The sequence below is a fragment of the Barrientosiimonas endolithica genome, from assembly GCF_030296655.1.
GTDB classification, from domain to species: domain Bacteria; phylum Actinomycetota; class Actinomycetes; order Actinomycetales; family Dermatophilaceae; genus Barrientosiimonas; species Barrientosiimonas humi.
Genome location: NZ_AP027735.1, coordinates 2,766,942 through 2,878,038 on the forward strand (window position 1 = coordinate 2,766,942; position 111,097 = coordinate 2,878,038).

Annotated in this window: 105 protein-coding genes, 1 tRNA gene and 15 pseudogenes (2 of these 121 only partly in view); 56 read left to right on the top strand and 65 right to left on the bottom strand. The window is 70.0% G+C overall.

Annotation, left to right across the window (positions count from 1 at the left end; all coding sequences use genetic code 11):
* Nucleotides 1-837, top strand: the 3' portion of a protein-coding gene (locus QUE40_RS14030) for a recombinase family protein (RefSeq protein WP_162228825.1). It extends 633 nt beyond the left edge of the window; the window shows 837 of its 1,470 coding nt (coding positions 634-1,470); its start codon lies beyond the left edge, outside the window; it ends in the stop codon at nt 835-837.
* Between the two features lie 114 nt (nt 838-951).
* Here QUE40_RS14030 and QUE40_RS14035 read toward each other — a convergent pair whose 3' ends face one another.
* The 4 genes from QUE40_RS14035 to QUE40_RS14050 form a co-directional block, all read right to left on the bottom strand.
* Nucleotides 952-1,566 carry a hypothetical protein gene (locus QUE40_RS14035; protein ID WP_162228824.1) on the bottom strand — a complete coding sequence of 205 codons (615 nt, stop codon included), beginning with the start codon at nt 1,564-1,566 and terminating at the stop codon, nt 952-954.
* Between the two features lie 19 nt (nt 1,567-1,585).
* Nucleotides 1,586-2,164, bottom strand: a complete 579-nt coding sequence (locus QUE40_RS14040; protein WP_162228823.1) for a single-stranded DNA-binding protein — start codon at nt 2,162-2,164, stop codon at nt 1,586-1,588.
* A gap of 82 nt (nt 2,165-2,246) precedes the next feature.
* Nucleotides 2,247-4,028 carry a type IV secretory system conjugative DNA transfer family protein gene (locus QUE40_RS14045; protein WP_433997089.1) on the bottom strand — a complete coding sequence of 594 codons (1,782 nt, stop codon included), beginning with the start codon at nt 4,026-4,028 and terminating at the stop codon, nt 2,247-2,249.
* Nucleotides 4,029-4,030: 2 nt separating this feature from the next.
* Entirely contained in the window at nt 4,031-4,603 is a 573-nt protein-coding gene (locus QUE40_RS14050) for a hypothetical protein (protein WP_289233092.1), read from the bottom strand.
* A gap of 270 nt (nt 4,604-4,873) precedes the next feature.
* Here QUE40_RS14050 and QUE40_RS14055 point away from each other — a divergent pair, with 270 nt between their 5' ends.
* Nucleotides 4,874-5,962: a tyrosine-type recombinase/integrase gene (locus QUE40_RS14055; protein WP_198499368.1), complete on the top strand. Its 1,089-nt coding sequence runs from the start codon at nt 4,874-4,876 to the stop codon at nt 5,960-5,962.
* Complete coding sequence (locus QUE40_RS14060; RefSeq protein ID WP_162228821.1) at nt 5,959-6,288, top strand: helix-turn-helix domain-containing protein; 330 nt, start codon at nt 5,959-5,961, stop codon at nt 6,286-6,288. Before QUE40_RS14055 ends, QUE40_RS14060 begins: the two co-directional genes overlap by 4 nt.
* Before the next feature lie 256 nt (nt 6,289-6,544).
* On the opposite strand, the pseudogene QUE40_RS14065 reads toward QUE40_RS14060, so the two are convergent.
* A pseudogene (locus QUE40_RS14065) lies at nt 6,545-7,709 on the bottom strand (IS3 family transposase).
* A 46-nt stretch (nt 7,710-7,755) separates the two neighbouring features.
* Nucleotides 7,756-8,448: a hypothetical protein gene (locus QUE40_RS14070; RefSeq protein WP_198499354.1), complete on the bottom strand. Its 693-nt coding sequence runs from the start codon at nt 8,446-8,448 to the stop codon at nt 7,756-7,758.
* 31 nt (nt 8,449-8,479) lie between these two features.
* Between QUE40_RS14070 and QUE40_RS14075 the strand changes: the two genes are divergently transcribed.
* The 4 genes from QUE40_RS14075 to QUE40_RS14090 all read left to right on the top strand — a co-directional run bounded on the left by QUE40_RS14075 (nt 8,480) and on the right by QUE40_RS14090 (nt 11,387).
* The gene (locus QUE40_RS14075) at nt 8,480-8,896 is read left to right on the top strand and encodes a hypothetical protein (RefSeq protein ID WP_289231360.1); all 417 of its coding nucleotides are present in this window, start codon (nt 8,480-8,482) and stop codon (nt 8,894-8,896) included.
* Nucleotides 8,893-9,444 carry a hypothetical protein gene (locus QUE40_RS14080; RefSeq protein WP_289231361.1) on the top strand — a complete coding sequence of 184 codons (552 nt, stop codon included), beginning with the start codon at nt 8,893-8,895 and terminating at the stop codon, nt 9,442-9,444. Before QUE40_RS14075 ends, QUE40_RS14080 begins: the two co-directional genes overlap by 4 nt.
* A 120-nt stretch (nt 9,445-9,564) precedes the next feature.
* Nucleotides 9,565-9,921 carry a hypothetical protein gene (locus QUE40_RS14085; protein WP_162230352.1) on the top strand — a complete coding sequence of 119 codons (357 nt, stop codon included), beginning with the start codon at nt 9,565-9,567 and terminating at the stop codon, nt 9,919-9,921.
* A complete protein-coding gene (locus QUE40_RS14090; RefSeq protein ID WP_198499356.1) occupies nt 9,918-11,387 on the top strand; it encodes an ATP-binding protein in 1,470 nt (489 codons plus the stop codon). The genes QUE40_RS14085 and QUE40_RS14090 overlap by 4 nt, the downstream gene beginning before the upstream one ends.
* Nucleotides 11,388-11,400: 13 nt before the next feature.
* On the opposite strand, the gene QUE40_RS14095 is transcribed toward QUE40_RS14090, so the two are convergent.
* Nucleotides 11,401-11,997, bottom strand: a complete 597-nt coding sequence (locus tag QUE40_RS14095; RefSeq protein ID WP_162230354.1) for a GNAT family N-acetyltransferase — start codon at nt 11,995-11,997, stop codon at nt 11,401-11,403.
* A 23-nt stretch (nt 11,998-12,020) separates the two neighbouring features.
* Nucleotides 12,021-12,365, bottom strand: coding sequence for an ArsR/SmtB family transcription factor (locus QUE40_RS14100; protein ID WP_092918847.1), 345 nt, complete (start codon nt 12,363-12,365; stop codon nt 12,021-12,023).
* 88 nt (nt 12,366-12,453) lie between these two features.
* On the opposite strand from QUE40_RS14100, the gene QUE40_RS14105 reads away from it, so the two are divergent.
* The 7 genes and pseudogenes from QUE40_RS14105 to QUE40_RS14135 all read left to right on the top strand — a co-directional run bounded on the left by QUE40_RS14105 (nt 12,454) and on the right by QUE40_RS14135 (nt 18,690).
* On the top strand, nt 12,454-13,773 hold the full coding sequence (locus tag QUE40_RS14105) for an FAD-dependent oxidoreductase (protein ID WP_092918849.1): 1,320 nt from the start codon (nt 12,454-12,456) through the stop codon (nt 13,771-13,773).
* Nucleotides 13,770-14,138, top strand: a pseudogene (locus QUE40_RS19380) (NAD(P)-binding domain-containing protein); the annotation flags it as partial. The gene QUE40_RS14105 and the pseudogene QUE40_RS19380, both read left to right, overlap by 4 nt.
* A gap of 83 nt (nt 14,139-14,221) precedes the next feature.
* The gene (locus QUE40_RS14115) at nt 14,222-14,833 is read left to right on the top strand and encodes an NAD(P)/FAD-dependent oxidoreductase (protein ID WP_289231363.1); all 612 of its coding nucleotides are present in this window, start codon (nt 14,222-14,224) and stop codon (nt 14,831-14,833) included.
* Nucleotides 14,834-14,861: 28 nt separating this feature from the next.
* A complete protein-coding gene (locus QUE40_RS14120; protein WP_289231364.1) occupies nt 14,862-16,067 on the top strand; it encodes an MFS transporter in 1,206 nt (401 codons plus the stop codon).
* Between the two features lie 48 nt (nt 16,068-16,115).
* The gene (gene cmtR, locus QUE40_RS14125) at nt 16,116-16,475 is read left to right on the top strand and encodes a Cd(II)/Pb(II)-sensing metalloregulatory transcriptional regulator CmtR (RefSeq protein WP_007633539.1); all 360 of its coding nucleotides are present in this window, start codon (nt 16,116-16,118) and stop codon (nt 16,473-16,475) included.
* A complete protein-coding gene (locus QUE40_RS14130) occupies nt 16,472-18,385 on the top strand; it encodes a heavy metal translocating P-type ATPase (RefSeq protein ID WP_198499359.1) in 1,914 nt (637 codons plus the stop codon). The genes cmtR and QUE40_RS14130 overlap by 4 nt, the downstream gene beginning before the upstream one ends.
* Entirely contained in the window at nt 18,382-18,690 is a 309-nt protein-coding gene (locus QUE40_RS14135) for a hypothetical protein (RefSeq protein WP_013864598.1), read from the top strand. The genes QUE40_RS14130 and QUE40_RS14135 overlap by 4 nt, the downstream gene beginning before the upstream one ends.
* Before the next feature lie 135 nt (nt 18,691-18,825).
* Here the strand turns inward: QUE40_RS14135 and QUE40_RS14140 are convergent, their stop codons facing one another.
* From QUE40_RS14140 to QUE40_RS14165, 6 genes are all read right to left on the bottom strand, one after another.
* Entirely contained in the window at nt 18,826-19,230 is a 405-nt protein-coding gene (locus QUE40_RS14140) for an arsenate reductase ArsC (protein WP_013864597.1), read from the bottom strand.
* A gap of 15 nt (nt 19,231-19,245) precedes the next feature.
* Entirely contained in the window at nt 19,246-20,247 is a 1,002-nt protein-coding gene (locus QUE40_RS14145; RefSeq protein WP_013864596.1) for a metalloregulator ArsR/SmtB family transcription factor, read from the bottom strand.
* Nucleotides 20,244-21,344 carry an ACR3 family arsenite efflux transporter gene (arsB, locus tag QUE40_RS14150; RefSeq protein ID WP_162230357.1) on the bottom strand — a complete coding sequence of 367 codons (1,101 nt, stop codon included), beginning with the start codon at nt 21,342-21,344 and terminating at the stop codon, nt 20,244-20,246. The genes QUE40_RS14145 and arsB overlap by 4 nt, the downstream gene beginning before the upstream one ends.
* A complete protein-coding gene (trxA, locus tag QUE40_RS14155; protein ID WP_198499360.1) occupies nt 21,341-21,667 on the bottom strand; it encodes a thioredoxin in 327 nt (108 codons plus the stop codon). The genes arsB and trxA overlap by 4 nt, the downstream gene beginning before the upstream one ends.
* Nucleotides 21,664-22,638, bottom strand: coding sequence for a thioredoxin-disulfide reductase (trxB, locus tag QUE40_RS14160; protein WP_162230359.1), 975 nt, complete (start codon nt 22,636-22,638; stop codon nt 21,664-21,666). The genes trxA and trxB overlap by 4 nt, the downstream gene beginning before the upstream one ends.
* Before the next feature lie 88 nt (nt 22,639-22,726).
* Entirely contained in the window at nt 22,727-24,013 is a 1,287-nt protein-coding gene (locus QUE40_RS14165; protein WP_289231365.1) for a site-specific integrase, read from the bottom strand.
* A gap of 314 nt (nt 24,014-24,327) precedes the next feature.
* Between QUE40_RS14165 and QUE40_RS14170 the strand changes: the two are divergent.
* A pseudogene (locus tag QUE40_RS14170) lies at nt 24,328-25,492 on the top strand (IS3 family transposase).
* Nucleotides 25,493-25,591: 99 nt separating this feature from the next.
* Here QUE40_RS14170 and QUE40_RS14175 read toward each other — a convergent pair.
* The 14 genes and pseudogenes from QUE40_RS14175 to QUE40_RS14235 form a co-directional block, all read right to left on the bottom strand.
* Nucleotides 25,592-27,079, bottom strand: a complete 1,488-nt coding sequence (locus QUE40_RS14175) for an SCO6880 family protein (RefSeq protein ID WP_198499353.1) — start codon at nt 27,077-27,079, stop codon at nt 25,592-25,594.
* A 6-nt stretch (nt 27,080-27,085) separates the two neighbouring features.
* Complete coding sequence (locus tag QUE40_RS19745; RefSeq protein WP_433997006.1) at nt 27,086-27,313, bottom strand: hypothetical protein; 228 nt, start codon at nt 27,311-27,313, stop codon at nt 27,086-27,088.
* Nucleotides 27,310-28,506: a TrbL/VirB6 family protein gene (locus QUE40_RS14180; protein WP_433997007.1), complete on the bottom strand. Its 1,197-nt coding sequence runs from the start codon at nt 28,504-28,506 to the stop codon at nt 27,310-27,312. The genes QUE40_RS19745 and QUE40_RS14180 overlap by 4 nt, the downstream gene beginning before the upstream one ends.
* Before the next feature lie 46 nt (nt 28,507-28,552).
* The gene (locus tag QUE40_RS14185) at nt 28,553-28,822 is read right to left on the bottom strand and encodes a DUF6112 family protein (protein ID WP_114306125.1); all 270 of its coding nucleotides are present in this window, start codon (nt 28,820-28,822) and stop codon (nt 28,553-28,555) included.
* Between the two features lie 129 nt (nt 28,823-28,951).
* Entirely contained in the window at nt 28,952-29,218 is a 267-nt protein-coding gene (locus QUE40_RS14190; RefSeq protein ID WP_162230265.1) for a DUF6112 family protein, read from the bottom strand.
* A complete protein-coding gene (locus tag QUE40_RS14195) occupies nt 29,218-30,882 on the bottom strand; it encodes a M23 family metallopeptidase (RefSeq protein ID WP_289231366.1) in 1,665 nt (554 codons plus the stop codon). Before QUE40_RS14195 ends, QUE40_RS14190 begins: the two co-directional genes overlap by 1 nt.
* 22 nt (nt 30,883-30,904) lie before the next feature.
* Nucleotides 30,905-31,582, bottom strand: coding sequence for a hypothetical protein (locus QUE40_RS14200; protein WP_162230267.1), 678 nt, complete (start codon nt 31,580-31,582; stop codon nt 30,905-30,907).
* A gap of 933 nt (nt 31,583-32,515) precedes the next feature.
* A pseudogene (locus QUE40_RS19750) lies at nt 32,516-32,686 on the bottom strand (ParB N-terminal domain-containing protein); the annotation flags it as partial.
* A gap of 49 nt (nt 32,687-32,735) precedes the next feature.
* A complete protein-coding gene (locus tag QUE40_RS14210) occupies nt 32,736-33,614 on the bottom strand; it encodes a hypothetical protein (RefSeq protein WP_198501024.1) in 879 nt (292 codons plus the stop codon).
* Nucleotides 33,615-33,697: 83 nt separating this feature from the next.
* Nucleotides 33,698-34,102: a hypothetical protein gene (locus QUE40_RS14215; RefSeq protein WP_162230269.1), complete on the bottom strand. Its 405-nt coding sequence runs from the start codon at nt 34,100-34,102 to the stop codon at nt 33,698-33,700.
* Nucleotides 34,083-35,003, bottom strand: coding sequence for a DUF2637 domain-containing protein (locus tag QUE40_RS14220; RefSeq protein ID WP_190247067.1), 921 nt, complete (start codon nt 35,001-35,003; stop codon nt 34,083-34,085). The genes QUE40_RS14215 and QUE40_RS14220 overlap by 20 nt, the downstream gene beginning before the upstream one ends.
* A 151-nt stretch (nt 35,004-35,154) precedes the next feature.
* Nucleotides 35,155-35,919, bottom strand: a pseudogene (locus QUE40_RS14225) (bifunctional DNA primase/polymerase); the annotation flags it as partial.
* Nucleotides 35,919-37,025 (bottom strand): ArdC-like ssDNA-binding domain-containing protein, encoded by a 1,107-nt coding sequence (locus QUE40_RS14230; protein ID WP_198499350.1) that lies wholly within the window; start codon nt 37,023-37,025, stop codon nt 35,919-35,921. The gene QUE40_RS14230 and the pseudogene QUE40_RS14225, both read right to left, overlap by 1 nt.
* 212 nt (nt 37,026-37,237) lie before the next feature.
* Nucleotides 37,238-38,014 carry a helix-turn-helix transcriptional regulator gene (locus QUE40_RS14235; protein WP_350226977.1) on the bottom strand — a complete coding sequence of 259 codons (777 nt, stop codon included), beginning with the start codon at nt 38,012-38,014 and terminating at the stop codon, nt 37,238-37,240.
* 173 nt (nt 38,015-38,187) lie between these two features.
* Between QUE40_RS14235 and QUE40_RS14240 the strand changes: the two genes are divergently transcribed.
* Nucleotides 38,188-38,364, top strand: a complete 177-nt coding sequence (locus QUE40_RS14240) for a hypothetical protein (RefSeq protein WP_289231367.1) — start codon at nt 38,188-38,190, stop codon at nt 38,362-38,364.
* Here the strand turns inward: QUE40_RS14240 and QUE40_RS14245 are convergent.
* The 7 genes and pseudogenes from QUE40_RS14245 to QUE40_RS14275 form a co-directional block, all read right to left on the bottom strand.
* The gene (locus tag QUE40_RS14245) at nt 38,359-38,673 is read right to left on the bottom strand and encodes a metal-sensitive transcriptional regulator (protein ID WP_162230274.1); all 315 of its coding nucleotides are present in this window, start codon (nt 38,671-38,673) and stop codon (nt 38,359-38,361) included. The genes QUE40_RS14240 and QUE40_RS14245 overlap by 6 nt on opposite strands.
* 41 nt (nt 38,674-38,714) lie before the next feature.
* Nucleotides 38,715-40,907, bottom strand: a complete 2,193-nt coding sequence (locus QUE40_RS14250) for a heavy metal translocating P-type ATPase (RefSeq protein ID WP_289231368.1) — start codon at nt 40,905-40,907, stop codon at nt 38,715-38,717.
* A 105-nt stretch (nt 40,908-41,012) separates the two neighbouring features.
* A complete protein-coding gene (locus tag QUE40_RS14255) occupies nt 41,013-41,282 on the bottom strand; it encodes a YHS domain-containing protein (protein WP_031289811.1) in 270 nt (89 codons plus the stop codon).
* Nucleotides 41,283-41,318: 36 nt separating this feature from the next.
* Nucleotides 41,319-43,642, bottom strand: a pseudogene (locus tag QUE40_RS14260) (heavy metal translocating P-type ATPase).
* Nucleotides 43,632-44,642, bottom strand: a complete 1,011-nt coding sequence (locus tag QUE40_RS14265; RefSeq protein ID WP_162230276.1) for a DUF8832 domain-containing protein — start codon at nt 44,640-44,642, stop codon at nt 43,632-43,634. Before QUE40_RS14265 ends, QUE40_RS14260 begins: the two are co-directional and overlap by 11 nt.
* A gap of 1 nt (nt 44,643) precedes the next feature.
* Complete coding sequence (locus QUE40_RS14270; protein ID WP_111473061.1) at nt 44,644-44,856, bottom strand: heavy-metal-associated domain-containing protein; 213 nt, start codon at nt 44,854-44,856, stop codon at nt 44,644-44,646.
* 59 nt (nt 44,857-44,915) lie between these two features.
* The gene (locus QUE40_RS14275; protein ID WP_289231369.1) at nt 44,916-46,475 is read right to left on the bottom strand and encodes an MFS transporter; all 1,560 of its coding nucleotides are present in this window, start codon (nt 46,473-46,475) and stop codon (nt 44,916-44,918) included.
* A gap of 160 nt (nt 46,476-46,635) precedes the next feature.
* On the opposite strand from QUE40_RS14275, the gene QUE40_RS14280 reads away from it, so the two are divergent.
* The 3 genes from QUE40_RS14280 to QUE40_RS14290 are packed head-to-tail and all read left to right on the top strand — an operon-like array spanning nt 46,636 to nt 48,448.
* On the top strand, nt 46,636-47,283 hold the full coding sequence (locus tag QUE40_RS14280) for a TetR/AcrR family transcriptional regulator (protein WP_162230278.1): 648 nt from the start codon (nt 46,636-46,638) through the stop codon (nt 47,281-47,283).
* Nucleotides 47,280-47,792, top strand: coding sequence for an FAD-dependent oxidoreductase (locus QUE40_RS14285; protein WP_289231370.1), 513 nt, complete (start codon nt 47,280-47,282; stop codon nt 47,790-47,792). The genes QUE40_RS14280 and QUE40_RS14285 overlap by 4 nt, the downstream gene beginning before the upstream one ends.
* Nucleotides 47,789-48,448 (top strand): NAD(P)/FAD-dependent oxidoreductase, encoded by a 660-nt coding sequence (locus QUE40_RS14290; RefSeq protein WP_289231371.1) that lies wholly within the window; start codon nt 47,789-47,791, stop codon nt 48,446-48,448. Before QUE40_RS14285 ends, QUE40_RS14290 begins: the two co-directional genes overlap by 4 nt.
* Before the next feature lie 83 nt (nt 48,449-48,531).
* Here QUE40_RS14290 and QUE40_RS14295 read toward each other — a convergent pair whose 3' ends face one another.
* Nucleotides 48,532-49,851 carry an MFS transporter gene (locus QUE40_RS14295; RefSeq protein WP_198499346.1) on the bottom strand — a complete coding sequence of 440 codons (1,320 nt, stop codon included), beginning with the start codon at nt 49,849-49,851 and terminating at the stop codon, nt 48,532-48,534.
* Nucleotides 49,852-50,035: 184 nt separating this feature from the next.
* Between QUE40_RS14295 and QUE40_RS14300 the strand changes: the two genes are divergently transcribed.
* The 3 genes from QUE40_RS14300 to QUE40_RS14310 all read left to right on the top strand — a co-directional run bounded on the left by QUE40_RS14300 (nt 50,036) and on the right by QUE40_RS14310 (nt 51,896).
* Nucleotides 50,036-50,494, top strand: coding sequence for a DUF6153 family protein (locus QUE40_RS14300; RefSeq protein ID WP_198499345.1), 459 nt, complete (start codon nt 50,036-50,038; stop codon nt 50,492-50,494).
* Between the two features lie 111 nt (nt 50,495-50,605).
* The gene (locus tag QUE40_RS14305; protein WP_162230282.1) at nt 50,606-51,199 is read left to right on the top strand and encodes a DUF305 domain-containing protein; all 594 of its coding nucleotides are present in this window, start codon (nt 50,606-50,608) and stop codon (nt 51,197-51,199) included.
* Between the two features lie 106 nt (nt 51,200-51,305).
* Nucleotides 51,306-51,896: a CueP family metal-binding protein gene (locus tag QUE40_RS14310; protein WP_259867930.1), complete on the top strand. Its 591-nt coding sequence runs from the start codon at nt 51,306-51,308 to the stop codon at nt 51,894-51,896.
* Nucleotides 51,897-52,032: 136 nt separating this feature from the next.
* On the opposite strand, the gene QUE40_RS14315 is transcribed toward QUE40_RS14310, so the two are convergent.
* The gene (locus tag QUE40_RS14315) at nt 52,033-52,815 is read right to left on the bottom strand and encodes a DNA cytosine methyltransferase (protein WP_232623658.1); all 783 of its coding nucleotides are present in this window, start codon (nt 52,813-52,815) and stop codon (nt 52,033-52,035) included.
* A 6-nt stretch (nt 52,816-52,821) separates the two neighbouring features.
* Complete coding sequence (locus QUE40_RS14320) at nt 52,822-53,109, bottom strand: DNA cytosine methyltransferase (protein ID WP_232623657.1); 288 nt, start codon at nt 53,107-53,109, stop codon at nt 52,822-52,824.
* 358 nt (nt 53,110-53,467) lie between these two features.
* On the opposite strand from QUE40_RS14320, the gene QUE40_RS14325 reads away from it, so the two are divergent.
* Both QUE40_RS14325 and mobF read left to right on the top strand, forming a co-directional pair.
* A complete protein-coding gene (locus tag QUE40_RS14325; RefSeq protein WP_198499344.1) occupies nt 53,468-54,166 on the top strand; it encodes a hypothetical protein in 699 nt (232 codons plus the stop codon).
* A gap of 66 nt (nt 54,167-54,232) precedes the next feature.
* A pseudogene (mobF, locus tag QUE40_RS14330) lies at nt 54,233-57,791 on the top strand (MobF family relaxase).
* Nucleotides 57,792-57,828: 37 nt separating this feature from the next.
* Here the strand turns inward: mobF and QUE40_RS14335 are convergent.
* Together QUE40_RS14335 and QUE40_RS14340 are read right to left on the bottom strand one after the other, a co-directional pair.
* The gene (locus tag QUE40_RS14335; protein ID WP_143470035.1) at nt 57,829-58,218 is read right to left on the bottom strand and encodes a hypothetical protein; all 390 of its coding nucleotides are present in this window, start codon (nt 58,216-58,218) and stop codon (nt 57,829-57,831) included.
* Complete coding sequence (locus QUE40_RS14340) at nt 58,215-58,748, bottom strand: hypothetical protein (RefSeq protein ID WP_143470034.1); 534 nt, start codon at nt 58,746-58,748, stop codon at nt 58,215-58,217. The genes QUE40_RS14335 and QUE40_RS14340 overlap by 4 nt, the downstream gene beginning before the upstream one ends.
* Before the next feature lie 379 nt (nt 58,749-59,127).
* Between QUE40_RS14340 and QUE40_RS14345 the strand changes: the two genes are divergently transcribed.
* Together QUE40_RS14345 and QUE40_RS14350 are read left to right on the top strand one after the other, a co-directional pair.
* A complete protein-coding gene (locus tag QUE40_RS14345; RefSeq protein WP_289231372.1) occupies nt 59,128-60,849 on the top strand; it encodes an OLD family protein in 1,722 nt (573 codons plus the stop codon).
* Nucleotides 60,846-62,468, top strand: coding sequence for a UvrD-helicase domain-containing protein (locus QUE40_RS14350; protein ID WP_289231373.1), 1,623 nt, complete (start codon nt 60,846-60,848; stop codon nt 62,466-62,468). The genes QUE40_RS14345 and QUE40_RS14350 overlap by 4 nt, the downstream gene beginning before the upstream one ends.
* 126 nt (nt 62,469-62,594) lie before the next feature.
* Here the strand turns inward: QUE40_RS14350 and QUE40_RS14355 are convergent, their stop codons facing one another.
* A complete protein-coding gene (locus QUE40_RS14355; protein WP_098053375.1) occupies nt 62,595-63,632 on the bottom strand; it encodes a DNA-processing protein DprA in 1,038 nt (345 codons plus the stop codon).
* A gap of 179 nt (nt 63,633-63,811) precedes the next feature.
* Between QUE40_RS14355 and QUE40_RS14360 the strand changes: the two genes are divergently transcribed.
* Together QUE40_RS14360 and QUE40_RS14365 are read left to right on the top strand one after the other, a co-directional pair.
* On the top strand, nt 63,812-64,165 hold the full coding sequence (locus tag QUE40_RS14360; RefSeq protein ID WP_098053350.1) for a sulfate permease: 354 nt from the start codon (nt 63,812-63,814) through the stop codon (nt 64,163-64,165).
* A 9-nt stretch (nt 64,166-64,174) separates the two neighbouring features.
* Nucleotides 64,175-64,411, top strand: a complete 237-nt coding sequence (locus tag QUE40_RS14365; RefSeq protein ID WP_098053349.1) for a hypothetical protein — start codon at nt 64,175-64,177, stop codon at nt 64,409-64,411.
* A 97-nt stretch (nt 64,412-64,508) separates the two neighbouring features.
* Here QUE40_RS14365 and QUE40_RS14370 read toward each other — a convergent pair whose 3' ends face one another.
* The 11 genes and pseudogenes from QUE40_RS14370 to QUE40_RS14410 all read right to left on the bottom strand — a co-directional run bounded on the left by QUE40_RS14370 (nt 64,509) and on the right by QUE40_RS14410 (nt 75,027).
* Nucleotides 64,509-66,317 carry an ABC-F family ATP-binding cassette domain-containing protein gene (locus tag QUE40_RS14370; RefSeq protein ID WP_162229533.1) on the bottom strand — a complete coding sequence of 603 codons (1,809 nt, stop codon included), beginning with the start codon at nt 66,315-66,317 and terminating at the stop codon, nt 64,509-64,511.
* Nucleotides 66,318-66,451: 134 nt separating this feature from the next.
* A pseudogene (locus QUE40_RS14375) lies at nt 66,452-67,788 on the bottom strand (ABC-F family ATP-binding cassette domain-containing protein); the annotation flags it as partial.
* Nucleotides 67,785-68,354, bottom strand: a complete 570-nt coding sequence (locus QUE40_RS19385; protein WP_350226979.1) for a hypothetical protein — start codon at nt 68,352-68,354, stop codon at nt 67,785-67,787. The pseudogene QUE40_RS14375 and the gene QUE40_RS19385, both read right to left, overlap by 4 nt.
* Nucleotides 68,355-68,398: 44 nt before the next feature.
* Nucleotides 68,399-68,692: pseudogene (locus tag QUE40_RS19755) on the bottom strand (4-(cytidine 5'-diphospho)-2-C-methyl-D-erythritol kinase); the annotation flags it as partial.
* 38 nt (nt 68,693-68,730) lie between these two features.
* On the bottom strand, nt 68,731-69,600 hold the full coding sequence (rsmA, locus tag QUE40_RS14385; RefSeq protein ID WP_289231374.1) for a 16S rRNA (adenine(1518)-N(6)/adenine(1519)-N(6))-dimethyltransferase RsmA: 870 nt from the start codon (nt 69,598-69,600) through the stop codon (nt 68,731-68,733).
* A gap of 88 nt (nt 69,601-69,688) precedes the next feature.
* The gene (locus QUE40_RS14390; RefSeq protein WP_433997008.1) at nt 69,689-70,765 is read right to left on the bottom strand and encodes a resuscitation-promoting factor; all 1,077 of its coding nucleotides are present in this window, start codon (nt 70,763-70,765) and stop codon (nt 69,689-69,691) included.
* A 174-nt stretch (nt 70,766-70,939) separates the two neighbouring features.
* Entirely contained in the window at nt 70,940-71,800 is an 861-nt protein-coding gene (locus QUE40_RS14395; RefSeq protein WP_289231376.1) for a TatD family hydrolase, read from the bottom strand.
* Nucleotides 71,797-72,759 (bottom strand): annotated as a pseudogene (locus tag QUE40_RS19760) (methionine--tRNA ligase); the annotation flags it as partial. The pseudogene QUE40_RS19760 and the gene QUE40_RS14395, both read right to left, overlap by 4 nt.
* Nucleotides 72,760-72,942: 183 nt before the next feature.
* Nucleotides 72,943-73,807, bottom strand: a pseudogene (locus QUE40_RS19765) (methionine--tRNA ligase); the annotation flags it as partial.
* A 318-nt stretch (nt 73,808-74,125) separates the two neighbouring features.
* The gene (locus QUE40_RS14405) at nt 74,126-74,266 is read right to left on the bottom strand and encodes a polysaccharide deacetylase family protein (RefSeq protein WP_289231377.1); all 141 of its coding nucleotides are present in this window, start codon (nt 74,264-74,266) and stop codon (nt 74,126-74,128) included.
* Complete coding sequence (locus QUE40_RS14410) at nt 74,233-75,027, bottom strand: polysaccharide deacetylase family protein (protein ID WP_289231378.1); 795 nt, start codon at nt 75,025-75,027, stop codon at nt 74,233-74,235. Before QUE40_RS14410 ends, QUE40_RS14405 begins: the two co-directional genes overlap by 34 nt.
* A 182-nt stretch (nt 75,028-75,209) precedes the next feature.
* On the opposite strand from QUE40_RS14410, the gene QUE40_RS14415 reads away from it, so the two are divergent.
* From QUE40_RS14415 to QUE40_RS14465, 11 genes are all read left to right on the top strand, one after another.
* Complete coding sequence (locus tag QUE40_RS14415; RefSeq protein ID WP_289231379.1) at nt 75,210-75,680, top strand: DUF4126 domain-containing protein; 471 nt, start codon at nt 75,210-75,212, stop codon at nt 75,678-75,680.
* Between the two features lie 351 nt (nt 75,681-76,031).
* Nucleotides 76,032-77,141, top strand: coding sequence for a proton-conducting transporter transmembrane domain-containing protein (locus QUE40_RS14420; RefSeq protein ID WP_289231380.1), 1,110 nt, complete (start codon nt 76,032-76,034; stop codon nt 77,139-77,141).
* Nucleotides 77,129-78,775, top strand: coding sequence for a hydrogen gas-evolving membrane-bound hydrogenase subunit E (gene mbhE, locus QUE40_RS14425; protein WP_289231381.1), 1,647 nt, complete (start codon nt 77,129-77,131; stop codon nt 78,773-78,775). Before QUE40_RS14420 ends, mbhE begins: the two co-directional genes overlap by 13 nt.
* On the top strand, nt 78,772-79,320 hold the full coding sequence (locus tag QUE40_RS14430) for a Na(+)/H(+) antiporter subunit C (RefSeq protein WP_289231382.1): 549 nt from the start codon (nt 78,772-78,774) through the stop codon (nt 79,318-79,320). Before mbhE ends, QUE40_RS14430 begins: the two co-directional genes overlap by 4 nt.
* A complete protein-coding gene (locus QUE40_RS14435) occupies nt 79,317-80,867 on the top strand; it encodes a Na+/H+ antiporter subunit D (RefSeq protein WP_289231383.1) in 1,551 nt (516 codons plus the stop codon). Before QUE40_RS14430 ends, QUE40_RS14435 begins: the two co-directional genes overlap by 4 nt.
* Complete coding sequence (locus tag QUE40_RS14440; RefSeq protein ID WP_142006463.1) at nt 80,864-81,388, top strand: Na+/H+ antiporter subunit E; 525 nt, start codon at nt 80,864-80,866, stop codon at nt 81,386-81,388. The genes QUE40_RS14435 and QUE40_RS14440 overlap by 4 nt, the downstream gene beginning before the upstream one ends.
* Nucleotides 81,385-81,825, top strand: a complete 441-nt coding sequence (locus QUE40_RS14445) for an MrpF/PhaF family protein (protein WP_289231384.1) — start codon at nt 81,385-81,387, stop codon at nt 81,823-81,825. The genes QUE40_RS14440 and QUE40_RS14445 overlap by 4 nt, the downstream gene beginning before the upstream one ends.
* Nucleotides 81,822-82,163, top strand: coding sequence for a monovalent cation/H(+) antiporter subunit G (gene mnhG / locus QUE40_RS14450; RefSeq protein ID WP_142006467.1), 342 nt, complete (start codon nt 81,822-81,824; stop codon nt 82,161-82,163). The genes QUE40_RS14445 and mnhG overlap by 4 nt, the downstream gene beginning before the upstream one ends.
* A 273-nt stretch (nt 82,164-82,436) precedes the next feature.
* Complete coding sequence (locus QUE40_RS14455; RefSeq protein ID WP_289231385.1) at nt 82,437-83,639, top strand: VOC family protein; 1,203 nt, start codon at nt 82,437-82,439, stop codon at nt 83,637-83,639.
* A gap of 823 nt (nt 83,640-84,462) precedes the next feature.
* A complete protein-coding gene (locus tag QUE40_RS14460) occupies nt 84,463-85,773 on the top strand; it encodes a hypothetical protein (protein WP_289231386.1) in 1,311 nt (436 codons plus the stop codon).
* Nucleotides 85,737-86,747 (top strand): HNH endonuclease signature motif containing protein, encoded by a 1,011-nt coding sequence (locus QUE40_RS14465; protein ID WP_289231387.1) that lies wholly within the window; start codon nt 85,737-85,739, stop codon nt 86,745-86,747. Before QUE40_RS14460 ends, QUE40_RS14465 begins: the two co-directional genes overlap by 37 nt.
* A 146-nt stretch (nt 86,748-86,893) precedes the next feature.
* On the opposite strand, the gene rsmI is transcribed toward QUE40_RS14465, so the two are convergent.
* Nucleotides 86,894-87,742 carry a 16S rRNA (cytidine(1402)-2'-O)-methyltransferase gene (gene rsmI, locus QUE40_RS14470; RefSeq protein WP_289231388.1) on the bottom strand — a complete coding sequence of 283 codons (849 nt, stop codon included), beginning with the start codon at nt 87,740-87,742 and terminating at the stop codon, nt 86,894-86,896.
* A 105-nt stretch (nt 87,743-87,847) separates the two neighbouring features.
* Between rsmI and QUE40_RS14475 the strand changes: the two genes are divergently transcribed.
* Nucleotides 87,848-89,521 (top strand): dolichyl-phosphate-mannose--protein mannosyltransferase, encoded by a 1,674-nt coding sequence (locus QUE40_RS14475; protein ID WP_289231389.1) that lies wholly within the window; start codon nt 87,848-87,850, stop codon nt 89,519-89,521.
* Between the two features lie 116 nt (nt 89,522-89,637).
* On the opposite strand, the gene QUE40_RS14480 is transcribed toward QUE40_RS14475, so the two are convergent.
* Nucleotides 89,638-91,392, bottom strand: a complete 1,755-nt coding sequence (locus tag QUE40_RS14480) for a PH domain-containing protein (RefSeq protein ID WP_289231390.1) — start codon at nt 91,390-91,392, stop codon at nt 89,638-89,640.
* A complete protein-coding gene (locus tag QUE40_RS14485) occupies nt 91,389-91,871 on the bottom strand; it encodes a PH domain-containing protein (RefSeq protein ID WP_289231391.1) in 483 nt (160 codons plus the stop codon). The genes QUE40_RS14480 and QUE40_RS14485 overlap by 4 nt, the downstream gene beginning before the upstream one ends.
* Before the next feature lie 64 nt (nt 91,872-91,935).
* On the opposite strand from QUE40_RS14485, the gene QUE40_RS14490 reads away from it, so the two are divergent.
* A tRNA-Ala gene (locus tag QUE40_RS14490) sits at nt 91,936-92,011 on the top strand.
* Between the two features lie 131 nt (nt 92,012-92,142).
* Nucleotides 92,143-92,895 (top strand): hypothetical protein, encoded by a 753-nt coding sequence (locus QUE40_RS14495; protein ID WP_289231392.1) that lies wholly within the window; start codon nt 92,143-92,145, stop codon nt 92,893-92,895.
* Nucleotides 92,896-92,961: 66 nt separating this feature from the next.
* On the opposite strand, the gene QUE40_RS14500 is transcribed toward QUE40_RS14495, so the two are convergent.
* Both QUE40_RS14500 and QUE40_RS14505 read right to left on the bottom strand, forming a co-directional pair.
* The gene (locus tag QUE40_RS14500) at nt 92,962-93,423 is read right to left on the bottom strand and encodes a hypothetical protein (RefSeq protein ID WP_289231393.1); all 462 of its coding nucleotides are present in this window, start codon (nt 93,421-93,423) and stop codon (nt 92,962-92,964) included.
* On the bottom strand, nt 93,420-94,424 hold the full coding sequence (locus tag QUE40_RS14505; protein WP_289231394.1) for a DMT family transporter: 1,005 nt from the start codon (nt 94,422-94,424) through the stop codon (nt 93,420-93,422). Before QUE40_RS14505 ends, QUE40_RS14500 begins: the two co-directional genes overlap by 4 nt.
* 116 nt (nt 94,425-94,540) lie before the next feature.
* Between QUE40_RS14505 and QUE40_RS14510 the strand changes: the two genes are divergently transcribed.
* From QUE40_RS14510 to QUE40_RS14560, 13 genes and pseudogenes are all read left to right on the top strand, one after another.
* The gene (locus tag QUE40_RS14510; RefSeq protein WP_211344597.1) at nt 94,541-96,079 is read left to right on the top strand and encodes a CehA/McbA family metallohydrolase domain-containing protein; all 1,539 of its coding nucleotides are present in this window, start codon (nt 94,541-94,543) and stop codon (nt 96,077-96,079) included.
* 81 nt (nt 96,080-96,160) lie between these two features.
* Nucleotides 96,161-96,529, top strand: coding sequence for a UBP-type zinc finger domain-containing protein (locus QUE40_RS14515; RefSeq protein ID WP_289231395.1), 369 nt, complete (start codon nt 96,161-96,163; stop codon nt 96,527-96,529).
* Nucleotides 96,530-96,687: 158 nt separating this feature from the next.
* Nucleotides 96,688-97,545 (top strand): annotated as a pseudogene (locus QUE40_RS14520) (GMC family oxidoreductase N-terminal domain-containing protein); the annotation flags it as partial.
* Between the two features lie 596 nt (nt 97,546-98,141).
* Entirely contained in the window at nt 98,142-98,381 is a 240-nt protein-coding gene (locus QUE40_RS14525) for a GMC oxidoreductase (RefSeq protein ID WP_289233093.1), read from the top strand.
* 503 nt (nt 98,382-98,884) lie between these two features.
* Nucleotides 98,885-99,019: a sigma factor gene (locus tag QUE40_RS19390; protein ID WP_350227165.1), complete on the top strand. Its 135-nt coding sequence runs from the start codon at nt 98,885-98,887 to the stop codon at nt 99,017-99,019.
* Nucleotides 99,010-99,828, top strand: coding sequence for an RNA polymerase subunit sigma-70 (locus QUE40_RS14530; RefSeq protein ID WP_350226980.1), 819 nt, complete (start codon nt 99,010-99,012; stop codon nt 99,826-99,828). The genes QUE40_RS19390 and QUE40_RS14530 overlap by 10 nt, the downstream gene beginning before the upstream one ends.
* Before the next feature lie 227 nt (nt 99,829-100,055).
* Entirely contained in the window at nt 100,056-101,960 is a 1,905-nt protein-coding gene (locus QUE40_RS14535) for an MFS transporter (protein WP_433997009.1), read from the top strand.
* Nucleotides 101,894-102,220: pseudogene (locus QUE40_RS19395) on the top strand (SDR family NAD(P)-dependent oxidoreductase); the annotation flags it as partial. The gene QUE40_RS14535 and the pseudogene QUE40_RS19395, both read left to right, overlap by 67 nt.
* 85 nt (nt 102,221-102,305) lie before the next feature.
* Complete coding sequence (locus QUE40_RS14540) at nt 102,306-102,623, top strand: SDR family oxidoreductase (RefSeq protein ID WP_433997010.1); 318 nt, start codon at nt 102,306-102,308, stop codon at nt 102,621-102,623.
* A gap of 47 nt (nt 102,624-102,670) precedes the next feature.
* Nucleotides 102,671-103,024 (top strand): nuclear transport factor 2 family protein, encoded by a 354-nt coding sequence (locus QUE40_RS14545; RefSeq protein WP_289231397.1) that lies wholly within the window; start codon nt 102,671-102,673, stop codon nt 103,022-103,024.
* A gap of 151 nt (nt 103,025-103,175) precedes the next feature.
* Nucleotides 103,176-103,378, top strand: a pseudogene (locus QUE40_RS14550) (IS3 family transposase); the annotation flags it as partial.
* A 414-nt stretch (nt 103,379-103,792) separates the two neighbouring features.
* Nucleotides 103,793-104,356 carry an MOSC domain-containing protein gene (locus QUE40_RS14555; protein ID WP_289231398.1) on the top strand — a complete coding sequence of 188 codons (564 nt, stop codon included), beginning with the start codon at nt 103,793-103,795 and terminating at the stop codon, nt 104,354-104,356.
* Nucleotides 104,357-104,463: 107 nt separating this feature from the next.
* A complete protein-coding gene (locus tag QUE40_RS14560; RefSeq protein ID WP_289231399.1) occupies nt 104,464-104,685 on the top strand; it encodes a GMC oxidoreductase in 222 nt (73 codons plus the stop codon).
* 225 nt (nt 104,686-104,910) lie between these two features.
* Here the strand turns inward: QUE40_RS14560 and QUE40_RS14565 are convergent, their stop codons facing one another.
* The 8 genes and pseudogenes from QUE40_RS14565 to galU form a co-directional block, all read right to left on the bottom strand.
* Nucleotides 104,911-105,366: a hypothetical protein gene (locus QUE40_RS14565; RefSeq protein WP_289231400.1), complete on the bottom strand. Its 456-nt coding sequence runs from the start codon at nt 105,364-105,366 to the stop codon at nt 104,911-104,913.
* A 73-nt stretch (nt 105,367-105,439) separates the two neighbouring features.
* Nucleotides 105,440-106,555: a hypothetical protein gene (locus QUE40_RS14570; protein WP_491018191.1), complete on the bottom strand. Its 1,116-nt coding sequence runs from the start codon at nt 106,553-106,555 to the stop codon at nt 105,440-105,442.
* 59 nt (nt 106,556-106,614) lie between these two features.
* Nucleotides 106,615-107,232, bottom strand: coding sequence for a GNAT family N-acetyltransferase (locus QUE40_RS14575; RefSeq protein WP_236022385.1), 618 nt, complete (start codon nt 107,230-107,232; stop codon nt 106,615-106,617).
* Between the two features lie 16 nt (nt 107,233-107,248).
* Nucleotides 107,249-107,722 carry a MogA/MoaB family molybdenum cofactor biosynthesis protein gene (locus QUE40_RS14580; protein WP_350226981.1) on the bottom strand — a complete coding sequence of 158 codons (474 nt, stop codon included), beginning with the start codon at nt 107,720-107,722 and terminating at the stop codon, nt 107,249-107,251.
* Nucleotides 107,719-108,197, bottom strand: a pseudogene (gene moaC / locus QUE40_RS14585) (cyclic pyranopterin monophosphate synthase MoaC). The gene QUE40_RS14580 and the pseudogene moaC overlap by 4 nt, the downstream one beginning before the upstream one ends.
* Nucleotides 108,198-108,270: 73 nt before the next feature.
* Nucleotides 108,271-108,627 (bottom strand): MoeA family protein, encoded by a 357-nt coding sequence (locus tag QUE40_RS14590; protein ID WP_289231402.1) that lies wholly within the window; start codon nt 108,625-108,627, stop codon nt 108,271-108,273.
* Nucleotides 108,582-109,442: a molybdopterin molybdotransferase MoeA gene (locus tag QUE40_RS14595; RefSeq protein WP_289231403.1), complete on the bottom strand. Its 861-nt coding sequence runs from the start codon at nt 109,440-109,442 to the stop codon at nt 108,582-108,584. The genes QUE40_RS14590 and QUE40_RS14595 overlap by 46 nt, the downstream gene beginning before the upstream one ends.
* A gap of 106 nt (nt 109,443-109,548) precedes the next feature.
* Nucleotides 109,549-110,505: a UTP--glucose-1-phosphate uridylyltransferase GalU gene (galU, locus tag QUE40_RS14600; RefSeq protein ID WP_142006499.1), complete on the bottom strand. Its 957-nt coding sequence runs from the start codon at nt 110,503-110,505 to the stop codon at nt 109,549-109,551.
* A gap of 56 nt (nt 110,506-110,561) precedes the next feature.
* Between galU and QUE40_RS14605 the strand changes: the two genes are divergently transcribed.
* Nucleotides 110,562-111,097, top strand: the 5' portion of a protein-coding gene (locus tag QUE40_RS14605; protein ID WP_289231404.1) for a 5-formyltetrahydrofolate cyclo-ligase. It continues 73 nt past the right edge of the window; only the first 536 of its 609 coding nucleotides appear in the window; the start codon lies at nt 110,562-110,564; its stop codon lies beyond the right edge, outside the window.

The following is a 111,097-nucleotide window of genomic DNA, read 5'->3' on the forward strand; positions in this document are numbered from 1 at the left end:
CGCGGCTGGACGACTGCCACGATCCGGCAGATCATCAAGAGCCCGACGATCGCGGGATTGCGGATGTACCAGGGCGAGGTGATCGGCGAGGCGGACTGGCCCGCGATCATTCCGGTCAAGAAGTGGGAGCAGGTCAACCATCTGCTCGATGACCGAGCCAGGCGCACCCGCTACGTTCCCGAGGACAACCCCAGCCATCCGCGCTGGCTGCTGACGTTCATAGCGAGGTGCGGGTACTGCCTCCATCCGCTGGTGCGGATTCACGGCACGAAGGTGCGCAAGCGCACCGGGCTGCGTTCTGACAACTACAGCTGCGGGCGCCCCGGCTGCCGCAAGGTCAGCATCGATATGCGCAACACCGACGTGTACGTCACCGGCGTGTTGCTGGGCTGGTTGTCGAAGCCGGAGAGCTTGGCGGTGATCATCGGCCCGGAGGACGATTGGAGCGAGCGGGTCCGGGAGGCTGAGGAGCAGGCCGCTGCGTTGCGTCAGCGACTGGACGAGGCGGCGAGCGAGTACGCCGAGGGCCGGATCAGCATGACGATGCTCACCAGCATCGAACGTCGACTGATTCCGCAGATCGAGCAGGCCGCGAAGGCTGCGGTTCCTCCCGTCGCTGACAAGCAGTTGCTCTCGTTCATCCAGGAGAGCGATCTGGAGGCGGCATGGGACCGTCTGGAGCTGGTCGAGAAGCGTCGGCTGCTGAAGATGCTGCTGGACATCCGTGTGGAGAAGGCGATCCAGATGGGGCCGTACTTCAACCCGGATCGGATCAAGATCACGCCTCGCTACTCGGTTCCCGAGACGTATCAGTGGAAGCGAGCAGAATCGTCCTGATCGCAGCGCCCTGCCGCTCGGTCGGAGGCAGGAACGACGCGCCGAGCTCTCGCCCCCGATCCTGGAGTCGCGAGAGCTCGGCGTTCTCTTTCTGCACTGCGGTGGTGGTGGTGGTCATGGCAGTTCTCCGGTTTCGGGGTCGGCGCCGGCGTAGAAGGCGTCTTCGGCGGCGCGGCGCTCGGCGACTCGTGCGGCGACGTAGTCCACGAAGTCGCGGTCGCGGTCGGCGACGAACACGTCCTCGATCGGGTCGGGCGGGTCCTCGCCGGGCCAGGCGGTCTGCCGGGTGGGCCGGTCGCGGTCCAGACGGGTGCCGGAGGCGGCGACCCATTCGCGCAGCCGGGCGCGGGCGTCGGCGAAGTCGCGATGCCACCCGAACGGGGCGGACCCGTCCTGCTCGGGGTGGTAGGCGCACAGCCAATGCAGATGGAGAGCAGACAGTTCCCAGACCAGTTCGTCGTGGCGGTGCCAGAACGGCGGGATCACGCTGGCGGGCAGCCCGTAGGTGCGGCGCAGCCTTTCGACCCACCGGTTCAGGGCGTACCACTCCTTTTCGAGCACGTCAGCGCGCAGCAGGTACCAGTTCACCGGTCCAGGCGGGCCGGCATCCTCCTCGCCCTCTTCGGTGTCGTACTCGTCGTAGTCCTCGTCCAGGTCGAAGTCGTCGCCGGGCAGGCCATCGGCCTGCGGCTCGGCGGGGCTGTTGTGGTCGGAGGTCAGGTCGCTCATGATCGCGGTCTCCTCGTCCTCACAGGCCCATCGCCGGCGGCTGCTGCACAGGACGCCGCGCCGACGCCTCGAAGGCAGACACCTGCTCCCGCGGCCCGGGCGGCGGCTGGGCCGGCCGCGACCGTGCCCCCTCCGGCTCCGGGGCCCGTTGGTGGGACGTGTCCCGTTCGGGGGTCTGCTGCCCGGCGGCGCGTTCGGCGACCTCGCGGCGGGGACTGCGGTCGACGTCGTAGCGGGTGTGGGCCATGTCGTGCCCGAGCCCGGTGGCGACGAACCGCTCCTTCATCTCGCCGGTGGACTTGCTGGTGTACTCCTCCATGCGACCCTCGGCGATGAAGTAGTCGCCACGGAGGAGATTCTTGTACGCGCGGACGGCAGCGCCCTTGTAGGCGACCAGATCGTGGTAGCTGTTCGGCAGCCGCGTGTAGGTGCCGTCGCTTTCGTAGTTCCAGTGCCGCTGCTCGACCTTCGCGTAGAACTTCGCCTTGCCCGTCGACGTGGTGTCCAGCGACGGGGTGGACACGATGCGTCCCTTGAAGGACTGGCGGACATCCGCCTCCGGCTCCGGGGCCTGCTCGGGGTGTGCTTCCTCGGCCATCGCTCTGCTCCTGTCTGCCTCATCGGGTCACCGAGGGCGGTGACCGTCGTGACAGGCAGGTGCACACCCGCTGTCCTGAGCTCTACGCGGAACGGGGGCGGCGCAGCAGTGCCTCGATCTCGCCGCGGTCCGTCTTCAGCTGGGCGGCGTCGGGCCGGGCCGGCCACGGGGTCAGATCGGTGACGATCGGTGGTGCGGCGCGCAGCAGGGTGACGGCAGTGCCAAAGGGCAAGGTCCGCAGCCGGTCGGGCGGGAAGACCGACACCCGCCGTACCGAGCGTTGGTTCTGCCGGGTGCCGTGATCGCCGAGGGTCACACTGTCGGTGTACTCGTCGCGCTCACCGATCAGCGAGGAGAGGTCTTGGAGATCTTTGCTGTTGGAGGCGCCGCCGAGGATGATCTTCACGATCGAGGCGTCCCAGATCGCGTTCGCCTGGTTCTCGTTCCACTTGTCGCGGGCTTGGGCGAGGGATTGCAAGACGGGCACGCAGGTGATGCCGGTGCCGCCGCCTTCGGCCATCAGCACCGGCAGGCTCGGCAGCGGTGCGAGATTGGCTATCTCATCCAACGCGAGCAGCACCGGCGGGTCCAGCCGGGCTCCCGGCGAGCGGGCCGCGATCCGGCGAGCGGTCTCCACGAGGTCTTCCACCAGGGCGGCCACCAGCGCGGCGGATGCGCCGGCACCGGCGCCGGTGGCGAGCAGGAACAGGGTGCCTTTGTCGCGGATGAACCGTTCGGGGTCGAAATCCTCGCCGGGGCCGGGGCTGACAGCATCGAGCACCCGCGGGTCGGCCAGCGCACCCAGGGCGAGGGACACGCCCTGCCAGATCGAGTCCCGCGTGCGGGGGTCGGCGTCGATCATGGATTCCAGCGAGTCCGCCCAGCCGGTCGCCGCGTCGGGGTGGTTGGTGAGGATCGCGACCGCCTCGGCCGCCGCCGAGGGGTCGAGAGTCCACCGGAACAGCTCTTCCGGGCTCCGGTGGTCGAGGGCGGCGGCGTGCAGCAAGGCTTGGAGAGCGGTGCGGGTCTTCCCCTCCCAGAACCCGCCGGACTCCACCCCGCCCGCCGACAAACCGGTAGCGGAGGCGAGGCCGGTGGCGCGGATCATCGCCGTGAGCGGGTCGGCGCAGCCGCGGATGGGTGACCAGCGCATCCCCGCCGGCACGCCCTCGGCCAAGTGTTGAGGGTCGAACACGGCCACGGGCCCGATCCGTTTGCGGGCGCGCAGAGTCGCGGTGAGGTTGTCGGGCCGGGTGCTGGTGGTGATCACCGCGCCGGGAGCATCGAGGATCGCCGGGATCACCACATGCAGGCCCTTGCCGGAACGGGGCGGCCCGATCAGCAGGATCGAGTCTTCGACCGATGCCCATACCTCTTTGCCCTTGCTGGTGCCGAGCCGGTACCCCACGTCTGCCGGTGTCGGGTTGTCCAGGGAGGGGCGGAGGTTCGCGGCGCGTTGGAGCAGCGCCCGCGCTGAGGCCGTGGTGGTGATCTCATGCGAGGTGGCGATCCCGGCGGTGGTGTGCGGGTCGGTCTCGACCTTGCGGGCGTGGCGGCGCAGCCGCACCCACACCCAGCCGCCCGCGGCGGCGAGAGCGGTGAGCAGCACGACGGCGACCGTCCAGTAGGCGAACGGATGCAGCCCGTCCGCGTCGAGCGCGGCGGCGGGGTCGCCGGGCCGGAACAGCACCCCGACCCCGGCCGCCGGCCCGGCCGCCGGCTGGTCGGTGCCGGTGAGGAACGCGGCGATGCTACCGGCGGCGCGCAGGATGAGCGCGAGGCCGAACAGGCCGACCAGTCCGATCATGGCGGCGTTGGTCAGCTCGTCGCCGAGGCTGCCGGTCTGCCGTCCCTGCGACGCCATGCTCATCGCAGGGTCTCCACGACGATGGAGCCGGAGATACGCCCGACCAACACCACCTCATCCGCCCCTGAGCCGACGAACCGCGCCGGGTCGAGCAGGGCGCGGGCGGTGCCGTCGCCGGTGGCATCGGTGTGGGAGACGATGACTGCGACCGCCACGTCCTCGCCGGGCACGAACCCGTCCCCGGTGACCTCGACCAGCACCGGCCGGCCCGGCGTGCGCTTCTCCTTCTTCTGCGGCACCGGTTCGGCGGCGGCGGGCTTGCGGGGCGCGGCAGGGATGAGGTCGGTGAAGCTGGTGCCGTCGGCCTCGTGCACCTCGACCCGCACCGGCACCGCCCGCTCATCACTGGCCTGGTCGATGATCTGCGGGAACATCTTCCGCGACCACGCCCCGGTGTTCTCCGGTGGCGGGTGCGGGGCGCCGTTGATCGTGACGGTCATCGACCCGTCCGGCTGGACGTCCAGGACGACGGATCGCAATGACACCGGTGCGGACGCGGCCGGAGTGGGGCTGGTGGGGTTCTTTCTCATGCCCGCCAGGTGCGCCCCGCCCGTCCCGCGCCGGACACGCATGTTCACGCGAACCGTCAGAGCTTCCGACAGACCTTCAGGAATACTGACGAACCGTCAGCCACAGTGAAGAACCGTCAGAAATCCGGGGAACTTGCGGGGGTTTATCTCTAGAGCCGCAACTTTCTGACCGAGGTTCATGCCTCGCAGGTGCGCTCCGCCCGCCGCCGCAACGGACTTACCGCTTGTCGAGAATTCTGACGAACCATCATGATTCCTGACACTTTTGCAGTATTCTTGATGCATGGTCATGATTCGTGAAGCTGCGGAGTGATGAAGCTCGCTGCGGTTCGGAGTGTCGGAACTGCCAGGGGCTGGCGGTCCGAGGAGGATGCTGCCGACTTCGAGCAGGAGATCATCGACCAGTACGCTCTCGCGATGGCTGCCGCCGGGCTCAGCGACGGCTACATCGCGCAGTCCAGAGCAGTCGTGTTCGAGTTCCGTCACCATCTCGACGTCCCGCTGTGGCAAGCAAGGCCCTCCGACGCGGACGCTTTTCTGGCCGGGCTACGTCGGGCTGGGTTGGCGGTCACGACGCGGGCGAGCAAGGCGGGTGCGATCGCGCAGTTCTACGACTTCGCCATCGCCCGCTACCAGGGCGACATCAATGCGCTGACCGATTGGGTGATCGAGCAGCCCGTCGACGAGTACAACCGGCAGTCGGGCTCGTCGCTGGGCAAGGTCCGTGTGCCTCCGTCCGATGCGGAGATCGGCCGGCTCTTCGGCGGGTGGGCCGCCTCGCTCCAAGATGAGCGACGTTATCTGCCCGCCGCGAGGAACTACTTCGCTGCGTCGCTCTGGCGCAGGGTCGGGGTGCGCATCACGGAGAGCACGAAACTCGACATCCGTGACTGGCGGCCCGATCTCGGGGCGCTGGGTAAGCTGCATGTCCGGTTCGGGAAAGGCTCGCGGGGACGAGGGTCGAAGCAGCGTCTGGTGCCTGCGATCAACGGGGCGGACAAGCTCATCGACTGGTGGCTCGGCGATGTGCGACACCGCTTCGGCCCCGACTGGGACAACCCGGATGCCCCGATGATCCCGTCCGAGCGGTTCGACCACGAACTCGGTCGTTCCTGGCGGGCCAGCGACGACGTGCTCCGGCGGGGCCTGACCCGAGCGACTGAACGGTTCTTGCCCGCCTGGGCCGGAGGACGGATGACGCCGCATGTGCTCCGCCATTACTGCGCGTCATCATTGTATCTGGCGGGCATGGACTTGAAAGCGCTGCAAGAGCTGCTGGGGCACCAATGGCTCTCGACCACGACGCAGTACATCCACGTCCCGGGCGAGCACGTCGAGGACTCGTGGATGCAAGCCAACCAACGGCTGGAAGACCGATTTGAAGGGATGACCACGCGATGAAATGGAACCTGCGAGTCCAGGCCGCCGAGCGCGGCATCTGGAAGTCGGCGGAACTGCGGCGGATGCTCGCCGACGCCGGGCTAGAGATCAGCCAGGGCAAGATGTCCGGGCTGTGGACGGGCACGCCGACCACGATCCGGCTGGACGATCTCGATGTCATCTGCCATGTCCTCGCCTGCAAGCCAACTGATCTGCTGGTGCCCGAGCCCGAGAAAGTCCGAGCACGCAAGCCCGGCACCCGTCGGCGGGTAGAAGCGAATGGGAGCACGAATATGGTCGCGCCCCGGTTCGGTCCGAAGAACGATCGGCCGCCGCCGCCGCTATGAGTCCGGCACGCGGCCCAAACGGACCCTTGAGTCCGCCGTTGCCCTGCACCGCGTGCGGGGTGAGGCCGGCCGCGTGGCTCACACCCCGAATCGACTTCTGCTACGACTGCATCCCCGGCGGCCCGTTCACACCGCCGGCCTGTAGCAAGTGCGGATCAACCGAGTATTACAGCCAAGGACTCTGCGCCCACTGTCACCCCGGCAGCCCCGGCTTCATCGGCTGGGACTGCCGCACGCTCAGGTGACAGTTGGGGTGTCAGGCCGCGAGATCCACGGCGGGGTTCATGATGGTCTCGTATTCGATGGGGGTCAATCGGCCCAGGCGGGCCTGTCGGCGACGACGGTGGTAGGTGCGTTCGATCCAGGTGATGATCGCGATGCGGAGCTCTTCTCGAGTCCGCCAGCGCTTGCGGTCCAGGACGTTCTTCTGCAGCAGCGCGAAGAAGGACTCCATCGCGGCGTTATCTCCGCCGGCACCGACTTGGCCCATCGATCCGATGAGGTGATGACGGTTCAGGGCGTGCACGAACTTCCGTGACCTGAACTGAGATCCGCGGTCCGAGTGCACGATGCACCCGGCGGCGTCACGACGCCTGGATATCGCGTTGTCCAGGGCGTTCACCGCGAGGCGAGCCTTCATCCGGTCGCTGATCGAGTAGCCCACGATCCGGCCGGAGAACACGTCTTTGATCGCGCAGAGATAGAGCTTGCCCTCATCGGTCCAGTGCTCGGTGATATCCGTCAGCCACAGTTCGTTGACGTCATCGGCGGAGAAGTCCCGCTTCACGAGATCGTCGTGAACCGGCGGGCCAGGGCGTTTCCCGTCTTCGCCCGCTTCTTCCCGAACACCGACCACCATTGGTTGTCCCGGCAGATCCGCCACGCGGTCCGCTCACTCATCACCTCTCCCGCTTCCGCGGCCTCTCCGACCAGGAACCGGTACCCGTACTCGGGATCGTCGCGGTGGGCGTCCAGCAGGGCGTTGGCACGATACGCCTCGACGAGTTCGGCCCTGGTGAACTGCTGTTTCCGCCAGCGGTAGTAGGGCTGACGGGAGAGCTTCAGGACCCGCAGGGACACCGCGACAGGGATCCCGTCGCAGGCGAGCTCGCTCACGAGCGGGTACCACCTTTTCCCGGCAGGTTCGCCTGGGAGAGGTAGGCCGCGGCACGGCGGAGGACCTCGTTCTCCTGCTCGAGCAGCCGGATCTGCTTGCGCGCCTCGCGCAGCTCGGTCGACTCTTCCCGGCTCCTGCCGGGGCGGTTGCCGTCGTCGATGTCAGCTTGGCGGATCCATTTGTGCAGCGTCATCTCGTGGACGCCGAAGTCCTTCGCGATCTGCGCGAGAGTGACGCCATCCTCACGGGACCGGGCCACGCGCACGACGTCCTCGCGGAACTCCTGGGGGTAGGGAGCGGGCATGGTGCACATCCTTCCAGGCCGCCCAGCGGGCAAGCCAGATCAGATGTCACCTATCCGTACGGCAGTCCCTATCGGGCCGGAGGCAATGCATGACCTCGTACGTGTTGTTCATCAAGATGAAGCCGTCCGACGCCATCGCTCCGGCAGAAAAGACAACCTGATCGTCTCCAAGGGCTTCCAGGAGTTCTGCGTTGTCGTCTCCGTGCACCAGATCGCCATAGAGGAACTTTCGCGCGATCTCGTTATCCCACGCATCGATACGCGGCCCCGGTGCATCCGGATCGATGGGCGCTTGCATGATCCGCATCCGACGAACCGGGTACTTGCTCCACCCCTCACGCAACTCACCTATCCGCTCCCTGTTGACGGCGTCTTCCGGAGGGCAGAAGAAGTCGAGGGCCGCCATGACGGTTCTCCACGCCAACCTGTCGCCCTTCTTGGACAGCGTCAGGGGGCGTATCAACGTGAGAGCGTAGGCGACTTGCTCTTTGGGAGGAATCACCTGGCGCAAATCTCGCACAGAGGTTTCGCCGGTGGTCTTATCGAGCACGAGGTTCATATGGAGCTGTTGCCCGAGCTTGAGGGCGTCTTCGCGCTGAGCAAGTCCGCATGAGAACAGTTCGTCCGCACGACGCTTGAACAGCCGCAGAGTCTGGAGGTGCTTGCTCGCCACCGGATCGCTGTTCTCATCGGCCACGCGGTCGCACTCCTCGATGTCGGTCGGATGCTCGGTGCGCACCTCTCAGAGACCAGAAGCTGAGGGAGGAACCGTGCCTACATTCTATGATCCCGTCGCCGACGCTGAGGAAGCGTCGCAGGCGTTGCGCGGTCTGGCGCACGCCAGCCGCGACTTCGCCCATCCCGAGGACGCCTACACGATGATGGGGAACCTGCTGTCCGGGGTGCGTTCCATGCAGCAGTCCCTCGCGCAGATCGCCCAGCAGCACAACCGGCACGAGGGCCGCGCCTTCGATGACCACGGCGACCAGGCCGCGGGCATCCGGGACGCCCACCAGGCCGCCAGGCAGCTCTTCGACGCGGCCGCCGGACTCGATGCGGTGGAGGAACGGCTGAACCTCGCCATGCAGGCCGCCGGGCGGATCGCCTGGCACCCCGCACCCGGGCCGCCCGCGCCATCGGCCGCCGCGAGCCTGGAGCGGGGGCCGAGGCGGTCTCGCGGTGGGTGAACATCGTGTTCCTCCAGGGCGAGGAAGCCGACGCGGTGCTGTCGATGATCGACCGCCACGGCCCGGACGCCGCAATCGAGCACCTGTCCGGCTTCGACTACGGCGCTGAGACCACCGATGCGGCGATGGAGAACGGCTATGTCTACGACACCCTCCCCGCCGGACCGTTGGACCAGGAGGCTGCCGCCGGCGAGTACACGCTGACCTACAACCCCGACATGGGGCACGTCGGCCTCTACCGTCGCCACCCGATCCCGCCCGAAGACCGCCTCGACCCCGAATCCCACACGGCTGGGCCCATCGGCCCGAACGTCGGCGGCGCTGCAAGCGCGGCGGGAGCGTCCGGCGGGCTTGCGGCAGGAGCGGGAGGCGCCACCGGGGCCGCCGCGTCCCGGTCGACCAGAGCGCTCGGGGCATCCGCTGCGGCGGCTGGCGGGCGCAAGGCTCCGGCTGCGGCCGGGAAAGGCCGACCGGCGAAGACCGACGGGTCGTGGTTCACCCATCCCGGCGTCGCGGCCGTCAAACGCGACCGCGGCCTCGGCCTGTAAGCGGTGCCCCGCCGTGAACGGTGCCGTCGCCCCGGTCACGGGGTGGCGGTGCCGTCGTGTGTGCGGGCCGGGCGCACCTGACCGGCATCCCTGTCCGCTCCGCATCTCGGGAGGTCCCTGGTGCCCACCTTCTCCTATCCCACCGCCTACGCCGCCGAAGCCGCCCGGAATCTGCGCGCCCTCGCGAGCGCCGGCCAGCTCACCGAAGCGGGGGCGCCTGCGATCATCGCGGACCTTCGCGATGCGACCGCGGCGATGCGGCTGGTGCTCGACCGGCTCGCCGCCGCTCACACCATCCCCGGTCACCCCACCGCGCTGGAGGCCGGTGATGAGCTCCATCAGGCCGGCACCGCCCTGGACGAGGCTAGAGGCCGGCTGGCCGGCGCGGCTCGCGCCGCCGACGAGATGACCCGCATAGACCCGGCCGGGGCGCCTGCCGCCGGTGGCGTCACGCGGGGTCGGGGGTGGGGGCTGTGAGCGAGAAGGAGCGCCTGCACACCGCCGTTCTGGTCGCCCCGGCCGCGGAACGTCGTCGGCTGCGCAAACAGCGTCGCCGTGCCGCCGCAGAGTTGCAGGCTGAGCAGCGCCGGCAGGAGGTGGCCGCCGCGAAAGCGAAGGCCGGCGCCGAACGCGCCGAACGCAAGGCCACGCAGTATCTGCCGGCTGCCGGGGAGGCGGGGCCGGTGGCGTTGCGGACCCCGGGCCGGTTCCGGTTGCCTCGCCATCAGGACACCTCCGCGACGTTGGCGGCGCAGTATCCGTTCCTGGCCGAAGGGGGCCTGGGCAGCGAAGGCGTGTTCGTCGGCCAGAACCTCTACTCGGGCGCCAGCTTCGTGTATGACCCGTGGGTGCTCTACCAGGCTGGGATCATCACGGCCCCGAACGTGGTGCTCGCCGGGATCGTCGGCAGCGGGAAGTCGTCGCTGGCCAAGAGCCTCTACACCCGCTCGCTCCCGTTCGGGCGGCGGGTGTACGTGCCGGGCGACCCGAAAGGCGAGCACACCGAGATCGCCCGCGCGGTCGGGGGCCGGGCGATCCAGCTCGGCCACGGCCTGCCCACCCGCCTCAACCCGCTCGATGAGGGCTACCGGCCGACCGGGCTCAGCGATGCGCAGTGGGCGACGACGGTCGCCTCCCGCCGTCGTGACCTGATCGGCGCGCTGACCGAGACGGTGCTGACCCGGCCGATGACCCCGCTGGAGCACACCGCGATCGACACCGCCCTGACAGCGACGGTTCGGGAGAACGACGTGCCGATCCTGCCGATGATCGTCGACCACCTCCTCACCCCGTCGGACGACCCTGACGGGCGGCTGGCGGAGGACGGCCGGATGGTCGGGCACGCGCTGCGGCGTCTGGTCGCCGGCGACCTGTCCGGGCTGTTCGATGGGCCGTCGACGGAGGTGTTCGATCCGACGTTGCCGATGGTGTCGCTGGACCTGTCGCGGGTGACGGAGAACGCCACGCTCATCTCGGTGCTGATGACCTGCTCCAGCGCGTGGATGGAATCGGCGCTGCTGGACCCGAACGGCGGACAGCGGTGGGTGATCTACGACGAGGCCTGGAGATTGATGAGCGAGCCGGCGCTGCTGAAGCGGATGGACGCGCACTGGCGGCTGGCCCGCGCCTACGGGATCAGCAACATGCTCATCTTCCACAAGCTCACCGACTTGGAGAACGTCGGCGACCAGGGCTCGGCGATGCGCTCGCTGGCCAACAGCCTGTTGGCGAACGCGGAGTCGCGGATCATCTACCGGCAAGAATCCGACCAGCTCGGCACCACCGCGAAGACCCTCGGCCTGACCGGCACCGAACGCTCCCTCCTGCCGACCCTGGGAACCGGGCAGGGGCTGTGGCGGATCAAGGATCGCTCCTTCGTCGTGCAGCACCAGCTCCACCCCGACGAGTACGACCTGTTCGACACCACCGCCCGCATGAGCTGAATTCCCCGCAAGTTCAGGAATCCTGAAGTCGATTTGGCGTGAAGATGCGGGTTGAGAGGTCGCTGGGGCAGGTGTGAGTGTGCATGTTCACGGAAGATGCAACCTCAGCGTGGCTTCCTGCGGGATCAGCAGGGGTGCGGCGTTCGACGAGGATGGTGTCGCGCCAGCGGCCGGCGTGCGGCCCGTAGTCCATGCGGGCGATGCGTTCTCGTCTGCCGACGGTGCGGAATCCGGCGCGCTCGTGGAGACGCAGGCTTGCGGTGTTCTCGGGGAAGATTGAGGACTGGACCGTCCAGATGCCCGCGTGGTCGGCGACGGCGAGGAATGCGGCCAGGAGCCTGGAGCCGACGCCCTGTCCTGCAGCATCCGGGTGGATGTAGATCGAGTGTTCGACGACGCCCGCATAGGCGGTCCGCGTTGAGGTGGGGGCCGCGGCAACCCATCCGTTGACCCGATCTGCGGAGTCGAGGGCTACCAGGCTCAGCTCGGAGCGTTTGCAAGTGATGAACGCGGCCCAGTTCGCGGGCGGCACAGCTTCGAAGGTGGCGTGCCCGGTGGCGATCCCGGCTTGGTAGATGCTCGCGACCTCGGGCCAGTCGGACTCGACCATCGGCCGGAACCGGGACTCTGGCATCAGGAGAGGAACGCCCGCGCGGCAGTGGCGAGCGTGTCGGTTGTGGGCTGGTAGTAGGCCCACTTACCGCGTTGCTCGCGGGTCACGAGTCCGGCTTCGACAAGGAGCTTCATGTGGTGTGACACGGTCGGCTGCGACAGTCCGACGGGTTCGGTGAGGTCGCACACGCACATCTCGCCCTCGCTGCTGCCGACGATCATCGCCATGAGCTTGACCCGGGTGGGGTCGCCGAGCGCTTTGAACACCCGGGCGAGCTGCTGTGCGGTCGCATCGTCGAGCGGTTGCCCCGGGATGCAACAGGTCGAGGCTTCGGGGGTGCTCTCGATGGTCGCGGGGGTGTTCATGGCTCCATTCTGCCCTACGCATTGACATCTGTCGATACGTGAGGCAGGCTTGCTCATATTGAAGAACGTCAATGTATGGAGGTTGGGTATGGTTTCCGTCGTCGTTATCGGTGCAGGCCCGCAGGGGCTCGCAGCGGCCGCGCATCTACTGGAACGCGGACTGAACCCGCTCGTGCTGGAGGCCGGTGATGGTCCGGGGGCAGCTGTTGCGGAGTGGGGGCATGTGCGGCTGTTCTCGCCGTGGACGGAGCTCACCGATGCGGCGTCTCGTCGCCTGCTGGAGCCGACGGGGTGGGTGGCGCCGGAGAAAGGCTATCCGACCGGGGCGCAGTGGATCGAGGGGTATCTCGCCCCGCTTGCGGACGCGCTGGGCGACCGGGTCCGGTATGGGGCTCGTGTGGTCGGAGCGGCGCGCAAGGGGCGGGATCTCGCGGTCGATGCCGGGCGAGCGGAGCAGCCGTTCGTCGTGCACGTCCGCCGCACGGATGGTGGGCAGGAGCGGATCGAGACCGACGCGGTGATCGACGCGTCGGGCACCTGGTACACCCGGAGTCCCGCGGGTGCTGACGGTCTCCCCGCGCTCGGTGAGGAGGCTGCAGTCCATGCGGGGCTGGTGGAGCATCGCATGCCCGCGATCGAGGATGCCCTGGGTTTGGCTGGTCAGCATGTGGTGGTGGTCGGCAACGGTCATTCTGCGGCGACGACGATCGGGATACTGTCGCGGGTAGCGAAGCGGGTGCCGGGGACGCGGATCAGCTGGGTGCTGCGCCGCGGCACGGTCGGCAATACGTTCGGCGGCGGGAGCGGGGACGAACTGCCCGAGCGCGGTGCGCTGGGTCAGCGGGCGAAGAAGGCGGTCGAGGACGGGCTTGTGGATCTCGTCACCGGGTTCCGTACCGAAGAGGTGGCGGTCGAGGACGGGCAGGCTGTGCTCCTCGCGGAGGACGGCCGCCGTTTGGAACCGGCATCGCGCGTGTTCGTCGCGACCGGGTTCCGGCCTGACCTGTCGTTCCTGTCCGAGATCCGGCTCGATCTCGACATGCGGTTGCAGGCTCCGGCGAAGGTCGCTGTCGAGGTGGACCCGAACCTGCATTCGTGCGGCTCCGTCCGTGCCACGGGAGCGGCGGACCTCGCACACCCGGAGCCGGGCTTCTACATCGTGGGGGCGAAGTCGTACGGGCGGGCGCCGACGTTCCTGGCTCTGACCGGGTTCGAGCAGGTCCGCAGCGTCGTTGCGGCGATCGCCGGCGACCGTGAGGCGGCCGCGCGCGTCGACCTCGTCCTGCCGGACACAGGGGTGTGTGGCGGGTCTGGCCTGTTCGACGCCCCGGACGATCAGGCGGCCTCGGACTCGTGCTGCGCGCCCGCGCCGCAGCTGGTCCAGATCGGCGCGAGGACCACGAGATGAGCCGGGGCCGCCTGCTGATCGTCGGCGGCGGGCAGTCCGGCCTCGCCGCAGCCCGCACCGGACGCGTCCGGGGCTGGGAACCGGTCGTCCTGGAGGCCGGTGACGAGCCGGTCGGGTCCTGGCCGCGCTACTACGACAGCCTGCGCCTGTTCTCCCCACGCCGGTTCAGTTCCTTCCCCGGGTACCCGTTCCCCGGCGACCCGGACGGCTACCCGGGCCGCGACGAGGTCGTCGAGTACCTGCGCGGATACGCCGACCGGCTCGGCGTCGAGGTCCGGACCAATGCCCGCGTCGTCGACGTCACCGCCGACGGGCCGGCGTTCACGGTGGAGTTGGCTGACGGGAGCAGCCTGGTCGGTGACGCGCTCATCGCCGCTTCCGGTTCGTTCGGCAATCCCCACGTGCCGGCGATCCCCGGCAGGGGGCATTCGAGGGGCGGGTTCTGCATGTGGCCGACTACCGGTCGCCGGAGGAGTTCGCCGGGCAGCGGGTCGTGGTCGTCGGGGCGGGCAACTCCGCCGTGCAGGTGGCCCACGAGCTCGCCGAGCACGCGGAGACGTCGCTGGCGGTGCGGGACCGGGTGCGGTTCGCGCCGCAGATGATCGCCGGACGCGACCTGCACTGGTGGCTGCGCCTCACGCGCGCCGACCTGCTCCCGCCATCGGTCCTCGAACGGCTCGTCACCGGCACCCCGGTGATCGGGACCGACACGTACAAGCGGGCGCTGGAGGCGGGCCGGCCCGACCAGCGGCCCATGTTCACCGCGTTGTCCCCGGACGGGGTCGTGTGGCCTGACGTCTCCCGGGAGCAGGTCGACGCCGTGATCTTCGCGACCGGCTACCGGCCGCACCTGACCTACCTGACCTCGTTTGGCGTCCTCGACGGGGCCGGCAGGCCCCGGCACGACCGCGGTGTCTCGACCGCGCTGCCGGGGCTGGGCTTCCTCGGTGTGGAGTTCCAGCGGTCGTTCTCCTCGAACACGCTGCGCGGGGTGCACCGCGACGCCCGGCACGTCGTCGACGCCCTGACCAGGCTGCCGCGGGGTGCCGCCGTTGCCTGAGCCCGGACCCCGCCCATCGCTGGGAGCGGTGCTGGCGGCGCTGTGCGTGACCGAGATCGTCTCCTGGGGGCTGCTCTACTACGCCTTTCCGGTGCTCGCGCCGCGGATCAGCGCCGACACCGGTTGGTCCTCGATGGCCGTCACCTCGGCGTTCTCGGCGGCACTGGTGGTCTCGGCGCTGGTCGGGGTCCCGGTCGGCCGCGTCATCGACCGGCGCGGACCGCGGCTGGTCATGACGGTCGGGTCGGTCCTTGGAGTCCTGGCTCTCGTGGTGATCGGGACGGCAGGGAGCCTGCCGGTCTTCGTCGCCGGGTGGGTGCTCGCCGGGGCCGCGATGGCCGGGGTGCTCTACCCGCCGGCGTTCGCCGCGGTCACCGGCTGGTTCGACGCACGCCGTCTCGGGGCGCTGGCCACGCTCACGCTCGTCGCGGGCCTGGCCAGTACGGTCTTCGCGCCGCTGACGGCGGTCGCGGGCGAGCAGCTGGGCTGGCGGGCGACCTACCTGTGGGCGGCAGCCACCCTCGCCGTCGTCACAGTGCCGGCCCACTGGCTCCTGCTGCGACGCCCCTGGCCCGCGCGCGGGCATCGCGACGCGCCCGCCGCCGACAGCGCCCATGCCGTCGCGGTCCTGCGCAGCGCGCGGTTCTGGCTGCTCACGGGCGGTTTGACCGCGGCGTCGCTGGCCATGTACACGGGCCTGCTGGCCCTGGTCCCGCTCATGCTCGAGCGCGGCCTCGACGCCCGGGCCGCAGCCTGGGTGCTCGGCCTCGGAGGCGTCGGCCAGGTCGCCGGACGCCTCGTCTACACCGGCCTGGCGCACCGGGCCTCGCTGACCGCGCGCACCGCCGCCGTGTTCATCCTGGTGACTGCGAGCACGCTGGTCCTGGCCGTGGTGCCGGGCCCGGTGGGCCTGCTGATCGCGGCGTCGATGCTCGCCGGAGTCGGCCGCGGGATCGCCACGCTGCTGCAGGCGACCGCGATCACCGACCGCTGGGGAGAGCGCGCCTACGGCCACCTCTCCGGCGTCCTCGGCCTCCCGGTCCTGCTGGCCGCCGCCCTCGCCCCGTTCGCCGGGGCCGTCCTCGCCGAGGTGACCGGGAGCTACGCGAGGGCATTCGCCGTCCTGACCGCCCTGGCTGCAGTCGGGACGGCCCTGATGATCGCCAGCGTGTGGACGAGGGCCTGCGCGGAGCAGCCACTCCTCCCGCCGCGTGGCGTTCATAGTCGAGGTTGAGGTCATCGGAGCCGACAATAGGTCAGCATTCACTGTATAATTTAGCGTATGCTGACTATTGCTTCGCGTCTCGACGTCATGAACCGGCTGGGCCGGGCCATGGCGGACCCGACGCGCTCCCGGATCCTGATGACCCTGCTGGACGGCCCGAGCTACCCGGCCGTGCTCTCGCGCGAGCTGGAGCTGACCCGGTCGAACGTGTCGAACCACCTGACCTGTCTTCGCGACTGCGGGATCGTGGTCGCCGAGCCCGAGGGTCGGCAGACGCGCTACGAGATCGCCGACCCGCACCTCGCGGCGGCGCTCACGGCGCTGGTGGACGTGACGCTGGCCGTGGACGAGCACGCGCCGTGCGTGGACGCCGAGTGCACGGTGCCGGGCTGCTGCGGGACGGGAGCGGGCGCGTGAGCGCGGCGTGCGGCTGCGACGAGCCCGACACCCAGGTCGCTGAGGAGGCCGAGGAGGAGCGGGAGCGTCCATGGTGGCGGGACCGCGGGATCATGGTCCCGGTGCTCTCCGGCGTCGCCTTCGGCACGGGCCTGGTCCTGGAATGGACGGGCGCGGAGATCCCGGCGCTGGTGGCGTTCTGGATCGGCCTGCTGCTGGGCGCGTCGACGTTCACGCCCGGCGCGGTCCGGAAGCTGTTCACGGGCAAGCTGGGCATCGGGCTGCTGATGACGATCAGCGCGGTCGGCGCGGTCATCCTCGGCTACGTCGAGGAGGCCGCGGCGCTGGCGTTCCTGTACTCCATCGCCGAAGCGCTGGAGGACAAGGCCATGGACCGCGCCCGCGGCGGGCTGCGGGCGCTGCTCAAGCTGGTCCCGGAGACCGCGACCATCCGGCAGGACGGCGCGTCCGTGGAGGTCGCCGCGAAGGATCTGGCCGTTGGTCAGCTGATGCTCGTGCGTCCGGGTGAGCGGATCGCGACCGACGGGATCGTGCGTGCGGGCCGGTCGAGCTTGGACACCTCGGCGATCACCGGGGAGTCGATCCCGGTGGAGGTCGAGCCCGGCGACGCGGTGTCGGCCGGGGCGATCAACACCGCCGGTGCCCTGGAGGTCGAGACGACCGCGGCGGGCACCGACAACTCGCTGACCACGATCGTGGAGCTGGTCGAGCAGGCGCAGGCCGAGAAGGGGGACCGTGCCCGCCTGGCCGACCGCATCGCCCGTCCGCTCGTGCCCGGCGTGCTGATCCTCGCCGCCCTTGTCGCGGTCATCGGCTCGCTGCTGGGCGACCCGGAGCTGTGGATCACCCGCGCCCTCGTGGTGCTCGTCGCCGCGTCGCCGTGCGCGCTGGCGATCTCCGTCCCGCTGACCGTCGTCGCCGCGATCGGCTCGGCGAGCAGGTTCGGCGTGATCATCAAGTCCGGTGCCGTGTTCGAGCGGTTCGGCGTGATCCGCCACGTCGCCGTCGACAAGACCGGCACCCTCACCCGCAACGAGCCCGCCGTCACCGCCGTCCTCACCGCCGACGGCGTGACCGAGGCGCAGGCCCTGGCCTGGGCGGCATCCCTGGAGCAGCACAGCACCCACCCGCTGGCCGCCGCGATCACCGCCGCCGCACCCGGAGCCCCCGCCGCCCTGGAGGTCACCGAGCAGGCCGGGCACGGCATCGAGGGCACCCTCGACGAGGCCCGGGTCACCGTCGGCAGCCCCCGCTGGCTGGACGCCGGGACGCTCAAGGACCAGGTCGCCGGCCTGGAGGAGCAGGGCATGACCGTCGTGATCGTGCACCGCGACGACGTCCCGGTCGCCGCGATCGGCGTCCGCGACGAGCTGCGACCCGAAGTCCCCGAGGTGGTCCGCACCCTCGCCGCCCAGGGCGTCGGGATGACCATGCTCACCGGCGACAACGCCCGCACCGCCCGGGCGCTGGCCGCGCAGGCCGGGATCGAGGACGTGCGCGCCGAGCTGCGCCCCGAGGACAAGGCCGCCGCGATCACCGAGCTGGGCAAGCACGGCTCGGTCGCGATGATCGGCGACGGCATCAACGACGCCCCCGCCCTCGCCGCCGCGGACATCGGCATCGCGATGGGCGCGACCGGCTCCGACGCCGCGATCGAGTCCGCCGACGTCGCCTTCACCGGCCACGACCTGCGACTCCTCCCGCGAGCGTTCGACCACGCCCGCCGCGGACGGCACATCATCAACCAGAACATCATCCTGTCGCTGCTGATCATCACCGTCCTGCTGCCGCTGGCCCTGTTCGGCGTGCTGGGGCTGGCCGCGGTGGTGCTGGTGCACGAGATCGCCGAGGTCGTCGTCATCCTCAACGGGCTCCGCGCGGCTCGGACCCGAAAAGAGCGGATCGCATGAAGGTCGAACTGTTGCACATCCTCGACTGCCCGAACACGGACATCGCCGAAGCCAACGCGCGTGCTGCGCTGGACGCTATCGGATTTGTGGACGTGGCCGTCGAACTGGTAGCCATCCGGACCGAGGCCGAAGCGACGAATTCTCCGTTCGGAGGATCACCCACGCTCCTCGTCGACGGCGTCGACCTGTTCCCGACCGCACCGGTCCGCTCGCTCGCGTGCCGCGTCTACTCGACGGAAAGCGGATTCGCCGGAGCGCCCACGCCGGAGCAGATCGAAGCAGCGCTGCGAGGCGCTTCTCGATAGAGCGACAACCACTGGGGACGCAATTAGCGGGCCACACCCGCGGCACAACGATGTTCCCCGCATGGATTGAGCTCCCTCAAGAGCATGGGAGAGGCAAGCGCCGATGTTGCTTGCCCCTCCGGCGCTCACACTCCCTCAGACGAGCAGCTCTGCCAAGAGCGCTTCGATGCGCCCCTTGATCTCGTCGCGGATCGGGCGCACCGCCTCGATGCCCTGTCCGGCGGGGTCGTCGAGCTTCCAGTCCTCGTACCGCTTGCCCGGGAAGAACGGGCAGGCGTCGCCGCAGCCCATCGTGATCACCACGTCGGAGGCCTGCACCGCCTCGGTGGTGAGCACCTTCGGCTGCTCGGCGGTGATGTCAATCCCTTCCTCGCGCATGGCTTCGACGGCCACGGGGTTGATCTGCTCGGCGGGCATGGACCCGGCCGAGCGGACCTCGATGCGGCCTGCGGCGAGGTGGCGGAGGTAGCCGGCGGCCATCTGGGAGCGGCCGGCGTTGTGGACGCAGACGAACAGGACAGAGGGCTGCTGAACGGTCATGATCTTTGGCTTCTTTCAGTCGGTGAGGGTCGCGAGGAGGGCGCGGACGCGGGACTCGATGTCGTGTCGGATCGCGTCGACCCCTTGCGGGGAGGCGAGGGCGGGGTCGCCGACGGCCCAATCCTCGTAGCGGACACCCGGGATGATCGGGCACACGTCGCCGCAGCCCATCGTCACCACAACGTCCGCGGCGCGGACGGCGTCGTCGGTCAGCGGCTTCGGGAACGCATCCCGAGCCTCCTGCTCGCCTTCGATCTCGACGAGCAGGGAGCGCACGTGCGGGTGCAGGTCCGACGCCGGGGTCGAGCCTGCGGAACGGGCGATCACTCGGCCGTCGGCGAGCTGGTTGACGATGGCGGCGGCGAGCTGGGAACGGCCCGCGTTCTGCACGCACACGAACAGCACCTGCGGCACCCCCGAAGACCGATCCCGGGTGAGGTCGGCGAGGCGCTGGCGGGCGAAGCGCTCGGTCAGCGGGATCATGTGCTGCGTCAGCTTCGCCGACCGCACCAGGCCCGCGTAGGACTCGCGCACGATCGCGATCACGACATCACGGTGCAGCCCGGTCAGCTCGTTGGCCAGTTCCTCGGCGAGCCGGGTCACGCGGGCGTCCATCTGCCGCAACGCTTCAACTCGCGCCTGAGCGTCCTCCGGCTCGTCGGCGACTGCCGCTGGTGCGAACGCGTCGAGGAGTGCCGCGACGGCGCGCTGCTTGCCCGGCGCGATCCGGTACCAGACCCACGTACTGCGCCGCTCGGACCGCAGCATCCCGGTCTCCTTCAACACCTTCAGATGGTGGGAGACGGTCGGCTGGGACACGTCGGCGAGCTCCGCGAGATCGCACACGCAGGACTCGCCGCGCGGGTCGGTCGCGATCGCGGACAGCATCCGCAGCCGCAGCGGATCCGCCAGCGCCTTGAGCGCCCCGGCCACAGTCGCAGCTGCGTCGGCGCCGATCGCGTGCATCGCGGAGGGCGCGCACGCCTCGGCGTCGGGAAGGACAGCGGTGTCGGTCATGACGTCCTCGATTCGATCGTGGATTCGGTGGTGTAGGGGTCGGTGCGGAACCAGGCTTTCGCCGCCCAGAGCGAGACGTAGACCAGCCCCACCAACACGGGCACCTCGATGAGCGGGCCGACGACCCCCGCCAAGGCCTGCCCGGAGGCCGCGCCGAAGGTGCCGATGGCGACCGCGATGGCCAGTTCGAAGTTGTTCCCGGCCGCGGTGAACGCGAGCGTCGTCGACCGTGCGTAGCCGAGACCGAGGCCCTTGCCGAGCAGCAGCCCCGCGAACCACATCAGGCCGAAGTAGACCAGCAGCGGCAGCGCGATCCGGGCGACGTCCATCGGCCGGGAGGTGACCTGTTCGCCCTGGAGGGCGAACAGCAGCACGATCGTGAACAGCAGGCCGTACAGCGCCCACGGCCCGACCCTCGGAAGGAACGTCTCCTCGTACCAGTCGCGCCCCTTCCGCTTCTCGCCGATCCACCGCGAGGCGAACCCCGCGGCGAGGGGGACGCCGAGGAAGACGAGCACATTCAGCGCGATCTGCCAGACCGAGATCTCCAGCCCTTGCGTGTCCAGCCCCAGCCAGCCCGGCAGGACGGTGAGATAGAACCAGCCCAGCAGGGAGAACGCGACGACCTGGAACACCGAGTTGATCGCCACCAGCACCGCGGTCGCTTCCCGGTCACCGCAGGCCAGATCGTTCCAGATCACGACCATCGCGATGCAGCGGGCGAGCCCGACGATGATCAGCCCGGTGCGGTACTCGGGCAGATCCGGCAGGAAGATCCAGGCCAGGGCGAACATCACCGCCGGCCCCACGAGCCAGTTCAGCACGAGCGAAGAGACCAGGAGCTTCTTGTCTCCGGTGACGGCGGCGGCCTTGTCGTAGCGGACCTTCGCGAGCACCGGATACATCATCACCAGCAGGCCCAGCCCGATCGGGACCGAGATCCCACCGACCTCCATCGCGGACAGCACGTCGGAGAGCACAGGCACGAACCGGCCGAGGAGGAGACCGGCGACCATGGCGAGGCCGATCCACAGCGGCAGCCACTTGTCGAGTGTGGAGAGCCGTTTCGGTGCGGTGCGGGTCACGGTGTCGGTCATGCGAGCAGCTCCTCGATCTTCGTCGCGTAGACGGGCTTCGGGTGCGCGCCGATCAACACGTCCACCCGTTCCCCGTTCCGGTAGAACCCGAGGGTCGGGATCGAGGTCACGCCGGCCGCGGTCACGGTCTCGGGGTTCTGATCGGCATCGACCTTCACGATCTTCACCCGGCCCGCGTACTCACCGGCGAGCTGGTCCAGGATCGGGGCGACCGCCTTGCACGGCCCGCACCAGGCCGCCCAGATGTCGACCACGACGGGCAGCTCGGAGTCGAGCACCTCGGCCCGGAACGTGGCGTCGGTGACGGGGGTGACGGTGCTCATGCGGAAACCTCCAGAACAGGTGCGGAAACGGTGGCGGGAGCAAGGTTCGACAGGTAGTGCTGGGCGTCCTGTGCGGCCGCGCAGCCGGTGCCCGCGGCGGTGATCGCCTGCCGGTACGTGTGATCGACGAGATCCCCGGCCGCGAACACCCCGGCCAGGTTCGTCCGCGTCGACGGGTGCGCGACCCGCACGTACCCGTCCGCGTCGGTGTCGACCTGGCCGGTCACGAGATCTGAACGCGGGTCGTGCCCGACCGCGACGAACACCCCCGTCGCGTCGAGTCTCCGCTCGGTCCCAGTGACGCTATCGCGCAGCGTGAGCCCGGTGACCTGCTCGTCGCCGAGGATCGCGGCGACCTCGCTGTTCCAGGCGACCTCGATCTTCGGGTCGTCCAGCACGCGCTGCGCCATGATCTTCGACGCCCGGAACTCGTCCCGGCGGTGCACGACGGTCACTTTCGACGCGAACCGGGTGAGAAACAGGGCCTCCTCCATCGCGGAGTCTCCGCCGCCGACCACGGCGATCTCCTGGTCGCGGAAGAAGAACCCGTCGCACGTCGCGCACCAGGACACTCCGTGCCCGGACAAGCGGTCCTCCTCGGGGAGGTCGAGCTTGCGGTACGCGGAGCCCATCGCCAGGGCCACCGCCCGCGCCCGATACGTGGCCCCGGCACCGGTCTCGATGATCTTCACGTCGCCGTCGAGGTCGAGGCGGGTCGCGTCGTCGTAGACGATCTGAGCGCCGAACCGTTCAGCCTGCGCCCGCATCGACTCCATCAACTCCGGACCCTGCACACCATCGACGAAGCCGGGGAAGTTCTCCACCTCGGTCGTCGTCATCAACGCCCCGCCCGCGGTCACCGAGCCGGCGATCACGACCGGGGCAAGCCCCGCACGAGCAGCGTAGACCGCCGCGGTGTACCCGGCGGGACCGGACCCGACGATGACCAACTCGACCTCTTGATTCGACATGTATCTATATTGACGCTTATCGAAGCACGCGGCAAGTCGGCGAGGCGCATCTGGGTGGTGTTTGCCGAAGGTTCATCTTCTGAGGCGGCTACGCACTGTCGGCCGTGATGTTCTGCGGTCCCGTGGCGGTGTGGGAGTAGCGCAGCGCGGTCTCGATGCCGATGCCGAAGAGGTCGCAGATGCGCCTGACATCGCCGCCGGTCTGCTCGATTTCGTAGAGAACCCGGTCGGTGCGCAGGGCCTGGGCTGTCACTCCGGCCTTCTTCCAGGGGAAGTTCCGGCCGGGCGGCGGGAGACGGGGCGCGGTCTGGACGGTGACGAGCAGGTAGGGGTTCTTCGTTTCCGGCCAGCGCTGGGCACGGTGGTCGAGCCACGCGCTCAGGCGGACGCGGACAGGTTTCGCGAGCGGGATGAAGCGGCCGTCGGGCATTCGCAGACGTCCGTCGATGATGTCGGTGAGTTGGATGTGCTGGACCTGCTGCGTGGTCAGGGCGTGGAAGGCGACGAGCGAGACGGCCAACGCGATTGCGGGGTCGGGGTTGACCAGTGCGTCGCGGATCGCCGTGGGCTCCATTGGCAGCGGTGTGTTGCGCCGCGGGCCGCGCAGCGGGATCGCATTCGTCGGGTCGGTGAAGACCTGCTTGCGGCCGCGCAGGATCGTGAACAGACTGCGGAAGCCGAGCAGCATCGTATGGCGACGGGAGGGGTCGTCAGGGAGGGCGGCGAGGATGTCTTCGGTGCTGATCCCTGCGAGGCTGGTGCGCCCGTCGTCGACCCAGCGAGTGATCGCGGGGAGGATGCCGTACATCTGGCCTTTGACGGTCCTCGTGTCGCGGGGCTGACGGCGCGGCGGGGTCTTGGAGCCGTCGACCATGATGTCGCGCCAGAGCTCGAGCTGGGATCGCATCGGCTCGGGCAGGGCATGGGTCTTGCGTTCGAAGAGCTTGGTGAACGAGGGCACCCGATCGTCGATGAGGAGCCCGGCGTCTTCGAGGACTTCGATGGTGGAGCGGATGTTGCTGCCGTCGTCGTAGCTGCGCATCGCGAGGATGTCAGAGGCGCGAAAGCGCAGATTCGCGCCGGGGAACACGAGCTGCAGGACTTTCAGGGTGCGCCTGACCTGGTTGGTCTGTCGCTTGCTCCAGGCGTACTCGCGGGCTCGGGCGTAGAGGAAGTGGTCGGTGCGGCTGGTGATGTCGCGCAGCCGGATCTCGTTGGAGCGCTGACGGAGGCGTTCGGGGTCGGGGTCGATATGAAACAGGACCGGCTGGTAGCTGGCGGGAGTCGGCGGCGGCGTGTTGATGACCTTGAGCGCTTCGCGGATGCTCACCGCCATCGGCAGGTGGAGTTCTGCGGGCTGACGGGAGTCGTTCATCGAGGCGAGGAAGAACTGCTGGCCGTACGTGCGGGCCGCGTCGAGGTCGAGCGGTTCACCAGGCGTCTGGTGGTAGCGGGCGGTTTCCAGGCAGAGGCGGCAGTAGCCCTGCTCACCGATGGTGACCTCGCGGTGGCAGGAGACGCACTCGCCCTGCGGGTAGTGCGTGAACCACCAGCGGCACTTCCAGCACCGCCAGTTGCGTTGCCGGTAGACGCCCCAAGCGAGGCAATCGCGGCAGGAGCGGGACTGCCGTACGGATAGGTGACATCTGATCTGGCTTGCCCGCTGGGCGGCCTGGAAGGATGTGCACCATGCCCGCTCCCTACCCCCAGGAGTTCCGCGAGGACGTCGTGCGCGTGGCCCGGTCCCGTGAGGATGGCGTCACTCTCGCGCAGATCGCGAAGGACTTCGGCGTCCACGAGATGACGCTGCACAAATGGATCCGCCAAGCTGACATCGACGACGGCAACCGCCCCGGCAGGAGCCGGGAAGAGTCGACCGAGCTGCGCGAGGCGCGCAAGCAGATCCGGCTGCTCGAGCAGGAGAACGAGGTCCTCCGCCGTGCCGCGGCCTACCTCTCCCAGGCGAACCTGCCGGGAAAAGGTGGTACCCGCTCGTGAGCGAGCTCGCCTGCGACGGGATCCCTGTCGCGGTGTCCCTGCGGGTCCTGAAGCTCTCCCGTCAGCCCTACTACCGCTGGCGGAAACAGCAGTTCACCAGGGCCGAACTCGTCGAGGCGTATCGTGCCAACGCCCTGCTGGACGCCCACCGCGACGATCCCGAGTACGGGTACCGGTTCCTGGTCGGAGAGGCCGCGGAAGCGGGAGAGGTGATGAGTGAGCGGACCGCGTGGCGGATCTGCCGGGACAACCAATGGTGGTCGGTGTTCGGGAAGAAGCGGGCGAAGACGGGAAACGCCCTGGCCCGCCGGTTCACGACGATCTCGTGAAGCGGGACTTCTCCGCCGATGACGTCAACGAACTGTGGCTGACGGATATCACCGAGCACTGGACCGATGAGGGCAAGCTCTATCTCTGCGCGATCAAAGACGTGTTCTCCGGCCGGATCGTGGGCTACTCGATCAGCGACCGGATGAAGGCTCGCCTCGCGGTGAACGCCCTGGACAACGCGATATCCAGGCGTCGTGACGCCGCCGGGTGCATCGTGCACTCGGACCGCGGATCTCAGTTCAGGTCACGGAAGTTCGTGCACGCCCTGAACCGTCATCACCTCATCGGATCGATGGGCCAAGTCGGTGCCGGCGGAGATAACGCCGCGATGGAGTCCTTCTTCGCGCTGCTGCAGAAGAACGTCCTGGACCGCAAGCGCTGGCGGACTCGAGAAGAGCTCCGCATCGCGATCATCACCTGGATCGAACGCACCTACCACCGTCGTCGCCGACAGGCCCGCCTGGGCCGATTGACCCCCATCGAATACGAGACCATCATGAACCCCGCCGTGGATCTCGCGGCCTGACACCCCAACTGTCACCTGAGCGTGCGGCAGTCCCATACTGCTCCCGAACATGCTCACTTCTCGCGAACGACGGTGACCCAGCAGAACGGCTGAACGTCGTCACACGTGGCGGGCCAGCGGCAGGGCGGCGGCGGTGAACGCGGCGGCCTGCTGGCCGACCAGGCGGCGGGTTTCGCAGGAGGCTTGGATGGCGGCTTGCTCGATCGCTGAGACCGCCGCATCCAGTTCCTCGTCCGTGGGCGCGGAGACCGCGACCAGGCCGGTGACGCGCAGCACCCCGTGCCCGGCGGTCAGGTCGGCCTCCTGCTGGAGCACGTCCTCGTATTCGGCTGTCTGCGCGGCGTCCTCGATCTGCCCGATCCGTCGTCGTTGGGCGGCATCCGAGATGTGTTCGACCTTCTTCTTGCGGATGTCGCGGGCGGCCTGGTCGGTGCGCATCGGCGTGTAGATCAGCGACAGTGCCCGCCCGATCCCGGAGGAGAGCACGACCGGGGCGAGGAACCCCGGATACACCATCGACCGTGGCCATTCGCTGACCCACAGCACCGCGTGATACGCCGAGTCGGTGTGCAGCCTCGTCCAGGTCTCGGTCACCGCGACCGGCCCCGCCGTGGCGAGGGACTGGCCCAGCTCCCCGTGCCGCTCCAGCGTCGCGGCCACGGCAGGGTCGTAGGCGGAACGCAGGATCACCGCGACCTGGCCGGGGGTGAGCCACCCGGCCGGGGTCAGGTCGGCCGAGCGCAGCGCGGCGGTGAGGGTGGACATCTCTTGGCGGAGCACGGCGGCGGCCCCGCGCAGCCCGCCGCCGGCGGTCCTGATCTGCCGGGCGGCGGCCTGCATGTCCAGCGACAGGGACAGGGTGGTGGCGTGGCGCTCCCCGGCGGGACCGGCCCGCTCGATCAGCTCTTGGTAGGTCGTCGCGGCCCAGGAGCCGTCGCGGGTGCCGTGCGCTGCCCACCATTCCGCCAGCCCGGTGCCCGAATCCGGCAGGGTGCGCTCCAGCACCTGCAAGGTCGCGATCCGCCCGGACCGGCACACGGTGGCCAGCACCCTGCCCCAGGCGGTGACACGGCGGTGCTGTTCAGCCGGGTCGAGCAGCACGAACGCGGGATGCCGTACCTCGCAGACGACGGTGAGGGTGTGCTGGTGCGGGTCGTGGATCATCCCGGCCCCGGTCTCCGGGTCGACGTGCTCGCGCAACCTCGCCTGGTCGCCGGGCAGGGCGAGCGTGCCCGCCGGCCTGGGGGCGACGATCCGGCGCCGGTAGGCGAGCTGCCCGCCGGTGCTGCGCCACAGCCACCAGCCAGCCACGGGTATCCATTCCACGACCGGGCGGCCGGCGACCGGCATCCAGGTCAGCACGACCGACAGCACCCACACCGGGGCGGTGGCGGCGATGAGGATGCCGCCGCCGGCGTAGAACGCGCCCACCAGGGTCAGCACCCCGATCCCGAGGGTCACCAGCTGCGACGCGGACAGGCCCAGCAGCACGCCCCGGCGGGTGAGGCGGCTGAACTTCACCGGCACCAGCTCCGCCCCCGACCCGGCCTGGGCGCTGCTGTCCCCCGTGCTGTGTTTCGTGGCCATCGCGGTTCATTCCTTCCTGCTCGGCGGGCGGCTGTCGCTGTCGGGCGGCTTCAGCCCGTCGGGCGCGTTCGGCGGCGGGGTCTGAGGTGGCGGCACCCGCGAGTCCGTGCCGGCGCCGGTGTTGTGGGTGTTCTGGTTCGCGCCATCGGCGGCGGCCTCGGCCTGTCCGCCGATCTGCGCGCCGGCCTCGGGGCCGGCGGTCGCGGCCTTCTTCGCGACCTGCGCGCCGATCACCACCGCCGCGGCCGGCCCGGCAGCCGCTCCGGCACCGGCAGCGGAACCACCCGCACCCGCCCCTGCTCCGGCGCCTGCTCCGGCGCCGCCTCCGGATGGGGGCGGCGGAGTTCCACCCCCGCCACCGCCGGGAGGGGGTGGGGGCGGGTTCCCCCGCCGCCATCGCCTCCGCCGCCGGGTGGAGGCGGATCATCCCCGCCACCACCACCGCCACCGCCACCGCCGCCGTCGAGGATGCGCTTCGGGCCATCGCCGGAGGGCGTGGCCGGGACGGGGACGGGCCGGTTCATGGCGTTCTTGGCCTCTTGTTCGGCGCCCATGGTGTTGTAGAGGTCGAAGCCGAGGAAAGAGATCACGCGATAGACCATGTACGGCGCGAACGCGGCAATCGCGAGCATGACGATGCCGGTGATCGGTTCGGTGATCGCCGTCAGATCGGCCTCGATGGGGGTCGCCATCTGGGTGATCGCGATCAGGAGCACCACCACCAGCACCAGCTTGCTGATGATCAGGGCGAGCACGAACGCCGCCCATTTCCCGATCCACGACCGGCTCGCATCCCACGCCGCCCCGGCGAACGCGAGCGGGGCGAGGACGATCGCGATCAGCAGCAGCGCTTTGCGGATCAACAGGGAGAACCACACGATCGCGGTCGCGGCCACCATCAGCCCGGCGAGGAAGATCGTCACGATCGCCCCGACGCCCGGTGCGGAGATGTTGATCGCGGTCAGGCCGGCGGCGAGCAGGATGATCTTGTCGCCCATCGTGCCGGTCGTCTCCCCGGCGGCCTGGATGATCCCGACGGTCAGCTGGTCGGTGATCTCCAACGCCAGCGCGGCCAGGGTGATCACCACGAAACTGCCGAGCACGGCTTTGCCGGCACCGAGGGCGGCGCGGGACAGGGCGGTCGGGTCCCGGCGGATGAGGCCGAGGATGAGCTGGAAGCAGAAGAAGACCAGGACGATGAAGATGCCAATGCCGAACAGCAGGTTGTAGACGGACACGTACCCGTCCTGGGTGACGTCGACCATCGTGGTGGTGTCGAACACCGCCCACATCGCTTCCAGCAGCCAGCCCGCGGCGCCGCCGACCGCCTGAGCGAACCAGTCGAACGGGGCCGAGACCAGCGATGCGGCCGCCTCACCGGCCGAGTCGCACACGTTGGAGATGACGGGGATATCGCACAGCGCCATCACGAACCTCCCTTACAGGACAGGGGTGTGAGAGGAGGGCGGGTGCTCACACCGCTTGGCCCACGTCCCAAAAGAAGTTGATGAGCGTCACCGACGCGCCGCAGATCACGGCCGCGCCGCAGGAGATGAGGACGCCGATCTTGCCCCGGCCCGCCAGGTGCGGGTTCGAGGAGTTGGAGCCGAAACCCCACACGATCGCCGAGACGATCAGCGCGAGCACGGACAGGATGAGGCCGACGGTCATCACGGCGCCGACGATGTCGCGCAGCTGGTCGATGCCCGGCAGGCCCGAGCTGTTGGGGTCGATGTCGATCACGGCAGAACTCCTCTGGACGAAGACGGAAAGATGGTTCTGCCACCAGGTGCACCCCGACCCGCCAGCACGAGAAAGCGCCCACCCCGGACGAGTCCGCCGAGGGTGGGCGCAGCGCGCGTGGTGTCCGGGTTAGAGCTGTTCGCCGACCGACACGAGCCAGTTGATCCAGGCGACGCCGCTGCCGGCGAGGATCGCCGCGCCGAGCGCGACGAGCACACCCGCACGTCCCTTGGAGGCGACCTGATAGTTCCCGGTCGACGCGCCGATCGCCCAGGCGATGCCGGAGACGATGAGCATGAGCACGGCGATGATGAGCACGAACATCAGCAGCGCCCCGATGACCTCTTCCATCTCACCGATCCCGGCCAGCCCCTCGAAATCGGGGAACACGTCCATCACACGCCCCCGCCCGAATCAGCGACTGTCAGATGCACATGGTCGCGGTGCCCACCGGTGATGTCGTCGGCGTCGTGCATGCCGCCGCCGTCGTAGTCGCGCCAGCCCTCACTGTCGCGGGCCAGGGACCAGATCTTCTGATCCCAGATCAGGTACTCCACCCCGAGGGTCTCGGCGTGGGTCTGCAGCCAGTTCGTGACCTCCCAGCCGAGCTCATGCTGCGCCGGGGTGGGCAGCTGCCCGATCGCGTTCCCGAAAGAGATGTCGCACGCCCGTCCGAGCGGATGTTCGGAGACGCTGCCGGGGCGGGGCGAGAAACAGGCCCAGGTGGTGTCCGGGAACGCCGCCGAGGTCTGCTGATACAGGTGCAGCGTGCGGCGGGTGATCTGCCCGCCGGTGGTCGGGTCCTCCACCAGCTCGTCCGGGTTCTCGCCGGTGAACGGCTCCGGCTCCCCACCCGGTGATCCGGTGTCGGGGTCGCAGCCACCGGAGGGTGGGCCCGTCTCGGCCTCGGGCAGATCGGCGGCATCGTGGTCGTTCAGCCACGCGGCGGGGTCAATGTAGTCGCCGTCGGTGCCGCCTTGGCGGACCTCGAAGTGCAGATGCGGCCCCGTGGACATGCCGCTCGAACCGACGTCGGCGATGTGCTGGCCCGCGGTCACCTGGTCGCCCGCGCTGACGTGGATGCCGTGCTCCCAGGAGTGCGCGTACGCGGTCGCCACCGTGTCGCCGTCAATCGTGTGTTCGATGACGACCAGCCCGCCGTAGCCGCCGGAGAACTCAGCCACGGTCACGGTGCCGTCGGCGACGGCGAGGATCGGCGTGCCGTCGGCGGCGGAGAAATCGCTGCCGGTGTGGAAGGACTGCTCCCCGGTGATCGGGTGCACGCGCGGCCCGAACGGGCTGGTCGGCGTCCAGGTGCCTTCCGGCAGGGGGAACACCACCCGCGACGACTCCGTCACCCCGGCCACGGCGGGCACCGCCTCAGGGTCATCGCCAGCGGCGGGACCGGTATCGGTGCCGAGCAGGGCGTCGAGGATCGTCACGGCCACGGGGCTGTAGTTCTCGTACCGGTCCGGGTACGAGCTCACCTCGACGGCTTGGGCGGCCTCGCCCTTGCCCATGTCTTCCCAGCCGGGGATGTCCAACAGGCCCCGCGGCGAGCCGGCGTTGGGGCCGCCGGGGCCGCCGAAGAACGCCTCGGCCTGATAGGTGGGGGCCATCAGCTCTTCGACCGTGCCCCAGCCGGCCTGCGGGCGCATCTGGAACAGCCCCAACGAGTCGTGGTCGCTGCCGTTGCCGTCGTTGGGATACTCCGCCGACTCCGGGTAGGCGCTCGGGTTGGCGAGCTGGCGCAACGTGGATTCGGTCAGGGCCGCCATGATCGCGATCTGCAGCCCGTCCCGGTTCACCCCGTCGATGCCGGAGCCGGTCTCGATGATGGTGGCCGCATGGGTCAGCTGGGTCTTGGTGAGCGTGAACTCCTCACCGTCGCGGGTGCGCACGGTCAGCTCGTCGGGAACCTCTCCGACGGTGAAGCCCCCGCCGGGGACGGTGCAGGTCGAGGTGAGGGCGGGATTCATCAGCAGCCCGATCCCGACCATCGACAACAACGGCGCCGCCAGCACCAGCGCCAGCAGCACGATCGCGAGCTTCTTCACCACAACAACCCCTCCTTCGTCCGGGTCAGCGCAGGGGGTTGTCGAGCTCGGACAGCCGCAGCAGATGACAGGTGTCGTAGGCGGGCTCGCAGATCACGAACACGGTGAACGCCACCTCGTGCTCGGACGCGACCGGCTCGTCGTTCCACACCCCGGCGCGGTGGCGGACGCCCTCGATCGTGATCGCTGTCGTGCCCTCGGTGATCTGCCCGGGCTGGGCCTGCGCCTCGGCGGTCGCCCACGCCTCGGGCACGAACGCATCGGTGATCTCCAGGTGCTGGGTGGTGGCGTACTGGCGCAGATCGACCCACGCCTCGCGGACAGGCAGGTAGGCGGAGAGGTCATTGGCGAGGCCGGCCTGCTCGGTGCCGGTGGGGTCGGCGACCTCCATCACCACCGCCGTGTAGTCCAGCGGCATGAACCCGGCCCCGGTATCCCACGCGAACACCGCCGTCGCGACATTCCGGGCGAACGTCTCCGGGTCACTGCTGCGCTCCACCGGGACGATCCGGCCCGGCATCGGCGTGCCGTCCTCAGACGGGGCACTCGTCGCAGCCGGGTCGTCATCGGTGGGTGGGCCGGTGCGCGGGCCCTGGATGAGTCCGTAGACGCCGATCCCGGCCAGCAGCAGAACGGACAGGCCCGCGGCGATCAGCACGATCACGCGCTTGCGGGGCGGAATGTCAGCAGCAGAAGTCTTCATGCCGTCCAGGTGCACGGCCTCCACCCCGTACCCGGCGCGGGCCGGGGTGGCGAGGCTAGAGGGCGCGCAGGTGCCGGGGCGGCACCGCACCCTCTTCGGCGGCGCCGTGCTGCGCGGGCTCCTCGCCGGCGGCATCATCGCCGGCCTCGCCGACCTCGGCGGGGTCGATGGTGAGCAGGGGCGCAGCCGGTCGGCGAAGGCGACCGTGCCGTCGACCACGGTCAGGAACACGCGCGCTTGGTCGTCGGTGAGCTCGGCGGCCAGCTCGTCCGGAGCGTAGTGGGTCCACCAGCCGGCCAGCGACGTCCAGGTCTGCACGAACGCCGCCACCGGCCACCGGCCCGGCGCCCGCACCGTCTCGGTGGCGGGCGTCTTACGTTTCGTACCGCGACCCGGGCCGGTGACGCGGGCTACGGCTTCTTCAGCCAGGGCGTGCAGCTCGGCCTGGCGTGCCTGCTCGACCTCGGCGGCCGCGGCGCGGATGCGCTGGTAGGCCGGGTCGACCGGCCCGCCTGCCTCGATCCGGGCCAGCTCGGTTGTGGCCAGCTCACGTAACGCCTCCGGGGCGTCGGGGTCATCGGCGACGTGCTGGACGTGGCCGATTTTCTCCATCGTCTTGTAGGACGTACCGCCGGGGATCATCGCGGCCGCCTGCTCGCGGGCCTTTCCGACCGGCCCCGACGGTGGTGGAAAATTTCCACCACCGTCGGTACTCGGCTGATGATCGGCGCTGAACCGGGAGGCCACCTGCCGGCGTTCGGCGTCTTCGGCCATGAGCTGCTTCAGCTCCCGGTACAAGGCGGCGGCTTCGAGCTGGGTGAGCGGCTTGCGGTGCAGGTTCTCGTCCTGCTCGGCCAGCAGATGCCCCAGCCGGTCGGAGATGCCGCTGCGCACCCAGACGCTGACGGTGCGCCAGCCGAGCTGCCGGATCGCGGCCAGACGCCGCCTGCCGCACACCAGCACCCCGTCGATGGTGACGGTGATCGGCTGCAACAGGCCGTGCTCGCGGATCGACGCCGCGAGGGCGTCGATGTCGCCCAGGTCGGTGCGGTGGCGCGTGCCGACCTGGATCGAGTCGACCGTGCGCTCCAGCTCGATCCCCATCACCACTCACCCCTCTCCCGACCTGTCGGTTCTCTGTGTGCGGTCTCGGTTATCGGCGGCGCCGGGTCGGGGCAGCCAGGCACAGGGTGAGCACGAGATCGTCATCGCGCAGCAGCACCGGCAGCGTCTCGCCGATCAGCAACCGCAGCAGCACACCCCGCCCGGCCGGTGCCGCCGCCAACGCCGGGTGCGGGCTGCCCAGCAGCGCCTTCAGCAACGCTGTCCAGGACCGGCCCGGCAGGTCCAGCAGCGCCCGGGCGTGCTGGTCGCGGCGCAACGTCTCATACGCGGTGTGCCGCGCCCCGGCCTTGGCCAGTGCCCCGCAGACGTGCTCCACCGACGCCCGCGCAGTCGCCGGCTCCCAGCCGAGCATCGTCAACAGCGCGATCGTGTCCTCCATCGCCGACGACGCCGACATTCCCGCCCGCACCCCACCACAGGCGTCGCCGTCGCCGTTGTCGGCGCTGCCGCCGGCGGGGTCGGTCTCGGGTTCGGGGTCGGTGACCTGGAACGCCGGGTGATACTCCCACAGCGGCGTCTCCCGGTCGGAGATGCGCTCGGCGTCGTGGAACGCCGAGATATGCGGCCGGCGGGCCTGATGGGTCGAGCAGAGCAGGCCCTGGGCGCGTTCCTCGGCAATGCAGGTGATCCGCACCGCGTGCGTGACCACGCCCCACGGGTCATGCGCCTCCCTGGCCGACCTGGTACGCATCACATCGAACGCCGCGCTGGCGGCCTCCCACGGGTCCAACGAGTGCTTGCGGGCCAACGCGCCGTACTTCTCCGCGCAGAACCGCATCAGCTCCGCGGCGACCGGATCATCGGCCCACGCCCGATCCCCGGCCGCGTGCAGTCGCCGCAACAGAGCGCGCAGCCCGGCACCGGACACGTACTCCGGGCCGGCAGTATTCGTGGTGTTCGTCGTCATGGTCTCGGCACCTCCTGGCAAGCAGGTGCACGCACCCGCCCCGGCATCCGGTGCATCGGTGATCGTGGTCATCGCCGATCACCTCAGCTCATCCCGACCGGGCCACGCCCAGCGCCGTCGTGGCCGGTGCTGCGGCCGAACGCCGAGACCGGCGGCAGCTCCCGCGTCCGCTGGGCCAGCCGCTTGGCCCCGCGGGCCAGGGGGTCATGGGCCTTGTGCGCCAGGTTCGCCTCGAAGTCGATCGCCAGGCGCGAGGCGACCCCGCTGCCGCGGGCGAGCAGGTCCGAGGAACGCACCCAGTCCACCCCGCGCGCCTTCCGCAACGCCGGATCGGGATCAGCGCGCTCCGCGTCCGGGCTGGTCGTGCGGTCGACATCGGCGGCGGCGATCGCATCCGGCGCCATCGCCCGTTCCGCAGGCTCGGGGCGTGTCGCCTGCGGCGTCTCACGCCGTGCCGCGTGCTCGTGGTCATGCTCGTTCGGGTTCATGATCCTTCTCCTTGTCTTCCTTCATTGGGGTTTCTGACTCGCCGCTGCTGCCGGTGGGGCGCGGAAACCAGCGGCCCACGGTCGAGGCGTGCACTCCGAGCTCGCGGGCGATCTGCTTGTTCGACCAGCCCGCCTCCCGCAGCGCCGCAGCTCGCGCACGTCGATCCGGGACCGAACCGGCGGCCCTTGAGACGGGTGCGGGGCGTGCATCCTGTGCAGGTGCGGGGCGGGTGCTGGCTTCATCCGAGGTATCCGGCTCCGGTGGGGCCGGTGGCTCTGTGGTGGGCTCGTGCGCCGGCTCCGGTTCGGGTCCGGTCGGCACCGCGGGGATCGAATCGGTGGCAGGCCTGGGCGGCCGGCCTGTCGGAGCCTCGGGCTCAGCGTCGACCGCGGGCGCAGACCGCTCCGGCAGCGCCAGCCGTTGAGCGTCGCCGGTCTGCGCACTCGGGTCGGCGCTCAGCACAGCGGCTTCCTGCACCGGGGCCTGCTCGGTGGGTGTGGCCGGGCGGGTGAGGACGACGGTCAGGTGGGTGCTGGCCAGCAGCACCAGCGGTGGAACGGCCGCGACCGTAGCCGCGAGCACCCCCGGCACGGACGCCTCGGCGGTCACCAGTGCGTGGGCGGCGTTCGCGGTCACCGACATGCCCGCGCCGGCGATCAGCAGCGTCCACGGATACCAGGCCGCCCGATGCCCGTCGAGGGCGACGACGGCGACGGTGGCGACCACGATCAGCCCGTCCACCAGCAGCGGCCATATCCACGCCTGCCCGGCGACGATGCCCGAGCGCACCGCCAGATCGGCCAGCGCGACGAAGCTGAGCCAGAATGCGCCGGCGCCGATCAGCACCGTGCCCGACGCGGCCGCGACCACCGCCCACCGACGCCCGGCCCGCGTGCTCATCCCAGCCCCTGGCCGGCGCCGCCCGCACGACGGGACGCGAGGCCCCGAACCGCGACCCGGCACCTGTGGCCGTGGGCGGTGCGGTGCCGACGGCGCGGTAGGCGGAGCGGACGGTCGTGGTGATCTCTCGCTCGCCCAGCCCGGCGTGCGCGGCGGCGGCCTGCAGCACGTCGAGGGCGTCGTCTCGGGGCAGGCCGTTCTCGGCGAGCTTGCACGCCGCCCAGAACAAGCCGGCGTTGCGCTCGCCCTCCTGTCGGCGCGCCACCCACGCCGCCAACCGGTCCGCCATCGCCTCCGGCGCCGCCGTCGGCCCTGTCCGGCGTGGGCGGGGCGGCGGCTTCGGATCGAGGAAGTCCCGTAGCCGGCCGGCCTCCAGTGTCCGGCTGTCGGTCGGGGCGAAGGCCGTCGGGTTGTAGAGCACGTGCTGGCCGTCGATGCGGCGTCGCGAGGGCGGCACGATGATGTAGCCGCGATCGCCGCGGAAGTCGATCCCCGCTTTCCCGGCCTGCCACGACGGTTGCTCACCGCCGGGGGCGGCCGGGTAGTAGATGTGTAGGCCGCCGGTCGGTGAGCGCACCAGCGTCTCCCACCCGTCCACCAGCCCGGCCCGGCGCGCGCGGGTGAAGGCGTCGTAACCGTTGACGCCGTGCACATCGACGTCCACGACAACCACGCCGGAGGCGGCGCCGGTGGGCATCCCGATGTTCGCCGCCGGGAACCGCGCCCACCACGCCTCCACCTGCGCCACATCCGTGGTCGCGTCATGGAAGCCGCGGCGGGTGATCGGCTGCTTCCCGCCCGGCGCGCACGGGAACACCGGCACCCCGGCGCGGGCGAACAGCACCGCCGCCTCCGGCAGCGGCCAGGAGGCATCCATCTGCCGCAGCGCGGCGGTGAACCGGTTCCGGCCGCTCATCACAGCCCCCGCCCTTCGATCCCGCGCCGCCCACGGTCAGGCTCCGGTGCCGCCCGTCGCGCCGGCGACGGCTCGGCAGCGCGGGCCGGGGCGTCCTGCGCCGGGCTCTGCCGGGTCGCAGCGTCGCGGCTCAGGCCCGGCGGGGTGCCATCGGGCACCTGGGTCGTGTCGAGCTGATCGAGGATGCCGGCGGCGGTCTTACGTACCCTCTCCCCGGTGGCCTGCACCACCTCGACCGGCTCCTTGCCGTCGACGTTCGCGGCCCATCCGGCGACGTACGGGATCGTGTACTCGGTGGTGTCCATTCCGTGGGCAGCACCGACCATCAACGCCACGGACTCGGCCTCGACCTCGGCGATCCCGCGATGCTGACGGGCATCCTCGGAATCCGGGTCGTGCATCAGCACATGGGCGAGCTCGTGCGCGAGAGTCTTCACCTGCGCGGCGGGGTCCATGTTCTCCCGCACCGCAACCGTCTTCGCCTCGAAGTCGGTCCTGCCGTTCGCGCCATCGATCATGCCCTCGTGCGGCACCCGCATCAGCGTCGGCCCCGCCGCCTCGACCTGCCCGGCCAGCCCCTCCCACAACCCCTCCGGCGCCTCACCCACGAGCAGCACCGGCGATGGCGTCTCAGGGAGCGGATCGCCCGTGGTCTGCGAGACATCCCATACATAGGCCGGCTTCGCCCCGACCATCCGCGAGCGCACCACCTCGCCCGGTTTCGGCTTCTCACCCCGACCGAGGCGATACCAGGAGTTCGGGTCCGACGGGTTCGCCGACGCGAACCGCCCGGTGACGGGGGCGAGAATCTGGTAGCCGGGCTGACCTTTGTCCACCTGCCGGCCGAGCTGCTGCCACTGCCGGTAGCCGGCGACGTAGGTCGGGAACGGCTCGGGCACCCGGCCGGCCTCGAAGTTCGCCGCGTGCTGTTCCCAGATCAGCAGAACGTTGTTGAACGAGCGGGACCGGAACTTCGCGGCGAACCGGAGCATCTCGGCCCAGTCCTCACCCGTAACGAGCTGTTCGACCGCGCCGGTCAGGCGCTCGTGGAGCTCGTCGAGCTTCGCTTCCCGCTTCTTGCGGGCTTCCTCTTGCCTCGTCGCCATCGTTCGGCCTCCTCCCGGTAGACCCAGCCACCTGGGGTGTGGGCGGCTGGTCCTGCACCTGCGAGGTGAGCCAGGTGTATCCGGAGAGTCGAGACGGTCAGCAAACAGAAGAGCGGTAAGTTGGCCGTCAGGAACGCGGAGGCACCTGACGTAAGACAACGGCCTACCAGCCCTGCCAGCACCGCGGACGTGACGACCCGGGATGGCGTCGTTTAGGTGGGCAGCGACGTCTCAAACGTGGGCATACTGCTGTCTGCGGACCTCATGTCGCGGTATCGGCTCGGAGTGATTCCGACGCACTCGCGGAACGCCGCTGAGGCGCGATTGCGGGAGCGCCACCCGACTCGCCGACCCGTCTGTTCGATCGTCAGGTCGGTCTCCCGCAGCAGGCGGGCCATCTCCTCGACCCGCAGCATCGTCAGATACGTCAATGGGGTCTTGCCGTAGGCGTCCGTGAACACGCGGCTGAGTTGCTTCGTGGACAGATGCACCATGCCCGCCAGCTCCGGCAATGTCCAACCCCGAGCGATATCGCTTTGCAGGGCATCGCGCACCTGTCGCGCTTCAGCCCGAAGCGGTGTGAATCGGCGGTCCCTGGGCAGCGTGGGTCGGAGCCGTGCCCGCTGGTGCGGCGATGTCCGGTAGGGGGTGATACGGATGAACGGCGAGATCTGGTCGATGACCGCGTGCCAGAGCGCCTGCATCCGATGGAAACGCTCCCGGTAGACGCCATCGACGCTGAGCGCGACGAGTTCATCCAACCAGGGCATCAACATCCCCGCCCGATCCTCGCCGAGGCGAAGTACCTGCGCCGGTTCGGTGTAGATCGTGTCAGCGAACCCCTGCGCATCGAGACGGTCCCGGAGCACATCGGCGTGCTGCCAGAACAGCTGATCGAGCAGGAAGTCGGTGTCGGCGTAGATCGTCGTGACCGTGACGTGGCCTTCCGGCTCCGACCCGCACAGCACGTTCGCGCCCAGCAGCACCACGTCACCGGGCCTGATTGGTCGTTCCCCAAATTCGCTGAACAAGATCGCCGACCCCGACCGGACGACAATGATCTTCACACAGTCGTAGGCGACTGGACCAATCGGACGATGGATGGTGCGTGTCCGAGCAATCAAGGCGTCGTAACATGTCATGTCGGCCCAGCGCTCTCGTGATGCCGGGGAACGAAGACAAGGCCGACCGCTATCGGCGGCTCTTGCTCTTCCTCGTGGTCGCGATGATGACCCATCTCACGGCGTTGCAGCAGCGACTCACGGACACGCTGATCTCGCTGGTGTCGAGTGTGGATCGCAGCGCGCGTCCAATCATGCTCATGACGTTCACCTCATGACTTGACGAGTCTGGCTATGGCGTCGGACGCTTCCTTGAGCTTCACCTCGGCCTCAGTGCCGTCGTGCTGGATGGCTCCGGCGACGCAGTGTTTGAGGTGGTCATCAAGCAGTCCGAGAGCGACGTTCTCCAGCGCGGAAGTGATCGCGCTGATCTGGGTGAGGATGTCGATGCAGTAGGTGTCCTCCTCGATCATCCGGTGGATGCCACGGGCCTGACCCTCGATGCGTCTGAGCCGGGCGAGATAGCGCTCCTTCTCCGTGATGTAGCCGTGAGCTACTGGGGCGGTGGCGATGCTCGGGGTGTGCATATCGATGGCCTCCTAACGGGTGCGCTTCGGTCGACGCATGGTCATGCGGAACGGTCGAGGATTCTGGTGGTGCTGGCTTGCGGAGTGAGGTCGAGCCTGCGTAGCAACTGGGCGTTGAGGGCGACGACCACGGTGGAGACGGACATGAGGATCGCGCCGATGCTCATCGGCAGCACGAACCCGATCGGTGCGAGGACACCCGCGGCCAGCGGGACGGAGAGGAGGTTGTAACCGGCTGCCCACCACAGGTTCTGCTTCATCTTCCGGAACGTCGCCCGGGAGAGCTCGATGACCGACAGCACCGATCGCGGATCGGAGGAGGCGAGGATGACGCCGGCTGATCCGATCGCCACGTCCGTGCCCGCACCGATCGCGATGCCGACGTCGGCCTGGGCGAGTGCGGGCGCGTCGTTCACGCCGTCGCCGACCATGGCGACCTTGCGGCCCTCGTCCTGGAGTTCGGCGACCTTGGCGGCCTTGTCCTCCGGCCGCACGCCCGCGAAGACCCTGTCGATGCCGAGATCCTTCGCGACTGTGTCGGCGACGGCCTGGGCGTCGCCGGTGATCATCACGACCTGCACCCCGGCTGCGTGGAGTGCGTCGACGGCTTCGCGGGACTCGGGCCGGATCTCGTCGGCCAGCCGCAGGGCTCCGATGACCTCGCCGTCGGCGAGCACGTGCAGGATGATCGCGCCTTCCTCGCGCCAGGCGTCGGCGACGGGGAGCTCGTCCGCCTCGTGCTGGTCGAGCAGGTACGGTCCGCCGACCTCGATGACGGTTTCATCGACGGTGGCCTTGACGCCGACTGCCGGGGAGGAGGAGAAGTCCGAGGCCGCGGGCACGTCGAGTTTCCGGGTGCGGGCGGCGCCGACGATGGCCCGGGCGAGCGGGTGCTCGCTGTCGGCCTCCGCGGCGGCGGCTAGCGCCAGCACCTCGTCCTCGGTCCGGGTGCCGGCGGGATCGATGTCGGTCACCGTCGGCTCGCCCTTGGTGAGGGTGCCGGTCTTGTCGAACAGCACTGCGTCCACGGTGCGCATGGACTCCAGCGCGAGACGGTCCTTGATGAGCACTCCGCCGCGGGCGGCGCGTTCGGTCGCGATGGACACCACCAGCGGGATCGCCAGGCCGAGGGCGTGCGGGCAGGCGATGACCAGCACGGTGATCGTGCGAACCACGGCGGTGTCGGGCAGGCCGACGAGCGACCAGATGGCGGCGGTGATTGCCGCCGCGCCCAGGGCGAACCAGAACAGCCATGCGGCCGCGGTGTCGGCGATCCGCTGCGCGCGGGAAGAGGACGCCTGGGCGTCGGAGACGAGCTTCTGAATGCCGGCGAGGGCGGTGTCGTCGCCGGTGGCGGTGACCTCGACGCGCAGGCCGGAGTCGGTGGCCACGGTGCCGGCGACCACCTGATCGCCGGTCTCCCGGCGCACCGTCTTCGACTCCCCGGTGACCATCGACTCGTCCATCGATGCCGACCCGTCGACGATCTTTCCATCGGCGGGTACCGAGGAACCGGGACGGACGATGACCACATCGCCGACGGCCAGTTCAGCAGGAGCGACCTTTACTACGTCGTCGCCGTCGATTTTCTCGGCTTCGTCGGGCAGTAGCGCGGCCAGGGAGTCCAGCGCGGAGGTGGTCTGGGCGAGCGAGCGCATCTCGATCCAGTGGCCCAGCAGCATGATGACCACCAGCAGCGCCAGCTCCCACCAGAAGTTCAGTTCGTGGTGCAGGATGCCCAGGCTCGCACCCCAGGACGCGAGGAACGCGACAGTGATCGCCAGCGCGATCAGCAGCATCATCCCCGGTTTGCGGGAGCGGATCTCGCTCAGCCCGCCCGTCAGGAAGGGCCAGCCGCCCCAGAAGTAGACGACCGTGCCCAGCACAGGCGACACCCACGAAACCCACGCGGCTTCGGGCAGGTTGTAGCCGATGAGGAGGGCGAACATGTCGTTGAACGCCACGACTGGGACGGCGAGAATGAGCATGATCCAGAACAAGCGCCGGAACTGCCCCACGTGATCTCCGTGTCCGGCATGCCCATGATCATGTCCGCCGTGACCCTCGTGGTGGGCGTGGGCATCGTCGTGGTGGCGGCCGGAAGCCTCGCCGTGACCCTGGTGGTGGTCGTGCGAGAGGTGACCGGCGTGGGTGCTCGGCTCGTCGTGGTGCGCGTGCTGAACGTCCACGTGCTCAGGGTGGGCGTGCGATCGTGTCGAGGGATCGTTGCTCATGGTCTCGTCTCCTTTGTTCGTCACCCCAGCCCAGATGCGAGACCGGGGCGAAGGTTCCGCGCTCCCGTGCACGTCCGCTCGTCGCGAGCGCGGAACCAGATGCCGTCAGGCGGCGTTCGCGTAGCGGTCGGGGTCAGCGTCGAACAGGGGTCCGCAGGCGGCGCAGCAGAACCAGTACCGCTGGCCCTGGTAGTCGCGGTAGAGACCGGCTTCCTCCGCCTGCGCCTTGACGACGGGGGTGCCGGCCATCACCTTGCATTCGGTCATCTCATCGGCCGGAGTCTGAGCGATGGCCTCCGCACTGGGTGTGTGTCCGCAGCAGCTCCCACCGCTGGAGGACGTGTCGGTCAGGTTCAGGTTCTCGTGTGCAGTCATCGTGCTTCCTTTCGTGTTGTGTCGATGTCGGATGGGTCAGGCGTTCTCCGGCTCGCGGGCCGGTGCCGGTCCGGCGGGTGCCGGAGCGCTGGTGTCGTCCGCGCGGGCCTTGAAGGTCCGCAGCCGCAGGCTGTTGGACACGACGAACACGGACGACAGGGCCATCGCGGCGCCGGCGAGCATGGGGTTGAGCAGCCCGAAGGCGGCGAGCGGGATCGCGGCGGTGTTGTAGGCGAAGGCCCAGAACAGGTTCGTCTTGATCGTTCGTAGGGTGCGCCGGGCGAGCCGGATCGCGTCGGCCGCGGCGCGCAGGTCGCCGCGTACCAGGGTGATGTCGGCGGCCTCGATCGCGACGTCCGTGCCGGTGCCCATGGCCAGACCGAGGTCGGCCTGCGCGAGGGCGGGGGCGTCGTTGACGCCATCGCCGACCATCGCTACGACCTTGCCCTCACCCTGCAATCGGGCGACGACATCGACCTTGTCCTTGGGCAGCACCTCGGCGATCACCTGGTCGATGCCGACCTCGGCGGCAACTTGCTCGGCCACCGCCTGGTTGTCGCCGGTCAGCAGCACCGGGGTCAGGCCGAGCTCCTTGAACTGGGCGATCGCCTGCGAGCTGGTGGGCTTGATCTGATCGGAGACCACCAGCACACCTCGAGCCTGTCCGTCCCAGCCGACCGCGATTGCGGTCTTGCCCTCGGACTCGGCCGCCTGCTTCGCGGTCCGGAGGCGGTCATCGAGGTGGATCGACCAGTCCGCCAGCAGGGACACACGTCCGGCGACGACGGCGTGGCCGCCGATGACGCCCTGCACGCCCTTGCCCTCGATGTTCTCGAACGATTCGGGGGCGGGCAGGTCTCCGACCTCGGACGTGGCGCCGGCGGCGATGGCCTGTGCGATGGGGTGCTCGGAGTAGTCCTCCAGTCCGCCCGCGATGCGCAGCAGCTCGGCCCTGTCCACGCCGTCGGCGGTGATCACGTCAGTCAGCGTCATCTTGCCGGTGGTGACCGTGCCGGTCTTGTCCAGCACGATCGTGTCGACCTTGCGGGTCGATTCCAGGGTTTCGGGGCCCTTGATGAGCACACCCATCTGCGCACCTCGTCCGGTGCCCACCAGCAGCGCCGTCGGCGTCGCGAGCCCGAGCGCGCAGGGGCAGGCGATGATCAGCACCGCGACGGCGGCCGTGAAGCCGGCCGACAGCGGGAACCCGGCCCCGATCCACGCGCCAAGGGCGGCAACAGCAACCGCAATGGCGATGGGAACAAAGACACCGGAAACGCGGTCAGCCAGGCGCTGAATCTCTGCCTTACCCGACTGGGCATCCTCGACCATCTTCGCCATCTGCGCCAACTGGGTGTCCGAACCGACGCGGGTTGCCTTCACGACCAGTCGTCCTCCGGCGTTGACGGTCGCGCCGGTGACGGCATCGCCCTCACCCACTTCCACGGGCACGGATTCGCCGGTGAGCATGGAAGCGTCGATCGCAGAGCTGCCCGAGGTGATCGTGCCGTCAGTAGCGATTTTCTCGCCCGGCCGGACCACGAACTCATCCCCGACCGTCAGCTCCTCGATGGAGACGCGCTGCTCCTGCCCGTCGCGAAGGAGGGAGACTTCCTTCGCGCCGAGTTCTAGTAAGGCACGCAGGGCGGCTCCGGCGCGCCGCTTGGAGCGCTTCTCGAAGTAGCGGCCGAGCAGGATGAACGTGATCACCCCGGCGGCGACTTCGAGATAGATGTGCCCGAGCCCGTCGGAACGGGAGATGGTGAACTCAAAGGGGTGAACCACGCCGCGGTCACCGGCCGTGCCGAAGAACAGCGCGACGATCGACCAGATCATCGCCGCCGTGGTGCCCACGGAGATGAGGGTGTCCATCGTCGCCGCCCCGTGACGGAGGTTCATCCAGGCCGCCTTGTGGAACGGCCAGCCCGCCCACACCACCACGGGGGCGGCGAGGGCGAGGAGGCGAAGCCCCAGTAGTCGAACTGCAGCGCCGGGATCATCGCCATCGCGATGACCGGCACCGCCAGCACCGCGGAGCCGATCAGCCGCTGCCGCAGGGTGCGCAGCTCGGCGTCTTCAACGGATTCGCCCTCCTCGCCCTCATCGGAGGTCGAGCCCTTCGCAGGCTTTGGGAGCGCGGCGGTGTAGCCGGTCTTCTCGACCTCGGCGATCAGGGCGTCGGCGTCGAGGTCGGTGCCGGTGACGCTGGCCTTCTCGGTCGCGTAGTTCACGCTCGCGGTCACGCCGTCGAGCTTGTTGAGCTTCTTCTCGATTCGGTTCGCGCACGAAGCGCAGGTCATGCCACCGATCTGCAACTCGATCCCGGCGACACCGGTGCCAGTGGTCTGGTCAGTGGCCATGGCCTGCTCCTTCCTCATGCTCTTCCCCTGTGCTCGATTCGGTATCGAAGTGTTCGCCTCCGGAATGTCCGGTGCCGTTGTCGCCCACACCGGTGGTCGTGTCAATCACCAGCGGTGCAGTGCGAACTTCGCCGTCGATTTGGAAGTCCAGGAACAGCAGGTACCGACCGGGCGTCGGAGCGGTCGCCTCGAACACGATCTCCGGACCCGAGGTATCGCCGACCTCGGGCGCGTCGCCGTGCGGGTGGACGTGCAGGTAGGCGAGATCGCCATCGCGGAGGGCGACCAGGTGCCCGAACGCGCCCAGGTACGGCTCCAGCGCGGTGACCGGCTCGCCATCACGGGTGACGGTGATCGTCAGCTCCGACGCGGAGCCGGCGATGAGATCCCCCTTCACTGCAACGTCGAAACCGTCGACGGTGGTCTCGGTGACCGGCCCGGTCGCCGGTGCAGGCTCGTAGTCGCCAGCCACCTGCACCGAGGTCGAGAGCGTGATGCCCTCCCCGGTGTCGGCCGGAACAAAGTCCGCGAAGACTCGGTACGAGCCCGCGGCCTCCCACTGCCAGGGGATCGTCCAAGTGCCATCGTCGTCCATCTCGGGGTGGACGTGTCGGAAGTGCTGCCCGTCAGCCCGGACGGCGATCAGGTGCAACTCCTTCTCGTGCTCCAGCTCGAAGTCGGTGACCGGGTTGCCATCGGATCCGGTGATAGTCAGCGCCAGCTCGCCCTCAGTTCCTGTGGCGGTCGGTGCCGTTACCGCGGTGAGCTGGTAGCCATCCTGAGCGAGGCCCAAGCCCAGCGACGATGCGCCGGCATTGTGTCCTTCATGCTCGTCGCCGTTCATGGCGTCTCCTTCCTCGTGGTGCGTGGTGTCTGCGGTGTCTTCTGCCCAGCTCTGCACGGTCTCCTCGGGGACGACCGCGTTCGCCGTGAATCCAGCCACGGCGAACACGGCCACGAGGACCAGCCCGTACAGGCCCAGCCGTGCAGGTGCCTTCATCTCAGCTCCTGACGGCTGCGTAGCCGGCCTCATCGACCGCCGCGATCACCGCGGCGTCGTCCACCGGCTGATCGCTGGTCACAGCCAGCCGCCCGGTCTGGGCGCTGACCTCGATGCCGGTCACACCGGGGATCTCGGACACCTCGCTGCGGATCGCGGTCTCGCAGTGCCCGCAGCTCATCCCGGTCACCTGGTACTCGGTCGTCGTGGTCATGATTCCAACTCCTTCACTCGGGTATGACTTCTCCAACACAATACCCCCTAGGGGTATTCCTAGTTGGTGTGAACTTCTTCGGTGAACTGCTGCGCCTCGCCGGTAGGGCGGATGTGGCGCAGGCGGGTCGCGGCGATGATCGCGGCCACGCCGGCGATGACGGCCGAGGCGACGGCCGCCATGTTCATTCCGCCCGTGAAGGCTGCCTGCGCGGCGCTCACCAGTTGCTCGCCCAGCGCGCCCGGGAGATTGGCCGCGGCCGCGAGCGCGCCGTCGATGCTGTCCGAGGCGGCGGCCGTAGCCTCCGGGGAGAGGCCCTCAGGCAGATTTCCGTCGATGCGACCCCGGTAGGTGGCGATTCCGACGCTGCCAATGACGGCGACACCGAGCGAGATGCCCAGGTCGTTCGCGGTGGTCGCGAGCCCCGAGGCGCCGCCCGTCTTCTCCGGTGGCACCGAACTCACCACGAGGTCGGTCGTCAGTGCCATCGAGGGCGCGACGCCGGGGTAGGTGATGACGAAACTCGCGATCACTAGCGCGAGGCCGGTTCCAGCGTCGAGCTGGGCGAACAGGATGTAGCCGACGACCTGGGTGAGCAGGCCGATCGCGATCACGTTTCCCGGGCGGAACCTCCGCGCGAGCACCGGGGAGAGCGTGGAGACGACGATCAGTACCGCCGCGGCGGGCAGGATCGCCAACCCGGCCTGGAGCGGCGAGAGCCCCTGCACATGCTGGAGATACTGGGTGAACAGCGAGTACACGCCACCCAGCGCCGCCGCCGACAGCAGGAACACCGCCAACGCCCCGGAGACGGTGCGGTTGGCGAACAGGCGCACATCCAGCAGGGGCTTCTCGGCTCGCAGCTGCCGGATCACGAACCACAGCCCGATCAACGCGCCCCCGAGGAGCAGGCCGATCGAGGGCAGTGCAGGTTCCTGGGCGGCGAAGCGCTTGATGCCGTAGATGATCGCGAGCAGCCCGCCGACCAGCAACAAGGCGCTGAACAGGTCGATCTTCGCCGACGGATCGCGGTGCTCGGGCACGAGGATTGGGGCGCCGATGGCGACGAGGGCCATGATCGGCACCGCCACCAGGAAGGTTGCCTGCCAGCCGAAGCTCTCCAAGAGCAGGCCGCTGAGCAGCGGGCCGAGGGCCACGCCCGCGGAGATGCCACCGGCCCAGACGCCGATCGCGACTCCGCGCTGCTTCGCGTCGGCGAAGAGCACGAAGATCAGGCCGATCGTTGCGGGCACCATCATCGCCGCTGCCAGTCCGAGGACGGCTCGCCAGACGATCATCAGCTCGGGGATCGTGGTCAGTGAGGCGGCGACGGAGACCGCGGCGAACAGAATCGCACCGATGACCATCAGCAGCCGCTTGCCCACTCGGTCGCCGAGTACGCCCATCGCGACCAGGAAGCCGGCCATGACGAAGCCGTAGATGTCGAGAATCCACAGCAGCTGCGTGCTCGTCGGGTTCAAGTCCGCGGCGAGGTTCGGGGCGGCCAGGAACAGGATGGTCAGCATCATGAACAGCAGAGTTGAGGGGATCACCAGGATCGCCAGGCCCCACCACTGCTTTGCCCCTGCCTTGGGGGCAGGTGTGCTCGCATCGCTCATGTCACGCCCCCTGTGATCGTGCGTGTCGTGTTCATCGCCGTGTCTCCTCTCCTTAGTCCCGCCGCCGGATCGGGCGACGACACCGTAACTCGGTCATTGGTGTACAAGTTGTAACAGCTACACTATCTCATACATTCCAGTACGAGTTGAGAGGTGGAGCATGCCGACGAAGAAGGCCAAGCCGGCCGGCGGTGCTCGGAGCGCCCCGGCGACAGCGAACCGCGCGGCCAACCAGCGCGCCGACGCGCAGCGCAACCGGGCGAAGATTCTGGCCGCGACAGTGACCGCGATCCGCAAGAACCCCGACGCTTCTGTCGCCGACATCGCCGCTGAAGCCGGAGTGGGCCGGGTGACGCTCTACGGGCACTTCCAGACTCGCGCCGAGCTCATCGAGGCCGCACTGGTGGACAGCCTGGAACGTGCCGAGGACGTGCTCAGTCAGATACCTCTTGATGGCGACCCGCGTGCGGCCTTCCAGCGCTTGGTTGCATCCAGCTGGATGTTCGTCGACCAGTCCCGTGCCCTGCTCGCCACAGCGCAGAAGGAACTCTCCGCCGCCCGCATTCGCGAACTGCACGAGAAGGCCGAGGCGCGCATGCGCGGGCTGCTGCTGCGTGGACAGCGCGAAGGCGCCTTCCGCGCCGACCTGCCGGTGTCCTGGCTGCTGACCACCACGCACGTCGTTCTCAACGGCGCGGCCGAGGAGGTGCGCACGGGCCGGATCGACCCCGACGATGCGCCATGGTTCATCGACGCGATCCTGCTGCCGGCTTTCACCGAGGTCGCCCCCGAGGGAGGAACGCGATGAAAGTCGGGATCATCGGCGCTGGCGCGGCGGGAACATCCGCCGCGAAGACCTTGCACGCTTCAGGTGCCGGCATCGACGTCGATCTCTTCGCCCGCAGCGGCGAACAGCCGTCCAATCGGACGCTCGTGAACAAGGGCGTGGCCATCGGCCTGCTCGAACCCCACCAGACCGCTCTGCCACCCACAGGCGTGGAGACCATCGGCGATACAGTGCGCGCCATCGACCCCCGGAGCCGAGAAGTTCACCTCGACTCCGGGCAGACGCACACTTATGACGCCCTCATCATCGCCAGCGGTAGCCGCCCCCGCGCCCTCGGCGAGACCATCCTTGGACGAGACCACTCCCGCAGGACAGGGCAACTCAGCACGCTGCACTCGATCGCCGATGCCATCCGGGTCCGCGACCTGCTCGCGTCCACGCACCCTGCCCGTGTGCTGATCCTCGGTGGCGGCCTCGTCGCTTCGGAGACCGCCTCCTCCTCACCGACTCCGGCCACGATGTCGCATTGATCACGCGAGCACTGCTGCCCGGTGCCCGCGCCCTCGGCGAGGAGACGGCCAGAAGGCTGCTCGACCTGCATCTGCCTCAGCATGCCGCCTACCTCGGACGCACGCTGACCGCGATTCGTAGCCACGCCGACCGCATCACCGTCGTCCTCAATGACGGCCCGCGAGTCGACGGAGACCTGGCGATCGTCGCCCACGGCACCATGCCGGCGGCCCCTGCGCCCTGGACGGGACCGGACGGCATCCCCGTCGATGACCATCTGCGCTCCTTGCACGCCCCACGCCAGCGGATTTACGCCGCCGGCGGCGTCGCCGTGCACCACTATCCCGGCCACAGCTCGTACCGGATCGATCACTGGGACGATTCGGTCGCCCAGGGCGCCCATGCGGCCAGGACCCTGCTGCACGACCTCGGGCTTGGCGATGATCCCGGCATCTACCTGCCGTCTTCGCCGTTCTCCGCACGCGTCCACGGACACACACTCGTCGGAGCGGGGCATCCCGCTTTGGGGACCAGCACGCGAGTCGTCTCCACCGACCCGCTGCTCACTGTCCACTATCTCGGAGATATCCCCGTCGCACTCACGGGGATCGACGCCGCCAGCCTCGTCCGCGAGTGGATGCCTCGGCTGCACCAGCCGGCGCCGCCTCGCTCCTGATCGACAGGCTGGATCGCCGGGCGCCTCGGCGAACACGACGCGCCGGCGAGCGGAACCATTCGTTCCACCCGCCGCCTGCGCGCTCATGCGGTGCGTATGCAGGAGCACTGGGATGCCGCGAGGGTGCCTTCGGCGGCTTCGGTCTCCTCACGGAGCGCCAGACCGCCCGTCGCCGTTTCTGCGTCCGTGCCGGCGACGATGGTCTCGGTTCTCTTCTCGCGGGGCCAGAGCATCTGCGCCGCGATGGCGCCGAAGACGGCGAGAGCGGCAAGAATCGACCAGGCGAGAGTGAACCCGGACGCGGTGCCGACCCATCCGGCAATCGGGTAGGTGACGAGCCAGGCCAGGTGAGACAGCGAGAACTGTGCCGCGAAGGCCGCCGGGAGCTCGCTCTTCGCGACCGAACCGCGAATGACACGTCCGGTGGGAGTGACGATCAAGGCCATCCCGCCGCCGATGACCACCCAGATCGAGGCCGTGATCATCCATGAGGCCGCCTGGATGGCGGTCATCGCGACGGCCGCCAGCACGCCGGCAAGCAGAACTGCGGCACCCGTCATCATCACGACCCGCTCGGTGACCCGATCGAGCACGCGTGGCAGGAGCAGAGCGACCAGCAGTGTGCCGCCGCCGGAGGCTGCGAGCATCCAAGCAACATCGGCCTGCGTGCCGTCCAGTTGATCGCGGACGTAGTTGACCGTATTGACCACCACGATCGATCCGGCTGCGGCGACCACCACGTTCAGCGCCATGACGCCGCGCAGGCGAGGAGTCGCGAAGAAGACTTTCACGCCCGACGTGACCCGGTTCCACGCACCCGTCTGCCCGCTCGGTGCCGCGTTGGGGATGCGAGTGGAGAGCACCAGGACGGCGGAGATCACGAAGCCCACCGACGTGCCGACGAACAACCAGTTGAACGTCATGAACGTCAGAGCGACCGCCGCGAGCACCGGGCTGAGCAGGCTCTCCATCGTGTAAGCCACCTGCGACGCGGACAGCGCCCGTGTGTAATCGGACTCCTCTGACACGATATCGGGGATGACCGCCTGGAACGTCGGCGTGAATGCCGCAGAAGCCGCCTGCAGCACCCCGATGAGAACGTAGATCTGCCAGATTTCCGTAACGAACGGCAGCGCGAGCACCACGGCCGCGCGCACCACGTCGAGCAGGGTCAGAAACATCCGCCTTGGGAGCCGGTCGGCATAGGCGGCCGCCAGCGGCGCGATCACGACGTACATGACCATCTTGATCGTCAGCGCCGTCGCAAGCACGGCCCCCGCGCTCGGGCCCGCGAGCTCGTAAGCGAGCAGACCGAGCGCGACGGTCGCCAACCCCGTCCCGAACAGGGCGATGATCTGCGCACTGAACAGGTAACGGAAGTCGCGGATCGCGAACAAACGCATGGGGCTCTCCTGACCTTCGTGGAAACTCTCCACCATCAACCTAATACCCCTAGGGGTATTCCCGTCAGTCTGCGTCTGGCAGAGCAAAGAGCTGCTCGGAGGGACACGGAGTCAGTCGCCCTCGGCCGAGCTGATCACTCCCGCCGTCGGCGGACGCACATCGGGGGCCGGTAAACTGCGGCGTATGGCGGTGACGGCGGCAAGGCGATCCAGGAAAGGTCTTCAGGGCTTCCTCCGGCGCGTCGTGCTCGGAGGGCTGCTGGTGGCAGCGGTCGTCATCGGGCTGCTGGCCATGCATACGTTGAACCTGCATGGCACCGCGGCAGCCCACGCGCCCGCCGTGATCTCGGTCTCCACAAGCGACGCCGTGGGCGCTCATCACGGCGCGGCAGGCACGCATGAGTCCGGCGGAACGGCCAGTGACCTCGGTGGTACGTGTGCGGACTGCGGGGCCGGCACCCATCTGGGCATGGCGATGGCGTGCGTGCTCGCACTACTGCTCGTCCTTCTCATCCTGGTGCCGCCTCGACTACTGCCCGGATGGATGCACACCGCACCCCGGCCGTTGCTCGTGGCGCGTTCCATCGACCGGCTGCTGCCTCGGGCGCCGTCGCTGCACGTTCTCTGCATCAGTCGCACGTGATGGGGCGGCGAACCTGACGCGCACCAGCGCCGACGGTTCCCCTTCCTCATTCACGCGGTGCCCTCTCGGATGCCGCGCCACCGAAGCGACCGTTGATATTGGAGAACACCTATGAAGTTTCGTACCGCGGCGACCGCCGCACTCGCCCTCACCGCTGCGCTGACCCTGGCTGGATGCTCGGCCGGAAGCGACGACGAGGACTCGATGCCGGGCATGGACCACGGCTCCACCGAACAGGCAGCCGACGTCAACGACGCGGACGTGATGTTCGCCTCGATGATGATCGTCCACCACGAACAGGCCATCGAGATGAGCGACATCGTCCTCGCCAAGGAGGATGTCAACCCCGAGGTGGTCGAACTGGCCGAGGCGATCAAGGCCGCCCAGGGACCTGAGATCGAACAGCTCCAGGGCTGGCTGGACGACTGGGGCGTCGACCCCGAGGAGCAGCAGATGGACGGCATGGACCACGGCGACGGCATGATGACCGAGGACGACCTGGCCGCCCTCGAATCGGCCGACGGCCCCGAGGCATCGCGCCTGTTCCTGGAGCAGATGATCGCCCACCACGAGGGAGCGGTCGAGATGGCCCAGACGCAGGTCGATGACGGCAGCAACCCCGATGCCATCGAGCTCGCGCAGACCATCATCGACGCGCAGACCACCGAGATCCAACAGATGCAGGACCTCCTGGCCACCCTCTGATCGACCATCCGGGTCGGTGCCGCGGCGAGATCGTCCGGCACCGACCCATCCGACACTCTTGAAGGATCACACCATTGTCTCACCCCACCACGCCCCGGCGGGGAAGGTGATCGTCGCCGCCACCGCGACGCTCGCCGCCACCCTCGTTCTCGCCGGATGTGCCGCCGCGTCCTCGCCCGAACCCGCGTCGCCCTCGACCAACAGTCATGCCGTCGACAGCGACTTCCTGGCAGCTCACGATCTGGCAGGTCTCGATACCCCGGCGGTCATCGAACGGCTCGACACGATGCCCGTCGCCGACCGACCCGCTGATCTGATCGCATCCGTGCAGCCTGATGCGCTCGTGCTCACCGACGACCAGGAGCGCGAGACACAGCTGCCGATGCCCGAAGACGAGGTGTACATCTCAGTTGCTCCCTACCGGGAACAGACCCATGACTGCTACTTCCACAGCCTGACCACCTGCCTCGGCGAACTCGCCAACACGAAAGTCCAGGTCACCCTCACCAGCGAAGACGGAGACGTGCTCCTCGACGAAGTGCGGCAGACCTACGACAACGGGTTCGTCGGCATCTGGGCGCCCCGCGGCATCGAGGCAACGCTGACGATCGAGCACGAGGGTCAGACGGGCAGCGCGACCATTTCAACGATGACCGAAGATGATGCGACCTGCATCACCACGCTGCAACTGACCTGAAAATATGCCAGGCAAGTGAGCGGGTTCGGTGGAGATCGTGTGGTTGCCTATCACCCGCAGGCATGCGCTGGCGGCCGCACGAGCACCGATCCCGTGATCTTGGCGGTACGGCTCGACACCGCGACGCCCCGGGTCGTCACGACATTGCGTCCATCGCGAGGAATGCCTGGAGCAGGAGGACACCGTTGCCAAGGGCCGTGTTCTGCTGATTCGCGGTCAGCCCGTGGGCGGGGTCGGTAACCCAGCCCGCGGGCAGGCCGATGAGCCATTCCACGAACTCGGGCGCCGGTCGCGGCCCCTTGTCCTCGTTCAGGATCGCGGGCGCAGGGGCTGGGCGTGCGGTGATGTGTTCCCATCGGGCGATCGCGTCGGCGTATCGCCCCCAGCGATGAAGATGTTCTCCACGAGCGCGAACAGCGTCTCCGACTCGCCGGGCCTGTCCGGTGAGCCAGCTGGTCCGTGCAAGGCCAGGTCGATGACCTGGTGACTCAGCGCGATGGTTCCCCGACGCGCCCGCACCTGATCCAGCGTCTCGCCACCGCGCGAGGAGTCCGAGGCCAGAGGCGTCCGGAACAGAATCTTGGCGATAGGCGGTGATGAAGATGCGGAACCGGTGATGCGGTGCACCGGCCAGTGATGCCGGTAGGCCGATCCAGCGCGCATCCATCCCGAGCTCGGCCAGATCGCCCAGTACCGCTCCGAGCGCCCGAAGAGGTCGAGCTGCGTCGTCTCCCAGCATCCACGGTTCGGGTTCCAGGTTGCGTACGGCACTCGCGGGGTCGGAGGTTGCGTCGTCGGGGTTGCGGTCGTCATCACGTTGGCCTTTCGTTGCGGGGCGGGTAGCGGTTGCAGACAGCAACCCGCGGACGTTCTCGATCACCACGAGCCGGGGTTGCAACGCCTCGATCGCGGTCGCCATGTACGACTAGAGCCCGGAACGGGTGCCGGGTGCGAGGCCGGCGCCTCTGCCGACGGTCGAGATGTCCTGGCACGGGAAGCCGCCGCAGAGGACGTCTACCGGCGGCACTGTGGCCCAGTCGATGGTAGAGATATCGCCGAGGTTCGGGGCAGTCGGCCAGTGGTGGGAGAACACGCCCGTGACGGCGGTGTTGAGCTCAGAGAACCAGACCGTCTGCCTACCAGTGGCGTGTTCGACGGTCAGATCGAGACCGCCGTATCCGGAGAACAGCGAACCGATCCGAGGGCTCGGCATCGGGGGCGAGGAAGTGGCGTGCATAAGGCTCCGGCAGGGTCGGTGGAACCCTGGAACCAGACCCGATCAGAGCCCGACACCAGGGAGAACACCTGCCAGGTGCACCACCCCGTGACCATCTGCCCCGGCCTCCGCAGAGCTCCCATCAGAAGTCCCGCGAGCACGCCAATCAGCGCCTGAGGTCGCACCTCACGGCTGTGGTCTCCCGAGTCCGATCCCAGCCCCCTCCTGAGCCATCACACCTCTTGCAGATCGTGGTCAACCCAGGTTGACAAGGTTTCGCGGCTGCGGGATCGCACGGTCACCTGGAGATCGACAGGCACAGCGGCGGGCCGAGCGAACGGATAGGAGACAGGTCATGGCGGAACGGGTGGAGCTCGCGATCTCGGAGGCTGAGCGAGGCAAGATCGCTGACGATCTACGTCGCTACGGCGCCTACCGCGAGCGCACGGGAATCGACCTCTGGAACACGTTCACGGAGCAGAAGCCGCACGAGCTGGAGCCCCCGAACCTCACGCAGGAGATCAAGGACAGAACTGCCTCGCACCACGCTGTTGCTAAGAACTGCGTGGCGCTGGCTTCCGCCATCGAGAGCGAGAACCCGGTGCTTCTCACTCCGGAGACGATCCAACTCATCCAGGAAGCCTTCGGAGACATCTACGGTGGAGAGCTCCCGCCTTGGGCCGCACGCACGGCGATGTTCTCCCGCATGGCATCCCGTCGCATGAGCGAGGCCGCCGCGGACGGATCGCTCGCTCCCGCTGAGTTCGTTGCGGTGAACGCGGAGCTGCAACCCTCTGACCCCGAGCGATACGAGGCCGCGATCATGCACTATCTGACCGAGGCCAACGCGAAGATTAGCGAGCAGCTCACCGAGTTGCGCACGAGGCAGGAAGCCCTCCACACGCAGCTCCGGGCGCAACAGCGCGAGATCGACCAGTTGCGCAACCCCGGCACAACACGCCGGCAACTCCCGAACCCCTTCCGCTCGACCTCCGAGCCCACTGTGCAGGCTTCCCGGCGGCGCGGCCCGTCCGACGACGGGCCGGCCCTGTAGCGAATCGTCGCTGCCAGTTTTCGAGCTCACGCCGGCGGTCGTGGTGAGTCTGTCCACCTGGTCTGCATGACGGTCTCGATGCGGGTGATGAGCGCGGGCGACGGGTACAAGTACCTGCTGCGCACGATCGCTGCCGCCGATGGCGACCGCTCCCTCTCGACCCCGCTGACGAGGTATTACACGGAGGAGGGAACACCACCGGGCACTTGGATGGGGTCGGCTCTGCACGGTTTCGGCGACGGGCAGATCGTCCTCGGTGATGAGGTCTCGGAGTCGCAGTTGCAGTTGCTGATCGGGATGGGCCGCGACCCCGTCAGCGGCGACCCGCTCGGGCGGGCCTTCCCAAGGTACGTCTCGGTCGCGGACCGGATCGAGAAGCGCGTCGCCGACCTCGACCCCGGCCTGGGGATGGGTGAGCGTGCCGAGCAGATCGGCCAGATCGAGGCCGAGGAGATCGAGCGGGGCAACCGCCGTGCGGTCGCGGGGTTCGACTACACGTTCTCGGTGCCGAAGTCCGTCTCGGTGTTGTGGGGAGTGGCCGACGCCGGCACGCAGGCCCTGATCGCCCAGTCGCATCACGACGCGATCGCCGAGGTCGTGGACTTCATGGAGCGCGAGATCGCCGCGACCCGCACCGGCTACACCGCCGCCGATGGCGCGGTCGCACAGGTCGACGTGACCGGGCTGATCGCCACGGCCTTCGATCACTACGACAGCCGCTCCGGGGACCCCCAGTTGCACACCCACGTCGTGATCTCCAACAAGGTCCAGACCGCGTTGGACGGACGCTGGCGGTCGCTGGACGGCCGCCCGATGCACGCGGCGGTCGTCGCGCTCTCGGAGCATTACAACGCGGTACTGGCCGACCGCCTCACCGGCACGCTCGGCGTGGAGTGGGAGGCGCGGGATCGGGGCCGGGACCGCAATCCGGCGTGGGAGATCACCGGAGTCAGCGAGGAACTGATCGAGGAGTTCTCCTCCCGCGCCCGCGATATCGACGCCGAGACCGACCGGCTCATCGCCGCCTACACGGCCGAGCACGGCCGCCGGCCCTCGGCGCGGACGATCGTGCGCCTGCGTGCCCAGGCCACCCTCGCCACCCGGCCCGAGAAGCAGGTCCACTCCCTGGCCGACCTGACCGCCGGCTGGCGCGAACGGGCCGGCCGTCTGCTGGATGAGGACGCGACTGGCTGGGCCGGCAATGTCCTCGCGGAGGCGCAGCAGGTGCGGCCGTTGCGGGCTGATGATGTGCCGTTGGAGGTGATCTCCGAGATCGGGCAGGCCGTGGTCGAGGTCGTCGGCGAGAAACGCTCAACCTGGCGGCGATGGAACCTGCACTCCGAGGCAAGCCGGCAGTCAATGGCATGGCGATTCGCGACCGCCAGTGATCGGGAAGCGATCGTGGGGATGATCGCCGATGCCGCCGAGCAAGCCTCGCTGCGGCTGACCCCGCCCGAACTCGCCACCAGCCCGGCCGCGTTCCGCCGCCCAGACGGCACCAGCGTGTTCCGGCCCCGCCACTCGACCGTGTTCTCCTCCACGGTGCTGCTGGATGCCGAAGACCGTCTCCTGGAACGCTCCCGCACCCTGACCGGCCCGATGGTCGAAGTCGAGACGGTCGAGAAGATCACCGCGAAGCCCGACCGAGAAGGACGCCTGCTCGGCGATGACCAGGCCGCAGCGCTCACCCAGATCGCAGTCTCCGGCCGGGTCCTCGACGTGCTGGTCGGCCCGGCCGGTGCCGGGAAGACCACCGCCATGTCGGCATTGCGTCGGGCATGGGAGAAGCAGCACGGCCACGGGTCCGTGGTCGGCCTGGCTCCCTCTGCCGTGGCCGCGGAGGTCCTCGGCGAGGATCTCGGAATCGCGACAGAGAACACGGCGAAGTGGTGGCAGAACCATCTCCTCCACGGGGAAACGTTCCAGGCCGGGCAGCTCGTCATCATCGACGAGGCTTCCTTGCCGGCACCCTGTCGCTGGATCGCATCACCGCCCTCGCAGCCGAAGCGGGCGCGAAGGTGCTGCTGGTCGGCGACTACGGGCAGCTCCAATCCGTTGACGCGGGCGGGAGCTTCGGGATGCTCGTGGCCGACCGCGACGACGCCCCCGAGCTCGTGGACGTGCACCGCTTCGTCCACGAGTGGGAGAAGACCGCCTCCTCGATCTGCGCCACGGCCGCACCCGCGTGATCGACACCTACGCAGGTCACGGCCGCGTCAGCGACGGTGATGCCGAGGACATGATCGACGCCGCCTACACCGCCTGGCGTGCCGACCGCGACGCCGGACGAGCCTCGGTACTGATCGCCGAGACCCGCGAAGACGTAACCGCACTGAACGCCCGCGCCCGCGCCGACCTGATCCTGGACGGCACGATCCGCCCCACCAGAGAGGTCGCGCTGACCGAAGGCACGTCCGCAGGGGTCGGGGACACGATCATCACCCGCCGCAACGACCGGCGCCTGCGCACCGGCACAGGCCGGGGCTGGGTGCGCAACGGCGAACGGTGGCAGATCACCGACGTGCGCGATGACGGGTCGATCACGATCCGCAAGCCCGGACGCCGCACCGGGTCGATCGTGCTGCCGGCCGACTACGTGGCCGAGCACGTCGATCTGGGATACGCGGTCACCGCGCACCGGGCGCAGGGCATCACCGTCGACACCGCCCACGTTCTGATCGAGCCGTCCTCGACACGTGAGAACTTCTATGTCGCAATGACCCGCGGCAAGGAATCTAATCGCGCCTACGTCGTCCTCGACCGACCCGACGACCACGCCGCACCACACCCCTCGGACAACGAGGAAGCCACCGGGCGGAGCGTGTTGTTCGGGGTGCTGCAGCATTCGGGGGCCGAGGTCTCCGCGCACGAGACGATCACCGCCGAGCAGGACCAGTGGGGCTCGATCGCCCAGCTCGCCGCCGAGTACGAGACCATCGCCGCAGCCGCCCAACACGACCGCTGGGCCGCCCTCATCCGCGAATCGGGCCTGACCGAGGAGCAGGCCGACGCCGCGATCGGGTCGGTCGCGTTCGGAGCGCTGACCGCCGAGCTGCGACGCGCCGAGGCCAACCACCACGACGTCGACGCGCTGTTCCCGCGCCTGGTGGCCGCTCGCGGGTTCGATGACGCCGACGACATCGCCAAGGTCATGCACTACCGCCTCGCCCGCGCCACCACCCAGCCAGCCGGATCGGGGCGCACGAGAAAGACCCCGCGGCTGATCGCCGGCCTCATCCCGCACGCGCAAGGCCCGATCGCCGCAGACATGCGCGAAGCGCTGACCGAGCGCCGCGAGCTGATCGAGACCCGCGCCGACGCGATCCTCGACACCGCCCGCCAGACCGGCGAGCCCTGGACCCAGCCGCTCGGCGACCCGCCGTCCGGTGACCGGGAGCAGGCACGCTGGCGGCGTGATGCCCGGACCATCGCGGCCTACCGCGATCGCTACCAGATCAGCGACGACACTCCGCTCGGGCCGGCACCGCAAGGCTCGGCGCAGAAGATCGACCGCGCCCGCGCGCACGCTGCTTTCAACCGGGCGCAGAAGCTCGCCGAAGCCGAGCAGCCCGAGCAGGAACGCGCCCGACGCAGTGAGTCGCAGCGTCTCGGGCCGACGCTGTAGTAGCGGCGGCATGCGAACCTTGCATCTACGCGGAGTTTCAGGAACGGGCGGTTCCGTTGCCGTGAGCTGGAAAATCGCGTCCCATGAAACGGTCAACACTTGAGGTCCGAGGGCTGCTTGCGCTTGTCCACGACGGCGGCTCAGGTTCGGGGGCCGCCATCGCTGGAAAAAGCCCCGCTTCTCTGCGGCGATCTGATTCGTCAGCGAAGGTGCTCGTTACAGTGCTACGGGCGGCAGGAGCTCCTGTGCAATCGTAGTCGTAGATATCGATCTCGGCGTTGACGAAGACCATCAGCATCTTCAGGCGCTCCGAGAAGCGGATGCTCTTCCAGAAGTCAGATGCGCCCCACTCGGCAATTTCTGGGTCGATACCAACGCGAGGATTATACGAGACCTCATCTGCGGAATCAGCGTCGGGAAACGTCACCCGAGCAAGATCGCAGCGTCCTCCTGGAACACCCACTGGCCCCACTCCAAAGCCGGGGCGACGCCACTCGGGATTTGAAAGACAGGCTCTGCTTCGGCGACTCTGGCAGTCCACATCGCTAGACGCCGATGGCGGTCAATCCGCGCGAGCCGATTGATCCACCCAAGAAAGTTTGCATCCAGGTCGGAGTTGAACGGCTGCATCGTGTGCAGCATCTCCACCTGGTGCTCCGGAAGTGGTCGGAGCCGCCAGAGATTACGTTTCCACGCTTTCTCCGTGTCGTAGATTGGGTACTGAAGACCATCTTCGCCCGCCGGAGGGATCGATCCCGACGCATGTGCCGCTGAAGCCCACACAACGTGATCAAGAGCCGAACGTAAGTTGTAGAGCCATTCTCCGAACAATGCGGGAAGTTCAAGCGGCACCGGTTCGATCTGCTCAAGGCGAACCAGATACTGCGTAGGGGAAGTGCGGAGCAAGAGGAACTCGAACGGGTGGGGCGCAAGATAGTCGTTCCAGGCTTCAGACATCTCTCGCGCACGGATCTGCGCGCGCGATGCGCAGCCGGGCTGATTCGAAGAGATCCATAGTGCGAGCCTAGAGGCTGTGGGGCGTCGGGTCCGAGACGACTCGGCACTGAGATCGGGACGAGCATGCGAAGGGGGCCGTGAGGTCGCGGGCAACGTCGCCGACACGTCGGCGTACCCGGCGGACCACACGTTGCGGTCCTCTCGCCATACGCGCCAAGGGTTCGTCACGCTGCGTCGGCTCGTCCTGTCCGCTACTCATGGGAGGATGGGTACTGGGGTCGCCGACCCCGAACAATAGACGGTCCACCGACTCACGCTCATCGTCCCGCTGTAAGCCCAACAGCCAGCGTGCGTCGTGGAGCATGCAAGGAGTAAGCCAATGAGGGTCGCGCGCATCCGTATCGAACGCTTCCGCGGCTATCACTATGCAGAACTAGTAGTGCCAGAGAACATGGTGCTTGCAGGTGAGCCGCAGGCCGGCCGCACTGACACAGTCGAGGCGCTACGCCGCGTCCTCGATCCCCGCAGCACGCGTTCCCGCGTGAACCCGCTCGATATCTACCGACCTGCTGACGACGATGACGAGTCCCTGACAGAGGTCGAGGTAACTCTGCTCGACCTCGGAAATGACCTCGAAACCCTTCTCAGCGAAAACTTGGAAACATTCGACCAAGAAACCGGAGAGATCGCCACTTCACGCAACGCAGGCAACGCAGCTCTGGGCGTACGCCTTTGCTACCGCGCACGATATGAACTCGATACAGACACCGGTGAGCACTGGGTTGATTACCCGGCACGGAGTGACCCCGCTGCCGGAGTATTCAAGAGAGCAAGCCGTATCGAGCGCGAAGCTCTGCCAGTTCAGTTCATCGACAGCTCGCCGACCCTCCAACTACGGGCAGAGGGGGTTCTGAGAGCGCTCCTTGCGAACACTGACCCTTCGGGACTGGACAGCGCCCTTACCGATTTAGACACGGCTGTCCATGCCGCTACCGGGTCGTTCTCCGAGACGGACGTGGTCACCGACGCACTCGATAAGGTCATCGATTCTGGTCCGCAGACTCTCTTCGGTATCCAAGACTCCGCCGACATAAGCTTCCTGGCCGATGACGGTTCCATGTCTGCCCTCCTCAGAGCGCTTCAGCCAGCGATATCGATCGGGGCAGCCGGGGCTCTTCCAGTCCGTTCCCAGGGCTCTACGCTCGAAAGCGTACTCTCGGCAGCTGAAGCCATCGCCGCCGCGCGAGATGCGCAATCTGGTGTCGTCATCGTCGGTGATGACTTCGGAGACCGCCTCGACGCGACGTCTTCCGAACACATGGCACGGCTCCTCCATGTAACGGCAGGGCAAGCGATCCTCACAACGCGCCGTCCCGAAGTAGTACGAGCATTCGACCCTGGCGAGCTCGTCCGACTTACGGTCAGCCACGGCGAAAGACGACAGCATCAGCTCCCGGCGGTTACGGACAAGGCCGGCCGTGTCAATCGGAGACTGGTCCTTGAGCAACTTCTCGCGGCGCTGAGCGCGAGAACCGTTGTCCTCCTAGAAGGACCGCTCGACGTTGAAGGGTACGGCGCGCTTGCCTCGCGGCTTTTCCTAAAGACGAATGAACCGCACCACAGCCTGCCCGCTAACGGCATCCGCCTCGTCGCTCCGCCAGGGTCGGATGGAGGCGTCACGCGACTCCCTGCCATCGCCGAGATTTCCCTCAAGCTCGGATTCCACGTCCGAGCGATCGCCGACAACGATAAACCAGGACAAGAAGACCCAGCAGTCGGAATCCTTGCAGGAATGGTCGAACAACTCGTCGTGCTTCCCACACGCACCGCCGTGGAGGCCGCGCTTATCCGCGGCGTACCCGGAGAGCGGCTTCGAGAGACGGTCGAGACCCTAGAAGACTTCGGCATGCCCGCCCTGCCATCCAGTCTCGGTGACGATGACATCGCGGATCACCTCCTCACGACGAAAGTGATCAAGAAGCAGGGATTGGGGGCGGTCTGGGCGCACGCGCTGACGCGACAGCCACCAATAGCGCGATCTGTCATCGAAGCAATCTGTAGCGATACACGCGGCCGCATCGACATCCCAGATGTGTCATGACCGTCGCCCCAAGAAACCCGGAACAGGAGCAAGTCGTCTCGACGCAGGCCGAGCTCAGTGTCGTGCTCGGCGGTGCGGGAGTCGGAAAGACGACGAGCGCGCTCGCCGCAGCGCATGCTCATCTCGAACGGGTAGCGGACAGCAAACCCCACGACCGAGTCCTGTTCCTCTCATTCTCGCGCTCCTCAGTGGCGCGCATAGCCTCGCGCGCAGGAGAAATTCTCGGCCGACGCGGACCCCAGGTGGACATCATGACGTTCCACTCGCTTGCGTTCTCCGTAGTTCGGAGATTCGGGAGTCTCGTCGGACACGGCGACGCCGTTCTCGTCAGTCCCGCTCGCGAGAAGCTCGGAGTGGCTCAGCACGAGATCGGATATAGCAAACTCATCCCACTCGCGCTTGAGATCGCTGAGGCCGCACCCGCCGTCGCAGAGCACCTGCGCACACGATGGGGGCTCGTGATCGTTGACGAGTTTCAGGACACAGGCGACGCGCAGCAAGATCTCCTTCAGCTAATAGCACGAGACAGTAGGTTGATACTGCTCGGTGACCCGAATCAGTGCATCTATACATTCCTTGCCGAAGATGGCGTCAGAGTGGAGCGCATCCACGAAGCCTGCTCGGCCGCAGGGGCAGATAACACCATCGTGCTTCCAGAAACCTCCTTCCGAGATCCCTCTGGGATCATCCCGGCCGTCGCCAACGCCATTCGCCAGCGCCTGTTCGACTCAGAAGCCATCACAAACGCAATCCAAGACGAGAGGCTGGTAATCCGAAACGGGATACCTCTCTCCGACGAGACCAGCCAAGTCTCACGGATCGTTAGCGACCTAACCTCCGAAGAGATGGGCGTGGCAGTGTTCACGCACCACAACGATATGCTCGCGGCTCTCTCAGACGCGCTTGAAGCCGACGGCATCGAGCATGAAGTCGCTGGTCTCAGCGACGCACTCGCCGCCGCCCTCGATGCCCAGACCGCGATGGTGCAATTCCATACCGGAGATGTCGCCTGGGAGAACGTTCTCGAAGCGGTAGCCGTGTTCCTGACGAGCGCGCAACGTGGACGGCAGGCGCCTCCCATCGCGCACCAGGTGATAAACGGTTCAGGTCCTACGACCTTGCAAGATCCCTTGAGCGCCCTTCGAGAGCGTCTTTCCAATGTCGCGTCCGCTGGGGAGGCAATCGAGGTAGCCGCTACTGCGCATGATGCGCTCGGGCTACCGCAGAAGTCCGGTGCCTGGCAACAAGCGGCGACCTTGCTCTCGGTAATGCATGCACGAGCCATACGAACGAGCAGCGCCCGCGATGACCGTCAGATGGTTGCAGCGATCTGCGCGGAAGCTCGTGAAGCGAGCTATGCGGCTCTCACGGATTCGGTGCTCAATCCGCGCGAGGTCCAGCTGATGAACCTCTACCAGACTAAGGGACGTGAGGCCGACGCAACCGTCGTCGTACTGCGGGAGGGAGACTTCATGGGCTATGAGTCGGAACCGTTTCCCACGACAAGTCGACTTCTCTACGTGGTGTTTTCCAGAGCTAGAAAGAAAATTGTCGTTCTACTCGTCGGCAACCGGTTCCACGCGGCCGTAGCCCCTCTCGACGCTCTCGCTGCGAACTGAAACACCCAGAAACATGCCGCCAATGCGTCAGATGAAAAACGCTGGAGTGCGCTCTCCCTCAGCTCATGGGCCGAGTACCTCTCCTTGATGAGTGTGGTGAGCTCTCCGCCTGCTTCGTGAGGCGGACTACAGGCGAGGCCCCGGCCGTGCTGGCGGACCGGAAGCCGGGGCGGCGAGCTGGTGGCCCGGCGTCTCCCGATTCAGGAGCCGCGCCGGATCGCCGAGCGAGTCGAGCATCGCAGTCACATCTGCCGTATCGGAGACGACCTGGGCGACTCCGCGCTTGATGAGCTCGTGCGGCCCCACGCTGGTCACTGACGTGACAGGGCCGGGCACCGCACCGACAGCACGGCTATGCCGGTGCGCCTCGGTCGGCACGAGCAAGGAACCCGAGCGGAAGCTCGCTTCCGGCACCACCGTGACTCCCGAGAGCGTGCCGAGAAGACGGGCGCGGGCCATGAACCGCCACCGCGTCGGCGCCTCCCCAGGAGGAGCCTCGCTGACCAGCGCCCCGACATCCCCGATCCGATCCAGCAGGTCCGCGTTCCCGCGCGGGTAGGGCCGATCGACACCGCCGGCCAGCACCGCGATGGTGCCCCCGCCGGTGGCGAGTGCCGCCCGGTGGGCTGCGGCGTCGATGCCATAGGCCCCGCCGGCGACGATGGTGCGCTCCTGTTGGGCGAGGTCGCCGGCGAGGTGCGCGGCGACATTCGTGCCGTACTCGCTGGCGGCTCTGGCGCCGGTGATCGTGACGCGATCAGCAAGTGCGCCGGAAAGGAACGAGGTCGCCCCGCGTATCCACAGCAGGTACGGGGCACGGGGGCCGAGGTCGTTGAACGCGTGCGGCCAGTCCGCGTCGGTCGGGATGAGCGTGGACATGCCGGCTCGTTCCGCGTCCGCGACACGGGCGGGGATGCCGTCCTCGATCCTTGGAGCGACGCGGTTGCGCCAGGCGATCGCGTCAGCCCGGTTCATCTCCGGCACCGCAGCCTGCTCGTCTTCGAGCAGCCGCAACGTCTCGACCCCGCCAACCCGGTGCAGGATACGGCCGGTGATCGCGTCGTCGGGCTCGGCGATCATCGACAGCATCATCCGCGCCTGCCGCTCGCCGCTTACCTGTTCTGCCAGCCTGCCCATGATCTGTGCCCCTTCCCGGACGGTCACCGGCAAGGTGCGCCGCCGGCGACCAAGCACGGCCCGCGGGGCTACCGCGTGTCGTACGTGCGGCGTAGAGTGAGAAGCACAGAGGCAGCTTCACCCCTCACCATGTAGGCCCCTTTCGGGCCGTCCTTCGGGACACTCCACACGTACTGCCTCACCACAGTTACGTGCTTGGAGGCATCATGTTCCGACTCATCTGGTTCGCCAGCATCCATATCCGCTCCTTCATGCGCCGATGGATGCCGACCAATATCGTGCTCGACAAGGTCCGCACCCGTCGCGGCCTCAAGTGGGGCATCCCGGCAATGCTGCTCGCGATCCCATACCTCTACACCGCGAGCCTGCTAACCGTCATCATCCGAGACGGCGGGCCGGGCTGGCTCAACATCATCGTGCTCATCGCGATCTGGTCAGCGCTCAAGATGCTCTGGATCGGCCCCGTCAGCCTGATCCTGCTCGCCCGCGTGCGGTGGCACGAGCACACCGAGCGTAACTCTCGGGCGCGCGCCATCGCCGAACCGACGGTCTCGACGTAGGAGTGCACGATGGGCAAGTACGTGAAGAAGACCTCGCGGCGTCGGTACGACGAACGACATTTCTCTATCAGGGCGGTGCATCGCGAACCACCCGATCTGCACAAGCTGTCGGAGATGCTGATCCGTCTCACCTTGCAGGAGATCGGAGAATCACGAGCCAGTCGCCGCGCCGACGAGGTTCCCGAGACCTACCGAGAACCCACCCCCGTCGAAACAAGAAACGAGTACGGACCGCCGCAGGCCTGAGCATCCCGGCCCCCAACCATCGTCATCAGCATTCGCGCCTGCCGCTCACGAAGCGGCAGGCGCGAACTCATGCGGCAGGCTCGACGGCAGGGAGCCATCAGGTGATCGACTCGGATAGCTCCAGCCACCGCTCTTCGAGTTCGGCGACCTCATCCTCCGCTTGGCGAAGCTCATCAGTATGGCCTTGCAGGCCCTCGTAGTCGCTCTGATCGTGATCGGCGAGACGCTGATGGATGCGGTCGATAATTCCCGACAGCTTCTCCAACCGACGCTCGACCGCGCCGATCTCCTTCTGCACCGCCCGGCGCTCCGCACCCGACAACTCCGAAGACGAAGACGACGACGTCTTCTGTTCGGCGGCCTGGGCGCTCATCGGCGACGGTGTCACGGCCTGCTGCTCCTGCGCGGCTCGCAGCCGCAGGTACTCATCCACCCCGCCCGGCACATGCCGCAGCCCGCCATCGAGGATCGCGTACTGCTGATCCGTGACCCGCTCCAGCAGGTAGCGGTCGTGCGAGACCACTATCAACGTGCCCGGCCAGGAGTCCAGCAGGTCCTCCAGCGCCGCGAGCATGTCCGCATCAACATCGTTCGTCGGCTCATCGAGAAGCAGCAGGTTCGGCTCGCTGAGCAACAGCATCAGCAGCTGCAGCCGCCGCTTCTGACCGCCGGAGAGGTCATCGACCCGTGCCGAGAGGTGTTCGCGGGCGAAGCCGAGCCGTTCCAGCAGCTGCGCCGGGGTGAGGTCCTTGCCGTCGATCTGGAACGTGGTCTTGGTGCGGGCCAGGACCTCGCGCACCCGGTCACCGCCGATATCAGCGAGCTGGGAGAACTGCTGATCGAGGATACCGACCTGCACCGTCTTACCCCGCTTGACCCGGCCCTCGGTCGGCTCCAGCGTGCCGCAGATCAGCCCGAGCAGCGTGGACTTGCCCGCACCGTTCGCGCCGAGGACGCCGGTTCGCTCACCTGGAGCGATCCGCCAGGTCACGTCATCGAGAACCTTCCGATCCCCGAAGGTCACGCTCACGTCTTCCAGATCCACGACCTGCTTGCCCAACCGGGCCACCGCGACGCGCTGCAGCTCGATGGGGTTGCGCACCGGCGGCACGTCAGCGATCAGCTCGTTGGCCGCGTCGATCCGGAACTTCGGCTTCGACGTCCGCGCCGGAGCACCCCGCCGCAGCCAGGCCAGCTCCTTGCGCATGAGGTTCTGCCGCTTGCTCTCGGCCGCCGCCGCCATCCGGTCCCGCTCGACCCGCTGGAGCACGTACGCGGCATAGCCGCCCTCGAACGGCTCGACCGTGCCGTCGTGCACCTCCCAGGTCTCGGTGCAGACCTCATCGAGGAACCAGCGATCGTGCGTGATGACCAGCAGCCCGCCGCTGTTCTTGGGCCAGCGTCGCTTCATGTGCTCAGCCAGCCAAGCGATGCCCTCCACATCAAGATGGTTCGTAGGCTCATCTAGCGCGATGAGCTCGTAGTCACCCACCAGCAAGGCGGCGAGGGCTACGCGGCGCCGCTGACCTCCGCTGAGCCGGCCGATCACCGCATCCCAGGAGATGTCCGAGACCAGCCCGCCGATCACGTCGCGGATGCGGGCATCGCTGGCCCACTCATGCTCCGGAGCGTCGCCGACGATCGAGTACCCGACCGTGGCCTCCGGATCGAGGTCGTCACTCTGACCGAGCACGCCGAACCGCACGCCGCCGCGCCGGGTGACCCGGCCGGCCTGCGGCTCGATCTGCCCCGAGAGCATCCCCAGCAGGCTCGATTTGCCGTCGCCGTTGCGACCGACGATCCCGATCCGGTCGCCCTCCTCGATCCCGACCGAGAGCGAGTCGAAGACCACCCGCGTCGGGTACTCCAAGTGCAGCCCTTCGGCCCCCAGCAGCGGTGTAGCCATCAGCGACCACCTCTCCCGACCGGCACGGTGCGACACGGCACGACAGACCGCCTCCCACGGGCCCGACGTCGAGTATCAGGGCGTGACGTCGCCCTGCCACGACGGTAGAATCGAGGTGTCCGGAACGAACAACCCATCGAATTGTTGGGTTCGTCCAGCAGCAGCACGTTGGGCTCGGTCATCAGGATGCGCAGCAGCTGCAGCCGGCGCTGCTCGCCGCCGGACAGCGACGCCACCCGCGTCTGCTGGCGCGGCCCGCTGAAGCCCAGGCGCTTGGCCAGCTGGCTGGCGCTGACCTCCTTGCCGTCGAGCGTGGTGTAGGCGCGCACGTCGGTGATCGCGTCGATCACGGTCATGCCGGCGACCTCGGCCAGCTCGCGCACCTCCTGGGTGAGGAAGCCGAGCTGCACCGTGCGGCCGACCTTGCGCTTCCCGGCCTGCAGCGGCACGTCGCCGCTCACCGCGCGCAGCAGCGTCGACTTGCCGGCGCCGTTGACCCCGACGATGCCGGTGCGCTCCCCGGCGCGAGCCGCCAGGTCTGCTTGTCCAGGATCGTGCGGTCGCCGACGGTGACGGTCGCGTCGAGCAGGTCGACGACGTCCTTGCCGAGCCGGCTGGTCGCGAAGCTCGCGAGCGCCACCTCGTCGCGCGCCGGCGGCTCGCCCTGGATCAGCGCGTTGGCCGCGTCGATGCGGAACTTGGGCTTGCTGGTGCGCGCGGGCGGGCCGCGCCGCAGCCAGGCCAGCTCCTTGCGCATCAGGTTGTTGCGCCGCTCCTCGGCAGCCGCCTCGAGGCGGGCGCGCTCGGCCTTGGCGAGGACGTACGCCGCGTAGCCGCCCTCGTAGGACTCGACCCGGCCGTCGACGACCTCCCAGGTCAGCGTCGCGACCGCGTCGAGGAACCACCGGTCGTGCGTGACGACGACGAGCGCGTGCTCGGGGCGGGTGCGGCGGCGGACCAGGAAGTCGGCCAGCCACTGCACCCCCTCGACGTCGAGGTGGTTGGTCGGCTCGTCGAGGAGCAACAGGTCGGGGTCGTCGATCAGCAGGCGTGCCAACGCGATTCGGCGTCGCTCGCCGCCGGATAATGAGCGTACGTCCGTGCCGTGGCCGCCGAGCGCGCTCATCTCGAGGTCGCCGAGCAGGCCGTGCATGACGTCGCGGATGCGGGCGTCGCCGGCCCACTCGTGCTCGGCGCGGCCGCGCAGCACCGAGTCGCCGATGGTGGCGCCGGGGTCGAGGGAGTCGGCCTGGCTGAGCATGCCGACGGTGAGGCCACCGGTGCGGGTGAGCCGGCCGGAGTCGGGCTCGCCGTCGCCCGCGATCAGACGCAGCAGGGTCGACTTGCCGCCGCCGTTGCGGCCGACGACGCCGATGCGGTCGCCGGCGCTGACGCCGAGCGAGACGGAGTCGAGGATGTGCCGGGTGCCGAGCATCAGCGAGAGCCGCTCGGCCGAGACGAGGTTGCTCATCGGGTGCTGCGCAACCCCGGGTCGCTGGTGACGTGGGCGCCGCCGACCGGGCCGCGGCCGTGCACGACCTCGTCGGCGACGGCCTCGGCGGACAGCCCGACCATCAGGTCCAGGGCCGCGGTGTTGTCGCGCGCGAGGAACGCGACGGTGGGGCCGGAGCCACTGACGATCGCGGCCAGGGCGCCCTGCTCGAGGCCGGTGGCCATGGTCGTACGCAGGCGCGGCTCGAGCGAGCACGCCGCGTCCTCGAGGTCGTTGTGCAGCGCGCTCGCCAGCTGCTCGACGTCGCCCGCGCGCAGCGCGGCCATGACGTCCTGCCCCGGCTCGGGGTCGGCGACCGGCTCGTCGGCGCGGAGCCGGTCGAGCTCGGCGTAGACGTCCTTGGTCGACAGGCCCCCGTGGTGCAGCGCGAAGACCCAGTGGAAGGTGCCCTGGGTGAGCACCGGCACGACCTGCTCGCCGCGGCCGGAGCCGAGCGCGGTGCCGCCGGTGAGCAGGAACGGCACGTCGCTGCCGAGACGGGCGGCGAGCCGCTCGAGGTCGGGGCGGGGGTGTCGAGCCCCCACAGCGCGTCGCAGCCGACGAGGGTGGCCGCGGCGTCGGCCGAGCCGCCGGCCATGCCGCCGGCGACGGGGATGGTCTTGGCGATCTCGATGTGCACCGGGTCGTCGACGCCGCGGTCGGACGCGAGCAGCCGCGCGGCGCGGTAGGCCAGGTTGGTGTCGTCGGCCGGCACCCGGTCGGCGTAGGGGCCGGTGACCTCGATCCCCCAGTCGTCGGCCCGACGGACCGTGACGTCGTCGACGATGTCGACCGCGTGGTAGACGGTCGAGAGGGCGTGGAAGCCGTCGTCGCGCACGGGCCCGACGCGCAGCTCGAGGTTGACCTTGGCGGGCACGCGCACCTCGATGGCGGGGTGCGGCGGCCGGTCATGCGATCACCCTAAAGCCCCAGCGCCTCGGCGATTCGCGCGAACTCCCCGATCGTCAGCCGCTCGCCGCGCAGCTGGGGGTCGATGCCCGCGGCGCGCAGGGCCTCCTCGGCCGGTGCGGCGCCGCCGGCGACGCCCGCGAGCGCGGCGCGCAGGGTCTTGCGGCGCTGGGCGAACGCGGCGTCGACGACCCGGAAGACACCCCGGCGGGTGGCCGTGGTCGACGGCGGTTGCCGGCGCACCATCGACACCAGGCCGGAGTCGACGTTGGGCGCGGGCCAGAAGACGTTGCGGCCCACCCGGTCGGCGAGGGTCACCTCGGCGAACCACGCGGCCTTGGCGCTCGGGGCGCCGTAGACCTTGCTGCCCGGCTGGGCCGCGAGCCGCTGGGCGACCTCGAGCTGCACCATGACCAGCACCCGCTCCAGGGTCGGGAAGCGCTCGAGGAAGCTGAGCACGACCGGCACCGAGACGTTGTAGGGCAGGTTCGCGACGAGCGCGGTGGGCTGCGGGTCGGGCAGCTCGGTCACGGTGAGCGCGTCGGCCGGGACCACCTCGAGGCGGCCGACGCGGGCCGGTGCGTGGTCGGCGACGGTGCGCGGAAGGCGTTGCGCGAGAGCCGGATCCACCTCGACGGCCGTGACGTGACCGGCGGTCGCGAGGAGCGGGAGGGTCAGCGACCCCAGGCCGGGGCCGACCTCGACCACGCTGTCGCCCGGGCCGACGCCCGCGAGCCGCACGATCTTGCGCACCGTGTTGGCGTCGATGACGAAGTTCTGGCCCCACTGCTTGGTGGGTCGCAGACCCAGCTCCGCGGCCAGGGCACGCACGTCGGCGGGGCCGAGCAGGCGTACGTCGTCGGCGGGGTCGGCAGCGGTCATGGGCGAATGCTCGCAGGCCCCGGGCGCGGACATGCGTGAGGCACCCCGACAGGGCGGGGTGCCTCACGCACGGTGACGTCGGTGCGGATCAGGCCGCGCCGGCGCAGCCCCAGGGCTGCAGGCCGCGCTCGGCGTAGACGCGGTTCGCGACGGTGATCTGCTCGGCGCGGCTGGCCAGGTCGGCGCGCGGGGCGAAGTCGCCACCGCCGGCGCCGAGCCAGGTGCGGATGTCGAACTGCAGACCGCCGTAGTAGCCGTTGCCGGTGTTGATCGACCAGTTGCCGGTGCTCTCGCACTGGGCGATGCGGTCCCACATGGCCGAGCGGGCCAGGTTGAGGCCCGCGGTGGGCTCCTGCGGCTCCTCGGTCTGGGTCGGCGTCGGGCGCGGGCTGGGCTTCTCGGTCGGCTTCGGCTTCGCGGTCGCGGTCGGCTTGGGGGTCTCCTTGCGCTCCTCGACCTTGGTGCCGATGACGACGACGCGGTTGACCGGCTTGCGGGTGACGTCGGTGTCGACGACCTCGGTCTTGACGACCTTCTTGCCCGACACGGTCTGGCGCAGGGTGACCTCGGCGCGGCCGGTGACGCCCTCGCGGACGACGGTGACCTGGCCCTTGGCGGCCTGCGGGTCGTAGCGGCGCTCGGTCTTGAACTTCAGGGTGCGGGTGTCCTCGACGGTGCGCACGCTGATGGCGGGGCGGTCGGCGCCGCGGGCGGCGCGGTCACGCTCGGCGGTGCGGGTCGGCTCGGCCGCCTTCGTGGCGGACTTCGTCGCCGACGTCGCGCTCGAGCTGCTGGAGGTGCTCGAGGAGCTGGTGCTCGGCGTCGTCGTCGGGGTGCTGCTCGAGGGCGCCGGCGCGGGGGCGCTCGGGGCGGACGCGGTCGGCGTCGACTCCAGCAGCGCGTTCTTCGGCGGGGTCGCCTCGCCGCAGCCCGCCAGGGCGAACGTCGAGAGCGCGGCGACGGCGAGCGTCAGTCGGGTCTTGGTGGTGCGAACGGTCACGGTTCTCCGATGTCGTGCGGACCGGGGCCGGCCAAGGACGCTCGGGCAGGGACGTGCGGCATCGATGTGCGGCGATGACGCGACGTCCCACGCCGCCCGAGGCGGCGCTCCCAGACCCGACAGTGGGCCGCGTCCGAGCGTCGACCGACCTCGGGGGGACCGCACTACCGTGACGGACCGTTCGCGAAAGGTCAAATTTCGGTAACGGTTGGGTGTGAGGGTTGCGTCACGTCGGGTTGCTGAGAGTGCACGACACGCCCACCGGACCGCGCCGGAAGGGGCACTTCGCGCACTCTCAGCGGGGGTGCCGGGTCCGCGCGGCCTGCTCGGCCGACGTGGTCAGGCCCAGGGGCCGTAGACGCGCTCGCTGGTGGCGGAGAGGTTCTCGCAGAGGGTGGGTACGTCCGTGGTCAGCACGGCGGCCATCGCGCGGACGGTGAGCGGCACCAGGTAGGGGGCGTTGGTGGCGCCGCGGTGCGGGCTGGGGGTGAGGTAGGGCGCGTCGGTCTCGACCAGCAGCTGGTCCAGCGGCACCACCGACAGCGCGTTGCGCAGCTCGCGGGCGTTCTTGAACGTCACCGTGCCGGCGAAGGAGAGCAGGTAGCCCCGGCGTACGCACTCGCGCGCCATCTCGATGTCGCCCGAGAAGCAGTGCAGCACCGTGTGCTCGGGCGCCCCCTCCTCGGCCAGGATGCGCAGCACGTCGTCGTGGCTGTCGCGGTCGTGGATCTGCAGCGCCTTGCCCAGCCGCTTCGCCAGGTCGATGTGCCAGCGGAACGAGTCCTGTTGTGCCGCAACGCCTTCGGGGCCCGTGCGGAAGTAGTCGAGCCCCGTCTCCCCCACGACCCGCACCCGGGGGTGCTGCGCGATCCGCTCGATCTCGGCGCGCGCCGCGTCGGTCTCGCCACGCTCGGCGAGCGCCGGGGCCTCGTTGGGGTGCAGCGCGACCCCGCCGAGCAGCTGCGGGTGCTCGTCGATGACCCGCTCGGTGAACCGGGCGCCGTCGAGGTCGCACCCGATCTGCACCATGCGGTCGACCCCGACCGCGCTCGCCTCGGCGATCGTCGCGGCCAGGTCGGGCAGCGGCCCGCCGTCGCGCGAGATGTCCAGGTGGGTGTGGTTGTCGACCACCGGCAGCGGCAACCGGTCGGGCGCGGGCGGCCTGCCCCCGTGGTGACCGGTCTCGTGCCGCTTGCTCACGCCGGCGACACCTCGCCCTCGGGCGCCTCGCCGCCGCGCGCCCGCAGCCGCGCGCGCTCCTCCTCGACCTGCTCCGGCTCGATCTTCCCGAACGCCGGCCTCGGCTTGTCGATCGGCGTGCCCGGCGTCACCGCCACCCGGCCCCACGACGGGGTCTGGGTGTACTCGCCGGTGATGACGGCGTACGTCCGCCCGTCGTCGAGATCCTCGACCTCGTCGAGCCGCGGCATCGGCACGAATTCGCCTGTGCCACCGAGGATCTCGTGCACCCGGTTGGCCGCGTGCGGCAGGAACGGCGCGAGGATCGTGTTCAGGTCGCTCACGCACTGGAGAAGCGTGTGCAGCACCGTCTCCAGCCGCGCGCGCTGGTCGTCACCCTTGAGCTTGAACGGCTCGGTGTCGGAGACGTACTTGTTCACCTCGCCGACCAGCCGCATCGCCTCGGTCAGCGCGGCCTTCTGCCGGTGCTGCGCGATCAGCCCGCCGACCGTGCCGAAACCGCGCTCGACCGTCGCGAGCACCGCCTCGTCGACCGGCTCCAGCGCACCCGGCGCCGGGATCTCGCCGATGTTCTTGTGCACCATCGACGCCGTGCGGTTGACCAGGTTGCCCCAGCCCGCGACCAGCTCGGCGTTGTTGCGCTGGGCGAACTCCGGCCAGGTGAAGTTGGCGTCCTGGTTCTCCGGGCCGGCCGCCACGATGTAGTAGCGCAGCGCGTCGGCGCCGTAGCGGTCGATCACGTCGCGCACGTACAGCACGTGCCCGCGCGAGGTCGAGAACTGCGCGCCCTCGAGGTTGAGGAACTCCGAGGCCACCACCTGGGTCGGCAGCCGCAGCTCGCCGTACGTCCCCGGCTCGCCCCCGCGCGCCCCGCGACCGTCGTAGGCCAACAGCTCCGCCGGCCAGATCTGGGAGTGGAAGACGATGTTGTCCTTGCCCATGAAGTACGCATGGATGGCTCCTCCTTCGTCGGAGCTCTCCATGCGTACTTCCGATGTTTTGGGCTCCGCTCCTCCGCCCGGCGGCCCCGACTCCGTCGTGCCCGCCGGGCTCCGTCGCGGAGCCCGGGTCCGCCTGGGTGGTCGGCGAGCTCGCCCTGGCCGCACCAGGGTTCGCGTCGCGGGGGCCGGGCTCCGTCGCGGAGCCGGCGTCCCACCACTCGCGCCACTTCTCCGGCTCGCCCAGGCGGCGGGCCCACTCGATCGACGCGGAGAGGTAGCCGATGACCGCGTCGAACCAGACGTAGAACCGCTTCGGCTGGTCGCGCCAGCCCTCGAGCGGGATCGGGATGCCCCAGTCGAGGTCGCGGGTCATCGCGCGCGGGCGGATCTCCTCGAGGATGTTCTTGGAGAACTTGATGACGTTGGGGCGCCACTCCCCGCTCGCCTCGCGCTCGTCGAGCCACTCGGTCAGCGCGTCGGCGAGCGCCGGCAGGTCGAGGAAGAAGTGCGTCGTGTCGACGAACTCCGGCGTCTCCCCGTTGATCTTGCTGCGCGGGTCGATCAGGTCGGTCGGGTCGAGCTGGTTGCCGCAGTTGTCGCACTGGTCACCGCGCGCGTCGGGGTAGCCGCAGATCGGGCAGGTGCCCTCGATGTAGCGGTCGGGCAGCGTGCGCCCGGTCGACGGGCTGATCGCGCCGCGCGTGGTCTCCTCGACCATGTAGCCGTTGCGGTGGATCGTCGTGAACAGCTCCTGCACCACGGCGTAGTGGTTCGCCGTCGTGGTGCGGGTGTAGAGGTCGTACGAGCAGCCCAGGTCGGTCAGCTCGCGCGCGATGACCGGGTGGTTGAGGTCGACGAACTCGCGGGCGGTCATCCCCGCCGCGTCGGCCTGCACCAGGATCGCGGTGCCGTGCTCGTCGGACCCGGAGACCATGAGCACGTCGTGGCCCGCCATGCGCATGTAGCGGCTGTAGACGTCCGAGGGCACCCCGAACCCGGCGACGTGGCCGAGGTGGCGTGGCCCGTTGGCGTACGGCCAGGCGACAGCAGTGAGGACCTTGCTCATGGCTGGCAATCCTAGGAGCCACGAGGCAAGGCCCTCATCTGCGTATCAGCGCGGTCTCGATACGGCCTCCGCTAGCGCTCCGGCCTACTCGACCAGCGTGAGCGCTCCGGCCTACTCGACCAGCGTGAGCGCTCCGGCCTACTCGACCAGCGTGAGCGCTCCGGCCTACTCGACCAGCGTGAGCGCTCCGGCCTACTCGACCAGCGTGAGCGCTCCGGCCTGCTCGACCAGCGTGAGCGCTCCGGCCTACTCGACCAGCGTGAGCGCTCCGGCCTACTCGACCAGCGTGAGCGCTCCGGCCTACTCGACCAGCGTGGGTCAGCAGCCGGGCAGCGTCGCGAACCGGAAGCCCTTGGCCTTCAGCTGCCCGATGGCGCTGTCGACGCCGGCCACGGTCTGCGAACGGTTGCCGCCCGCGTCGTGCATCAGCACGATCGAGCCGTTGCGCGCGTTGGACACGATGCGCGAGGCGATGACCCCGAGCCCGGCCGGCGCCAGTCGTTGGTGTCGATCGTCCACAGCATCGTCTTCTCGCCGCGCTTGGCCGCGAGGCTGCGGATGCGGGTGTTGGTCGCGCCGTACGGCGGCCGGAAGCAGCTGATCCCGTTGCCGAGCGCCCGGTCGGTGCGGTCGATCTGCGACAGCGCCGCCGAGTCGGACAGCCCCGTCATGTTCGGGTGGTTCCAGGAGTGGTTGCCCACCTGGTGCCCCTCGGAGTAGACCCGCTTCACCAGCGACGGGTTCGCCGCGGCGTTCTGCCCGAGCATGAAGAACGTCGCCTTCACGTTGTGCTTGCGCAGCACGGACAGCACCTGCGGGGTGTACGTCGGGTTCGGCCCGTCGTCGAACGTCAGGTAGATCGTTCCTGCGGATCCGCCGGTGCCGCCGGGGAACCCGCCGAGCGCCTTCCAGGTCAGCGGGCCGACCAGACCGTCAGGCTGCAGCCCCTTGCGCGACTGGAAGGCCTTCACCGCGGCCAGCGTCTGCTTGCCGAAGCTGCCGTCCTGGGTGATGCCGAGCCGCCGCTGCAGCTCCTTCACCAGCGGCCCGGTGCTGCCGTAGCGCAGCACCACCACCGAGGTCGACGACGACAGCGTCTTCTGCCCCATCCCCAGCGCCTGCGCCGGCGCCCCGGTCGCGGTGACCGCGCCGATGCCGATCATCGCGGTCACCGCCGCGGCGACCCCGATCGAACGTCGCGAGAACTTCTTCGTGGCCATGACCACGTCCCCCTTCTGTGCGCATCGTCCCGCCGGTCCCCACCGGCGGGCCCGGCGCTCCCCTCGGCGCCGGATGTACGGGATAGATGCACCAGGACGCACGCGCGTTGCCGGGCGAGAGGATCCTCGCCTGTGGCACGGTGTGTTCCAGCTCGGGCGCTCGGGGCCCGCGAGGAGGTCACATGTTCGCCGCACTGACGGGGGCGGGGCTGTCGGCGGCAGCCGGGCTCAACGCCTACATCCCCTTCCTCATGGTCGCGCTGGTCGCCCGGTTCAGCGACGTCATCGTGCTGCCCTCGCAGTTCGCCTGGATCGAGTCGCCGTGGGCGATCGGCGGCGCGACGTTCCTGCTGCTCGCCGAGATGGTGCTCGACAAGATCCCCGCGATCGACTCGATGAACGACATGATCGGCACGGCCGTGCGCCCCACGGTCGGCGGCGTCGTCTTCGCCGCGACCCAGGCCGCCAACCAGCAGCTGGACCAGGCGAGCTGGATGCAGCAGTACCCCTGGGTCGGGGCCATCGGCGGGGTGATCATCGCCGGGATCGTGCACACCACCAAGGCCGCCACCCGCCCCGCCGTCAACGTCACGACGGCCGGCATGGGGGCGCCCGTGCTCTCCGGGGTGGAGGACGCCACCTCCTCGGGATGAGCGTGCTCGCGATCTTCACCCCCTTCTGGTGATCATCGGTCTGATCGCGATGGGGGTCGGCATCTTCTGGCTCTGGCGGCGCATCGCGCGCTACCGCAAGCGGCGAAGGGCGACGGGCGCGTACGCCTGAGCCGGACCGTAGAATGTTCCACGAGCCCCCGCACGGCTCTCCTCTTGACGCCGCCCGACCCCTGATTGGAGCCGAGCTCGCGTGATCGCGTTGCTGGTCGTCCACCTGGTAGCGGCCTGTGGCGCCCCTGGCTCGTTCGCCGGCTGGGGACGCGAGCGTTCTGGCTCCTCGCGCTGCCACCGGCCGCGACCTTCGCGTGGGCGCTCGCCAAAAGCGGCGAGGTGCACGACGGCGTCAACCCGACCGAGCGCCTCACCTGGGTGCCCTCGCTCGGCATGGACCTCACCTTCCGGCTCGACACGCTCAGCTGGTTGCTCACCCTCGTGGTCGGCGGCGTCGGCGCGCTCGTGCTGGCCTACTGCGCCCGCTACTTCGACGACGCCAGCAAGGGGCTCGGCCGCTTCGCCGGGTCGCTCACCGCGTTCGCCGGGGCGATGCTCGGTCTGGTCACGACCGACAACCTCCTCGTGCTGTACGTGTTCTGGGAGGCCACGACCGTCCTGTCGTTCCTGCTGATCGGGCACCGCACCACCAGCCGCACCAGCCGCGCCGCGGCGATGCAGGCGCTCGTGGTCACCACCGCCGGCGGGCTGGCCATGCTCGTCGGGATCGTGATCATCGGTCAGGCCGCGGGGACGTACGCCATCAGCGGGGTCCTCGCGGCTCCGCCCACCGGCCTCGCGATCGACGTCGCGGTCGTCCTGGTGCTGGTCGGCGCGATCTCGAAGTCGGCGCTCGTGCCGTTCCACTTCTGGCTGCCCGGCGCGATGGCCGCGCCCACCCCGGTCAGCGCCTACCTGCACGCCGCCGCGATGGTCAAGGCCGGGATCTACCTGCTCGCCCGCCTGGCCCCCGCGTTCGCCGAGACCACCATGTGGCGCCCGACCGTGCTGGTCCTCGGCGGCGCCACGATGATCCACGGCGCGCTGCGCGCGCTGCGCCAGACCGACCTGAAGCTGGTGCTGGCGTACGGCACGGTCAGCCAGCTGGGCTTCCTCACCATGCTCGTCGGCACCGGCAGCCGGGCCGCCGCGCTCGCCGGCGTGGGCCTGCTGCTGTCGCACGCGCTGTTCAAGTCCTCGCTGTTCCTCACCGTCGGCACCATCGACCACGCCACCGGCACCCGCGACCTGCGCGAGCTGAGCGGCGTCGGCAAGCAGGCACCCGTGCTCATGGCCGGCGCGGTGGTCGCCGGGATGAGCATGGCCGGCCTGCCCCCGATGCTCGGCTTCTTCGGCAAGGAGGCCGCGCTCGGCGCGTTCCTGCTCGGGCCGCAGGACGGCCAGGGGCCCTCGGCTCGACCACCGCCGAGATCGCGGTGCTCGCGGTGATCGTGCTCGGGTCGGCGCTGACCGTCGCCTACACCGCGCGCTTCCTGTGGGGCGCGTTCGCGACCGTGCCCGGCCGCCCGCGCACCGAGGTGAAGCCGCAGGGCGCGGTGCTCGTAGGCATCCCGGCCCTGCTGGGCTTCCTGGGTCTCGCCTTCGGCCTGGTCGCCACCTGGCTCGCGCCCTACCTCCAGCCGTACGTCGACGCCTGGCCGGCGACCCTGACCACCGTCTACCTCGGCGGCTGGCACGGGTTCAGCCTCGCGCTGCTGCTGTCGGTCACCTCGTGGGCGCTCGGTGCCGCGCTGTTCGCGGCGCGCACCTGGGTCGAGGCCACCCAGCAGCGGGCGCCGCACGTGCCCAGCGCGCAGCAGGCGTACCGCTTCGTCATGGGGCAGCTGGACCGCGCGTCGCTGGAGATCACCGGTGCGCTGCAGCGCGGCTCGCTGCCGATGACGCTCGGGCTGATCATCACGATCCTGGTGCTGGTGCCCGGCGGCATCCTGCTGTTCGGCGGGGTCACCTGGCCCGACCAGATCCGCCTGGTCGACACCCCGGCCCAGCTGGCCGTCGCGCTGGTGCTGATCCCCGCGGCGTTCGCCGCCACCCGCGCGCGGCGCCGCATGCGCGCGGTGCTGCTCGTCGGCGTCACCGGCTACGGCACGGCCCTGCTCTTCCTGCTGCACGGCGCACCCGACCTGGCGCTCACCCAGACGCTCGTCGAGACCGTGTCCCTGGTCGTGTTCATCCTGGTGCTGCGCCGGTTCACCGGGCGCTTCCCCGACGACGCGCCCCGGTTCGTACGTCGGTGGCGGGCGCTGCTCGGCACCCTCGCCGGACTGACCATGGCCGGCCTGGCGCTCACCGCCGCGACCGTGCGCAGCACCGCGCCGGCCGGGCAGGGGCTCTACGAGAGCGCCAAGGAGTTCGGCGGCGGCAACAACATCGTCAACGTGATCCTGGTCGACACCCGCGCCTGGGACACCATGGGCGAGCTGTCGGTCGTGCTCGTCGCGGCCACGGGCGTCGCGTCGCTGATCTTCGTCAACAGCGGCAACGTCGACCAGGCGCTGATGGTCATCCGCGACACGCTGCAGCGCCGCTCGGTGCGCCAGTCGCCGGTGCGCCTCGACGGCTCGCAGCGCTGGCTCAGCTCCAGCGTGCGGCCCGACCGCCGCTCGACGATCTTCGAGGTCGTCACCCGGCTGATCTTCCACGTGATGATGATCTGGTCGCTGTACCTGCTCTTCTCCGGGCACAACCACCCCGGCGGCGGCTTCGCGGCCGGGCTGATGGCCGGCCTCGCCCTGGCCGTGCGCTACCTCGCCGGGTCGCGCCGTGAGCTGATGGCCGCAGCGCCCGTCATGCCCGGTCTGCTGATGGGCGTCGGCCTGTTCCTGTCGGCCGGGTTCGGCCTGGCGTCGATGCTGTTCGGCGGCGCGCCGCTGCAGAGCTGGGTCTTCGACCTCGACGTGCCGCTGCTCGGTGCCGTGCACCTGGTCACCTCGGTGATCTTCGACGTCGGCGTCTACCTCGTCGTCATCGGTCTGATGCTCGACCTGCTGCGCAGCCTCGGGGCGCGCATCGACCTGCAGATCGAGGCCGGCCAGTCGGTCCAGCGGGAGGAGTCACGATGAGCGCCACCTTCCTGCTCGTGATCGTCTGCGGCGTGATGTTCGGCTGCGGCGTCTACCTGCTGCTGGCCCGGTCGGTCGTGCGCGCGCTGCTGGGCTTCCTGCTCATGAGCAACGGCGTGAACCTCATGTTCATGATCGCCAGCGGCCCCGCCGGCCGCGCGCCGATCCTCGGCGACTCCGACCCCGCCGAGCAGTCCGACCCGGTGCCGCAGGCGATGGTGCTGACCGCCATCGTCATCGGCCTGTGCCTCACGGCGTTCATGCTCGCGCTCGCCCACCGCGCCTGGCAGGTCTCGCGCACCGACGTGCTCGCCGACGACGCCGAGACCGCGCGCATCGGCCAGCTGGCGCTGGAGAACGACATGTCCGCCAGCGACTTCCACGACGAGTCCCAGCACGACGAGCTCGAGGACGACGCGCTCGCCCGCACCACCGACGACGACAGCGTCGACGACGCTGACGAGGCGCACGACAGCGACGGCGACGGGCCGAGCCACGGCCCGCACGGCCCGGCCGCGCCCACGCCGGGAGGTGACGAGCGATGAACGGGGCGGTGCTCGTACCCCTTCCCGTCCTGCTGCCCCTCGTCGGCGCCGGCGTCACGCTCGCCGCAGCCCGGCACACGCTCGTGCAGCGCGGCGTCAGCCTCACCGTGCTCATCAGCAACCTGGTGATCAGCGCGATGCTGCTCGGCGCGGCCGACCGGGGCGGCCCACAGGTCGTGCAGTCCGGCGGCTGGGGCCCGACCGAGGGCATCTCGCTGGTCGTCGACCGGCTGTCGGCGCTGATGCTGATCGTCTCGTCGGTCGTGATCCTCGGCGTGCTGCTGTACTCCATCGGCCAGGGCCGGTCCTCGTTCGACACCGAGGACGACGGCGAGGCGCCGCTCCCGATCTTCCACCCGACGCTGCTGGTGCTCGCCGCCGGCGTGAGCACGACGTTCATCTCCGGCGACCTGTTCCACATGTACGTCGGCTTCGAGATGCTCCTCGCCGCGAGCTTCGTGCTGCTCACCCTCGGTGGCACCGCCGAGCGGGTGCGCGCGGGCATCAGCTATGCGTACGTCTCGCTGCTGTCGTCGCTGCTGTTCCTCGCCTCGATCGCGTTCGCGTACGCCGCCACGGGCACGGTCAACCTGGCGCTGCTGTCCGAGCGCATCCCCGACCTGCCCGAGGGCACCCGGCTGGCGCTGCACGCGAGCCTGATCCTGGCGTTCTGCATCAAGGCGGCCGTCTTCCCGATGTCGGGCTGGCTGCCGGACTCCTACCCCACCGCGCCCGCGCCGGTCACCGCCGTGTTCGCCGGGCTGCTCACCAAGGTCGGCATCTACGCGATCATCCGCACCAACACGCTGCTGTTCACCGACGGGCGGCTCAACACCGTGCTGCTGTGGGCGGCCCTGCTCACGATGCTCGTCGGCATCCTCGGGGCGATCGCGCAGGACGACATCAAGCGGATGCTCTCCTTCACGCTCGTCAGCCACATCGGCTACATGGTGTTCGGGATCGGCGTCGGCTCGGTCGCGGGATACTCCGCCGCGATCTTCTACGTCATCCACCACATCGCGATCCAGACGACGCTGTTCCTCGTGACCGGTCTGATCGAGCGGTACGGCGGGTCCACCTCGCTGGCCAGGCTCGGCGGGCTCGGCGCGGCGGCCCCGCTGCTCGGCGTCCTGTACTTCATCCCCGCCCTCAACCTGGCCGGCATCCCGCCGTTCTCCGGGTTCATCGGCAAGGTCGGGCTGGTGCAGGCCGGTGCCGACCTCGGCACCCCGCTGGCCTACCTGCTGATCGCCGGCGCGGCCGCGACGTCGCTGCTCACGCTGTACCCCATGAGCCGGGTCTGGACCCGCGCGTTCTGGCGCAGCGAGCCCGAGGAGGTGGCCGCCCACCACGCCGCCGCCGAGCAGGGCTCGGACAAGCCGCTGTCCATCGGCGTCGTCGCGCCGACCATGGGCCTGGTCATCATCGGGTGCCTGATCACCGTGGTCGCCGGGCCGCTGTTCGCGATCACCGACCGGGCGGCCACCGACCTCGTCTCGACCGTGCCGTACGTCGGCGCCGTGCTCAGTCAGCAGGCGACGCCATGATCCGCGAACGCATCCACCTGGTGCCCCTGGCCACCCTCACGCTGGTGTGGGTGATGCTCTGGGGCAACCTGTCCTGGGCCAACGTGCTGGGCGGGATGGCGCTGGGATCGCTGGTGCTGCTGGCCTTCCCGCTCCCCCGGCTCGTCACCGGCGTGCGGGTACGGCCGTGGCCGCTCGTCGTGCTCGTCGCGCAGTTCACGGTGCACCTGGTGCGCGCCAGCGTGCAGGTCGCCTGGCAGGCCGTCACCCGCGGCCGCTCCACCAGCGGTGTGCTGGTGTCGGTGCAGCTGCGCTGCGCCAACGAGTTCCTGCAGACGCTCACCGCCGAGATGGTGGCGCTCGTGCCCGGCACGGTCGTGATCGACCTCGACACGAGCGAGCGGACCCTGCTGGTGCACGCGCTCGACGTGCACGACGCGGGTGGCGCCGAGGACGTACGTCGGACGATCCTCGCCCAGGAGACGCGGGTGCTGAACGCGCTCGCCGAGGACCCCAGCTGCGGCCAGGAGGTGCGCGCATGAGTGGCTTCGAGGAGGGTGTGCTGTGGGTGATCGGCACGATCCTCGTGCTGTCGGCGCTGCTCACCCTGGTGCGCATCGTGCGCGGGCCGAGCGTGCTCGACCGGGTCGTGGCCTCCGACGTGCTGGTCTCGATCATCGTCTGCGTGCTGGCCGTCGAGGCCGCCGCGACCGACCACAGCACGACGCTGCCCATCCTGATCTCGCTGTCGCTGGTCGGGTTCACCGGCTCGGTCGCCGTGGCCCGGTTCGTCGCGCGCGACCGCGACGTCCCGATGGGACCTGGGCAGCCGCCCGCCGGGGTAGATGCGTCCGGGCAGGTGGACATGCCGGGGCAGGCTGCGTCGGGCGCGGCAGGCGCGGCGGGTCCGTCGGGCGCGCCGGGGCGAGGTAGGTCGGACGAGCCCGGCGAGGACGTACGGCGGGGAGGGGCGTCATGAGCTGGACCGCGATCTTCGACGGGGTCGGCCTGCTGATGCTGCTCGCCGGGGCGCTGCTGTGCCTGGCCGCGTCGATCGGGCTGCTGACCTTCCCCGACCTGCTCAGCCGGATGCACGCCGGCACGAAGCCGCAGGTGCTCGGCGTCCTGCTGGTGCTGCTCGGGCTCGCGCTGCGGCTGCGGGACCCGCTGAGCATCGGGATGATCATCCTGATCAGCCTGTTCCAGCTGCTCACGATCCCGGTGGGCAGTCACATGGTCGGCCGCGCCGCCTACCGCACCGGTCAGACCGAGCCGCTCGAGATCGACGCGTCGAAGCGGGACGACGAGACCGGCTGACGCGACGCGGGCAGCCGGGATCCCACGGCGGTCGAGTAGCCGGAACCACGCTGGTCGAGTAGCGGCGAGGTACGAGCCGCGTATCGAGACCACGCCCCGCGCCGCTGGATCACGCTGGTCGAGTAGCGGCGAGGTACGAGCCGCGTATCGAGACCACGCCCCGCGCCGCTGGATCACGCTGGTCGAGTAGCGGCGAGGTACGAGCCGCGTATCGAGACCCCCTGTTGTCCGATCAGGTCGGACAGGCATCCCGCGACCCCTACCGTTCCCGGTATGGCGCACCCCTTGCTGGACTGGCGCGGCGTCGACGGATCACGGTCGGCCTGGTTCGACGCACCGTCGCTGGGCGCGGGCGCCGATCTCGTCGGGCGGCTGCTCGACCTGGACGGGCTGGTCTCGCTCGACGTGCGTACGACGGGGGTGCGGGTCCGGTTCGCCCCTGCGGCACCCGGCAGGGCGCTGGACGCTGCGTCGGCGGCCGCGCGGGAGCTGGGGCTGGCGTCCCGACCATCCGTGCTGCAGCAGCTGGGCGTCGTGATCGAGAGCGTCGACCCCGAGGCGGTGCGGCCGTTCTGGCAGCGCGCGCTCGACTACGTGCCAGCCCCGGGCGGTGACCTGGCGGACCCGCTGCGCCGCGACCCCGCGGTGCGGATCAGGCCGTCGCCCGAGCTGCGGCCGTTGCGGAACCGCGTCCACCTCGACGTGGTCCGCCCGCCCGACCAGATCGACCGAGCAGGACTCGGGGAGGCGACGGGGACGTACGGCGTGCGGCACAGCGACCGCGACGGCAACGAGGTCGATCTGGTGCCGGGCGAGCAGCTCGGTGACCTGGGCGGGGTGAGCGGGACCACCGACTGGCAGGTCGTGTTCAGCGCGATGGCGTGCTACCGCGTGCGGTCCACGGCGCAACAGCGTGACCTGATGACCGCCGCGGCCGCGCTGGCCGGCGAGGCGGGATTCCCGCTGCTGATCGACGTACGCCCCGGCCTGGTCGTCCTCGACAGCGGCAAGGACCAGTGGCTCGGCGACGCGCACGGGCTCGCCGTCGACTTCACCGCGCTTGCCGGAGCGTTGCAACGGGCCGCCCGTGGGATCGGCGCCACGCCGGAGCCGGGGTTGGCGCGGTTCGTCCAGGTGTTCTTCGACGCCGCGGACGTGGGGGCGGTGCGCGGCTTCTGGGCGGCGGCGCTGGGGTACGTCCCCGACCGCCGGCCCGAGGTCACCGATATCCACGACCCGCGGCGGCTGACGCCGGAGCTGGTGTTCCAGCAGCTCGACGTGTCGGACGCAGCCCGACGGCGGCAGCGCAACCGCATCCACCTCGAGGTCGCCCTGCCGTCAGACGTCGCCGCTCGGCGGGTGGACGAGACGCAGACCGCCGGTGGCCGACTGCTGGAGTCGTCGCAGGGGCGGTGGCGCCTCAGTGACCCGGAGGGCAACGAGCTCGTCGTCCGGGCGGACTCGCCGGTCGAGTAGCTATGCGCATGAGTTGCGTATCGAGACCCCTCGCCCCGCGCAGCAAGTCCACGATGGTCGAGTAGCGGCGAGGTACGAGCCGCGTATCGAGACCCCTCGCCCGCCCAGTGTCCGGTCTCTGCGGAGCCCGCCCCTGCCGCCGCACGATCGGGTGTCTGATCCATTCGGACACATCCTGGGGCTGAGCCTCATGAGGACGATTCCCCGGCGTACGCCAGGTGCAGCTCGTGGTCCGCCTGAGACGGACACCCCTAACCGCCGAGCCTGGGTCGCTGGTCGTCGATCGGGGTGACTTGGGCCCCCGCCTACCGACGCTGTCCGCCCTGTCCGGGCACGGCCGCTGACCCCTGCAGCGGTCCGCACCCTGGGTACCCGCGCACCGAGCGCTGTCTGCTCCGCCCGGACAGCCACCGCCGGCCAACCGTGCACAGCGGCGCCGGGCACCCTGGCGCCGGGCGTCCCGACTTGTCCGATCCAGGCGGACACGCCGTGACCGGTGCCCAGCAGCTCATAAGCCATCTCGGCACCCACGCACCGACGTTGTCTGCCCTATGCGGACAAGCCGGGTAGTCAGCGGCCGCCGGGTTACCCCTGCGCACCCTGTCCGATCTATCCGGACAAGACCCGACCGGCGGCCCATGTCGACTGGGGCCAGCGCGACGAGGCACGGAGGGCGTACTCCGGCCTGGCTCGACCGGTCCGAGCCGACAGCCGCGCCAGCACTGGGATCGAGAGGCCTGTCAGTGGCGACCCCTATGGTTCGAACAAACGTCGGAACGAGCCGCAGTCAGGCGGATCGGACCGCGACCAGGGGAGGATCCAGATGACAGCTCGAACCAGCGCACGGCACGGGTCGGACGAAGACGGTCGGAGTGACGAGGAGCGGCACGACACCGCCGCGTCTGGCGAGGAGTGCGACCTCGTCTCGCTGCTCGCCACCTTGCCGGAACACGTCGCGGACTGGCTGATCGAGACGATCGAGGCGGTCGCCGCCGACCCGGCCGGTCCGGCGTCGGTCGGCACCAGCCGGCTCACCGGTCCGACGACCGTCGTGGCCGGCGGGCCCGACCCGGTCGACGACCCAGCCCTCGCACGCGCGGTCGCGGGCGACCTGATCCGGGCGGCGCGGGGCATCCAGGCATGGGCCGAGTCGGCCGAGATCGAGGGCGTACGGCGGCTGCTGGCGGCAGTCGAGGCCGACCACAACCTCGACCTTGGCCAGCACGATCCCCCGTCAAGACGCACGACCCGCTGCGGCCTGGCGCGCACCGCCGTGGCCACCGAGCTGCAGGTGCTCACCGGACTGCCCCTGACACAGTGCCGTGACCGCGTCGCGCTCGCGTCCGCGCCGGAGTCCCGAGCCGGCTACCTCCGCGCGCGGATCGCGAGCGGCACGACGTCGATCTACCGCGCGACCACGGTCCTGAAGGAGACCGAGCATCTCGACCCGTTCACCGCCGACGAGATCGCGCGGCGCGCGCTGCGGCCGATCGACGGGAAGGCCACCAAGTCCTCCGACCCGCAGGCCGGTGGTCACCGCAGCTTCCCGCGGTACGCCCCCGCCCCCGCCGCGGACCAGTCACCGCCGGGCGGGGTCGGCTCGGACGGCGCCCAGCCTGTCCCCCGATCGCCCGGTGCTGGGCCTCCGGCTGAGGTGCCCGCGGACGGCGCTACCAGGAGCCGGTCGTCTGGCGCAGCCCCGGAGGCCGGCGCGGCGGGAACGGCGACGGATGCCGACGTGGCGGGTCAGTGCCTGGCAGGAGACGGTCGGGCGGGCGACGTTGCTCCCCTGCTATCGACGAACCCGGCCTTGCCGCCACGTCCGGCCTGGGCTCCGGGACGGGGCCTCTCGGTCAGTTCCCGGGCGCCGAGCCCGACGGCCAGCCCGTCGCAACCGAGCCCGACGGTCAGCCCGTCGCGACGGAGCCCGACGGTCAGCCCGTCGCAACCGAGCCCGTCGCGACCGAGCCCGACGGTCAGCACCCCGCGACCGAGCCCAGCGGTCAGCTCCCCGGGATGGCGTCGGACAGCCTGCTCGCCGGCACCGGGCCGCTCCTGCATTGCGGTCCGCAGCCCGACAGCCACGAGATCGCCCGCGTGCCAGACGGATTCGCGTCCGAGACCGCTGCCCTGATCGAGCTGGGCAACGTCTCGCAGCCGACGTTCCGACGTCGGCTCGCCCGCGACATCGGGTCGGCGGCGTCTCCCGAGGTCGACGCCGAACGGGTCCGCGCCCGGGCGCGCGCCGGACGTGAGCTGCATGCCGAACCCGCCGACCACGGCATGGCCCGCCTCGATCTCTCCGCCGAGGCTGATCGCGTGTTCGCCGCGCACGAGCGCATCGACCGGCTGGCCCGCAAGGCTCGTGCCGAGGGTGATCCGCGCAACCTGGCCCAGCTGCGCAGCGACGTCGCGACCGACCTGCTCGTCCACGGCACCGTGCCCGACGACCAGCTGCTCGGCGACGCGCCGCCGGGTCGGGTCCACGTGGTGGTGTGCCTCTCCACGCTGCTCGGTCTGGACCAGCTCCCCGCCGAGATCCCCGGGTCCGGGCTGCTGACGGCCGCCCAGGCGCGGCGGGTCGCCCTGCGAGCGGGATCGACCTGGCGGCGGATCGTCACCGATCCGACGACCGGGGCCGCGATCGACAGCAGCCGCACCTACCGGCCGACCCAGGCGATGCGCGAGCACGTGCTGGCCCGTGACCGCACGTGCCGGGCGCCCGGCTGCGAGATCGTCGGGACCGGGGTCGACCTCGACCACGTGCGCGAGTGGTGCCGCGACGCGCGACGTCCCGCGGACGGGGCCACCCATCCGGACAACCTCGTCCTCCTGCACCGCGGCCACCACAACCCCAAGACCCGCCGCTGGTGGAAGGTCCAGCCCGGCGCGTCCGGGACGCTCCGTTGGAAGACGCTCACCGGGCGGGAGATCACGACCCTTCCCGGGAGCTACCGAGACCTCACCGAACGTGCCGCCGGGGAGGACGTGTCCTTCCTGGAGGCGCGCGGCGCGCGGCGCCTGGAGGAACTCGGCAACCCCCGACCCCTCACCCCTGAGGAAGCCGCGCTGCACGATCACCTGGCCGAAGGCCGGAGGCCGAGGTGATGCGCGGCCGGGGTCTGGATGCGCGCTCCGCACCACCCGACCCGCCCGAGCGCGGCGCGGGCCTCGACACGCACTGCGCACGCTCCGCACCACCCGACCCGCCCGAGCGCGCGACCGCGCGGCTGAACCAGCGCGAGCGCAGCGGCCTAGTCCGAGGGGTTCGAGGCCGAGCGGGCCTCGAGGGCGGCGGCGTAGAGCTGCTTCGCGGGTACGCCCGTCGCGGCCGAGACCTCGCGCGTCGCGTCCTTGAGCCGGGTGCCGTCCGCGACACGGCCCAGCACCTGCTGCAGCGCGGCGTCCGGGTCGGCCGCGCGGCGCGTGGCACCCGAGACCACGACGGTGATCTCTCCGCGGACCCCCTCACCCGCCCAGTCGGCGAGCTCGGCGAGGCCGCCCCGGCGTACCTCCTCGTAGGTCTTGGTCAGCTCGCGGCAGACCGCCGCGGGCCGGTCTGGCCCGAACGCCTCGGCCATCGCGGCAAGAGTGTCGGCGAGACGGTGCGGCGACTCGAAGAAGACCATCGTCCGGCGCTCGTCGGCGAGCTCGGCCAGCGCGCGGGTCCGCTCCCCGGCCTTGCGCGGCGGGAAGCCCTCGAAGCAGAACCGGTCGACCGGCAGCCCGGAGACCGCGAGCGCCGCCAGCACCGCGCTCGGCCCGGGGATGCAGGTGAGCGGCTGGTCGGCCTCGACGCACGCGGCGACCAACCGATAACCGGGGTCGCTGACCGACGGCATGCCGGCGTCGGTGACGAGCAGCACCTGTTCGCCGGACGCGATCCGCCGCACGAGATCCGCCGTGCGCGACGCCTCGTTGTGCTCGTGATAACTCAGCACCTGACCGCGCGGGACGACCCCGAGCGCGTCGCACAACCGACGCAGCCGGCGGGTGTCCTCGGCGGCCACCACGTCCGCGTCGGCGAGCGCACGCGCCAGCCGGGGCGGGGCGTCGTGACTGTCGCCGATGGGGGTCGCGGCGAGGATGAGCTGTCCGGCCATGCGGGACAGCGTACGAATGTCGCCGCCGGAGGCTCAGCACCCTCGACTACCCTCCGACGAGGCAGCGCCGACGACCGATGCGAGACGACCAAGGGGGACCCATCCGTGCCAGCCACGCTCGACCGGTCCGACGCGCAGCCGTCGCCGACCTCGCCCGCGGGTGAGAGCGACACCGAGACCCGGCTGCTCCGCCGACTCCTCGGACGACCCCGCTCGGCCAAGGAGAAGCTGTGGGCCTGGCTCGGCCCGGCGATCATCACGGTCATCGGCGGCGTGCTGCGGCTGTGGGACGTCGGCCGGCCGCACCAGCTGATCTTCGACGAGACCTACTACGTCAAGCAGGGCTGGTCGACCGTCCAGAACGGCTACGAGCTGCGCATCCCCGAGGGGTACGAAGGCGCCGACGCCGACAAGCTGTTCACGAACAACGCCTGGCCGCAGGCGTACGGCACCGACGCCGACATGGTCGTGCACCCGCCGGTCGGCAAGTGGCTGATCGGCTGGGGCGAGCAGCTGTTCGGCATCAACGACTCGTTCGGCTGGCGGTTCGCCGTCGCGATCTGCGGCACGCTGACGATCTTCCTGGTCGGCCGCGCCGCCTGGCACCTGTTCCGCTCGGCGCTGCTCGCCAACGTCGCGGCGCTGCTGATCGCGGTCGAGGGGATGTCGTTCGTCCACTCCCGCGTCGGCATCCTCGACGGGATCCTCGCCTTCTGGGTCGTGGCGGCGTTCGTGGCGCTGCTCGCCGACCGCGACTGGGCCCGGCGACGGCTCGCCGCCAAGGTCGCCGCCGCCAAGGACTCCGGTCAGTTCGTCGGCGCGATGCAGCTCGGCGGTCCCTGGCTCGGGCTGCGGCCGTGGCGCTGGGTCGCCGGCATCTGCCTCGGCCTCGCGATCGGCACCAAGTGGTCCGGCGGCTTCTTCCTCGTCGCGTTCGGGCTGATGTCGGTCTGGTGGGACCTCGGCGCGCGGCGCGCGGTGGGCGTACGCCGGTACTACTCCGCCACGTTCGTCAAGGACGCCCTCCCCGCCCTGGTGTCGATGGTCGTGACCTCCGTCGTCGTCTACGTCGCCAGCTGGTGGGGCTGGTTCCGCAGCACCGCCGGGTATCAGCGCGACTGGGGCGCGCAGAACCCGGCCGTCAAGGACACCGGTCTGCAACCGGACAGCTCGCTGTTCGCGTGGCTGCCCGACTCGCTGCGGTCGCTGTGGAAGTACCACCTCGACATGTTCAACTCGGCGGCCAGCATCACCTCGCCGCACACGTACGAGTCGAACCCCTGGTCGTGGATGATCCAGGCCCGCCCGGTGCTGTTCTTCGCCGAGTACCCCAAGCGGGGCGAGGAGGGCTGCGGCAGCAACGAGTGCGCCAAGATCATCACCTCGCTCGGCAACGTCTCGATCTGGTGGGTCGCCACCGCCGGCATCGCGGTGCTGCTGTTCATGTGGCTGCTGCGGCGCGACTGGCGAGCCGGCGCGATCCTCGCGGGCCTGGCGGCCGGGTGGCTGCCCTGGTTCGCCTACCAGGAGCGCACGATCTTCACGTTCTACGCCGTCGTCATGGCGCCGTTCGCCGTGCTGATCGTGACCTACCTGTGCGGCATGGCCCTCGGCTCCGAACGCGCATCGGCCGTCCGCAGACACGTGGGCGCGATCGCCGTCGGCGCCTACGTGACCGTCGCCGTGGCGTTCTTCATCTTCTGGTGGCCGATCTACACCGCCCAGGTGGTCCCGCGCGGCTTCTGGGCGATGCACAACTGGTTCCCCAGCTGGATCTAGGTCTTTCTGCTCCGGCTCCTCCTCCGGCAGCCCGTCGCAAGCTCCGGCCTGCCGGCATCGTCGCCGAAGCGTGCCTGCCGGCGCGGTCGCGGTTGGCACGCCTCACTGGCGGAACCCTAGGCAGACACGGATTCCGTGAGGAGCGGCTGCACGTGCGGGGGCAGCAGCTCCGCGGCCAGCTCGACGGCGCGAGGCTCGGCGACGTCGTACACGTCGTAGACCTCGTCGCCCGCCGCGGTCGCGACGACGAGCGTGGCGAGGCCCGCGCGCCGCTGGAAGAACGACTCGCGCACGGTCACCGCGACCACCCCGCGCCGCTCGACGACCTCGGTGTCGCGGCTGACGCTGCCGTTGCGAGTGACCAGGAACCGCTCGGTGAGCGCGTGGCCGAGACTGCGCGCGCGGTCGTATGCCAACCACGGCGTGGCGAGCAGCGGCACCAGCCCGACGAGGCCCAGCCACGGCGCCCACCAGAACGTCAGCGCCACCGCCACCGCCGCGATGAGCACCCCGCTGCTCAGCGCCCGGGTCCAGCGGCGGCGTGTCGCGGCGGGGCCGTGCGGCTGCAACGGGTGGTCGAGCACGCCCGGCGTCTGCAGTACGTCGTCGGTCACCCGCCGCACGACCGCCACCGGGGCGGGCGGCACGAGCATACCGCCGGACTCGCTGTCGCTGGCGAGCCCGGTCGTGATCGCCGCGAGCGTCGCGCCGCGCGCGGGCCGCATCGGCAGCGTCTCCTTCATGGTGACGCCGCGCAGCCGCTCCTCCTCGATCGTCGTCGCGCGGGTGGTGAACAGGCCGCGCGAGACGTGCAGCGTGCCGCCGCGCACGCTGCGGGTGACGCGGAAGTTCCAGAACATCAGGACGTACCCGAGCACGCTCAGCAGCAGCACGCCGAGTAGTGCCACCAGCACGAGGCTCGCGACCAGCCCGACGATGCCGATCTGGGCGGCGATGTCCTCAGCGCGCTGCTCTGCGCTGCCGCTGACCTCCTCGAACCCGGCCCGCTCGAGGATCTGCCACCCGACGCCGAGGATCGCGGCCGCGCTGATCAGCCCCGTCGAGGTGAGCATGGCGTAGCGGATCCAGCCCGGCTCGAGGCGGACGATCTCCTGCTCCGGCTCGTCGAGGTCGAGCTCGCCCCCGGCTCCAGGGCCGATCCCGGCCTCAACCCCAGTCCCCACCCGGACCCCAGCCCCAGCGCCGGAAGCCGTTGCGCCGTCGAAAGATTCGACGCCCCCTGAACCTCCCGCACCCGCCGCGCGACCCGCACCCGCCGCGCGCCGCCGGTGGATCAGCTCCTCGCGCAGCGCGGTCGCGCGCTGCGCGGACAACCCGTCGAGCGTGAGGTCGCTGGAGTCGGCGCCCGTGCCGATCTTCACCTCCGCCAGGCCGAGCAGCCGGTGCATCGGTGACGCGGTGACGTCGACAGTGCGCACCCGCGCCGTGGGCGAGGTGATGACCTTGCGGCTGATCAGGCCGGTGCGCAGCTGCACCTGGTCGGGGGTGAAGCGGTACCGCGTCGTGAACCAGCGCAGCACGCCCAGCAGCACCGCGCCCACGACCGCCACGAGACCGAACCACCACGGCTCGCCGTCGCCGGAGGTCGTCCCCGCGATCGCGATGCCGAGGAACGCCGGCAGGAACCGGATCAGCTCGCGCACCGGGTGGATGAGCAGCATCCGGGTGTCGAGCCGGCGCCACCCGTCCCCCTCGGCCCCGGGAGAGCCGGCGTCGACGGGCGAGCCGCCACCGGCGTACGGCGGGGGCGGGCTGTCGTACGTCGCACCACCGGCCGGCGTACGCCCACCCTCCCGCGGCGCGCGCGTCGACCCGTGCGGTGTGGGCCAGGGGCCGGGCTGCTCGCTCACGTCGCGTCGTCCCGGGACTGCTCGGTGACCACGGTGAGGTGCTCGACCAGCTCGTCGGCGACGGAGGCGTCGAGGCAGTCGATCGTCATCGTGCCGGCCGACGACGCGGTGGTGACCGACACGCTGGACAGGCCGAAGACGCGCTGCAGCCCGCTGCGCGAGGTGTCGACGGTCTGCACCCGCGAGATCGGCGCGACCCGCCGCGCGGTGGAGATCCAGCCGGACTGGGTGTAGACCGCCGTGGGCGTGATCTCCCAGCGGTGGATGCGATAGCGGATCGGCGGCTGCACCAGCACCCCGACGGCCAGCCCGACGACCGACAGACCGAGCGCCGTCCACCGCCACCAGGGCGTGTCGTCGATGAAGATCACGAGCGCCAGCTGGATCGCGATGACCGTCAACCAGCCGAGCCCCGACGACAGCGCCCAGTACGGCTTCGCCCGCGGGGACACACGATTCGCGGGTTCGCGCAGCTGCATGCGCCGACCCTCTCACGTCGATTCGGACGCGGCGCGGCCCGGTGTTATGGTTGCTCTCGCTTCTGGGGCTGTGGCGCAGTTGGTAGCGCGTCTCGTTCGCAATGAGAAGGTCAGGGGTTCGAATCCCCTCAGCTCCACCACCGGACCCGCCGGGTGATCGCCGACCGCGACACCCGGCGGGTCTTTTGTCGTCATGCTGGTGGCACGCCCGCCGAGCCGCCACGCGGGAAGCCGCCCGCCCAGCAGCCGCGGGCCCGATCGAGAGGCGCCGATGAGCGACTGGCTTCCCGACACGCCGCCACCTCGGGGTTCGGAGCCCCGCACTCCCGCCGACGTGGGCGCCACCCCCGAGCTCGACGGCATGCGCTGGTCGCGGCGGGTGCTGCTGCTCGCCCTGACCCTCCTGTCGTACTTCTTGCTCGCCTTCGTCATGCTGCGCCCCGACTGGCTGAACTGGCTGTGGAGCCCGGGGTTCCTGCTCGCGCCCGTCGGCATCGTGTGGCTCGGGCTGATGCTCGTGAGCCTGCTGCAGGTGAGTCACCGGTGGAAGGCGTGGGTCCCCGGAGCGCTCCTGATCCTGACTCCGCTGACGCCGGGGCTCTTTGCCTTCTCCGCCCTGGGGCTGTACGCCGACGCCGGCATGGAGGAGGTCAGCGCCCGGGTGGTCGAGAACCTGCCGTCGTCTTCGCGCATCGCCGGCTATCCGATGCGGGTCGACTACGGCGACGAGACCGGCGTCGCCTATTGGCGGTCGTACGACACCGGGCGGACGTGGAATCCGCAGAGTGGTGTCCCCGGCCCCAGTGCGCACGTCACCGTGCTGCGCGACCCGCGCGGCCTGCTGCCGCCGCTGGCCGGCGCCGAGCGCTGGACCATGTCGGTGCCGGCGAGTCTCGTGGGCCTCGCGGTCAGCCTGGCGCCGCTGGCGGTGATCGGCGGCTCCGCGCTGACCCGCAAGAAGTCGGTGATCACGGCCGTCGGCGAGAACCGGTGGCCGCGCGGTCGCGGCACCGACGACGGCTGACCGGCGCCGGCCATCGCTGACCGCCGCCGCGCCGGCCACCGCACCTCGCTCGCGCCGCCTCCCCGCTCACAGCACGAAGACCCCCGCGACCGCGAGAAGCACCGCGAACAACCCGACGAACGACGGGACCCCCGCCCACCACGCGATGCGCCGCCCCAGCTGCTTGTCGGCGCCGGCCTGCTCGAGGTCGGCGCGCCAGTAGGTGTAGGCGCTGAACTGCATCGGTGCCGTGGCCAGCATGAACGGCGCGTACGCCAGCAGCGCCGGGACGTGCACCAGCAGCCCCCACCGTTCGTCGCCGAGCTGCGCGCCCAGCTCCTGGCTCACCGCCACGAGCAGGACGTACGCCAGCAGCACCCCGGCCGACACGAGCAGCGAGCGCGGGCCGGCCGACCGCCCCCACCGCCGCGCGCGTCGCACCCACCACCGCGCGAGCCGGTCGTCGTAGTCGTACCGGGCCCCGACGAAGACCGACCAGGCGAACGCGACGCCGAGCACGACGGCGAAGCCCCACCACCCGCTGATCACCGGCCCCTCCGGCGCGGCCGTCGACGCGTCACGGTCGCCAACGCCACGGCGACCACCGTGATCACGATGCCCGCCCACTGCGCCGGTGTCGGTCGCTCGTGCAGCGCGACCATGCCGAGCGCCACCGCGCCGAGCGGCTGCAGCAGCATCACCGCCGCCGCGCGCCCGGCGGGAAGCCGGACCAGGCCGTACCCGATCAGCACGAACGACACCGCCTGCCCCAGCACCGCGACCATCGCGAGCAGCACCCACGCCCACGCGGACAGCGCCAGGTCGATGCCCCCGGCCACGTCGCCCAGGCCGGCGACGGCGCCGATGCCGAGCGCGGCCACGCAGGTCGTCGTGCCGACGGGGGTGAACAGCATCCGCCGGTCCAGCGCGCTGGCCGGCCGGTTGAGGAAGAGGAACGCGGCGTAGCAGACCCCGGCCGCGACCCCGAGCAGCGCGCCCCGCACCGGGTTCGCCGCCGCGGCATCGGCGTCGACCACCCCGCCGGTGAGCGCGAGCCCGACGAACATCAGCGGCAGCACCACGAGGAACCGCGTCGGCACCGGCTCCTTCTGGAAGAGCCACGCGAGGAACGGGAAGACCACCACCTGCACGCCGATCAGCACCGTCGCGATGCCGGCGCCGATGTCGACGATGCTCTGGGTCCACATCAGGTAGTCCGCCCCGAGGAACACCCCGCCGCCCGCGCTGAGCACGAGCATCCGCCGCGGCGGCAGCCCGAACCGTCGCCACTCCACCGCGAGCAGCGGCGCGAAGACCACCAGCGCGAGCGCGCACCGCAGGAACGCCGCGGTGCCGGCGGTCGCCCCGGACAGCTTGATCAGCGCCGAGGAGGACCCCACGAAGAGGCACCCGAGGATCAGCGCCACCATGGCGTACGACGGCTCGGGCGCCCGCGACGGCGTGCCGGTGAGCGGTCGGGCGCGTGCGGTCATGCCCTCCATGCTGGGGGTGACCACCGACGAGGCGGCGACCGGGCCCAGCTGCGACACGGTCGCAGTAGGCGCCTGCTGTTCGACCGATCGCCGCCTCGCCGACGCCGCGGTCGCAGGGTTGGCTCCGTTGGATGGTGGCGCCCCCAGCCAGCCACGCGTCAGGAGCCGCAGCCATGGGCCACCACCACGACCACGAGCACGACCACCCGCACGACAGCTGGGACGCGATGGACCCGGCCGACCCGGAAGCCGTCGTGCCCTCGCGCCGCCAGCTGCTGAAGTACGGCGGGGTCGGCGCCACCCTCGCCGCGGCCCCCGCGGTGCTCGCCACACCCGCCGCGTCCGCGAAGGGCAACGGCAAGGGCCCGTCGGGCCGCACCGGCGGTCGCTCCTGGCGCGCCGGCGACCACCACATCCACTCGGAGTACTCCGGCCGGTTCGACACCAGCACCAACCCGCCGACGTTCGCCAAGGGCGCCGACGCGGTCTACCCGATCGTCACCAACGCGATCATGGCCAAGAGCTTCGGCCTGCAGTGGGTGATGTGCACCGACCACGGCGGCCCGACCCACTCCAAGGTCAACCTCGAGCTGGCCTACCCCGACCTGCTGAAGTCGCGCGACCTGGTGCCGGAGGTCCTGCAGTTCTGGGGCATGGAGTTCGACGCGCCCCAGATGGACCACCACACGCTGATGATCCCGCGCCGGTCCGACGAGGCCCAGCTGCTGTACGACCTGGAGTCGCGCTACGCGAAGTACGACGCCTTCCCGACCGACCCGAGCCGCGACACCGAGGCCAAGATGGTCGAGTTCCTGCGCTACACCCAGGGCATGTCCGCCAAGCCGCTGGTGATCGCCCACCACGCGTCGCGCTCGGCGAAGGGCCTCGGCGTGTGGGGCCAGGACACCCCGGGCGAGTTCCGCAACAACCAGGACGCCGCCCCCGACGTCTACATCGGTTTCGAGGGCGCCCCGGGCCACCAGGCCGGGCCGCTGGTCAACGAGGCGCGCGGGTCGTACGGCAACTACCCCACCCACGGCGGCTACGACCAGATGACCGCGGTCGTCGGCGGCCTGTGGGACAGCCTGCTCGGCGAGGGCCGCAAGTGGTGGATCACCGCGACGTCCGACTCGCACGTGCACTGGACCCGCGGCGGCTCCGACTTCTGGCCGGGCGAGTACTCCAAGACCTACGTCAACGCCCGCCAGGACTACGCCGACATCATGGACGGGCTGCGCAACGGCCGGATCTTCGTCACGACCGGTGACCTGATCGACGGCCTCGACTTCTCGGCCGCGAGCGCCGGGCGCGCCGCCACCGTGGGGCAGACGGTCCAGGTCAAGCGCGGCCGCGGCGGCGACGTGACCGTCGAGGTGCGCTTCACCCCGCGCACGACCCCCAACGGCAACGGCGACCGCCCCGTGGTCAACCGCGTCGACATCATCACCGGCGAGGTCACCGGCCCGGTGTCCGACCGCGAGGCCGCGAAGAACCCGACCACCAAGGTCGTCGCGCGCTACGGCAAGAGCGACTTCCGCCGCCAGGGCAAGCAGTACGTCATCCGCCACACCCTGCGCGACGTCACCACCAAGGGCTACATCCGGGTGCGCGGCACGAGCACCGACGAGATGGAGCCGGCCGCCGACGGGCAGGAGTCGCCCTGGGGCGACCTGTGGTTCTACTCCAACCCGATCTTCGTCGACGTGTCCTGACGAGCGTTCGGGTCACGATGCTGGGCGGCGCCTCGCGCCGCCCAGCATCTTTGTCCTCCGACCGCGGGTAGCGTCGAGCCCATGACCTCCACCGGCAACGACGCCACCCCCGAGATCGACCCCGCCGCCGCCCCGAGCGGCGAGGGGTGCCAGGAGTGCCTCGCCACCGCCGACGGCTGGTGGGTGCACCTGCGCCGCTGCGCCGCCTGCGGTCACGTCGGCTGCTGCGACACCTCCCCGAGCCAGCACGCGACGCACCACTACGAGTCGACCGGCCACCCGATCATCGCCAGCTTCGAGCCGGGCGAGGACTGGTTCTTCGACTTCCGCGACGGCGCCGTCGGCACCGGCCCGGAGCTCGCGCCGCCCACGAGTCACCCTGAGGCGCAAGGGGTTCCGGCCCCGGCCGATCGCGTCCCCCGGGACTGGATGAGCAAGATCCACGGCTGAGCGCGATGACCACCGACACCCAGGAGTTCGACTTCGTCGTGGTCGGGTCGGGCGCCGGCGGCGGTCCGCTCGCCGCCAACCTCGCCCTCGCCGGCCACTCGGTGCTGCTGCTCGAGGCCGGAGGCGACCACGGCTGCCCGTACTACTCGATCCCGATCATGCAGGCGTACGCCAGCGAGGACCCCGCGCTGCGGTGGGACTTCTTCGTCCGGCACTACGACGACGAGCGCCAGCAGCGCCGCGACCCCAAGGACGTCCCCGAGCGTGGCGGGGTGCTCTATCCGCGCGGCTCGACCCTCGGCGGCAGCACCGCGGTCAGCGCGCTGGTCACCATCTATCCGCACCCGAGCGACTGGGACCGGCTCGCCGAGCTCACCGGTGACCCGAGCTGGGGCGCGGACCCGATGCGCGAGCTGTTCCACCGGCTCGAGGCCTGGCGCGGGGTCGACGCCGAGCCGCTGCCCGGCGACGACGAGGCCGCCCGCGACCGCAAGGCGGCACACGGCACCGACGGCTGGCTCGGGACCACCCGCGCCAACCCGCAGGTCGGCGGCCGCGAGCCGATGTTCCTCGACATCATCGGCGCGATGGAGCGCACCGCGCGCGACCGCTTCGGCATCCCCGAGGAGGTCCCGCTCCCCCGCGACGCCAACGCGCGCGACACCCCGCAGGACTTCGAGGGCATGTCGTTCATCCCCGTCGCCGTGCGCGACGGCCACCGCAACGGCAGCCGCGAGCGGGTGCAGCAGGCCCAGCGCGAGGCGGGCGACCGGCTGCAGGTGCGTCTCGGCGCGCTGGCGACCCGGGTGGTCTTCGAGGGCGACCGGGCCGTGGGCGTGGAGGTCCTCACCGGCCCGGACCTGTACGCCGCCGCCCCCGGCTCCTCCGACGCACCCGCCGAGCCGGCCCGGTCGGTCGTGCGCGCCCGCAAGGAGGTCGTGCTGGCGGGCGGGGCGTACAACACCCCGCAGCTGCTGATGCTCTCCGGCATCGGGCCGCGGGAGCAGCTGGAGCAGCACGGCATCGACGTGCGCCTGGACGCCCCCGGCGTCGGCGCGAACCTGCACGACCGCTACGAGGTGTCGGTGAACTACGAGCTGGCACAGGACTATCCGCTGTTCGCCGGCTCCGCGCTCGACGTGCCGGCCGACGGCGAGCAGGGCGACGCGCTCTTCCAGGAGTGGGCCGACGACGCTGGCGGGCCCTACTCCACCAACGGGTCGCTGGCCGCGATCATCGCGCGCTCGTCGGTGGCGGGCGAGGCCTCCGACCTCATCGTGTTCTCCCTGCCGATCGACTTCCACGGCTACTACCCCGGCTACGCCCGCGACGCCGTCGCCGCGCACGACCGGTTGTCGCTGCTCGTGCTCAAGGGCCACACGACCAACCGCGCGGGCACCGTCACGCTGCGCTCGACCGACCCGCGCGAGGTGCCCGACATCCGGTTCCGCTACTTCGAGGAGGGCTCGCCCGGCTGGGAGGCCGACCTCGACGGCGTGGTCGACGGCATCGAGCTGGCCCGCGACGTGGTGCGTCACCTGGAGCAGGTCGAGGTGAGCCGCGAGCTGCTGCCCGGCGACGACGTGCGCGATCGCGGGGGCTGGGCGAGTTCGTGCGCGACCACGCGTGGGGCCACCACGCGTGCGGCACCGCCAAGATCGGCCGCGACGACGACCCCGGGGCGGTGCTCGACGGCGACTTCCGGGTGCGCGGGGTCGAGGGGCTGCGGGTGGTCGACGCGTCGGTCTTCCCCGACATCCCGGGCTTCTTCATCGCCTCGGCGGTCTACCTGGTCAGCGAGAAGGCCAGCGACGTGCTGCTCGCCGAGCACGGCACCAAGCCGGTCGAGTAGCGCGCTCCAAGCCGGTCGAGTAGCGCGCTCCAAGCCGGTCGAGTAGCGCGCTCCAAGCCGGTCGAGTAGCGCGCTCCAAGCCGGTCGAGTAGCGCGAGGAACGAGCGCGTATCGAGACCACCCGCCCGGTCTCGATACGGCCTCCGCTAGCGCTCCGGCCTACTCGACCGGCTTGACGTCGGCCTGCTCGTCGATGGTCGTCACGACCCGCACGCAGGCGGGCGTCGCCGGGGTGGAGCTGAAGCCGAACCGCACCGGTGGCTCGACGGGCGTCAGCGAGCCGAGGCCGCTGCTCGAGTGGCGTACTTGCTGGGCAGGTGGGTCGGCCTTGCGAGCGATATATGATGAATCGAGAGCTTGTGCGGGGTCTTACTGACATGGATGAGAACCGGTCGATGCCTGGCTGCGACCCGCACGAGGAGTTGGCCGCGGTCCGCGCCGAGCAGGTCTTTGGTGACATGTTCGAGCAGTATCGGGGGCCGTTGCACGCCCACTGCTACCGAATGTTGGGCTCGGTCCACGATGCCGATGATGCGTTGCAGGAGACGCTGCTGCGGGCCTGGCGTGGGCTGGCCGGGTTCGAGGGCGCAGCAGCCTGCGGTCGTGGCTGTATCGGATCGCGACCAACGTGTGTCTGACCGCACTGGAGCGGAGGCCCCGGCGGGCGCTCCCAGTCGATCTGGGCCCTGCTGCGGCGGCCGGTGACCCGCTCGGTGCGCCGGCAGGCGAGTCGGCGTGGGTGGAGCCGTACCCAGACCTGGCCCTCGGCATCGCCGGGGTGACCGGGCCTGCGGCTCGACTAGAGCAGCGGGAGGCCGTGGAGCTGGCGTTCGTGACGGCCTTGCAGTACCTGCCGGGAAACCAGCGGGCCGCGTTGATCTTGCGGGAGGTGCTGGGCTACTCGGCGGGCGAGGTGGCCGAGCTGTTGGAAACCACGCCGGCGGCGGTGAACAGCGCGCTGCAGCACGCCCGGGCCAGTGTCGCGCGGCGGGTCCCCAAGCACAGCCAGCAGGCGACGCTGCGTCGTCTGGGAGACCAGCGGCTGCGGGAGCTGGTGAGCGCCTACACCCGGGCGTTGGAGCAGGGTGACATGGAGACAATGCTGGGTTTGTTGGCCGAGGACGTCACCTGGGCGATGCCGCCGACGCCGACCTGGTATCAGGGTCACGCGGCGGTCCGTGCGTTCTTGGCGGCGGGCCCGTTCCGAACCCGGTGGCGTCATGTCCCCACCTATGCCAACGGTCAACTCGCGATCGGCTGCTACGGCTTCGACGCCGAGAGCGGCAGCTATCGGGCGTGGGTGCTGGACGTGCTCACCGTGCGCGGCGACAGGATCGCGGCGGTCACCGCGTTCGTCGACCCCGGCATCTTCGACCGCTTCGACCTGCCGGTCACGCTGTCGGGCCGACCGGGCGCCACAGGGCAACTTCTTCGAGACTTCCTGTAGGCAGGTGATGAATCCGTCCGGTGGGGCTGGTCCCTATTGGTGAAGCCGAACCCCACCAGGCACGGCCCCGGTAACAAGCGCGCACTGGGCCCGTGGACGCATTTTTGGGAGGACACCCTCGCATGAGTACCCACACGACCGCATCGGAGCGCGGCCCCCACCCGCAGGGAGCGGGTAGGGATGCTCGGCGGTGGCGGGCGCTGGGCCTGCTGTGCGCAGTCAACTTCATGGTGATCTTGGACGCGCAGATCGTGGTCTTGGCGCTCCCCTCGATCCAGACGGACCTGGGCTTCGCTACCACCGGTGATGCGCAGTGGGTTATGAGCGGCTACCTGATCGCCTTCGGCGGATTGTTGCTGCTCGGCGGCCGCGCCGGCGACCTGCTGGGACAACGACAGGTCTTCCTGGTCGGGACCGGGCTGTTCGGGGCGTCGTCGCTGCTGTGCGGGCTGGCCTGGACTCCGGGAGTGCTGGTGGCCGCGCGGGCCCTGCACGGGGTGTCGGCGGCGCTAATGGCCCCCACCGCTCTGGGCATCTTGTTGACCACGTTCCCCCAGGGGCCGGAACGGAACAAGGCGCTGGCCGCCTGGGGTGCGTTCGGTGGCCTGGGCGCCACGGCCGCGCTATTGATCGGCGGTGTCGTGACTACGGGTCTGGGATGGGAGTGGCTCTTCTTCCTCAACCTCCCCGTCGCCGCCGTCATGCTGGTGTTGTCCCCGTTGCTGCTCACCGGGCACCGGCCTCGGGTACGGCCGCGGGTGTACGACCCCGCCGGTGCCCTCACCCTGACCGGTGCGTTGGTGCTGGCTTGTCTGGCCGTCGTACGGGCGCCCGAGGCCGGGTGGATCAGCGGGCAGACGCTCGGGCTGCTCGCTTCCGCCGTCCTCCTCGGAGTCGTCTTCGTGACGGTGGAGCGGCGATCGAAGGGGCCCTTGGTGCCGCTGCGAATCTTCGCCTCCCGAGTCCTGGTGGGCGGGAACCTGGTGATGCTGCTGGTCGGGATGACCGTCTGGGGGATGGGGCTGATGGCATCCCAGTACGCCCAACAGGTCCTCGGGTACACCCCGCTACTGTTCGGGCTTGGTACCGCGGTGATGACGGTGATGGCCATGACCGCCTCCTATGCCGCGCAGGCTGCTCTCGCCCGGGTCCGCGTCCATATGGTCGCGGCGGTTGGCACCGGGCTGTTGGCGGCCGGGTCGCTGCTGTTGACAGGGGTCTCGCCAGGCGGCAGTTACGCCGCCAACCTCCTCCCCGGCCTGTTCGTCTTCGGCGCCGGCCTCGGCGCCAGTACCGTCGCCGCCTCGGTCGCGGGTCTCGGCGGTGTCGCAGACCACGACGCCGGGGTGGCCTCGGGCATCAACACCGCTGCGTTCCAGATCGGCGGCGCGCTGGGCGCTGTGGTGGTCTCCACCATCGCCATCGCCCACGGCGCCGCTTTACGGGGCGCGCCGGCCACCGCCGGCCTGCAGGCGGGCTTCACCACCTGCGCCATCCTCGCCGGCGCCGGGCTGCTAGGCGGGCTGTGGCTGCTACGCACCCCGCAGCCAGCGGGGCCGAGCAGTGTGTTACCGCGCACTGCCCGCGTCCGGGGGTGGCACCGGCGCAGTCTCGAGGCGGGCACGAGGTCGCTCGATGACACCGACCCACTCCCAGCCCGAACCCCGAGCGCTCCCCAACAGTCCCGGCCCACAGACCCTGGAGCTTGCGTTACACGGCACCATCACCGCGAACGACACGCCACGGCTGTGTCGGATACTCGAGGAGTTGTTCCATTGCGACCCGGCCACGACCGTGATTTGCGACATCGGCAAGGCGGGTGTCCCGGATGTTCGTCGAAGCGTTGCCGCCAGACGGCGAGCAACCATCTCCGGACGGGGCCGGTGAAGGCGCTGCTGGCCTCGCAGGCGCCGGCGCAACGGGATGCCCACAGTCCCCGGCGAGAAAAGGGCCGACTTCGGGCCTTCCAAACCAATCGAACGGAGCCGACATGGCGAGCAGCACGAGGAGTCTTGCGGGAAAGACCGCACTGGTCTGGGGCGGCGGCGGCGCCATCGGCGGTGCCGTGGCCCGTGCTTTCGTTGAGGCCGGGGCGGGGGTCACCATCGCCGGCCGCACCGCAGCGACGCTGAACCGGACCATCGCTCAGGCCGGAGCTGACTCCCGCATCACGGGGGTGGTCGCCGACGCCACCGCGGCCGACCAGGTCGAACGGGTCACTCGAGAGGTCGCCAAGAACGAGGGACTCAACATCGTCGCGAACATGATCGGGACCGTGCACACCCAGGGGAAACCACTCGCTGAGCTCACCCTCGAGGAGTATGCCGCCCCCATAGCCGGGAACTTCTACCCCCAGTTCCTCACCGGCACTGCCGCAACTAGGCACCTGACCGGAGACGCGGTGATCCTGATGATCTCCACCACCGCGGCGGCCAACTCCGCACCCGGCGCGGGGGCTGGCGCCGGCCTCGGCTGCGGTGGAGACCCTCACCAGGCAGTTGGCCATCGAGTACGGCGGACGCGGCATCCGGTGCCTATGCCTGCGCCCCAATGGGATGCCCGAGGCAGCCCGCACCGACTCCCACAGCAACACCGTGTTCAGCGACGCCGCCCGTCGGCAGGGCCTCGACCTCGAAGAGATGCTCGAGTCTTTTCCCGAAGGCACCACCCTGAAGCGCTCCCCGACTCTGCGCGAGGTCGCCGACGCCGCGGTGTTCTTCGCCTCCCCATCTGCGTCCTCGTTCACCGGCACCGTCGAGAAGATCGGGCCGGGCGACACCACCCTGACCCTCTAGAACCCCAGGTGCTTCGACAGCACCACCAACACGAAAAGGACGTCCCCGTGACGACGCCGACCCCACCCCGAGAGACCGCCTTGTCATTTCTTCACGCTTGGGCCGCCAGCGACATGGACACCGCCCGTAACTACCTCGCCGAGGACATCACCTTCGAAAGCCCGCAGACCAGCCTCACCGGCGCACACGCGGTGGCCGAGGTGATGGACCAGTTCGCCCAAGCCGTCGAGGACATCACCGTCCTAGTCGTCGCTGACGACGGCGACCATGTAGTCGTAATGTACGACATGCACACCGGCCCGTTCGGGACCATCCGCGCCGCCGAGCACTACACCATCCGAGACGGCCACATCGTCGCCGATGTTCTCGTCTTCGACACCGCCTCCCTTCACCAGCAGTGACCATCGGCGGCATAATCGAGACATTGGGCTCAGCTTTCCGCGGCAGGAGCGCGCGCCTGCGACCGGCCTGACTGGCCAAGATCGATAACGTAATCATCGAGGTTCTGCCACCTTAAATAGCCGTGGGATTCGAAGCGATGTGCGCCGTTGCGGCCGTCTCGGAACCAGCGCCGACAACGCCGTCATGGGAATCGTTATTCGCCTGCTCCAGAAGAACGTCCTGAACCGGCACCGCTGGCGCACCAGCGACGAGCTTCGCTCCGAATCGCGATCATCACCTTGATCGAACGGACCTATTACTGCCGGAGACGGCAAGACGCCCTCGGTCGATTGACGGTCATCGAATACGAGACCACCATGCCCGCACCGGCCGCGCGACCCACCGTGTCACATATCGGTACAGCAATCTCACCAAGTCGGAGGCCGCCCAATCGATGGTCGGACTCCGAACTGCACTCGACTCGCAGGGGCCGCCGTGGTTCAGGCCGAGTCAACCGTGCGGTCGTGTCGCCGGAGCTCTCGACTCAGATAGTGGTCGACCGATGATTCCGCCGAGATATTGTCTCGGCGTGAAAGGGACAACCACCCGGTTACGACGATACCCCGTGAAGTCGATGGCCAGCGAGAGCTTGGCTGCCGTCGACTTCGATGAGCGGGGATGGCGGGTGACAGGTGTTTCACCGTGCGGGACAGTGATGGCCACTTCGCATCCCGCAAGAACACTCGGCGTTTCCGGGGCGCGACCAAGTCTTCGAGTGCGCATCCGCTATGACTGGCGACACAGTTCGCGTCAACCATCTGGACGAGTCTACCTGGATCGTCGGTGATCCCGGCCTCGACGCCCACCTGTCCGCCGGGATGGGGCAGACGCTTTCTATCTCAACCGAGAGATTCCGTACCTCACCAGGACATGGGCTCTGTGTCACTGGGGGAACTGCCACACTGCGCTGGTGCGCTAACCGATGGGGCGTCAATGCCGACCCTCGACGGCTGAGAGACAACCTTGTCATCGAGACGGACGAACCGTTTATCGAAGAGTCTTGGATGGGCCAGGAAGCCTATCCTGGGTTCAGCCACAATGATGTTCAACCAACGCGCGCACCGCGATGCCGCATAATCGACATCGGCCAGGACGGCCTCATGGCCACTGGCCGATGGCTCAAACCCCTCGCGGCCGAACGCGACATGTACCTGGCGGTCTACTCCGACATCACGGTCCCAGGACGCGTGAACTTTGGCGACCGCATCAGCCTCATCCAGCCGGGCGCCGCATTAGCCGTCAATGATCAATGGTGTCCTGTTGTCCTGCCGCGTGGGTCTGTCGGGTGCTGAACATTCGCTCCGGCCCAAAGTAGGCCGACGAGAGCGGGAAGACTTCACAGCATCTCGGCACCAACCGCGCGGGCACCGCCACGCTGCGCTCGGCCGACCCGCGCGAGGTGCCCGACATCCGGTTCCGCTACTTCGAGGAGGGCTCGCCCGGTTGGGAGGCCGACCTCGACGGCGACTTCCGGGTGCGCGGCATCCGGGGGCTGCGGGTGGTCGACGCGTCGGTCTTCTCCGACATCCCGGGCTTCTTCATCGCCTCGGCGGTCTACCTGGTCAGCGAGAAGGCCAGCGACGCGCTGCTCGCCGAGCACGGCACCAAGCCGGTCGAGTAGCGCGCTCCAAGCCCGTCGAGTAGCGCGCTCCAAGCCGTCGAGTAGCGCGAGGAACGAGCGCGTATCGAGACCACCCGCCAGGTCTCGATACGGCCTCCGCTAGCGCTCCGGCCTACTCGACCGGCTTGGCGTCGGCCTGCTCGTCGATGGTCGTCACGACCCGCACGCAGGCGGGCGTCGCCGGGGTGGAGCTGAACCCGAACCGCACCGGTGGCTCGACCGGCGTCAGCACGCCGAGGCTGCGGCCGCGCCAGCTGCCGCGGAGGTCGACGACGCGGTGCAGGTCGAGCGCGCCGTACGCCTCGTGCCGGCCGGCGAGGGCCGTGCCGTAGGTGCGCACGCCGGGGAGCACGAGCCGTGCGACCGGGTCGACCGCGCGGCAGCAGACGGGTGAGGCAGCGGCCGCGAGCGGCAGGAGCCGCAGCGCCTGCCCGAGCAGCGGGCGGCCGGCGACCTGCAGGTCGAACGCGAGGTCGGGGTGCGCACCGACCAGCGACCGGGGCCGGTGACGACCCCGTCGCGGCCGGGTGCGTCGACCTCGACCGGCGCGACCGCGACCTCGTCGAACTCATAGGTGCCGCAGACGAACTCGGCGATCTCGTCGGTCGGCGCGAGCAGGGTGCGCCAGCCCTCGTCGTCCTCGACCATCACGTCGGCGAACGGGCCGAACGGGGTCGTCACCCAGTGACCGACGACGCAGCGCACGCCGGACGTGGAACCGGCCCCCAGGATGTGGCCGAAGAAGCGTCGCCGCTCAGCCGGCGCGGTGGACCGGCGGAAGGTCCTCGAGGTCCTCATCCAGCGCCATGCCGTCGAACGGCAGGTCCTCGACCGGGGTGTCGGCGTAGCGCTGGGCAGCCGACTGCTGCGCCGGCGGCTCGGCGTCGACGGTGGCGGCGGGCTCGGGCAGCGGACGGTCGACCCGCGCCTTGAGCGTGTACGTCGGCGGCGGCACCGCGACCGGCGCCCAGCCACCCGGCTCGACGACCTGCTGGGACTGGTCGGCCTGCTCGGCCACCGGCTGGTCGGCCTGCGTCGCCTGGTCGGCCTGCGTCGCCACGGGCTGCGGGTCGAACGCGGTCACGTCGTAGACGGTCTCCTCGGCGGCCACGGCACCCACGGCGGTGGAGGAGCCCGGAGCGCCGACAGAGGGCGTCTCGAGGCCAGCCGCAGCAGGCGCCTCGCGACGCGGCTGCGGACGGCGCTCCTGCGACCGCTGCGCCTGCGACCGCTGCGCCTGGGGCCGCTGCACGCGACCCGCGGTCGCGGCCTCGCTGCGGCGCACGACGGCGCGCGGGGCGGCCGGGGCAGGGGCGTCGGCGGCCTGCGCGTCGCGGATCACCGAGCTGCGCAGCCACGCCACGATACCGGCGACGGCGACCAGCGCCAGCAGCGGGGTCCACCAGGGCGTGACGCCGAACGGGGTGAGCAGCACCGAGGCCACGAAGAACACCCCGGCCGCGAGCAGCGCCCCGGCCTTGAGCCGGGCGGGGGTCATCGCGCCGGCGGCGCGGAAGAATCGGTTGCCCACCGACACCTTCTGGTCGGAGGCGTGCTCCGAACCACGATGCCCCGCAAGGGAACTGGGCTCGTCGTACTTCATGGTTGCTCCTGCCCGGAGAGAGGTGCGCGGCGGCTTGACGCTCACCGTCGGCGTGGTCGGACGGTCGTCGCGGTCGTCGGTCATCGCCCGCACGGGGGCGGGAACCGGCCGGGGCTCGGTGCGGCGGCGCTCCAGCACCCGCATCGCCTCGGAGAACCGGTCGACCGAGCGGGCCGTGGCGAGGTTCTCGCGACGGCGCACCCAGTGCTGAAGGAGATAGACAGCCCAGATCGCCACGATCACCAGCAGGATCAGGCCGTTCGACATCACGCGCCCGACGGTAGGCGGAGGCCCTCAGGTGACCGGGGAGGCGTGCCGCGTGTCGCTCAAAGTGGCGCCTGTGAAAGGCGTTTCAGCCGATCGACCACCCGCTCGCCGGCGAGGTCCTCGACGGTCAGCGCGAACGACCGGTGGTCGTGCCAGGCACCGGCGATGTGCAGGTATCCCCGGCGGGTGCCCTCGTCGCGCATCCCCAGCTTGCTGACCACGCGCAGGCTCGCGGCGTTGTCGGGGCGGATGTTGACCTCGACCCGGTGCAGCTGCATCGGCCCCAGCGCGTGGTCGAGCAGCAGGGCGAGGGCGTACGGCGTGATCCCGTGGCCGGCGAGCGGCCGCGCGATCCAGTACCCCGCCGCCGCGCTCTGCAGCGCGCCCCGGGTGATGCCGAACAGGTGCATCTGACCGGCGAGGCGTCCGTCGACCTCGACCGCGAACGGCAGCAGCCGCTCGGCGCGCGCCTCGCGCTCCTGGTCGCGCACCATCCGGGCGAACGACACCGGCCGCGAGCCGGGGGTCGGCGAGGTGGAGTCCCACGGGCCGGTCCAGGCGGCGTTGTCGCGGCGCAGCCGCAGCCACTCCTCGCGGTCGGCGTACGGCCGCAGCCGGCGCAGCCGCACCGCTCGCCCGCCCACGGCGCCGGCGAGCAGCACCGGCCACTCGGTCACCAGGGGTCGCCGCCCGTCAGTGGTCGCCGCCGGCGACCTGGTCGAGCGCGTGACCCATGATCGGCTTGAGCACCGACAGCCCGTCTCGCACCCCCGAGGGCGAGCCCGGCAGGTTGACGACGAGGGTGCGCCCGGCGAGTCCGGCGATCCCACGGGAGAGCATCGCGGTGTCGACGCCCTGCGACGCGCCGGCCTGGCGCATCGCGTCGGGGATGCCGGGCACCTCGCGGTCGACCACCGCGCGGGTGGCCTCGGGAGTGAGGTCGGTGGGGCTCAGCCCGGTGCCGCCGGTGGTGATCACCAGGTCGGCCCCGTCGGCCACCGCCGTGCGCAGCGCCTGCTCGACCGGGTCGCCGTCGGGGACGACGACCGGCTCGCCGCAGTCCATGCCCCAGGCGCGCAGGGCCTCGACGATGATCGGACCGCCCCGGTCGGGGTAGGTGCCGGCCGCGGCCCGGTTGGACGCGGTGATCACCACGGCATGCTTCACGATTCGCTCCAATCCCCAGAGCGCCCACCGGATTTCGCGGTGACGCGGATGTCGGTGATGCGCGCGTGCTTGTCGACGGCCTTGATCATGTCGACCAGGGCCAGGGCCGCGACGGAGACACACGTGAGCGCCTCCATCTCGATGCCGGTGCGGTCGGCGGTGCGCACCTGCGCGGTGATGTCGACACCGTCGTAGGCGACCGCCAGGTCGACGGTGACCGCGTGCACCGCGACCGGGTGCGCCAGCGGCACCAGGTCGGGGTGCGCTTGGCCGCCTGGATGCCGGCGATGCGCGCGACCGCGAGCGCGTCGCCCTTGGGCACGGTGCCGTCGCGCAGCGCGGCGACCGCGGCCGGGGCCAGCAGCACCCGCCCGGCCGCGGAGGCGGCGCGGGCGGTGACCGCCTTGGCGCTGACGTCGACCATCTGGGCCGTGCCGTCCTCGCGCACGTGGGTCAGCCGGGGGACCTCACTCATCACGCCTCACCGTCCATGTCGCACCGGCCCACGTCTCGCGCACGCCCTCGCCGCACGTCGTCACCGGTCACCCTCACTCGTCCGGCACGATCTCGCCGGGCAGCATGCGCACCGCCAGCACCTCGCCGGGCTCGACCCGGGTCTGCTCGGCGGGGACGTACGCGATCGCCTGGGCCGACGCGAGCCCGCCGAGGATGTGGCTGCCCGCGCCGCCGCTCGCCGACACCTGTAGCTCGCCGTCGCGGCGCGCGAGGCGCACCCGCGCCAGCTGCAGCCGCCCCGCGGGCGAGCGCCAGCCGTCGACCACCCGGGCGTGCAGCACCGGCAGCTCGGGCGAGCGCCCGGCCAGCTTGCGCAGCGCCGGCAGCACGAACTCCTGGAAGCTCACCAGCGAGGACACCGGGTTGCCCGGCAGCGCGAACAGCGGCACCCCGCGCCCCCGACCAGGCCGAAGCCCTGCGGCTTGCCCGGCTGCATCGCGACCGACACGAACCGCACGGCGTCGCCCCCGGCGTAGGCGTCCTTGACCGGCTCGTACGCCCCGGCGCTCACCCCGCCCGAGGTCACCACCGCGTCGGCGCTCTCGGCGAGCCGGTCGACGACCGCCCCCAGGTCGTCGTCGTCGCGCACGTGCTCGACCGCCACGACCTCGACGTCGGCGCACAGCGCGAGCGCCCGCAGCATCGGGCCGTTGCTGTCGACGATCTGACCCGGGGCGAGCGGCTGCCCGGGCGGGACGAGCTCGTCGCCCGTGGTCAGCACGGCCAGCCGCGGCCGCGGCACCGCCTGCACGGTCTCGACGCCCGCGGCGACGATCGCCGACAGGTGGTGGGCCAGCAGCAGCGAGCCGGCCGGCACGAGCGGGTCGCCGACGCGCAGGTCTTCCCCCTGATGGCGTACGGCGTTGCCGGGCTCGACCTGCTCGCGCACCTGGACCTGGGTGGTGCCGCCGTCGGTCAGCTCGACCGGGACGATCGCGTCGGCGCCCGCGGGCACCGGCGCGCCGGTCATGATCCGCCAGCACTCCCCCGCCGCCATCCGCTGCTCGCCGGTCGCGCCCGCGCGGATGTCACCGCGCACCGGCAGGCTGGCGGGCACCTCGGCGAGGTCGGCGGCGACCACGGCATAGCCGTCCATCGCCGAGTTGGTGAACGAGGGGAGGTCGAGCCGGCTCGCCACCGGCTCGGCCAGCACGAGGCCGAGCGCGTCGACGGCCGCGACCTCGCGCGCGGGCAGCGGCCGCACCGCGCGCAGGATCGCCGCGCGGTGCTCCTCGAGGGGACGAGTCCCGAGCCGCCGCGCTCGTCGCTCGCGCGGCTGCTCGACCCGGGTGCTGGCGAGGCCATCTCGATCAGTGCGGGGTGACCGACCAGTCGGTGTCGTCCCCGGGGTGCTTGCCCTCCTCGGTGTCGACCCAGTCGCGCACCCACTGGCGGAAGTCCTCGCCGAGGTCGGGGTGGCGCACGGCCAGGCGCACCATGGCCTTGAGGTAGTCGAGCCGGTCACCGGTGTCGTAGCGGCGGCCGCGGAAGATCACGCCGGTGACGCCCTGGCCCGGCTTGTCGAGGCGGGCGGCCTCGGCGAGCGCGTCGGTCAGCTGGATCTCGTTGCCGCGACCGGGCTCGGTCTTCTCGAGCAGGTCGAACATCGAGGGGTCCAGGACGTAGCGGCCGATGATCGCGAGGTTGCTCGGGGCGTCCTCGGCCTTGGGCTTCTCGACCAGACCGGTCACTCGCACCACGTGGTCGACGCCGTCGATCGGCTCGACCGCGGCCGCGCCGTAGAGGTGGATCTGCTCCGGCGGCACCTCCATCAGCGCCACGACGCTGCCGCCGTAGGTCTGCTGCGCGTCGAGCATCTCCTCGAGCAGGTGGTCGCGGTCGTCGATCACGTCGTCGCCGAGCAGCACCGCGAACGGCTCGTTGCCGACGTGCGGGCGGGCGCACAGCACGGCGTGGCCGAGACCGCGCGGCTCGCCCTGGCGCACGAAGTGCACCTCGCCGAGGCCCTGCGACTTCTGCACGCGGCGCAGGCGCAGGTCGTCGCCCTTCTTCTCCAGGGCCTGCTCCAGCTCCCAGTGCCGGTCGAAGTGGTCCTCGAGGGCGGCCTTGTTGCGGCCGGTGATGGTGAGCACGTTGGTGAGACCGGCGCGCGCGGCTTCCTCGACGACGTACTGGATCGCCGGCTTGTCGACGACCGGCAGCATCTCCTTGGGGATGGCCTTGGTCGCCGGGAGGAAACGGGTGCCGAGGCCGGCGGCCGGAATCACGGCCTTGCGGGCTCGGGTTCGCTGCTGCGGTGCGGTCATGGCGGTCAGGCTATCGGCAGCACCCGGGGCTGGACCGGCACCGGCAGACTGGCAGCGTGCCGCCCACCCCGCACCTGCCCGACGACAAGCCCGCGGCCCGCCGCGAGCTGCGCGCCCGCCGTGCCGCGCGCCGTGCCGCGACCGGCCCCGACGAGCGGGCGGCCCAGGCGGCGGCGATCACCGGCCACCTGGCGCCCGTGCTGGACCGGCTGCCGGCCGGCGCGCGGGTCGCGTCGTTCGCGTCGCTGCCGAGCGAGCCGCCGACCGACCACCTCAACCCCGACGTACGCCGTCGCGGGCTCGACCTGCTCCTGCCCCTCCTCCTGCCGGACAAGGACCTGGACTGGCAGCGAGCGACGGGCGGCGAGGCCGCCGCCGCCGAGCCCCTCGGCGTCGACGCGGTCGCCGCCGCGGCGCTGGTGGTCCTGCCCGCCCTGGCGGTCGACCGCACCGGCATGCGCCTCGGCCAGGGCGGCGGGAGCTACGACCGGGCGCTGGCCCGGGTGCCCGCCGGGACCCCGCTGGTCGCGGTGGTGCACGACGACGAGCTGGTCGGGTCGGTGCCGGCCGACCCGCACGACCGGGCGGTCGA

What these genes read in the sequence shown, in the direction of transcription:
- QUE40_RS14035 (WP_162228824.1), bottom strand. Translation starts at nt 1,566, where the DNA reads ATGAGCGACCTGACCTCCGACCACAACAGCCCCGCCGAGCCGCAGGCC.
- QUE40_RS14040 (WP_162228823.1), bottom strand. Translation starts at nt 2,164, where the DNA reads ATGGCCGAGGAAGCACACCCCGAGCAGGCCCCGGAGCCGGAGGCGGAT.
- QUE40_RS14045 (WP_433997089.1), bottom strand. Translation starts at nt 4,028, where the DNA reads ATGGCGTCGCAGGGACGGCAGACCGGCAGCCTCGGCGACGAGCTGACC.
- QUE40_RS14050 (WP_289233092.1), bottom strand. Translation starts at nt 4,603, where the DNA reads ATGCGTGTCCGGCGCGGGACGGGCGGGGCGCACCTGGCGGGCATGAGA.
- QUE40_RS14055 (WP_198499368.1), top strand. Translation starts at nt 4,874, where the DNA reads ATGAAGCTCGCTGCGGTTCGGAGTGTCGGAACTGCCAGGGGCTGGCGG.
- QUE40_RS14060 (WP_162228821.1), top strand. Translation starts at nt 5,959, where the DNA reads ATGAAATGGAACCTGCGAGTCCAGGCCGCCGAGCGCGGCATCTGGAAG.
- QUE40_RS14095 (WP_162230354.1), bottom strand. Translation starts at nt 11,997, where the DNA reads ATGGTCGAGTCCGACTGGCCCGAGGTCGCGAGCATCTACCAAGCCGGG.
- QUE40_RS14100 (WP_092918847.1), bottom strand. Translation starts at nt 12,365, where the DNA reads ATGAACACCCCCGCGACCATCGAGAGCACCCCCGAAGCCTCGACCTGT.
- QUE40_RS14105 (WP_092918849.1), top strand. Translation starts at nt 12,454, where the DNA reads ATGGTTTCCGTCGTCGTTATCGGTGCAGGCCCGCAGGGGCTCGCAGCG.
- cmtR (WP_007633539.1), top strand. Translation starts at nt 16,116, where the DNA reads ATGCTGACTATTGCTTCGCGTCTCGACGTCATGAACCGGCTGGGCCGG.
- QUE40_RS14135 (WP_013864598.1), top strand. Translation starts at nt 18,382, where the DNA reads ATGAAGGTCGAACTGTTGCACATCCTCGACTGCCCGAACACGGACATC.
- QUE40_RS14140 (WP_013864597.1), bottom strand. Translation starts at nt 19,230, where the DNA reads ATGACCGTTCAGCAGCCCTCTGTCCTGTTCGTCTGCGTCCACAACGCC.
- QUE40_RS14145 (WP_013864596.1), bottom strand. Translation starts at nt 20,247, where the DNA reads ATGACCGACACCGCTGTCCTTCCCGACGCCGAGGCGTGCGCGCCCTCC.
- arsB (WP_162230357.1), bottom strand. Translation starts at nt 21,344, where the DNA reads ATGACCGACACCGTGACCCGCACCGCACCGAAACGGCTCTCCACACTC.
- trxA (WP_198499360.1), bottom strand. Translation starts at nt 21,667, where the DNA reads ATGAGCACCGTCACCCCCGTCACCGACGCCACGTTCCGGGCCGAGGTG.
- trxB (WP_162230359.1), bottom strand. Translation starts at nt 22,638, where the DNA reads ATGTCGAATCAAGAGGTCGAGTTGGTCATCGTCGGGTCCGGTCCCGCC.
- QUE40_RS14165 (WP_289231365.1), bottom strand. Translation starts at nt 24,013, where the DNA reads ATGAACGACTCCCGTCAGCCCGCAGAACTCCACCTGCCGATGGCGGTG.
- QUE40_RS14175 (WP_198499353.1), bottom strand. Translation starts at nt 27,079, where the DNA reads ATGGCCACGAAACACAGCACGGGGGACAGCAGCGCCCAGGCCGGGTCG.
- QUE40_RS14180 (WP_433997007.1), bottom strand. Translation starts at nt 28,506, where the DNA reads ATGGCGCTGTGCGATATCCCCGTCATCTCCAACGTGTGCGACTCGGCC.
- QUE40_RS14190 (WP_162230265.1), bottom strand. Translation starts at nt 29,218, where the DNA reads ATGGACGTGTTCCCCGATTTCGAGGGGCTGGCCGGGATCGGTGAGATG.
- QUE40_RS14200 (WP_162230267.1), bottom strand. Translation starts at nt 31,582, where the DNA reads ATGAAGACTTCTGCTGCTGACATTCCGCCCCGCAAGCGCGTGATCGTG.
- QUE40_RS14210 (WP_198501024.1), bottom strand. Translation starts at nt 33,614, where the DNA reads ATGACGACGAACACCACGAATACTGCCGGCCCGGAGTACGTGTCCGGT.
- QUE40_RS14215 (WP_162230269.1), bottom strand. Translation starts at nt 34,102, where the DNA reads ATGAACCCGAACGAGCATGACCACGAGCACGCGGCACGGCGTGAGACG.
- QUE40_RS14220 (WP_190247067.1), bottom strand. Translation starts at nt 35,003, where the DNA reads ATGAGCACGCGGGCCGGGCGTCGGTGGGCGGTGGTCGCGGCCGCGTCG.
- QUE40_RS14230 (WP_198499350.1), bottom strand. Translation starts at nt 37,025, where the DNA reads ATGGCGACGAGGCAAGAGGAAGCCCGCAAGAAGCGGGAAGCGAAGCTC.
- QUE40_RS14240 (WP_289231367.1), top strand. Translation starts at nt 38,188, where the DNA reads ATGCCGGGGAACGAAGACAAGGCCGACCGCTATCGGCGGCTCTTGCTC.
- QUE40_RS14245 (WP_162230274.1), bottom strand. Translation starts at nt 38,673, where the DNA reads ATGCACACCCCGAGCATCGCCACCGCCCCAGTAGCTCACGGCTACATC.
- QUE40_RS14250 (WP_289231368.1), bottom strand. Translation starts at nt 40,907, where the DNA reads ATGAGCAACGATCCCTCGACACGATCGCACGCCCACCCTGAGCACGTG.
- QUE40_RS14255 (WP_031289811.1), bottom strand. Translation starts at nt 41,282, where the DNA reads ATGACTGCACACGAGAACCTGAACCTGACCGACACGTCCTCCAGCGGT.
- QUE40_RS14265 (WP_162230276.1), bottom strand. Translation starts at nt 44,642, where the DNA reads ATGAAGGCACCTGCACGGCTGGGCCTGTACGGGCTGGTCCTCGTGGCC.
- QUE40_RS14270 (WP_111473061.1), bottom strand. Translation starts at nt 44,856, where the DNA reads ATGACCACGACGACCGAGTACCAGGTGACCGGGATGAGCTGCGGGCAC.
- QUE40_RS14275 (WP_289231369.1), bottom strand. Translation starts at nt 46,475, where the DNA reads ATGAGCGATGCGAGCACACCTGCCCCCAAGGCAGGGGCAAAGCAGTGG.
- QUE40_RS14280 (WP_162230278.1), top strand. Translation starts at nt 46,636, where the DNA reads ATGCCGACGAAGAAGGCCAAGCCGGCCGGCGGTGCTCGGAGCGCCCCG.
- QUE40_RS14285 (WP_289231370.1), top strand. Translation starts at nt 47,280, where the DNA reads ATGAAAGTCGGGATCATCGGCGCTGGCGCGGCGGGAACATCCGCCGCG.
- QUE40_RS14295 (WP_198499346.1), bottom strand. Translation starts at nt 49,851, where the DNA reads ATGCGTTTGTTCGCGATCCGCGACTTCCGTTACCTGTTCAGTGCGCAG.
- QUE40_RS14300 (WP_198499345.1), top strand. Translation starts at nt 50,036, where the DNA reads ATGGCGGTGACGGCGGCAAGGCGATCCAGGAAAGGTCTTCAGGGCTTC.
- QUE40_RS14305 (WP_162230282.1), top strand. Translation starts at nt 50,606, where the DNA reads ATGAAGTTTCGTACCGCGGCGACCGCCGCACTCGCCCTCACCGCTGCG.
- QUE40_RS14315 (WP_232623658.1), bottom strand. Translation starts at nt 52,815, where the DNA reads ATGGCGACCGCGATCGAGGCGTTGCAACCCCGGCTCGTGGTGATCGAG.
- QUE40_RS14320 (WP_232623657.1), bottom strand. Translation starts at nt 53,109, where the DNA reads ATGCCGAGCCCTCGGATCGGTTCGCTGTTCTCCGGATACGGCGGTCTC.
- QUE40_RS14325 (WP_198499344.1), top strand. Translation starts at nt 53,468, where the DNA reads ATGGCGGAACGGGTGGAGCTCGCGATCTCGGAGGCTGAGCGAGGCAAG.
- QUE40_RS14340 (WP_143470034.1), bottom strand. Translation starts at nt 58,748, where the DNA reads ATGTCTGAAGCCTGGAACGACTATCTTGCGCCCCACCCGTTCGAGTTC.
- QUE40_RS14345 (WP_289231372.1), top strand. Translation starts at nt 59,128, where the DNA reads ATGAGGGTCGCGCGCATCCGTATCGAACGCTTCCGCGGCTATCACTAT.
- QUE40_RS14350 (WP_289231373.1), top strand. Translation starts at nt 60,846, where the DNA reads ATGACCGTCGCCCCAAGAAACCCGGAACAGGAGCAAGTCGTCTCGACG.
- QUE40_RS14360 (WP_098053350.1), top strand. Translation starts at nt 63,812, where the DNA reads ATGTTCCGACTCATCTGGTTCGCCAGCATCCATATCCGCTCCTTCATG.
- QUE40_RS14365 (WP_098053349.1), top strand. Translation starts at nt 64,175, where the DNA reads ATGGGCAAGTACGTGAAGAAGACCTCGCGGCGTCGGTACGACGAACGA.
- QUE40_RS14370 (WP_162229533.1), bottom strand. Translation starts at nt 66,317, where the DNA reads ATGGCTACACCGCTGCTGGGGGCCGAAGGGCTGCACTTGGAGTACCCG.
- rsmA (WP_289231374.1), bottom strand. Translation starts at nt 69,600, where the DNA reads ATGACCGCTGCCGACCCCGCCGACGACGTACGCCTGCTCGGCCCCGCC.
- QUE40_RS14410 (WP_289231378.1), bottom strand. Translation starts at nt 75,027, where the DNA reads ATGGCCACGAAGAAGTTCTCGCGACGTTCGATCGGGGTCGCCGCGGCG.
- QUE40_RS14415 (WP_289231379.1), top strand. Translation starts at nt 75,210, where the DNA reads ATGTTCGCCGCACTGACGGGGGCGGGGCTGTCGGCGGCAGCCGGGCTC.
- QUE40_RS14430 (WP_289231382.1), top strand. Translation starts at nt 78,772, where the DNA reads ATGAGCGCCACCTTCCTGCTCGTGATCGTCTGCGGCGTGATGTTCGGC.
- QUE40_RS14435 (WP_289231383.1), top strand. Translation starts at nt 79,317, where the DNA reads ATGAACGGGGCGGTGCTCGTACCCCTTCCCGTCCTGCTGCCCCTCGTC.
- QUE40_RS14440 (WP_142006463.1), top strand. Translation starts at nt 80,864, where the DNA reads ATGATCCGCGAACGCATCCACCTGGTGCCCCTGGCCACCCTCACGCTG.
- QUE40_RS14445 (WP_289231384.1), top strand. Translation starts at nt 81,385, where the DNA reads ATGAGTGGCTTCGAGGAGGGTGTGCTGTGGGTGATCGGCACGATCCTC.
- mnhG (WP_142006467.1), top strand. Translation starts at nt 81,822, where the DNA reads ATGAGCTGGACCGCGATCTTCGACGGGGTCGGCCTGCTGATGCTGCTC.
- QUE40_RS14455 (WP_289231385.1), top strand. Translation starts at nt 82,437, where the DNA reads ATGGCGCACCCCTTGCTGGACTGGCGCGGCGTCGACGGATCACGGTCG.
- QUE40_RS14460 (WP_289231386.1), top strand. Translation starts at nt 84,463, where the DNA reads ATGACAGCTCGAACCAGCGCACGGCACGGGTCGGACGAAGACGGTCGG.
- rsmI (WP_289231388.1), bottom strand. Translation starts at nt 87,742, where the DNA reads ATGGCCGGACAGCTCATCCTCGCCGCGACCCCCATCGGCGACAGTCAC.
- QUE40_RS14485 (WP_289231391.1), bottom strand. Translation starts at nt 91,871, where the DNA reads ATGCAGCTGCGCGAACCCGCGAATCGTGTGTCCCCGCGGGCGAAGCCG.
- QUE40_RS14495 (WP_289231392.1), top strand. Translation starts at nt 92,143, where the DNA reads ATGAGCGACTGGCTTCCCGACACGCCGCCACCTCGGGGTTCGGAGCCC.
- QUE40_RS14510 (WP_211344597.1), top strand. Translation starts at nt 94,541, where the DNA reads ATGGGCCACCACCACGACCACGAGCACGACCACCCGCACGACAGCTGG.
- QUE40_RS14515 (WP_289231395.1), top strand. Translation starts at nt 96,161, where the DNA reads ATGACCTCCACCGGCAACGACGCCACCCCCGAGATCGACCCCGCCGCC.
- QUE40_RS19390 (WP_350227165.1), top strand. Translation starts at nt 98,885, where the DNA reads ATGTTGGGCTCGGTCCACGATGCCGATGATGCGTTGCAGGAGACGCTG.
- QUE40_RS14535 (WP_433997009.1), top strand. Translation starts at nt 100,056, where the DNA reads ATGGTGATCTTGGACGCGCAGATCGTGGTCTTGGCGCTCCCCTCGATC.
- QUE40_RS14555 (WP_289231398.1), top strand. Translation starts at nt 103,793, where the DNA reads ATGACTGGCGACACAGTTCGCGTCAACCATCTGGACGAGTCTACCTGG.
- QUE40_RS14570 (WP_491018191.1), bottom strand. Translation starts at nt 106,555, where the DNA reads ATGTCGAACGGCCTGATCCTGCTGGTGATCGTGGCGATCTGGGCTGTC.
- galU (WP_142006499.1), bottom strand. Translation starts at nt 110,505, where the DNA reads ATGACCGCACCGCAGCAGCGAACCCGAGCCCGCAAGGCCGTGATTCCG.